Here is a 110330-nt window from a genome sequence, read left to right as displayed (position 1 = left end):
GCGCCACCAGCATCGGCATCGGCGCGTCCGAGGCGGATCGTCTCGGCCTGGATTACAAGTCCGGCCAGCCGGTGCGCCTGGGAACGGCCAACGGCGTCACCATGGGCTGGCGCGTCATGCTGGGCACGGTGCGGATCCGTGACGTGGAAGTGCGCAACGTGGAAGCGGTGGTGAGCCAGCAGCCGATGCCGTACATCCTGCTGGGCAACAGCTTCCTGAACCGGTTCCAGATGCGGCGCGAGAACGACCAGATGGTGCTCGAGCGCCGCTACTGATGTCCGACCCCGAGCGCGCCACCCTCGAGCCGCCGCCGGTTTCCCCGCCCGTCACCGCGTTCGGGCCGCTCGGCAATCCGGTCTTCCGGATGCTGTGGTTCACCTGGTTCGCGGCCAACACCACGATGTGGATGAACGACGTGGCTGCCGCCTGGCTGATGACGTCGATCGCGCCCACGCCGCTGTGGGTCGCCCTGGTGCAGTCGGCCTCCACGCTGCCCGTCTTCTTCCTCGGCCTGCCCAGCGGCGCGCTGGCCGACATCCTGGACCGCAAGCGCTACTTCATGGCCACGCAGTTCTGGGTGGCCGGCGTCGCCACGCTGCTGTGCGGCGTGATCGTGATGGGCTGGATGAGTCCGGGCCTGCTGCTGGCGCTCACGTTCGCCAACGGGATCGGACTCGCGATGCGATGGCCGGTGTTCGCGGCCATCATCCCGGAGGTGATCTCGCGGCCGATGCTGCCGCAGGCGCTGGCCCTGAACGGGGTGGCCATGAACGGCTCGCGCATCATCGGGCCCCTGGTCGCCGGCGCCATCATCGCCGCCGCGGGCAGCGCCTGGGTGTTCGTGCTGAACGCGGTGCTGTCGATCGTGGCCGGCTTCGTCATCATGCGCTGGCGCCGCGAGCACAAGGAGAGCCCGCTCGGCCGCGAGCGGCTGTCCAGCGCGATGCGGGTCGGCGTTCAGTTCGTGCGCCAGTCCAGCCGGATGCGCGGGATCCTGCTGCGCATCTCGGTCTTCTTCCTGCACTCGACGGCGCAGCTGGCGATGCTGCCGCTGGTCGCGCGCGGCCTGCCGGGCGGCTCGGCCGGCACGTTCACGCTGCTGCTGGCGTCCATGGGCGCGGGCGCCATCGTCGCGGCACTGCAGATGCCGCGCATCCGCGCCTGGCTGCCGCTGCAGCGGCTGGTCTTCACCGGCACCGTGCTGCAGGCGATCGGCACGCTGGCGGTGGCCTACGCGCCGAACGTCGCGGTGGCGGTGCCCGCGATGGTCGTCTCCGGCATGGCCTGGATCACGGTGGCCAATTCGCTGACGGTGGCCGCGCAGATGGCCCTGCCCGACTGGGTGCGCGCCCGCGGCATGTCGATCTACCAGATGTGCCTGATGGGCTCCACCGCGGCGGGCGCGGCCTTCTGGGGCCAGGTCGCCACCTGGAGCAGCCTGCGCGACAGCCTCACCATCGCGGCCTTCACCGGCGTGATGCTGATGTTCACGGTGCAGAAGCTGATGAGCGACCGCGGCACCGAGGAGGACCTGACGCCTTCGCACGTGCTCAAGGTGCCGGAGATCCCGGTGCCGCCGAGCTCCGGGCGAATCCAGCTGTCGATCGAATACATGATCGACCCGGCGCGCGAGAGGGAATTCCTGGCCGTGATGGAGGAGAGCCGCCGCAGCCGGCTGGCGCAGGGGGCGCTCGCTTGGCAATTGCTGCACGACCTTTCGGAGCCGGGGCGGTATGTCGAGCAGATCACAGACGAGTCCTGGGTCGAGCACCTGCGGCGGTTCGATCGGATCACGGCCGCTGATACGCAGCTGCGGGATCGCCGGCTGGGATTCCACCTCGGGGAGGAGCCGCCGAAGGTGACGCGGTTCGTGGTGGAGCGGGAGTAGACGCTTGGTCTGCTCCCTCTCGCTCTGGGAGAGGGCTGGGGTGAGGGCACGCGCGGTGCTTTGTCGAGCACCGCGCCTTCGCGGGAACGACGGGTCTTCAAGCCCTCTTCTTCGCCCCCAACCGAGACTCCGTGCCCGCCAGCAGCCTCTTGATGTTCTCCCGGTGCCGCCACCCCAGCAGCGCGGCCATCGCGACCAGCGCCATCACCACCGGCGCCTCCGCGTACCACGCGACCCGATCACCGAGCAGGAAATACACCGGCGCGAACACCGCCGACACCAGCGAGGCCAGCGAGGAATACCGGAAGAAGAACGCGATGATCAGCCACGTGAGCCCGGTCGCGATGCCCAGCAGCCAGTGGATGCCGAACACCGCGCCGATGAAGGTGGCCACGCCCTTGCCGCCCTTGAAGCGGAAGAAGACCGGATAGAGGTGCCCGAGGAAGGCGCCGACCGCGACCATCGCCACCGTGCCGTCTTCCAGCCCCCAGCGCTTGCCGTAGATGCGCACCAGCAGCACCGGCACGAGACCCTTGAACGCGTCCAGCAGCAGCGTGACGATGGCGGCCGCCTTGCTGCCCGAACGCAGCACGTTGGTCGCGCCCGGGTTCCTGCTGCCGAAGGTGCGCGGATCCGACAGGCCCATGGCGCGGCTGACGATGACGGCGAAGGCGAGCGAGCCGACCAGGTAGGCGGCGATCGCGGCGAGGGCGGGATACAAGGTGTTCATCGACCGCCGATTCTGCCTCTTCCGTTCACTCCTCCAGCGCGCAGCGCACCGGCTTGGCCTCCAGCAGCCGCACGCAGGCCTGCGGGTCGATGCCGACCAGGTAGCCGCGGCGGCCGCCGTTGATGGCGATGCGCGGCAGGGCGAGGATGGTCTCCTCGATGTAGACCGGCATCTGCCGCCGAGTGCCGAAAGGCGAGGTGCCGCCCACCAGGTAGCCGCTGTGGCGGTTGGCCACTTCGGGCTTGCACGGCTCGACCGACTTGGCGCCGATCTGGCGTGCCAGGTTCTTGGTGGAGACCTTGCGGTTGCCGTGCATCAGCACGATGAGGGGGCGCGCCTTCTCGTCTTCCATCACCAGCGTCTTCACCACCGTGAACGGATCGAACCCGAGCACCTCCGCGCTGTGCGTTGCGCCGCCGTGTCCGACGTACTCGTACGGATGTTCGGTGAACGGCACGCCATGCGCCTTGAGCATGGCCGTCGCCGGCGTTTCGCTGACGTGCTCCTTGCGCGCCATGGCGTGGTCAGACGGCCGGGTCCCGCAACTCCCAGCGGATGCGGTCGCATTCCGCGAGCAGTTCGGCGGGAAGCGTCGTGCCCCACGCATCCAGGTTCTCGTCGAGCTGGGCAAGGGACGTGACGCCGATGATCGTGCTGGCCACTTGCCACTTCGTGTAGCAGAAGGCCAGGGCCATGCGGGTGGGCGTGAGGCCGTGCTGGCGGGCGAGCGCGTTGTAGCGACGGGCGCCGGCCAGTGCCTCGGGCCGGCCCCACCGCCTCTGCCGCACTTCGTCGAACTTCTTCAGGCGGGCCTCGGCGGGCACCTGCTCGCCCGTGAGGCCACCCTGGTCGTACTTGCCGGTGAGCAGGCCCATGGCGAGGGGTGAGTACGCCAGCAGCGATACGCGCAGCCGGTGCATCGTTTCATCCAGTCCGTTCTCGACGCCGCGGTTGAGCAGGCAGTACGCGTTCTGCACCGTCGCGATTCGCGCAAGCCCATGCTGCTCGGCAAGACGCACGAACTCGTGGACGCCGTAGGGCGTCTCGTTCGACAGCCCGATGTGGCGCACCTTGCCCTGCCGCACCAGGCCGTCGAGCGCCTGCAGCTGTTCGAGGATCGGCGTCTTCGATCGTTCGGTGGACGGGTCGTAGTACATCGCTCCGAAGGCGGGCACGCTGCGCTCGGGCCAGTGGATCTGGTAGAGGTCGATCACGTCGGTCTGCAGCCGCCGCAGCGACCCCTCGCAGGAGGCCACGATGTCGGCGCCGGTCATGCCCAGGCCCTCGCGTACCCAGGGCATGCCGCGCGACGGCCCCGCGACCTTGGTCGCGATGACCACCTTCCCGCGCACCGAAGGGTTCTTGCGCAGCCACCGGCCGATGAGCGCCTCCGTACCGCCGTAGGTTTCCTTGCGCGTCGGGAAGGAATACATCTCCGCGGTGTCGATGAAGTTGACCCCGCGTTCCACCGCGCGATCGAGGATGGCGTGCGCATCCGCTTCGGCGACCTGCTCGCCGAATGTCATCGTGCCGAGGCAGACGGGTGTGACGCGAAGGTCGCTCGCGCCGAGCGCAACGAGGTTCATGGATGACATGGAACAGGCATCGGGGCGGACAGCCCCCGCAGAAGGGAGCTGCGCAGAATAAACCAACTCCCCTTGTCCGCCGCCGCGACCGCACGCCATGCCCGAAGGCCCTTCGCTCGTCATCCTGCGCGACAAGGCGCAGGTCTTCGAAGGGCGGCGCATCCTGCGGGTGGAAGGCAACACGCGCATCGAGGTCGATCGCCTGCGCGGCCGCGTCGTGCAGGCGGTGCGCACCTGGGGCAAGCACTTCCTGCTGGAGACCGCCACCGTCTCGCTCCGGATCCACCTGCTGATGTTCGGCAGCTGGTGCATCGACGAGCGCAAGCCCGACAAGCCGCTGCGCATCGGCCTGGGCTTCGCCGGCGGGCGCGAGCTCAACTTCTACAGCTGCGCGGCGCGGCTGGTCGAAGAGCCGCTGGACCTGCTGTACGACTGGTCCGCCGACGTGATGTCGGACCAGTGGGACCCGAAGCTCGCGCGCAAGCGGCTGATCGCGCACCCCGACACGCTGGCCTGCGATGCGCTGCTGGATCAGTCTATCTTTTCGGGCGTCGGCAACATCATCAAGAACGAGGTGCTGTTCCGCATCCGCGTGCACCCGCTCTCGCGCGTCGGCGCGCTGCCGCCTGCGCAGCTGCGCGCGCTGGTGAAAGAGGCGCGGCAGTACAGCTTCGATTTCCTGGAGTGGAAGAAAGCGTACGTGCTGCGCAAGCACTGGCTGGCGCACACCAAGCGCACCTGCCCGCGCTGCGACATCCCCTTCCACAAGGGGCATCTCGGCCTGACGCAGCGGCGCAGCTTCTGGTGCGATGGGTGCCAGGTGCGATATGAGTAGCGGGGCGAACAGCCGTACGCAGAGAACGCGGAAAGAGCGCAGAAAGCGCAGAAGAATTCATCGATCGATTTCCGCGCTTTCTGCGCCATCTGCGTACGGCTGTTCTGGTGTCTACGCGCTGCGCGCTTTTTCTTCTTCCCGCAGCCGCAGCACGCGGCGCTGCACCTTGCCCGTGGTGGTCATCGGCAGGGCCTCGATGAACTCGATCTCTTTCGGGTACTCGTACGGCGCAAGCTTGCCCTTCACGTGCTGCTGCAGTTCGGCCACGAGCGCGTCGCCACCGTTGTGGCCGGGCGCGAGCACGACGTAGGCCTTGACCAGCGCGCCGCGCTCCGGGTCGGGCTTGGGCACGACGGCGGCGTTCGCCACCGCCGGATGCTTGACCAGGCAGTTCTCGATCTCGCTGGGCCCGATGCGGTAGCCGGCCGCCTTGAACACGTCGTCGGCGCGGCCCTGGTACCAGAGGTAGCCGTCCTCGTCCCGCGTCGCCAGGTCGCCGGTCCGGCACCAGTCGCCCGTGTACTTGCGCCGCGTGGCGCCGTCGTTGCGCCAGTAGCCGAGGAAGAAGATCGGGTCCGGGGCCCCGTTCACGTCGTAGCGGTTCACTGCGACGTCGCCGGGCACACCGGGCGGGCATTCCTTGCCGTCGTCGTCGATCACCGCGACGCGGTGGCCGGGATAGGGCCGGCCCATGCTGCCGGCTCGCGCGGGCCAGCCCACGCCGCCGTCCGTGCGGCCATTCATGCTGCAGTTGCCGACGACGTAGTTGATCTCGGTCTGGCCGAACATCTCGTTGACCACCACGCCGAGCTGGTCGCGGCAGTAGGCGAACACCGCGTCACCCACCGCTTCGCCGGCGCTCATGATGGCTTGCAGCTTCAGGCGGTACTGGCGGGCGGGTTCGGGGAAGGCCTTCATCATGGCCTTGAGCGCGGTCGGGAAGAGGAAGCTGTGCGTGACGCCGTGCTCCTGCATCAGCGCGAAGGCGACTTCGGGATTGAAGCGGCCGTTGTAGGCGACGATGGGGCGGCCGAAGTAGAGAGATGGCAGTAATGCATCCATCAGGCCTCCGGTCCAGGCCCAATCGGCGGGCGACCAGAAGACGGCATTGGATTCGCTCCCGGGCTGAGGGCTGAACCCGAACCAGTTCTGGCTGCACACGAACCCCGGCAGGTTTCCGATCAGTGCCCGGTGCGGGATCAACGCCCCCTTCGGCGGCCCGGTCGTGCCGCTGGTGTAGATCAGCACCGCGCCTTCGTCCGCCTTGGTCTTGACGGCGGTGAAGCGAGGCGCCTGCTTGGCCAGCTCCACGCCCCAGTCCAGGTCGGCCTGCAGCGCCGCGGCGCCGACGCCGACGACAGTGCGCAATCCGGCGCAGTTGCGGCGCACCGCGAGCAGGTTGGCGATCGAGCTCTCGTCGCACAGGGCGACCACGGCTTCGCTGTCCTGCAGGCGGTATTCGAGCGCTTCGGGGCCGAACAGCATCGACAGCGGCATCGCCACCGCGCCAATCTGGAAGATGGCGATGTAGGCGATCGCGGTTTCGAACCGCTGCGGCATCACGAGCGCGACACGGTCGCCGCGCTTCACGCCGAGCGACGCCAGCACGTTGCTCAGGCGGTCGGCCTGGGCCTGCAGCGCGGCGAAGGTGAGCTGGCCCGCCTCGCGCCCCACTCCGTGCGCGCGGATCGCGACGCGCGTCGCGCCGTCCGGCGCCTGCGCCCAGCGCGTGCAGCACGCCTGCGCGATGTTGAAGCGCTCCGGCACCGCCCAGCGGAACTCGCCGTGCATCCGCGCCCAGTGGTCCGCCGCTCGCGGCGCGTTGTCCCCCTTGTCCCTGCCTTGACTGACGGGCATCGGCCTGCCTCCTATGATTCGGCGCAATGTACCAACCCCGCAGAACGTCGCGCAGCGAGTTTGTCCCGATCCGCCAGCTGCGCTACCACGTGCGCATCTGGGGCGAGCCGGCTGCGGACAAGGCGCCGCTCGTGATGGTCCACGGCTGGATGGACGTCGCCGCTTCCTGGCAGTTCGTGGTCGATGCGTTCTCGCGCGACCACTACGTCATCGCGCCGGACTGGCGCGGCTATGGCCTCACGCAATCGCCCGGCGCGGACAACTACTGGTTCCCCGACTACCTGGCGGACCTCGACTTCCTGCTCGACCACTATGCCGGCGACCGACCCGTCGATCTGGTGGGCCACAGCATGGGCGGCAATGTCGCGATGCTCTACACCGGCGCGCGCCCGCAGCGAATCCGCCGCCTCGTGAACCTGGAAGGCTTCGGCATGCCGGCCACGCGGCCGTCGCAGGCGCCCGGCCGCTATGCGCGGTGGATGGACGAACTCAAGGCGTTCCACCGGGGCGAGATGGATCTGAAGTCGTACGACACGGTGGACGGCGTGGCGCGGCGCCTGATGAAGACCAACCGCCGGCTGTCGCAGGACAAGGCGGACTGGCTGGCGCGCCACTGGGCGCAACAGGACGACGACGGCCGCTGGCGCATCCTGGGCGATGCCGCCCACAAGATCACCAACGCCCAGCTGTTCCGGGTGGACGAGGTGCTGGAGTTGTACGGGCGCATCACCAGCCCGGTGCTGTCGGTCGAAGCGAGCGACGACAGCCTCGGCCAGTGGTGGCAGGGCAAGTTCACGCTGGCCGAGTTCCATGAACGGCTCAAGGCCGTGCCACAGCTGAGGCAGGCCCGCGTCGACGACGCCGGGCACATGCTTCACCACGACCAGCCTCAGCAGCTGGCGGCTCTGATCGAAGAGTTCATCGGCAGCTGAACCGCTGCCCCGCCACGGCTCTCAACGGCAGAGCTTGCCCTAGCACGCAAGCTGATGCGTGTCTGCCTCAGCGAGTGCAAAAAATCCACATTTGTAGGACTTGTCCGTCGGACACCGGACTCAGCTTGCCGTAGGAGGTCTCCTACTCATAGACTGTCGCCAAAGTTGAGGTGACTCGGATGAGCAGGAAGTTCTGGTCGCTGTGTCTCGCAGCGATTCTCTCGCCCTGTACTGCGCTCGCCACGGATGAGACGGAGCAGGGACTCGCCACACTCTGGGAAGTGCTGTGGCACCAAAGCGGCACGCCCACCCGCATCGTGAGGTGGGAAAACGACATTCGCATGCGCATGACGGGTGTCGAACTGCCGCGCCATCGTGACTACGTGTTGAAGGCCCTTCGGGACGTGACGGCCGAGACAGGCGTGCGCCTGATCGACGTCACGGATCAGCCGGGCGAATTCGCCAACCTCACCGTCGAGATCACGCCCGACACCGCGCTGGAGGACAACCAGCCCTGCGTGACCTACCTGGACTTCCGCAGCGAAGCCAAGGTCGACACCGCTACCATCCAGATGCGCAGCAAGGACGCCTGGCGCTGTGCCTACCACGAGGCCATGCACCTGATGGGCGTGCGCGGCCACCCCGCAGGCAAGACGGTGCTGAGCTACTTCCCCTGGAAGGTCGACAGCCTGATGCCGCTGGACCGCGTCATGCTGCGCGCCTGGTATTCGCCGCGGATGAAGGGCGGCATGACGCCTTTCGAGGCGCTGCCCATCCTGGCGGACGAACTGATCGCCACCGCGCCCGACAAGGCCGCCGCCTCGCAGATGCGCGATCGCTTCTTCGCGACCACCGTCGAACAGATGCAGGCCTATGCCGCCGGCCGCGGCGACATCCCGGCCATCGTCAAGCGTTCGGGCAAGGCCACCGAAGAAGGCATCCGCCACGGCCGCTCGGAAATGAGCTACTTCCTGGGCGTCGCGTTCTTCGAAGGCGCCACGGTCAGGCCGGACCAGAAGCAGGCCCTGACCTGGTTCGAGCGCGCCGCCAGCGCGGGCAACCGCCGCGCGCAGTCCTACCTGGCCGGCCCGGGGCGCTGATCCACACGCCGGCCCGGCCGGCGCGCGGCTCCTCGAGCAGGGTCGCGTGCCAAAATCCATGGTTTTGGAAGCACACGAGAACCATGGACGCAGAACGCATCAACCTCATCGGCACGACCCTCTCGGACCTGCAGGGCAGGACGGCCGATCTCCGGAGGTATCTTTGACTTCGATGCCAAGTCCGAGCGCCTGAGGACCGTCAACGCCGCGCTGGAAGATCCCGCGGTCTGGAACGATCCGAAGAAGGCCCAGGAGCTGGGCAAGGAAAAGAAGCAGCTGGACGGCATCGTGCTCGTGCTGCACGACCTCGACCGCGAGCTGTCCGACAACCTCGAGCTCTATGAAATGAGCAAGGAGGAAGGCGACCAGGCGGGCCTGGCCCACATCGAGGCCGAGACGGCGAAGCTCACGAAGATCGTCGAGGACCTGGAGTTCCGGCGCATGTTCGACAAGCCGGCCGACCCGATGAACGCCTTCCTGGACATCCAGGCCGGCGCCGGCGGCACCGAGGCGTGCGACTGGGCCGGCATGCTGCTGCGCCAGTACCTCAAGTACGCCGAGCGCAAGGGCTTCAAGGCCAACGTCGAGGACGAGACGGCCGGCGACGTGGCAGGCATCAAGAGCGCCACGATCAAGGTCGAAGGCGATTACGCCTACGGCCTGTTGCGCACCGAGACCGGTGTGCACCGCTTGGTGCGCAAGTCGCCCTTCGACTCCGCGGGCGGGCGCCACACCAGCTTCGCCAGCGTGTTCGTCTACCCCGAGATCGACGACTCGGTGGAGATCAACATCAACCCGGCCGACGTGCGCGTGGACACCTTCCGGGCCTCGGGCGCCGGCGGACAGCACATCAACAAGACCGATTCGGCGGTACGCCTGACGCACGTGCCCACCGGCATCGTGGTCCAGTGCCAGGACAGCCGAAGCCAGCACAGCAACCGCGACGTGGCCTGGCAGCGGCTGCGCTCGCGCCTGTACGACCACGAGATGCGCAAGCGGATGGAAGAGCAGCAGAAGCTCGAGGACACCAAGACCGACGTGGGCTGGGGACACCAGATCCGCAGCTACGTGCTGGACCAGAGCCGCATCAAGGACCTGCGCACCAACGTCGAAATCTCCAACACCCAGAAAGTCCTGGACGGCGACCTCGATCCGTTCATCGAAGCCTCGCTCAAGCAGGGCGTCTAAGGAAAGAACATGATGCGCGAAGGACAGAGCGCGGTGATCTACCGCGCCGACTACCAGCCCCCGCCCTTCTGGATCGACACCGTCGAACTGTGCTTCGACCTCGACCCGGCCAAGACCCGCGTGCTCAATCGCATGAAGCTGCGGCGCAATCCCGACGTGCCGCAGCAGCCGCTCAAGCTCGATGGCGACGAGCTGAACCTGGCGCGCGTGATGGTCAACGGCCAGGGCACCTCGTTCCGCATGGAAGGCTCGCGCCTCGTGCTGGAGAACCTGCCCGAGGGTTACGAGCCCTTCGAGCTGGAGATCTTCACCACCTGCTCGCCGGCCAAGAACACCAAGCTCATGGGCCTGTACGTGAGCAACGACTCGTTCTTCACGCAGTGCGAGGCCGAGGGCTTCCGGCGCATCACCTACTTCCTGGACCGGCCCGACGTGATGGCCAGCTACACGGTGACGCTGCGCGCGGACAAGCAGAAGTACCCCGTGCTGCTGTCCAACGGCAACCTGGTGGACCACGGCGACCTGGACGAAGGCCGCCACTATGCGCGCTGGGTCGACCCGTTCCGCAAGCCCTGCTACCTGTTCGCGCTGGTGGCCGGCCAGCTGGTCGCGCGCGAGCAGAAGATCGCCACGCGCAACGGCAAGGAACACCTGCTGCAGGTGTACGTGCGCCCCGGTGACCTGGACAAGACCGAACACGCGATGAACTCGCTGATGGCGTCGGTGGCCTGGGACGAGGCGCGCTTCGGCCTGGCGCTGGACCTGGAGCGCTTCATGATCGTCGCGACCAGCGACTTCAACATGGGCGCGATGGAGAACAAGGGCCTGAACATCTTCAACACGAAGTACGTTCTGGCCAACCAGGCCACGGCCACGGACACGGACTTCTCCAACATCGAATCGGTGGTCGGCCACGAGTACTTCCACAACTGGACCGGCAACCGCATCACCTGCCGCGACTGGTTCCAGCTGTCGCTCAAGGAAGGCCTGACGGTCTTCCGCGACCAGGAATTCAGCCAGGACCTGGCGGGCGAAGCCTCGGCCCGCGCGGTCAAGCGCATCGAGGACGTGCGCGTGCTGCGCACCGCGCAGTTCCCGGAGGACGCCGGCCCGATGGCGCACCCGGTGCGCCCCGACCAGTACCTCGAGATCAACAACTTCTACACGGTCACGATCTACGAGAAGGGCGCCGAGGTCGTGCGCATGATGCAGACGCTGGTGGGCCGCGAAGGCTTCGCGCGCGGCATGACGCTGTACTTCCAGCGCCACGACGGCCAGGCGGTCACGTGCGAGGACTTCGCGCAGGCGATCGCGGACGCCAATCCGCAGTCGCGGCTGCATGAACTGCTGCCGCAGTTCAAGCGCTGGTACAGCCAGGCCGGCACGCCGCGCGTGAAGGCCGGCGCCCACTGGGACGCGGTCACGGGCCAGTACGAACTTTCGCTGTCGCAAAGCTGCCCGCCCTCCCCCGGGCAGCCGGCCAAGGAACCATTCGTGATCCCGATCGCGTGGGGCCTGATCGGGCCCGACGGGCGCGAGGTCGCCAGCGGCATGCACGTGCTCACGCAGGCCAGCGAAACGCTCACGATCCCGGGCGCGCCGGCGGGCGCCGTGCCCTCGCTGCTGCGCGGCTTCTCCGCGCCGGTGATCCTGGACTTCGACTACACCGACGAGCAGCTGCTCGCCTTGCTGGAGCACGACACCGACCCGTTCAACCGCTGGGAGGCCGGGCAACGGCTCGCCGTCAACCGGGCGCTCGCCGCGATCCATGGCAGCGGCGAGATCGTCCTGGACAACGCCTTCATCGGCGCGATGCGCAGCATCCTGCGCCATCGCACGCTGGATGCCGCCTTCAAGGAACTGGTGCTCACGCTGCCCGCGGAGACCTACATCGCCGAACAGCTCGACGTCGTGGACCCGCAGCGTGTGCATGCCGTGCGCGAATCGATGCGCGAGCAGATGGCCACCGCGCTGCAGGACGACTGGGCCTGGGCCTATGAGCATCACAAGGACAACGGCGCGTACCGGCCCGATCCCGTGTCGTCCGGCCGCCGCGCGCTGGCCGGACTGGCCCTCACGCACCTGTGCATCGCCGCGCGCTCGTCGGGCGACGGGGTGTGGCCCGGCAAGGCCTACCAGCGTTTCAAGGACGCTTCGAACATGACCGACCGCTTCAATGCGCTGTCGGCGCTGGTGGTCAGCGGCCAGGACCTGGCCCGGTCCGCGCTGGACAAGTTCCACTGCATGTTCAAGGACGAGCCGCTGGTGCTGGACAAGTGGTTCTCGCTGCAGGCCGGCGCGCCCGACCGCGGCGGCAACATCCTGCCGGCGGTGCGCCAGCTGATGCAGCACCCGGACTTCAACATCCGCAACCCGAACCGCGCGCGCAGCCTGATCTTCAGCTATTGCAGCGCGAACCCGGGCGCCTTCCACCGCGCGGATGCCGCGGGCTACGTGTTCTGGAGCGACCGCGTCATGGAACTGGATGCGATCAATCCGCAGGTGGCGTCGCGCCTCGCGCGCGCGCTGGACCGCTGGCGCAAGCTGGCCGAGCCGATGCGCGGCGCCGCCCGCGAAGCCATCGCCCGCGTGGCCGGCAAGCCGGATCTGTCCAATGACGTGCGCGAGGTCGTCACCCGCGCGCTCGCCGACTGAGGAAAAAAGCGAATGAGCAACATCTCACTGACCCGCTACCTCGTCGAACAGCAACGCACGCACGGGCACATCCCGGGGCAGCTGCGCCTGCTGATCGAAGTGGTGGCGCGCGCCTGCAAGCGCATCAGCCATGCCGTGAACAAGGGCGCCCTCGGCGACGTGCTCGGCTCGGCCGGGACGGGCAACGTGCAGGGCGAGGTGCAGAAGAAGCTGGACATCATCGCCAACGAGGTGCTGATCGAGGCCAACGAATGGGGCGGTCATCTCGCCGGCATGGCCAGCGAGGAAATGGAAGGCATCTACGTCGTGCCCAACCGTTTCCCCAAGGGCGAGTACCTGCTGCTGTTCGATCCGCTGGACGGCTCGTCCAACATCGACGTCAACGTCAGCATCGGCACCATCTTCAGCGTGCTGAAGATGCCCGAGGACGACCGCGGCGTCGACGAAGCCGATTTCCTGCAGTGCGGCCACCACCAGGTGGCGGCCGGCTACTGCGTCTACGGGCCGCAGACGACCCTGGTGCTCACCGTCGGCGACGGCGTGGCGATGTTCACGCTGGACCGCGAGCAGGGCTCGTTCTTCCTGACGCAGGAGGACCTCCGCATTCCCGAGGACACGAAGGAATTCGCGATCAACATGAGCAACATGCGCCACTGGGACGCCCCGGTGAAGCGCTACATCGACGAATGCCTGGCCGGCAAGGAAGGCCCGCGCGGGAAGGACTTCAACATGCGGTGGGTGGCTTCCATGGTCGCCGACGTGCACCGCATCCTCACGCGCGGCGGGATCTTCATGTACCCGTGGGACAAGCGGGAGCCTGAGAAGCCCGGCAAGCTGCGGCTGATGTACGAGGCCAATCCGATGGGCTGGCTCGTCGAGCAGGCCGGGGGCGCCGCGACGAACGGGCGCCAGCGCATCCTGGACATCCAGCCCAAGAAGCTGCACGAGCGGGTGAGCGTCATCCTGGGGTCGAAGAACGAGGTGGAGCGAGTCACGAAGTACCACGCCGAGGCGTCGAAGTAACCGATGCCGGTGCACTCCCAGGGCGCTGCGGACCGGGACGCGTCGCGTTGAACCCGGACGCCGCACAACTGTGGCGCGCGCCGCGCTGGGCGCTGGCCGTGCTGCTGGCGCTGCTGGGCATGCTCGGCCCGTTCTCGATCGACACCTACATCCCGGCGTTCTCCGGCATTGCGCAGGCCATCGGCGCCACGCCGGTGCAGATGCAGCAGACGCTGTCGGCCTACCTGTTCGGGTTCGCCTTCATGAACCTGTTCCATGGCGCGCTGGCCGACAGCTTCGGCCGCCGGCCGGTCGTGCTGTGGGGCATCGCGGTGTTCACCGTCGCGTCCGCGGGTTGCGCGCTGTCGCAGACCATCGGGCAGCTGGTGTTCTTCCGCGGATTGCAGGGCCTGTCCACGGGCGCGGGCATCGTGGTCTCTCGCGCGGTGATCCGCGACATGTTCCCGCCCGCTCAGGCGCAGAAGGTGATGAGCCAGGTCACCATCTACTTCGGCGTCGCGCCCGCGGTGGCGCCGATCATCGGCGGTTGGCTGTTCGTGCACGCCGACTGGCACTCGATCTTCTGGTTCCTGACGGCGGTGGGCGCCGCGCTGTGGCTGGCCAACTTCCGCCTGCTGCCCGAGACGCTGCACCAGACGCACCGGCAGCCGTTCAACGTGCGCAACCTGCTGCAGGGCTACTGGCAGATGGCGTCGAGCGCGCGCTTCCTGCTGCTGGCACTGGCCAGCGGCGTGCCGTTCAACGGCATGTTCCTGTACGTGCTGGCGGCGCCGGAGTTCCTCGGCACGCACCTGAAGCTGGCGCCCACCGAGTTCTTCTGGTTCTTCGTGCTCACCATCGCCGGGATCATGGGCGGCGCCTGGACCAGCGGAAGGCTGGCCGGCCGAATCGCGCCGAAGAACCAGATCAAGTACGGGTTCGTCGTGATGCTGGCGGTGTCGCTGGCCAACGTGGCCGCGAACCTGCTGTTCACGGCGCAGACGTGGTGGGCGCTGCTGCCGATCGCGGTGTTCGGTTTCGGCTGGTCGCTCATGGTGCCGGTGGTCACGCTGCTGGTGCTTGACATCAACCCGGACCGGCGCGGCCTGGCCTCGTCGCTCCAGGCGGTGATCGGCTCCACCGCGAACGGCATCGTGGCGGGCGTCATCGCGCCGCTGGTGATGCACTCGACGCAAGCACTGGCGGTCGCGTCGCTGCTGATGATGTGCGTGGGCCTGTTCGCGTGGCTGTTCGTGCACAGCCGCTGGCCGGAAATCGGCCGGCACGTCGTGCATCACGCCTGACGAAAAAAAAAGCGGCCTTGCGGCCGCTTTTCAGGTCCCCGCGCCAACACGGGGACGAAGGGTGAAGGCGGATCAGTTCGCCGGCTTGTACGCCCGCTTCTTGGCGTCGCGCGCCACGAACACCTTGCCGCCGTTGCCGGGCCGGGCCGGCTTGGCGAAGCCCTGCGCCGGCTTCTCCCAGGGCGATGCCTCGCGGCGGCGATCGCCGCCCCCGAAGTCGCCGAAACCGGGCTTGCGGCCGTACTCGCCGCCACCGTTGCTGCGGCCCTGAGCCGGCCGTCCGCCGCGCGGACCGGGACCGCCGCGACCCTTGCCGCCGAAGCCCGGCTGCGGTGCGCGCGGCGCACGCTGCTGCGGCTCCAGGCCCGGCACCACCTCGGCCGTGAACGGCTGCTTGGTGAACGCCTCGATGTCGAAGATGCGGAAGCGGTCGCGGTACTCCGCGAACGTCACCGCCAGGCCGTCGCGACCCGCGCGGCCGGTGCGGCCGATGCGGTGCGTGTAGTCCTCGCTCTTCATCGGCAGGCCGTAGTTGAAGACGTGCGTGATGGTCGGGACATCGATGCCGCGAGCCGCAACGTCCGTGGCCACCAGGATCTGCACCTGGCCGTTGCGCAGCGCGCCGAGGCGGCGGTTGCGCAGGCCCTGGCTGAGCGCACCGTGCAGCGCCACGGCAGCGAAGCCGGATTGCTGCAGGTCGGCCGCCAGGCCGTCGCACTCGATCTGCGTCGAGGCGAACACGATGGCCTGGTCGATCGAGCTGTCACGCAGCCAGTGGTCCAGCAGCGCGCGCTTGTGCTGCGGGTGGTCGGCCCAGAACAACACCTGCTTGATATTGGCGTGGCGCTCCTGCGGCGAGTCGATCTGGATCTTCTGCGGCTGGCGCATCACGCGCGCGGCCAGCTGCTGGATGCGCGGCGCGAGCGTGGCGCTGAACATCATGGTCTGGTGGCGCTGCGCCGTCTGCTGGTGGATCTCCGCCAGGTCGTCGGCGAAGCCCAGGTCCAGCATCCGGTCGGCCTCGTCCACGACGAGGAAGCGCACCTGGTCCAGCTTGATCTGGTGCGAGCGCTGCAGGTCCAGCAGCCGGCCGGGCGTGGCCACCACCAGGTTGGCGTTCTGCAGCCGCGCGATCTGCATCTGGTACGGCATGCCGCCCACCACATTGGCGATGCGCAGGCCCTTGCAGTGCTTGACCAGGTCGATGGCGTCATGCGCCACCTGCTGGGCCAGCTCCCGCGTGGGGCACAGGATCAGCGCGCCGGGCGCGGCGGCCTTGAAGTGGCGCGGATCCGTCGGATTGCGGCGCTTGCGCTTCGGCGGCGCCTCGCCGCGGGCAGCGGCCTCGTCGGCCAGCCGCTGGTGCTCGGCGCGCTCCTGCTCGTCGGCCTGGCGCTGCAGGTCGAGAAGCGTATGCAGCACGGGCAGCAGGAAGGCCGCGGTCTTGCCGCTGCCGGTCTGGCTGGACACCATCAGGTCGATGAAGGCGGCATCGCCCTCGTCGCCCGAAGGCAGCGCGCGCGGGATCGCCTCTTCCTGCACAGCGGTGGGCTGGGAGAAGCCGAGGTCCTCGATGGCCTGGATCAGCTCGGGCGCGAGGCCCAGGCGGGCGAACCCGTTCGGCGGCGCCGCCACGGTGATGGAGTCGTCGGAAGAGGTTTGCGCAGGCGCGAAGTCGCCCTGCACGTCGAACGTGTCGGTCATGAAGCTTTCATGCGGCGAGGCCTGTGCGGCCCAGCCGTCGTCAATGGTCAAAGGGACATGCAACCATCAACGACGTCCCGCGGCTTTGCGCGGGTGGCCCTGTCGGCGGGCCTGTGCATGAAGGTCGGATGCGGGGATTGCGGCACGAACTGCGCCGCGAGAACCGCAATTGTCCCACAGTCGGGATTTGCGGGTTGGGTGCGCGCCTCTATTCCCCCATGCGGAGGAAGTGCTCGCGGTAGTGGGCGAGTTCCTCGATGGATTCGTTCACGTCGGCGAGCGCGGTGTGCGCCTGCTGCTTCTTGAAGCTGTTGTACACCTCGGGGCGCCACCGGCGGGCCAGTTCCTTGAGCGTGCTCACGTCGAGGTTGCGGTAGTGGAAGAAGGCTTCCAGCCGCGGCATGTATTTCACCAGGAAGCGCCGGTCCTGCCCGATGGTGTTGCCGCACATCGGCGAGGAGCCCTTGGGCACGTAGCGGGCCAGGAATTCGAGCAGCGCGTCCTCGGCCTGGCCTTCGGTGACCGTGGAGGCCTTCACGCGCTCGATCAGCCCGCTGCGGCCGTGCGTGCCCTTGTTCCAGGCGTCCATCCTGTCCAGCTGCTCGTCGGTCTGGTGGATCGCGAACACCGGGCCTTCGATCCGCGGCTCCAGGCCCGGTCCGGTGACCACGACGGCGATCTCGATGATGCGGTCGACTTCAGGATCCAGGCCCGTCATTTCACAGTCGAGCCACACCAGGTTCTGGTCGTTCTTCTCGAGGCTCGCGGTGCCTGCGCCGGGGGTCGATTCAGCCATCGCGGCATTGTCGCCGAAGGCCCCTGCCGCACCGGGAGGGCTAAACTCGTCGGCATGAGTGCTTCGTACCTGTGGACATTGGTGTTTGCCGCAGCCCTGCTGGCCGGACTGGGAGTGAAGTTCTGGCTGTCCTCCCGCCAGATCCGCCATGTGGCGCGGCATCGCGATGAAGTTCCGGCCGATTTCGTGGGCACGGTGCCCCTGGCGGCGCACCAGAAGGCGGCCGACTACACGGTCACGAAGTCGCGCCTCGGGCTGCTCGAGACGGCCTTCGGCGCGGCCGTGCTGCTGGGCTGGACGCTGCTCGGCGGGCTCGATGCGCTCAACCAGGCTCTGCTGGAGGCGCTCGGCCCCGGCATGACGCAGCAGCTGGCGCTGCTGGCCTCGTTCGCCGTCATCGGCGGGCTGCTTGACCTGCCCTTCACGCTCTACAACACCTTCGTGGTCGAGGAGCGCTTCGGCTTCAACAAGACGACGTGGCGCCTCTGGCTCACCGACGCGATGAAAGGTCTGCTGCTCGGCGCCCTGATCGGCCTGCCGATCGCCTGGTTCATCCTGTGGCTGATGGGTGCAGCGGGCTCGCTGTGGTGGCTCTACGGCTGGGCCGCGTGGATGGCCTTCAACCTGCTCCTGCTGGTGCTCTACCCCACCGTCATCGCGCCGTTGTTCAACAAGTTCAAGCCGCTGGAAGACGAGACGCTGAAGGCCCGCGTCACCGCGCTCATGCAACGCTGCGGCTTCGCGGCCAAGGGCCTGTTCGTGATGGACGGCAGCCGCCGCAGCGCGCATGCCAACGCCTATTTCACCGGGTTCGGCGCCGCAAAGCGCGTGGTGTTCTTTGACACCCTGCTGGCCCGCCTGTCGCCGGGCGAGGTCGACGCGGTGCTGGCGCACGAACTCGGCCACTTCCGCCACAAGCACATCATCAAGCGCATCGTGGGCCTCTTCGCGTTCAGCCTCGCGGGGTTCGCGCTGCTGGGCTACCTGTCCCGCCAGCCGTGGTTCTTCACGGGGCTGGGCGTGACGCCCAACATGATGGGCCCGAACGATGCGCTGGCGCTCCTGCTGTTCATGCTGGCGGCGCCGCTGTTCTCGTTCTTTGTCTCGCCGCTGATGGCGCAGCTGTCGCGCCGCCACGAGTTCCAGGCCGACGCGTTCGCGGTCGCGCAGACCGGCCGGGACGACCTTCGCAGCGCGCTGTTGAAGCTGTACGAGGACAACGCCTCGACGCTCACGCCGGATCCGCTGTTCGTCAAGTTCTACTACTCGCATCCGCCCGCGTCGGAGCGCCTGGCGAGGATGGCTGCCATCGGAGGTGCATGATGGGATCGATGCTCAAGGTCAGGGACTGGTCGGGGCAGGCGCGCCGCGCGCTGTCGCCCACCGAGGTGGTCACGCGGCTCGGCGCACTGGCCGATTGGAAGCTGACGGGCGATGGCGCCGACGTGGCGATCGAGCGCACCTACACCTTCGCCAACTACCACGAGACGATCGCCTTCGTGAACGCGGTGGCCTTCATCGCCCACACGCAGGACCACCATCCCGACCTGTCGGTGCACTACAACCGCTGCGTGGTGCGCTTCTCCACGCACGACGTGCAGGGGCTGTCGGACACGGACTTCGATTGCGCCACCCGGGTGGATGCGCTGCTGGCCTGACGATGGACGCGCGCCTTGGCTGATCGCGAGGGGCTCTCGCCGGGGCTGGTGGTGGCGAGCTTCGGCCGCCACGTGCTGGTCGAATCCCCCGGCGGCGCCCGCCGCATCTGCCATCCGCGTGGCAAGAAGGCCCGTGCCGTGGTCGGCGACCGCGTGCAGTGGCAGCAGACGCACGACGAAGGCACGATCGAGAAAGTGGAGCCGCGCCGCAACCTGTTCTACCGGCAGGACGAGATCCGGATCAAGTCGTTCGCGGCCAACCTGGACCAGGTGCTGGTGCTGATCGCGGCCGAGCCCGAATTCTCCGAGCACCAGCTCGCCCGCGCGCTGATCGCCGCCGAGGCCGAGCGCATCACGCCGTTGATCGCGTTGAACAAGAGCGACCTCGTCGAGCCATTCGAGCGCGCCTGGGAACGGCTGCTGCCTTACCAGCAGATGGGCTATGGCGTGCTGCCCTTGTCGCTGCGGCTGTCAGGCGACGTCGACCGCGAGCACCTGATGGTGCACCTGAAGGGGAAGACGACGCTGGTGCTCGGTCCCTCCGGCGCGGGCAAGAGCACGCTGATCAACCTGCTGGTGCCCGGCGCCGCGGCGCAGACGGGGGAGATCTCGCGCGCGCTCAGCTCGGGCAAGCACACGACGACGAGCACGACCTGGTACTGGGTGGACGAAGCGCGCACCACGGCGCTGATCGACTCGCCGGGATTCCAGGAATTCGGGCTCTATCACCTGGAGCCCGCGCACCTGGCCGGCCTGATGCGGGACCTGAAGCCGCACCTGGGCCAGTGCCGCTTCTACAACTGCACGCACCGGCACGAGCCGGGCTGCGCGGTGATCTCCGCCGCGGCGCACGCGCAATGCGAGCATCCGGTCACGGCCAACCGCTACCGGATCTATTGCGACCTGTTCGAGGAATTGAGCCAGCCGCCCCGCTATTGAGGGCGAGCGCTTCAGCCGATCAGGTTGGCCAGCGTCAGCAGCGCCAGCAGCACCATGTAAAGCACCACCGAACGCCAGACCAGGCCGACGATGCTGCGAAGGTGAGCCGGTTCGGCCTCGCGGCCGGGCGTGCTTTCGCTGCCCGGCTCCTCCATGGCGACGGAAGCGGCGCTGAACGACTGGCTGCTGTTCGGAACGAATGCACGCAGGGCTTCGCCGCCCAGGCGCACGTTCACCGCTCCGGAAGTCGCGGCCAGCACGACGCCGTCGTTGTCGTTGGGGAAGCGCTGGGCGTGGTGCCGCCAGCAGTCGATCGCTTCCTCGAAGCTGCCGACGACTGCGAATGCCAGCGCGGTGATGCGCGCGGGCAGCCAGTCGATCACGGCCCAGGCCCGGGCCGACGCCGATTGCAGCGCCTCGCTCACGGACTGCGGCTGAAGGCGGCTGCGGTGCCGCCAGTAGCGCGTGACGAATTCGGCCATCCGGTACAGCACGGCACCGGCCGGGCCGAAGCCGAAAGCGGCGAGCACCGCGAACCAGGTGAGCACGCCGAACACGTGGCGGTGCGCGGCCAGCACCGAATACTCGATGACGTGGCGCACGATCTCGCGCCGGGGCAGTTCGGCGGCATCGACCTGCTGCCACTGAGCGAGCAGCTCGCGCGCACGGTCCTCGTCGCCGGCATCGAGCGCATCGCGGATCGCGGTGAAGTGGTGGCTGAACTGCCGGAAGCCCAGCGTGACATACAGGACCGCGATGCTCCACGCGACGGCCGCCGGCCAGCCCACCCCGAGCAACAGCGCCCAGTGGATCGCCAGCGCCGCGATCGCGGGCCCCACGGTCGCAACGGCCCATGCGATCCAGCCGTGGTGCGGCTTGCCGGCGTCGAAATTGCGGCTGGCCCAACGCGCCCAGCTTCGCAGGGCGCCGTGGATCGGGTTGTGGCGCGCCAGCGGCCGCACCTGCTCGAGGAGCAGGGCGAACAGGATGGCGAAAAAAGACATGCGGCGATGATACGGGCGCACCCGGCGCCGGCGCTTACGCCGAGAGGAACCGGTAGAAATTGCGCAACATCGCGGCCGTCGCACCCCAGATGAAGCGCTCCGTGGCGCCGTCCATGTAGGGCATCGACAACCATTCGCGCCGGTTGCCCATCACGTCGAAGACATGGCGGCGGTGGTGGGCGGGGTTCATGAGGAACTTGAGGGGCACCTCGAAGGCGTCCGCGACCTCGTGCGCATTGAGTTCCAGCCTGGCGTCCGGCTGCACCAGCGCGACGACCGGCGTGACGATGAAGAGGGTGCCCGTCGTGTAGGTGGGCATTTCGCCCAGCACCTCCACGTGCCGTTCGTGCAGGCCGATCTCCTCCTGCGCCTCGCGCAGCGCGGTGTGCGCGGCGTCGCGGTCCGTCTCGTCGCGCTTGCCGCCGGGAAAGGCCACCTGCCCCGAATGGGTGGACAGGTGCGTGGTGCGCTCGGTGAGCAGCACCGTCGGCTCCCTGCGCAGCACGATCGGCACCAGCACCGAAGCCTGCGCGGGCTGGCGGTCGGTGAAGCGCTTCTCGGCCCAGATCTCCGGCGCCCAGGCCGGCGGGGCGCGGAATTTCTCGCGGATCGAGTCGGGCGACATCGCCTCCGGCCGCACCGGCGGCAGGTGCGAGTCGATGCCGATCACGGGCACGGCGCGCGGGTCGAAGTGGGGCAGCTTCGACAGCGGCACGAACTCGGGCGGCAGCGGCGGGACGGGATCGATGGGCATGGAGGAATGAAAAACCGCCGCGACCCTGGGCGGGCGGCGGCGGCTCGTCGCGGGCGGGAGGGGTTTACTCGGCGGCCGCGCGGGTGCCGTGGGCCAGCTTTTCCTTGATGCGGGCCGACTTGCCGCTGCGCTCGCGCAGGTAGTACAGCTTGGCGCGGCGCACGTCGCCGCGCCGCTTGACCTCGATGCCGGCGATCAGCGGGCTGTAGGTCTGGAAGGTCCGCTCGACGCCTTCTCCGCTGGAGATCTTGCGCACGGTGAAGCCGCTGTTCAGGCCCCGGTTGCGCTTGGCGATGACGACGCCCTCGTAGGCCTGCACGCGCTTGCGGTTGCCTTCGACGACGCTGACGCTCACGATCACCGTGTCGCCGGGGGCGAACTCGGGGATCTTCTTGCCCAGGCGGGCGATTTCCTCTTGCTCGAGGGTCTGGATCAGGTTCATGGTGGTTCCACTCGATCATGCCCGCGCTACGCAAATGGCCCCGTTCCTGGAGGGCTGGAGCATCCAGCCGGGGGCGGCCGGGCAGAGGATCGGAAAGCCGAAGATTATAGCCCGGCGGCGTCCGGCCGCGCCAGCGAAGCCAGGAAGGCCTCGTCTGCGGGCGTCAGGCGCCCGGCAGCGCGAGCGGCGGAAAGCAGGTCCGGCCGCAGGCGGGCGGTGGCCTCCAGGCGGCGTTCGCGACGCCAGCGCTCGATCTGGACGTGGTGGCCGGACAGCAGCTCGGGCGGCACGCGGCGGCCCTGCCAGTCGTCCGGGCGGGTGTAGTGCGGACAGTCCAGCAGGCCGTCGATCCCGGGGTTGAAGCTGTCGGCTTCGTGGCTGCCGGCTTCGTTCAGCACTCCGGGCTGCAGGCGGGCGACCGCGTCCAGCAGCGCCATCGCCGCGACCTCGCCGCCCGAGAGCACGAAATCGCCGAGGCTCAGCTGCACGTTCACGTGGCTGTCGATGAAACGCTGGTCGACGCCTTCGTATCGTCCGCACAGCAGGATCGCGCCTTCGCTGGCGGACCACTGCTCCACTGCCGCATGGTCCAGCCTGGCGCCAGTCGGCGAGAACAGCACCACGGGCGCGGCGTCGTTCCGGTCCGCCTTCGCCGCCGCCACGCAGCGCGCCAGCGGCTCCGCGAGCATCACCATGCCCGGGCCGCCGCCGAACGGGCGATCGTCGACCCGGCGGTAATTGCCTTCGGCGTGGTCGCGCGGGTTCCACAGGCGCACGTCGACCTGCTTCGATTCGTAGGCGCGGCGCGTGACGCCGCTCTCGAGGAAGGGGCCGAACAGCTCGGGGAACAGGGTGAGGACGTCGAAGCGCATGGCGATCCGTGGCACGTCAGTAGTCGGGCTGCCAGTCCACCGTGATGCGCCGGCCCGGCAAATCGACTGCGTCCACGTACGCGGAGACGAAGGGGATCATGCGCTCGGCGGGCTTGCCGCCTTCCTCGTAAGCCACGACCAGCACCGTCTGCGGCCCGGTCGCCATGAGGTCTCGCACTTCGCCGAGCACGACACCTTCCCGGTTGACCACCTGCAGGCCGAGCAGGTCGACCCAGTAGTACTCGTCTTCGGCAGCGGTGGGGAAGCTCGATCGCGGGATGAAGACCCGCGCGCCTTTAAGCGACTCGGCCGCGCTGCGGTCGTCGACCTCCTGCGCGGTGGCGACGATGCTGTCGGCGTGCTCCTTCGCCTCGCGGATGCGCAGCAAGACCGTGCCCGAGAACGCCGGCTTGGCAGCCTTCTCGGGCGGTTGCAGGAACCAGCGCTTGGAAGAAAAAAGCGCTTCCGGGGAAGCGCTGTGGGGCAGGACCTTGAACCAGCCCTTGATCCCCCAAGCATCGTGGATGCGCCCGACTTCGACAGCGTCAGCCGGCAGTTCTGCCTGTTCCAGGGCCCCCACGCTTGTCACTTCGTGTACTGCGCTGCCCCCCGAGGGGGCCGCAGCCGCCTAGGGGCGGCCCGTCGGCGGCTGAGCCCGGGCAGCATCACGACGAGAGGCTTACGCCGCGGCGGCGGGCGCCTTGGCGGCGGCCTGCTGGAGCAGGCGCTCGACCGTCGGGGAAGCCTGGGCGCCGACGCCGCGCCAGTAGGTCAGGCGGTCCTGCGCGATGCGGATGCTCTCCTCGTTGTCCTTGGCGATCGGGTTGTAGAAGCCCAGGCGCTCGATGAAGCGGCCGTCGCGGCGCACGCGCTTGTCGGCGACGACGATGTTGAAGAACGGACGGCTCTTGGCACCGCCGCGCGAGAGTCGGATCACGACCATGATTTATCCTTCGGGTGGAGAGCCGGCGCTTCGCGCGACGGGCTCCGAGATCCTCCAGCGTCGAGACACGCGCATCGGCCACCCGGCCGGCGACACGCTGGAAAGCCCGCGATTATAGCCCGCCCCTCCCGATGAGCCTCATCCGCCCCAGCACGGAAGCCGACCTGCCCGCCATCACCGCCATCTACGGCCACCACGTGATGCATGGCACCGGCACCTTCGAAACCACGCCACCCACCGAGCACGAGATGGCCGGCCGCCGGGCCGACGTGCTCGGCAAGGGCCTGCCCTTCCTCGTGGCTGAGCAGGACGGCCGGGTGCTGGGCTACGCCTACTGCCAGTGGTTCAAGCCGCGGCCGGCGTACCGGTTTTCGGCGGAGGACTCGATCTACCTGCACCGCGACGCCTGCGGCAAAGGCGTCGGCAAGCAGCTGTTGGCGGAACTGGTGGCCCAGGCCGAGTCCGTGGGCGTTCGCAAGCTGATCGCCGTGATCGGCGACTCGGCCAACGCCGGTTCGATCGGCGTGCATCGCTCGCTCGGCTTCGCGTCCGTCGGCACGATCACCAACTGCGGCTGGAAATTCAACCGCTGGCTGGACACGGTGCTGATGGACAAGGTCCTGGGCGAAGGCAGCAGCACGCCGCCCGAATCGCCGTGACGAAAAGCAAGACGGTGGCGGCGTGGCTCGCCTTCCTCGGCGGGCCGTTCGGGCTGCATCGCTTCTACCTGCACGGTGCGGGCGATTGGCTGGGATGGCTGCTGCCTGTGCCCACGCTGGTCGGTGCATACGGTGTGCTGCGCATGTGGTCGCTGGGGCAGAACGATCCGCTCAGCTGGGTGCTCACGCCGGTGCTGGGGTTCACGTTCGCGGGGTGCTGCCTCACCGCGATCGTCTATGGGCTGAAGAAGCCGGAGGATTGGAACGGCCGCTTCAATCCGGGGCAGTCACCGGATGCGAAACCGGGTCGGACGAACTGGGGAACGGTCTGGGCGATCGTGCTGGCGCTGATGATCGGGGCTGGGGTGCTGATGGCGAGCATCGCCATCAGCTTTCAGGGGTACTTCAACCAGCAGGTGGAAGAAGGGCGACGCATCTCGCAGTAGTGCACGTCCTGCAGCGTCGCCGGCAAAGATCGGTCAGTACGCACCTACGCCGGGTCCAGGCGGGATGAGTGGCTCGGTTGGCGGCAGCGAGGGAGCCGGGTGCACCGAAGGAGGAGTCACCACAGGCGGCGCCGTGCCCCTCCAGACCATCACGCGGTTGTTCCCGGTGTCGACGACGACCAGGTCTCGCCCGTGGAACCGCGCGCCCTCGGGCTCCGAGAGTGTGCTGGCGCTCGGCGCGCTCGATTCACCGTCAGTGAACCCCGCCTTGCCGAGCACCTGGTCGGCCGGCTGGCCGTGCGTCGCGGGGATGCGGTTCCACACCAGCACCCGGTTGTTCTGCTCGTCCGCCACGGCCAGCTGGCCGGCGTCGTTCACGTCGACCGAGACGGGGGTCGCCAGGCTCATGGAGGACGGGGTCGGATCGCCGGCGTGGGGCCGCCCCTCGCTGAGACTCCTCTGGCCGATGACGGTCGTGGCCGGCTGGTAATGGCCGGCCGGCAGGTTGTCCCAGACGAGGACGCGGTTGTTCCCCGTGTCGGCCACCACCAGGCGGGTGCCGTCGGACCACACGGACCGGGGGCCGGACAGCGTACTGGCGGTCGGAGCGGGGTCGGGATCCGTGTCTCCGTTGTCGTTGTTGGCCACGCAACTGGTCATCGTGCGCTGGCCAACCACGACATGGGCTTCACCCAGCGCTCCCGAACCCACCGTGTTCCAGATCAGGACGCGGTGATTGGAGCTGTCGGCCACCACGAGGCGGCCGTTCGGCGTGAGGAAGGCGGAAGTCGGATTGTTCAAGCCGGAAGTGCTGCACCCGGTGGCCCCGCCGGCGAACGCGATCTGTGGGGCACCCGGTGCCGCGCTCTCGAAGATCCTGACCGTGTCCCCGTCGACCACGACCAGCCTTCCCGACTGCATGGAAACGCTGCGGGCCCGCGTCACGCCCGGGTAGTCCGTGAAGGAGCCCGGCTGGTCGTGGCGGCTGAACACCTTCAGTGTCCCGGTCCCGGAGTCCGCGACGAACAGCCCGCCGCCGGCGGTCACGGCAGGTTCACCGCGGCGAATGCTCAGTGTGCCGGGCGTGCCGTCGGGCGCGACCTGGTCGAAGCCCTCCTGGCCGATCACGGCCACGGCCGAGGGGAAGGCACCGAATGCCACTGGTGCAGGGGCAGGTGCGGGCGCCGCCGCGGGCGGCAGGCCGCCACCATCGCCGCAGCCGGCGGCCACGGTGCTGAAGACCAGCGCGATTGCGGCGAGCCGCCGGGTCGCAGTTTCATGAACTTTCATGTTTCTCCTGTGAGAATGGAAGCTGAAGAGCCGGCGCATGCTCCGGCTGAAGTCAGGTCTTCCCAAGGAGTGAAGTCACGGCTGCGCTGTAACGTGGCTGACTGCCACGGAGATTTCGGAACGCGGGGACGAATGCAACAGCGGCCGGGGATGCCGGCCGCTGTGGGGTTAGGGAGCGCGCCTCAAGAATGAGGCGTAGGCGCTATCTCAGTCCGATTCGCGCCAGACCAGCACGCGATTGTTGGCAGTGTCGTTCACGATCAGGTTGCGGCCGTGGAATCGAACTCCCTCGGGCGCGCTGAGTGATTTCGCACTCAGCGGTAGTGCTTCCGCGTGCGTGAAATCCGGTCTACCGACCACGAACTTGGCAGGCTGGCCATTACCGTTCGGAATCGCGGGCCAGATCAGGACCCGGCCGTTGCCAGTGTCCGCCACGGCCAGTTCGCCGGCAGCGCTCACGTCGACGGCCATCGGGTAGGACAGCGCCATGTCGGTCGGCGGAACCTCCGCGCGACTCACGAAATCTTGCTGGCCGATGACATGGTTTGCGCCCTGAGAGCTCACCACCTGCACAATGTCGTTCCAGATCAGTACCCGGTTGTTGCCGGCGTCAGCGACAACCAGTCGCTCACCGTCCGACCACACGGAAGTCGGTTGGAACAACGTTTTCTCACTCGGATTGTCATCGCTGGTCCTGTCGCCGTTCGCATCATTGGCGACGCAGAGGTCCATGCCTTGCTGTCCCAGTACGACGTCTGCCGCGCCCAGCGATCCGGTTGCTTGATCGACACCGTTCCAGATAAGAACGCGGTTGTTGAACGTATCAGCCACGATCAAGCGGCGCCCATCCGGTGTCAAGTGGGCGGAGGTCCGTCCCTCCAGCCGCGAAGGCGTGCAGCCAGTGAATCCGTCGCCTGCGAAAGAATTCGCATCCACGCTGCCGCTAGGCACCGCGTTGTAAATCAGAACGTTGGCGTCCGCAGCCGCGACCAACTTCGACCCGTGGGCGGTGAAGTCCCACAAGGTCCGAGCCCGCCCCGCATGGGGTAACGAGAACTCCGCGTCCGCAGCGGGTCCGTTCATCGCTTCATAGTTGTCGAAAATGAGTAGCGAGTTGCCACCGTGCGAGACCAGGAGCTTGCCGTCCGACGTCACGGCGGATCTGCCGGGCGGATTGAAAACCGGCGTGGCCGGGCCGCCACGGGGGTCCTCTTCGTCAAAGCTTGATTGCCCGATCACCACCGATGCCGACCCAAACGGCTTCGACCACCCTCGCACCTCCGTGGGCGGCGGCGCGGGGGCAGGCCCGGGCGGCACAGGAGCCGGGGTCCCGCCGCCCCCGCCTCCCCCACACCCCGCCACCACCGCCATCAACACCGCGACCCCGCAAAGCCGCGCCCGCACGCTCGATTGAACCTTCATGAATGCTCCTGTTGGGAAATGCGACCGGAACGGCCAGCGAGCGGCATGCTCCGGCCTGGAGTCACATCTCCCAAAGGAACCTAGTCATGTGATCGCGACGCGAGTCGCGATGGGTGCGCAGGAATGCGCGGACGCCGTGCGAACGACCGGCGCTTAGAAGATCTGCAGGCTGACCCAGTACCCGATCGCCGCCATGAACGCACTAGCGGGAATCGTGAAGATCCACGCCCACACGATGTTCCCGGCAACCCCCCACCGCACCGCGCTGGCCCGCTGAGTCGAACCCACCCCCACGATCGCCCCCGTGATCGTGTGCGTCGTCGACACCGGAATCCCCAGCCCCGTCGCCAGGAACAGCGTCAGCGCGCCTCCTGTCTCCGCGCAGAAGCCGCCGACGGGCTTGAGCTTGGTGATCTTCTGCCCCATCGTCTTCACGATGCGCCAGCCGCCGAACATGGTGCCCAGGCCGATGGCGACGTAACAGGACACGATCACCCACCCCGGCGGCGAGTCGGCGCCCTTGGCGATGTACCCCGTGGAGATCAGCAGCATCCAGATGATGCCGATGGTCTTCTGCGCGTCGTTGCCGCCGTGCCCAAGGCTGTAGGCGCCGGCCGAGACCAGCTGCAGGCGGCGGAACCAGCTGTCGACGCGCGACGGCGTGGCGCGGCGGAACACGTTCGAGACCAGCACCATCATCAGCGAGCCGAGCAGGAATCCCAGCGTCGGCGAAACGAAGATGAAGAGAACGGTCTTGAGGATGCCCGGCGCGATCAGCGAGCCCGCGCCCGCCTTGGCGATCACCGCACCGACGATGCCGCCGATCAGCGCATGCGAGCTGCTGCTGGGGATGCCGTAGTACCAGGTGATCACGTTCCAGGTGATCGCGCCGAGCAAGGCGCCGAACACCACGTGCGTGTCCACCACCCCCGGCTCCACGATGCCCTTGCCCACCGTGGCGGCCACGCTCAGCTGGAAGATGAAGATCGCGACGAAGTTGAAGAACGCCGCGAACAGCACGGCCTGGGTGGGCCGCAGCACGCCGGTGGACACGACGGTGGCGATAGAGTTCGCCGCATCGTGGAAGCCGTTCATGAAGTCGAACGCCAGGGCAAGCGCCACCAGCATGATCACCACCCAGAGGGCGGCCTGCACCGGTTCCATCAGCCGCGCCCCTTCAAGAGTGCTCGAGCACGATGCCTTCGATGACGTTCGCGACGTCCTCGCACTTGTCGGTGATGGTCTCCAGCAGCTCGTAGATCGCCTTGAGCTTGAGCACCTCGCGCACGTCCGGCTCCTCGCGGAACAGCTTGCTCATCGCCGCGCGCATCACCCGGTCGGAGTCGGACTCCAGCCGGTCGATCTCCTCGCAGGTCTTGAGCGCCGCTTCCGCCGTGGCCGCGTCGCCCAGGCTTCCGATCAACGCGACGGCTTCGCGCACACGCTCGACGCATTTGACCGCCAGGTCAGTCAGGCGCGTGATCTCCTCATTGACGCGCCGCAGGTCGTACAGCGCCATGGTCTCGGCCGAGTCCTGCAGCAGGTCGGCCACGTCGTCCATGGTGTTGATCAGCTTGTGGATCTGGTCCCGGTCGATCGGCGTGATGAAGGTCTTGTGGATCAGCCGGTTGACCTCATGCGTCACCCGGTCGGCCGCGCGTTCGGCGTGGTCGACTTCGCGGTTGTACTTCTCGCGAAGTTCGGCGTCGTCGTAGTTCTTCACCAGCAGCGCGAAGGCATGGGCGGCCTCGACGACGCGGCCCGCGTGCTGGTTGAACATCTCGTAGAAATTGCCTTCGCGGGGGAGGAGCTTGCCGAACAGCATCTTGGCGGGCCTTCGGGGGTGATTCTTGTGAGCTGGCGAGTGTAACGCCCGGTCCCTGCGCGGCCGGGGCGCCGCTCAGGCGCTGCGGAAGATGAAGTAGACCGCGCCCACCATGCACAGGGCGGCCCACAGGTAATCGAGCTTGAACGGCTCTCGCAGGTAGAAGATCGCAAACGGCACGAACACCGACAGCGTGATCACCTCCTGCAGGATCTTGAGCTGCCCGACGGAGAAGCCGGCCCGCTGGAAGCCGATGCGGTTGGCGGGCACCTGCAGCAGGTATTCGGCCAGCGCGATGCCCCAGCTGATGACCGCGGCGATGTACCAGGGGCTGGCCGCCAGGTTCTTCAGGTGGCCGTACCACGCCACCGTCATGAAAACGTTCGACGCGGCGAGCAGCACAATCGTCTGCAGCGAAAAGGGCATGGAAGCAAGCGCGGTCATGGACGGATTATCGATGCGCACGGATGGGCTGGCTGCGCGCATCGTGCATGCCGATGCTCATTGCATCGTGGCCGACAAACCCGCAGGCCTGCTGTGCGTCCCGGGCCGGGGCGACGACAAGCAGGACTGCCTGTCGGCGCGTGTGCAGGCGCTTCATCCCGACGCGCTCATCGTGCATCGCCTCGACATGGCGACCTCGGGCCTGTGCGTGTTCGCGCGCGGGCTCGAGATGCAGCGCCGATTGAGCGAAGCCTTCGCGCGCCGCGAGGTGCGGAAGGTGTACGAAGCCATCGTGTGCGGCGATCCCGGCCGTGACGAAGGCGAGATCGACCTGCCCCTCGCCGCCGACTGGCCAAACCGCCCCAAGCAGAGGGTCGATGCGCAGCAGGGCAAGCCCAGCCTCACGCGCTGGTGGCGCGAAGGCGCGGGGCCGCTGCCCGGCAGCACGCGGCTGCGGCTCGAGCCCGTCACCGGCCGCTCGCACCAGCTGCGGGTGCACCTGCTGGCGGTCGGTCATCCCATCCTGGGCGACACGCTTTATGCGCCGCAACCCGGGGTCTCCGCAGCGCCGCGGCTGCTGCTGCACGCCCGCCGGCTCGAACTCATGCATCCCGCGTCAGGCGAGGCGGTGGCGTGGCACAGCCCCGCGCCCTTCTGAGCCACGCCACGCCAAGGCGCGGAACCTCCGTCCGCCGCGGGCGTCCGACTCACGAAGGAGCCGCGATGACCCATTCCCCCACCCGCCGCGCAACGGCCGCCGCCCTCGTGTTCGCGCCGGCCCTGCTGCTGGGCGCGCGAGCCCAGGCCGCGCGCCGGCCGACGCCGTCCCAAACCGAAGGCCCGTTCTATCCGGTGAAGCTGCCGGCCGATAGCGACAACGACCTGCTGCGAAACGGCAGCCGCCAGTACGCCAAGGGCCTGCCCGCCTGGGTCGACGGAACAGTCGTCGACGTTCAGGGCCGGCCCGTCTCCGGCGCCACGGTCGAGATATGGCAGTGCGACGAGGCCGGCCACTACCACCACCCGGGCGACGGTGGGCGCGCAGACCCCGACTTCCAGGGCTTCGGTCGCGTCACCGTGGGGGCGGACGGCCGCTATCGGTTCCGCACGATCAAGCCGGTGCCGTACACCGGGCGCACGCCGCACATCCATCTCAAGGTGCGCATGGGCCAGCGCGAACTGCTGACGACCCAGCTCTACGTGGAGGGCGAACCGAACAACCAGCGCGATGGGCTGTGGCGCAGGATGGGCGAGGAGGACCGGCGCGCGGTGACGGTGCCCTTCCGGCCCGCGGGCGACGGCCTGCTGCAGGCGAGTTTCCCGATCGTGCTCGCCGCCTGAGGGCGAGGCGGCCCGCTTAGCATGCGGGCATGAACACCTCCGCCCACCTCACCATCCTCACCGGCGCCTCGCGCGGCATGGGCTTGGCGCTTGCCGAGCAGCTGATCGACGCCGGCCACGACCTGCTGTGCATCTCGCGCAAGACCAACGATGCGCTGCAGCAGCGCGCCGAGCGCGCCGGCCGCAAGCTCGAGCAGTGGCCGCAGGACCTGGCCCGGCCCGAGACCGCCGCCGCGAAGCTGGAGACTTGGCTCACGGCACACGGGTCGAAGGGTTTGTCGAGCGTCACGCTGATCAACAACGCCGGCACCATCCCGCAGATCGCGCCGCTGGCCGAAATCCCCATGGCCGACCTGGCACAGGCGCTGCGCGTGGATCTGGAAGCGCCGATGGTGCTGACCGGCGCGTTCCTGCGCGCGACCGCGGTGTGGCCGTGCGCGCGCAAGGTGCTGAACATCTCTTCGGGCCTGGGTCGCCGCGCGATGGCGTCGCAGGCGGCGTACTGCGCGGCCAAGGCCGGCATGGACCATTTCACGCGCTGCCTCGCGCTGGAGGAGGCGCAGAAGTCGAACGGCGCGAAGGTCTGCTCGCTCGCGCCGGGCGTGATCGATACCGAGATGCAGGTGCAGCTTCGCACCGCCGACGCGAGCCGTTTCCCCGACATCGGCAACTTCCAGGCGATGAAGGACAAGGGGATGCTCAGCTCGCCGGACGAAGCGGCGTCGCGGATCCTGAAGTTCCTCGGGCGGCCCGGCTTCGGCGAGAACCCGGTGGCTGACGTGCGCGACTGATCGGCCGGGGGCTCAGTCGCCCTGGAACCCGCCCGCGCGATACGTCAGCACCAGCGTGTCCCGGTGGCCGCCGGGCCCCGTGGGCTGGATCGGCGTGGTTTCGTGCACCACGCGCTCGTCGTCCAGCAGCAGCACGCTCCAGGGCTCGGACAGCGTGAAGCGCTGGCCCGCCGGACCGTCGGCTTCGAACACGCGCGTCTCGCCGCCCTTGATGCCTTCGCGTGCCAGCAGGAACACGGCCACGAGATCCACGCCGTCGCGGTGAGCGCCCTCCGGCGTGGGCCGGCCGATGCCGTCGGTGGTGTCGATGCGGAACTGGTGCGCCTCGACGTACCAGCGCTGCCCGCCCTTGACCGCCGTCGCGAGGCGCCCGAGCGCGAGCAGCAGCCGCGACCACGCCGGCGCGGCGACCACTTCCGCGCGCATCGGCTCGAACCAGCGCTGCATGCCGCCGTGCAGCGCGTTGTATTCCACGGGCTGCCAGTGGGCGCGGTGCGCGGCTTGCACCAGTTCACCGCTCTCGCCCACGAAGCACGAATGGCGGCGGCGCCGGTAACGGCCGCCGTCCTTCAGGTAGGCGTCCGGCGGCAGGTCGTCCCACGAAGCGTTCAGCGCCACCAGCTCTGAAAGTTCGCAGCCGGCCAACTCGCACACGCCCTGCGCATCGAGCACGGCATAGCCGCGCGAGCGCAGCAGCAGCGCGGCATCGGAAACGGTGGAATAGGCGGGGGACAGCACGATGCGGCAAGCTTAACAAGCGCGCCGCATCCCTCCCGGGATCAGGGCTCGACCTTCACGCCCTTCCAGAACGCCACCCGCCCGCGAACCATCTCGGCCTCGGGCTTCGGCTCGGGGTAGTACCAGACCGCATCGATGTTCATCTCCCCGTTGACCAGCAGCGAGTAGTAGCTGGCCTGCCCCTTCCATGCGCAGGTGGTCTTGTGATTGGAGAAGCTCACGTACTCGCGTTTGAGCGAGCTCTCCGGGAAATAGTGGTTGCCTTCGACGACCACGGTGTCGTCGCTTTGCGCGATCACCGCTCCGTTCCAGGTGGCCTTCATCCGCACGCTCCTTTGGTTTCTCTGACTCACTCGCGCTCAGGCGCCCGCAGCCAGTGCACGCTGAACAGCCGGTCCGGGTCGGTCCAAACGGCCTGCGGCCGGAAGCCGGCCTGCACGGCCAGCCGCCGCAGCCCGTCGAGCGTGAACTTGTACGAATTCTCGGTGTGCAGCGCCAGGCCTTCGTCGAGTTCGTAGCACTCGCCTCCCAACGCTACCCGCTGGTGCCTGCGGCTGACCAGGTGCATCTCGATGCGCCCGGCCGCCGCGTTGTAGAACGCGCTGTGCCAGAACGCGTCGACGTCGAAGTCGGCGCCCAGCTCCCGGTTGGCGCGCGCGAGCAGGTTGAGATTGAACGCGGCGGTGACGCCCTGCGCGTCGTTGTAGGCCGCGTGCAGCACGGCCGGATCCTTCACCAGATCGGCGCCGAACAGCAGGCCGCCGCCGCTCAGCATGCGAGCCGCGCCACGCAGGAACTGCAGCGCCTCCGCGGGCGTGAAGTTGCCGATTGTCGAGCCCGGAAAGAAGCCCACCCGCGGCGCACCGGCGAGCGCCGGCGGCAGGTGGAAGGTCGACGTGTAGTCGCCCGCGACCGGCAGCACCAGCAGCCCGGGATGTTCGCGCTCCAGCTCGGCCGCGCTCACTTCGAGATGCTCGGAGGAGATGTCGATCGGCAGGTAGCGCCGCGGCCGCAGGTCGCCCAGCAACAGCCGCACCTTGCTGCAGGACCCGGCGCCGAACTCCACCAGATCGCAGCCGGTGCCGATCTCGCGTGCGATGTCGGCGGCGTTCTCCGACAGGATCGCGCGCTCGGTTCGGGTCGGGTAGTACTCGGGCAGCTCGCAGATGCGATCGAACAGGCGCGAGCCCTCGGCGTCGTAGAAGTACTTGGGCGAGATCGAATGCGGCGGCGCGGCCAGCGCGCGCTGCAGGTCCTGCAGGAAGCCAGCCTCGTCAGCGGTCTCGACGTCGACGGCCGTGCGCAGCGGGGCGGGCGCCAGCAGTGCGGGGATCATGCGGCGTCCTTCGCCAGCCGCAGGCCGGAGAACTGCCAGCGCGCGGCCGGCGGGAAGAAATTGCGGTAGGTCCTGCGCGCATGGCCGGGCGGCGTGAAGGCGCTGCCGCCGCGCAGCACCAGCTGCCCGACCATGAACTTGCCGTTGTATTCGCTCACGGCGCCCGGCAGCGGCCGGAAACCGGGGTACGGGTCGTAGGAAGAGCGCGTCCATTGCCAGACATGGCCGCTCATCTGCGAGATGCCCGGCGCGTCCCACATCGCCTCCCATTCGAATTCGGTCGGCAGCCGCGCGCCGGCCCAGTCGGCATAGGCGGCGGCCTCGTAGAAACTGAGCTGCGACACGGGCGTAGCGGGGTCGAGCGGCTGCACGCCGGCCGGGCCGAACACCTGCCAGTGATCGGCGGGTGCCCGCGGGTCGCCCGGCGCGAGCCAGTACGCGGGCGCGGACCAGCCTTGCATCTGCACCGCAGCCCAGCCGTCCGAGAGCCAGTGCAGCGGCTTGGCGTAGCCGCCGTCCTCGATGAAATCCAGGTACTCGCCGCAGGTGACCGGGCGATCGGCCAGCCGGAACGGCCGCAGCAGCACCTCGTGTCGTGGCGTCTCGTTGTCGAAGGCGAAGCCCTCGCCCGGGTGGCCGATCTCGAAGGCGCCTCCCGGATGTTCCAGCCACCGCAACGCAGGCGTCTTCCCCGCAAGCCGCAACGGCGGCTGCTCCTGCGGCCTCCAGGCGGGCAGCAGCGGGTTGCACGAGAACGCATGCAGGATGTCGGTGGCGATGAGCTCCTGGTGCTGCTGCTCGTGCTGCAGGCCCAGCTCGACCAGCGGTGCGGCAGCGCTCCAGGCCGCGTCACCGGCCTCGCGCGCGAAGGCTTGCATGGCCGCGTCGACGTGCGCGCGATAGGCGTGCACCTGCGCGAGCGAAGGACGCGTCAGCAACCCGCGCTGCGGCCGGGGATGGCGCGGGCCGAGCGACTCGTAGTACGAGTTGAAGAGCCGGGCGAAAGCCGGATCGAAGACCTCGTAGGCCGCGGCGTGCGGGCCGAGCACGACCACTTCGAAGAACCAGCTCGTGTGCGCCAGGTGCCACTTGGTCGGGCTGGCGTCCGGCATCGATTGCACGCACTGGTCTTCGGGCGACAGGGTGGCGGCGAGTTCGAGGCTCGCCGCGCGCACTTGCGCATAGCGGGCCGCGATGGCGTCGCGGCCGCCCGGCACGGAGCGCGGCGCGGTGGACAGGCTGGGCATGGGAGTTCTCCTTGCGTTCTTGTCGCGCGGCCTTCGCGGATTACGGCCGGGCGGAATTCTTGGTGGCGCGGGCCGCGGCCGGGCTGTCACATGCGCTACCGTCCGTGGCGTGCGCCGCCATCAGGATGCGCCTTGTCCACAGGAGCCCGCCATGACCGACCTCAGCCAGCTCAGCAACCAGCAGATCCGCCTGGCGCGCCGCCCCGTGGGCACGCCCACCGGGGACGACTGGCAGCAGACCACCGAGCCGGTGCAGGCGCCGCCTGCGGGCGGCCTCGTGGTCAAGACGCTCGCGCTGTCGCTCGACCCGGCGATGCGCGGCTGGATGAACGAGGGCAAGAGCTACATCGCCCCGGTGGGCATCGGCGAGGTGATGCGCGCAGGCGGCATCGGCCGCGTGCTCGCGTCGTCGCATCCGAAGTTCGCGGTGGGCGACCTGGTCTCGGGGATGCTGGGAGTGCAGGCCTACGCCGGCCTCACGGCGGAGCAGGCGGGGCGCGCCGGGCTGGAGAAGATCGACACCCGGATGGGCAGCGTCACCCAGTGGCTGAACGTGCTGGGCATGCCCGGCATGACGGCGTACTTCGGCCTGCTGGACGTGGGCCAGCCGCGTCCCGGCGACACGGTGGTGGTCTCGGGCGCGGCCGGCGCGGTGGGCCAGACCGTCGGCCAGCTTGCGCGCATCAAGGGCTGCCGCGTGGTGGGCATCGCCGGCGGCCGCGCCAAGTGCGACTGGGTGGTGGGCGAGCTGGGCTTCGACGCCTGCATCGACTACAAGGCCGGCAACGTGCGCGCCGGCCTGAAGGAACACTGCCCCAAGGGCGTGGACATCTATTTCGACAACGTCGGCGGCGACATCCTCGACGAGGTGCTGGCCCGCCTGGCGATGCACGCGCGCATCGTCATCTGCGGCGCGATCAGCCAGTACAACAACACGGCGCCGGTGCAGGGGCCGCGCAACTACCTGTCGCTGCTGGTGCACCGGGCGCGCATGCAGGGCATGGTGGTGTTCGACTACGCCGAGCGTTTCCCGCAGGCCGTGGCCGAACTTGCGGGCTACCTGAAGGACGGACGCATGAAGAGCCGCGAAGACGTCGTGCGCGGGCTCGAGAATTTCCCCGAAGCGCTCAACCGCCTTTTCACCGGCGAGAACTTCGGCAAGCTGGTGCTGCAGGTCGCCGATGAGGTCACCGGCTCGCGATGAGGTCGAGCGCATCCCGCACCAACGAGGCTTGCGGCTGCGGCCGCTGCGTCTTCTTCCACTCGCCCAGGCGGCTGGGGCTGCCGTCCATCCGAACGAAGTAGACGGGCCGCTCGCAGGCCTGCCACTTGGCGCAGTGATCCGCCCAGCGCCGCAGCTGGCCGGGCGGGACATACAGGTAGACCGGATCCTGGGCCGCGGGCTGCTCCGCCCGCTTCGCCACGACGGGCTTGGCGTGCACCAGCGGCGGGGCCTCGCCGCGCACCTCGATGCGTCCGTAGATCCCGGGCTTGAGCGGCGCGCCGGTGGTGGCGTTGCGCCAGGAAGCGTTCCGCTGCGGTTCCGCGGCCGCATTGGCGACCGCCAGCAGCGCCGCGCAGGCGCCGACGACGCCGGCTTTCAAGCGGCGCCTCCGGCCGCCACCAGCGCGGTCGTCACCGTCACCAGCGCGACCACGCCCACCAACAGGGCCTGGAACGGGCCGGGCGCGGGGGACTTGGAGGATGAGGGCTTTGAGGTCTTCATGGCAGAGGCTTCCTCGGCGGACCCTTGTTGTAGCCATGACCTACGGCTGAGCGTGTAGGCGCGCAGGAAGCGGAAACGGCGATTTCTCCCGCATGGAAGTAGGACTGGGCCGACATGCCGCTTGTCGTGGCGCCACCGAGCTCAGCCGCAAGCGCCCGCGCTCGGGTCTGTCGACCTGCTATGGGCGACCGGAGGTCGGCTATACGGTCGCGGCACGCCGTTTGCCGTCACCGTGCATGGAGCACGACTCGCTCTTGCAAGCCATCCAGCAGCAGGCACGCCCGCTGCGGTCGGCCGCGCCCGCCCCGCTGCTGGAGGCGCTCGCCCGGCGGCGGATCGCGCTCCTGGGCGAGGCCAGCCACGGCACGCAGGAGTTCTACTCGCTGCGCGCGCAGATCACGCAGGCGTTAATCGCCGACCACGGCTGCCGCGCCGTGGTGATCGAGGGCGACTGGCCCGACGCCTGGCGGGTGAACCGCTGGGTACGCGGCCTGGAGGACGGCAGCGCCGACGACGCGCTGTCCGGATTCGAGCGCTTCCCTACCTGGATGTGGCGCAACACCGTCGTGCGCGACTTCATCACCTGGCTGCGCGATTTCAACGGCAGGCTGCCGCCGTGGCAGCAGTGCGGCTTCTACGGCATGGACCTGTACAGCCTGTTCGGCTCGGTCCGTGAGGTGCTGGCCTACCTCGACCGCGCCGACCCGGAGGCCGCGCAGCGCGCCCGGCGCCGTTATGGCTGCTTCGATCACTTCCAGCAGAACCTGCAGGCCTATGGCTACGCCGCGGGCTTCGGCACCGGCTTCAGCTGCGAGGAAGCGGTGGTGGCGCAGCTCACCGAGCTGCTGCGCAACTTCCCGCCCGCCGACGACGGCGACCCCGATGCGCTCTTCCACGCGCAGCAGAACGCACGCCTGGTGCGAAACGCCGAGCAGTACTACCGCAGCATGTTCCGCGGGCGCGCGTCGTCCTGGAACCTGCGCGACCTGCACATGACGGACACGCTGTCCGCGCTCTCGGCCCACCTGCAGGAGCGCAGCGGCCAGCCGCCGCGCATGGCGGTGTGGGCGCACAACTCGCACCTGGGCGACGCCAGCGCGACCGCCATGGACGAACAAGGCGAATGGAACGTCGGCGAGCTGATGCGCCAGCGCCTGCCCGACGACGTGTTCCTGCTCGGCTTCACCACCTACGAAGGCACGGTGCGCGCCGCCTCCGAATGGGAAGAGCCGGCGCAGGTCAAGCGCGTGAGGCCCGGCCTGCCGGGGAGCTGGGAAGCGCTGTTCCACGACGTCGGCCACGACAGCTTCCTGCTGATGCCCGACGACGCGTTGCGAACGAAGATGGACGAGCCCTTGCTGGAGCGCGCGATCGGGGTGATCTACCTGCCGGAGACCGAGCGCCGCAGCCACTACTTCAGCGCCCGCATCGGCGCGCAGTTCGATGCGGTGATCCACATCGACAGCACGCAGGCGCTGGAGTCGCTGCCGGAGCACGCGCCGGAAACGCAGGAAGTCGAGGTGCCGGAGACGTATCCGGCCGGCGTCTGACTACACGCCGCCGCGAGGGTGCGTGGGATCCACCCACAGCACCTGCTCGGGCTTTTCCACCGGCTCGATGTCCAGGTTGATCGCCACCGCCTCGCCATCACTGCGGCACAGCACGCACTCCAACTGCTCCGTGGGGCTGGCGTTGATCTCCTGGTGCGGCACATACGGCGGCACGTAGATGAAGTCGCCCGGCCCGGCCTCGGCCGTGAACTCCAGCTTCTCGCCCCAGCGCATGCGCGCTCGGCCCCGGACCACGTAGATCACGCTTTCCAGGTGGCCGTGGTGGTGCGCGCCCGTCTTGGCGTTCGCGTGGATCGTCACGGTGCCGGCCCACAGCTTCTGTGCACCGACGCGGGCGAAGTTGATCGCCGCCTTGCGGTCCATGCCGGGCGTCTGCGCGGTGTTCGGGTCCAGCTGGTTGCCGGGAATCACGCGCACGCCGTCGTGCTTCCAGCGCGGCGCGTGGTCGTGGTCGTGGTCGTCGTGGGTGTGGTCGTGCGCCATGGGCGTCTCCTCAGCCGTATCGGCGCCGCGCGAGCTCCGCGCCGCGCGCCAGCGCCTGCAGTTTCTTCAAGGCGACCTCGCGGTCCATCGGCGCCAACCCGCAATTCGTGCAGGGGATGAGCCGCTCGCGCGCGACGAACTGCAGCGCCCGCCCGATCGTGTCGGCCACCTGCTCGGGCGTCTCTACCTCGTCGCTGGCCACGTCGATCACGCCGACCATCACGTCCTTACCCTGCAGCAGCTTCATCAGCTCCGGCGGCACGTGCGAGTGGTAGCACTCCAGGCTCACCTGGTCGATGCTGCTGCGCGCGAGCGCCGGGAAGACCTGCTCGTACTGGCGCCACTCCTCGCCCAGCGTCTTCTTCCAGTCCACGTTGGCCTGGATGCCATAGCCATAGCAGATGTGCACGGCGGTCGTGCACGACAGCCCGCGCGCCGCGCGCTCCAGCGCCTGCACGCCCCACTCGGCGGCTTCCTTCATGTACACGTTGAAGGCCGGCTCGTCGAACTGGATCACGTCCACGCCGTCGGCCTGCAGCGCCAGCGCTTCCTGGTTCAACAGTTCGGCGAACGCCATCGCCATCTTCACCTTGTCGCCGTAGAAGCGGTCGGCGACCGTGTCGACGATGGTCATCGGGCCGGGCAGCGTGAACTTCAGCTTGCGCCTGGTGTGCGCGCGGGCCAGCTGCGCCTCGAAGGCATGCACACGGCCTTTCAGCCGCAGCGGCGCGACCACCTGCGGCACCATCGCGTCGTAGCGGTTGTTGCGGATCCCCATCTTCACCTTGTGCTCGAAGTCGATGCCTTCGATGCGCTCGAGGAAGCCGTGCACGAAGTGCTGCCGCGCCTGCTCGCCGTCGCCCACGATGTCCAGGCCCGCGTCCTCCTGCGCCTTCAGCCACATCATCGTGGCATCGGCCTTGGCTTCGAGCAGCGCATCGCCCGTCGCTTTCCATTCGGGCCAGAGCTTGTGCGTCTCGGCCAGCCACGAGGGCTTGGGGAGGCTGCCGGCGATGGCGGTGGGGAACAGCATGCGGGTCTCCTCGGGGTGTGGGCGCAGATCATCGCTCCGCGATGGCTCGGCGGCATTCGGTGAAACGCGCAGGGGCGGGGGACGGGGCGCCGCGCGGCAAGCACACCGCCAGCCGCGAAGGCGCAAGCCTCAAGCACCCTCCAAGGCGAACGCCTCCGCCAGCAACTCATAAGACCTTCGCTGCGCCACCGGATCCCAAGCCCAGGTGACGATGGCGATCTCATCCAACTTGAGTTCGTCCGCCAGCGCCAGCAACTGATCCCGCACCCTCGCGACACTCCCCACGATCGCGCGCCGCCGCAGCTGCTCTGCCTCGGCCCGCTCCATCGCCGTGTATTCGCGCACCGCCTGCTCCGGCGGCAGCAGCGGCCCGAAACGGCCGGTGCGGCGATCGACGCGCGCCCGCTCGCGGCTCTTGAACAGATGCCAGGCCTCCTCGTCCGTCTCGGCGGCCAGCGCGGCGAGGCAGACGGTCGCCATCGGCCGCTCGATCACGCCGGGCCGGAACGCGGAGCGGTACAGGGCCAGCGCCGCATCGCAGCCCTCGCCGTCGGTGATGAAGTGCGCGAACGCATACGGCAGGCCCAGATGCGCGGCGAGCTGCGCGCCGTAGCCGGAGCTGCCCAGCATCCACAGCTGCGGCGCCGTGGCATGCACCGGCAGTGCTCGGATACCGTGGCCCGGATGGCCGGGGGGCATGTCCTCGCCGGTGACCCAGGCCTGGAGTTCCATCACCTGCTGGGGGAAGTCGTTGGCCGATTGCAGGTCGGGGTTGAGCAGCGCCGCGGTGCGCTGATCGCTGCCCGGCGCGCGGCCCACGCCCAGGTCGATCCGACCGGGCGCGAGCGCATCCAGCACGCGGAACTGCTCGGCCACCTTGAAGGGCGAGTAGTGCGGCAGCATCACGCCCGCGCTGCCGATGCGGATGCGCGAAGTGCGCGCGGCCACCGCCGCCATCAGCACTTCCGGCGCCGTGCCCACCAGCGTCGGCAGCGCGTGGTGCTCGCTCAGCCAGAAGCGGTGGTAGCCGAGCGCCTCGCAGCGTTCGGCCAGCGCCACGGTCTGGCGGATGGACTCGTCCTGCGGGCGGCCCGCGCGGGCCACCGACTGGTCGAGCACGGAAAGGCGCAACTTCGAAGTCATGCGCCAAAGCTTCGCACAGCGCCTGCGGATGTGCAGCCCGGCCGGGATAATTCCCCGATGCCCTCTCCCACCGCCACCAACCCCGCCCGCCCCCGCGTCGTCGTCATCGGCTGCGGCTTCGGCGGCCTGGAGGCGACCAAGGCGCTGTGCAACGCGCCGGTGGACATCACCCTGGTGGATCGCACCAACCACCACCTGTTCCAGCCGCTGCTGTACCAGGTGGCCACCGCGGGCCTCGCGGCGCCCGCCATCGCCGCGCCGGTGCGGCACCTGTTCCGCAAGCAGCCGAACGTGACGACGTTGCTGGGCGAGGCGAACCGCATCGACGCGGCCGCGCGGATCGTGCACCTCACGGACGGCACCGCCCTGCCCTACGACCACCTGATCGTCGCGGCCGGCGCGACGCACAGCTATTTCGGCCGCGACGAGTGGGCCCGGTTCGCGCCCGGCCTCAAGACGCTGGACGACGCGTTCGAGATCCGCCGCAAGGTGCTGCTCGCCTTCGAGACGGCGGAGAAGGAACTCGACCCGGCGCGCCGCGCGGGCTGGATGAACTTCGTCGTGATCGGCGGCGGCCCCACCGGCGTGGAGATGGCCGGCACGATGGCCGAGATCGCGCGGCAGACGCTGCCCGGCGAGTTCCGCCGCATCGATCCGGCCAGCGCCAAGGTGCTGCTGGTCGAGGGCAGCCCGCGCGTGCTGCAGGCGATGCCCGAGGACCTGAGCCGCCGCGCCACCGAGCAGCTCCTCAAACTGGGCGTCGAGGTGCGAACCGCCTCGCGTGTCACCGCCATCGATGCGCGCGGGCTGGAAGTGCGGCCCGCCGAGGGCGAGCCTTACCGCATCGAGAGCCGCTGCATCATCTGGGCGGCCGGCGTGGCCGCTTCACCGCTCGGACGAGAGATCGCCGCCGCTACCGGCGCGACGCTGGACCGCGCGGGCCGCGTCGTGGTGGAGCCCGACCTGAGCCTGCCCGGCCATCCGGAGATCAGCGTCGTCGGCGACCTGGCCGCTGCGATGAGCCATCTGGCGGGCCACGAGCCGCGGCCCGTGCCCGGCGTCTCGCCCGCGGCCAAGCAGATGGGCCGCACCGCCGCCGGCAACCTGCTCGCGCGGCTGGAAGGCCGGCCCACCAAACCGTTCCGCTACCGCGATTACGGAAGCCTCGCCACCATCGGCCGCAACGCCGGCGTGGTGGACCTCACCACGCCGTTCGGCCGCGTCAAGTTCAGCGGCTACCCCGCCTGGTTGTTCTGGCTGTTCGCCCACGTCTATTTTTTGATCGGCTTTCGCAACCGCATGGTGGTGCTGTTCGACTGGGCGTCGGCCTACTGGAGCCGGCAGCGGTACGCGCGGGTCGTCACGGACATCGAGCCCGCGCCGGTGGACGGTTGAGAGGACACCTGGCGCTCGCGCGCGAGCGCCAGGGCGGCACCTCAGGGCTCGCGATAACTGCGCACCGACAGCTCCAGCGCGAACCGGCGCGGGTCGGAGCGGAAGAACAGGCCGGCCTCGCCGCTGGAACGCGCGGGCACGTAGTCGAGTTCGACTTCAGCTTCTTCGACGACCTGCGCACCCTGCCGCAGCCGCCCCTGCACTCGAAGCGCCGCGGCAGGCGCCGCGCCCGCGTTCTCCACGCGCAGCCTCACGTGGTGCTGCTCGCCCTGGCGCTCGATCGAGACGATCTGCACCGCCGGCTCCACGCGCCCGTCGCGCCCGCTGATGGCGAGCCAGGCGAGGCAGGCGAGCGTGGCCAGCACGACGACGAGGCCGATGGCCGCGGCCACCCATTCGGACAGCGGCGTGGCGGACTCGCCTTCGCGCGGCCTGTCCTGGGCTCGGGGCTTGCTGGTGGCCGACGTGCCCATCTGCGCCCTCACAGGATCAGGCGCGCGGCCGCGGCGCCGATGGCGGCCGGGAAAGCGAGCACCACGACGGTGGAGAGCGCCACCGGCAGCGCCAGGCCGTCGAGCCGGCCGAACGTCCAGAGCAGGAAGGCCGACAGCAGCAGGGCGAGCGCGTAGCCCACGACCGTGAAGCGCGCGAACACGCTCCACCAGGGCGCCTGCTGGTGGTCCGGCGGCTGCCCGCGGAATTCCGCTCCATAGACGAAGGCGTGCGTGGCCGCCAGCGTCACGAGCGCGAGCAGCAGCGCCTGCGCACCGCCCAGGCGCAGCGCGATCATCAGGATCTCCTCGGTCGGCGCCACGTTGAAGGCGAGGAACAGCCCGCCGACGGCCATGATGAACAGCTCGCTGAAGTAGGAGTCCTCGCGCCCGCCGCGCATCTGCTGGCCGGCCTCGGCGTGGCCCAGCTGGCTTTGCGACAGCAGCGCGCCGATGCTGGCCGGCACCGCCTGCAGCGACACCTTGCCGACGACTTCCCTCAGGCCTTCGCCGGGCCGGAGCGCACCGAGCAGCCAGAGCACCAGCAGCGAAGCCACGAAGCCGACCAGGTAGGCGACCAGCGCATCGAGGACGTCGTCCTTGAGGCTGAACGTGGGCTCGAAGCCCACGTGCCAGGACAGCGCCACGAGGAAGGGGAAGAACAGCGCGATGAGGAGCGCCAGCCGCACGGGGCTCATGTGGAAGCCCAGCCACCACATTTCCATCGTCATCAGCAGCGGGATGCCGAAGATGACGGCCCCGGCAAAGGCGCGCGTCAGCCCGTGCGCGAAGTGCAGGTTCGCGCGGCGGTCGACGGCGGCGAGGCGGGGGTGCACGGTCGAGCCATGATGCGCTGCGGGCTGGCTCAGCTTGGGAGGAAAACTCCTCGAGTTGGTGTCGGAGGGGAGCCAGCCGCGTGGCTTGATCGGCAGCGTGCGTGCCCCCACCCCAGCCCTCTCCCAGAGGGAGAGGGAGCAAGGCGGAGGTCAGGCGATAGGTTTGCTGAAGCGCTGAAGCGCCTCGCCGGTGGGCGTGGTGCCGGCGCCGGGTTCCTGCGGCAGGCGGAAGAAACCGTCGGCCACTTCGGCGGGGTCGGAGAAGCAGTCCTTGATCCAGGGGATGTACTCGAGCACGCCGACCGCCGGATGCGCGTAGCTCAGGTGCACGTGGACCTGGCTCATGTCGCCCGCATGCGGCGCAACCGGCAGCCGGTGCGAATGCGCCGTCTCGCACACGCGCAGCACTTCGGTGAGTCCGCCCATGCGCGTCACGTCGGGCTGCACCCAGTGGATCGCGCCCTGGTGGAAGAACTCGCCGAAGGCATCCTGCGTGTAGAGCTGCTCGCCCAGGGCCACGGGGATGCGCGTGGCGCGCGCCAGCTGCGCGTGCGATCGCACGTCGTCGTACCAGAGCGGCTCCTCGAACCAGTAGACGTCGAAAGGCTCGGCCCCGCGGCAGAAACGCAGGCAGGTGGCCAGGTCCCACTTGCCGTTGCCGTCGAGGGCCAGCGTCACGTCGGGGCCGATCGCCTTGCGCACCGCTTCCAGGCGGCGCAGGTCGCGCTCCACGGTGGAGCCCACCTTGATCTTGATGCCGGTAAAGCCTTCCTGCACCGCGCGCCGGGCGCCTTCCACCAGCTTGTCGTCCGCGATGCTCAACCAGCCGATGTCCGTGTTGTACGCGCGGACCTTCTCGCGCACCTGGCCGCCCAGCAGCTTCCACAGCGGCACCTTCGCCGCCTTGGCCTTCAGGTCCCAGAGCGCGACGTCGATGGCGGCCTGCGCCAGCGTCGTGATGCCCGCGCGCCCGATCCACTGCAGCGCGGGATTGCGCGCGAGCTTGAGCCACAGGCGCTGCACGTCGTTCGCATCCTCGCCCTGCAGCAGCGGCGCGTGGCAGGTGGCGATGCAGCGCGTGATCAGCTGGTCGCCGGGCAGGTGCGCATGGGTGCCGGTGAAGCCGAAGCCGGAGAGGCCGTCCTCGGTGTCGATCCGGGCGCCCACCACGCCCCAGTGCGTGATGGTGTGCGTGCTGTCGGCGATCTGCGATCCGGTGACGGGGACGTGGAGGATGAAGGGCTCGACGGACTTGATCTTCATGGGCGCTCCTGGGGCGAGCGCCATCCTAGCCCGTCGCTGCCGGGGCGTTCAGAGGCAGTTGTGGATCGCCGTCGACGCGATCGCCGCATGCCCGTACGCGACGCTGATCTGGTTCAGCCCGGCGGCCACGTCGCCGGCCGCATAGAGGCCCGGCACCGTGGTCTGCAGGTGATCGTCGACCACGAGCTGTCCATCCTCCTCGGCCTTCGCGCCCATCGAGATCGCCAGCTCCGACGCGTGCGTCAGCCCCAGTGCCGGATACAGCACGTCGAACGTCAGCTTGCGGCCGTCGACCATCTCGACCTCGACCCCGTGCCCCGGCTCGCAGCGGATGTGCAGCGGCATCTGGTCGGCGATCAGCACGCCGCAGTCGCGCAGGCGGGTGAGCTGCTCGGGCTGCACGTCCTGCTGCGAGCCCATGGACAGCCAGGTCACCTGGTTGTCGAAGCCCGCGACGAAGAGCGATTCGCGCAGGCCGTGGACCTCCTTGCCCAGCACCGCCACGCGCTTGCGCTGCGTCTCGAAGCCGTCGCACACCGGGCAGTAGCGCACGTTGCCGGCGGCCAGACCGGGCTCCAGCCCCGGCAGTTCGGGCGTGACGTCCCTGGCGCCCGTGGCCAGCAGCAGCTTGCGCGCGCGCAGCACGCGGCCTTCGAGGCGCGCTTCGAACCCGCCGTCGCGCCCTGCGAGCGATTGCACGCAAGCTTGCACCACCGGGACGTCGTAGCGCGCGGCGTGTTCACGCATGCGCTCGAGCAGCTCGCGGCCCTCGATGCCGTCCGGAAAACCCGGCACGTTGCGCGATCGCGGAATCCAGTGGAGCCGGCTCGCGCCCGCATCCACCACCAGGACGCGGCGCTTGAACCGCGCCAGGTAGATCGAAGCGGTGAGGCCCGCCGGGCCGCCGCCGATGACCAGGCAGTCGAGCAGCTCCTCCTTCATCGCGTCAGCCCGCCCACGGCACCCGCTTGGCCACCATCAGCCAGAAGATCGCGAGGAAGGCGAAGAAGGCGACGAATCCCAGCACCACCCAGGCAGTGAACATCCGCCAGTACGTCCGCGAAAGCGAGTCGCCCGAACCCGCGCACAGGCGCGCCTCGTCGCGCAGGCGGTACTGGATCCGCACCACCGGCAGCCAGCAGGCGACGGCCAGCACGTACAGGCCGATGGACCAGGAAAGCCAGGGCTGGTCCCAGGGCATGCCCGCGCTGCGCACCATCAGCCAGCCGGTCAGCGGTTGCAGGACGACGGTCGTGGCCGTGAAGAGCCAGTCGGCCACCACGACGAATCCGCTGATCGCGGCGACCGTGCGGGCGTCGCGGCCGAGGGTCGCCACCAGCAGGTAGAAGGCCGAGCCGATGCCCGTGCCGAACAGCACGGTCGAGGTCAGGATGTGCAGCCATTTGAGCGTGAGGTAGTCCATCGCGTCAGCGGCGCCGCGGCTCCAGGGCCCACAGCAGCGCGATGACAGCCATGATGGGCAGGTTCTTGCTGATCGGCCCGTAGGGATGCAGCCAGTATCCGGGCAGGAAAAGCGTGATCAACAGCGTGTAGCCGGCGATCAGGGCCAGCTGCGCGGGCCACACCCACCATCGCCAGCGCGCCGGCGCCCACAAGGTGAAGACACCCAGCGCGAGGTCCAGGGCCGCGGCGCCATACAGGGCGAGCGTGGCCCAGCCGCCGCGCAGGCCCACCTGCGCGAGCAGCTCGCGGCTGTCCTCCACCGGGTAGAGCCCGAACGAGACGAGCGCAGTCCACAGCCACAGGAACGCCAGCGCCAGTCGCAGCAGGGGCAGCGTCCACCCCAGGGCCGCCCGGGCGCGCAGCGCCGGCGCGAGCGCGGGTGGCACGAACGCCGAAGGGTCGCGCGGACGCCGCGCCAGCAGCCGTGCGAAGTCCTCCGCCGGGGCCACGTTGCCGGCCAACAGCATCGCCGCCGTGTCGGTGTCGAGCGGGCTGCCCGGCACGCGGCCCGCGATCCTGGCGCCCGCGCGGAACAGCGCCTCCGGCATGGGCAGCACCCACTGCTCGCGACCCAGCCCCAGCTGGCTGCGCAGGCCCGCGAGGTAGACCCGCAACGGGATCGGCTGCGGGCCGACGAACGCCAGCGTGGTCATGGTCGGCGGCGGGTCCTCCACCAGCGCGACCACGCCGTCGACCACGTCGTCCAGGTGCACCGGCTGCACCTGCATCGCGCCGCCGGCCGGAAGCATGAGCAGGGGCGCTGTCGCAAGGCCAAGGAACAGCGCGCTGCTGGCGCCTTCGGGCGAGAACACCAGCGAGGGCTGGACCACCGCGCCGCGCAACGGCAGTCCGCGCAGCACGTCGTCCGCCGCGCGCTTGCTCAGGTGGTAGCCCGTCTGCGCCCGCGCGTCGGCGCCGAGCGCCGAGATCTGCACCACGCAGCGAACGGTCGAGTTGGCGCAGGCCAGGAACAGCTCGGCCGGCGCGCGGTGGTGCAGCGCGTCGAACGACTGGCCTGCCGTCTCGCGCAGGATGCCGACCGCATTGACCACGGCCTCGACGCCGTCGAGCTGCGGGTACCACCAGTCCGCATCCGGCGCCGCGGACAGGTCGACCTGCAGTGCACGAGCGCGCGGGCCGAGCTGCAGCCGGGACGGGTCGCGCACCGCGCAGACCACCTCGTGGCCTCGCTGGATCAGGGTGCGCGCGATGGCGCCGCCGATCAGGCCGGTGGCGCCGGTGAGCAGGACTCGCATGGCGCCCGATGATGGGGCAACGGGTCTCGCGCAGGGGCCGCGCCGTTGCAAGTTGCAATGCCGGGCCGCGCCGTCGGCCCGGCGCACCTAGACTGCAACGCATGAGTCGTTGGTCGAACACCTTGAACGAGGCCGCCGTCGGCGGCGCACTGGCGAGCATCCTGTCGGCCGCGGTGCTCGCGTGGGCCGGGCGCCGCGAGACGCCGAGCGCCGCCGCACCCATCAACGCGCCGAGCCAATGGATCTGGGGCACGGGTGAGGCGCTCGACGCCGATGGGCCGGACGGCCGGCACACGCTCACCGGCTACCTGGTCCACCATTGCGCGGCCACGTTCTGGGCCGCGCTCCATGCCGCGGTGCTCAGCCGCACCCGCTTGCCGGCCCGGCCGCTGCCGGGCCTCGCGGCGGCCGGCGTGACCGGTGCCGTGGCGGCGCTGGTCGACCTGAAGCTGACGCCCGAGCGCCTGACGCCGGGGTTCCAGCACCGGTTATCGCGCGGCGCGATCACGACGACTTACGGCGCGTTCGCCCTGGGCCTGGCGCTCGGCTGCCTGGCCGTGCGGCGGGCTCAGGGCCGCTGAAGCCAGACCTCACCGGCCGCGGAATCCGGGGCGGAAGCGGCCTCGCGCTTCTCGGCGTGACCGGCGCTGCTGTCGACGGACACCGGGTCGCTGGCCGGAAACGTGTACTCGACGCCGACGTCGAGCACGTCGTCGTAGCTGGGCTCGGGGCCGAGCGGCGCCTGCTCGTTGCGCTCTCGCGTGCAGTTCTGGACGAACTTCTCGTGGGCCGGTGTGGGAGTGCTCATGCCCAGCGGCGGCAAGCCGCATGCCCGGCAGTCCGCTTGCGCTCAGCCCCCGCTGCGCGCCTCCGCCTCCTGCAAGGTGCGCCACATCACCTTGCCGCTGCCGCTGCGCGGCAGCGCGTCGGCGAACTGCACGATGCGGGGCACCTTGTAGACGGCCATGTTGGCGCGGCACCAGTCGATGATGTCCTGCTCGCTCACCTGACCCTTGTGCGAGGCGCGAAGCACGACCACCGCCTTCACCGTCTCGCCGCGGTACTCGTCCCGTGCCGAGATCACGCAGGCTTCCTGGATGGCCGGGTGGCGGAACATCAGCGCCTCGACCTCGGCGGGCCAGACCTTGAAGCCGCTGGCGTTGATCATCCGCTTCAGCCGGTCGGTGAGGAAGAAGTAGCCCTGCTCGTCCATGCGGCCGAGGTCGCCGGTGCGGAAGAAGCGCTTGCCGTCCAGCTCGATGAAGGCCGCGGCCGTGGCGTCGGGGCGCTTCCAGTAGCCGTTGAACACCATCGGGCCGTGCACGATGATCTCGCCCTGCTCGCCGGGCGCCAGTTCGCGCAGCGTCTCGGGGTCGACCACGCGCGCATCGCAGCTGAGGAAGGGCACGCCCAGGCACTGCTGCTTGGGCGCATCGGGCGGGTTGGTGTGCGAGGGCGCGGCGGTCTCGGTCAGGCCGTAGCCCTCGACGTAGCGCAGGCCGAACTGCTCCAGCAGCCGCTGCGCCACCGCCTGCGGCATGGCGGCGCCGCCGCCGCCGATGTGGACCAGGCTGGACAGGTCGTAGTGGTCGAAGTTCGGGCTGCCCAGCAGGTCGATGACCATCGTTGGGATGTTGGTCCAGGTGGTCACCTTCCAGCGCGAGATGAGGCGGCCGGCCAGTTCCCGGTCCCAGCGCGGCATCAACACGATCGTCGCGCCGACGTAGACCGACGAATGCATCACGCTCACCATGCCCGTGATGTGGAACATGGGCACGACCAGCAGCGTGACGTTCTCGGCGGTGGCATTGCCCCAGGCCGCGCTGGCCGCCGCGTTGTGCATCAGGCTGCGGTGCGGATGCATGCAGCCCTTGGGCAGGCCGGTGGTGCCGCTGGTGTAGGGCAGGACGGCCAGGTCTTCGGGGCCGACCGCGGGCACGGGCAGGGGCAGGTCGTTGGCCAGCGCATCGTTCCAGTCCATCACGCTGCCGCCGGCGAGCTGCGGCAGCGGATGTCGCGCAAGCAGCCAGTCGTTCCAGGCGGCGGGCGGCACGTTGGCACTGTCGGTCGCATCGAACGCGTCGGTGTAGCGGGTGACGATCAGGTGCTCGAGGCGCTGCCGCGGTTCGAGCTGCGCGTCGGCCTTCGCGATCTCGCCCGCCACGTCCGCGGTGGCGATGGCGACCTTCGCATCGGGATCGAGGATGTAGTGCTTCAGCTCCTCGGCGCGGTTCATCGGGTTCACGGGAACGACGACGGCATTCGCGCGCAGGATGGCGAAGTGCGCCACGATCAGCTGCGGGCAGTTCTGCATGTCCAGCACCACCCGGTCGCCCTTGCGCACGCCCATCGCATGCAGGCGCGCGGCCAGGCGCTCGGCCATGCCCACCAGCTCGGGATAGGTGTAGGTGCGGCCGAAGAACACGACGCCGGGCTTGTTGGGGTACCGGCGGGCGCTGATGGCCAGGTTCTCCCACAGCGAGGTCTGGGGCGGGGTGAGGGAATGCGGCAGGCGCTTGGGCCAGACGGCGTGGTGCGGGCGCTGGGGGCCGGCTGTGGCGGGAACGGACATGCGGCACAGCCTACCTTTGGCCGGGGTCCGCGGCATCGGGGAAGCCCCGGTAGCAGGTGTCGCGCACTGGTCACGACCGCATGAGTCGCGCGCAGCGCCGCATGAGTCGCGCGCCCCAGGCCGGCGGCCCGGGTGTCCGTTCTCCGGTCCACCTCGCGATGAAGAAGCTGTTGGCAATCCTCGCGCCTCGGCTTGGAACACCGCCATGCGTGACTGCGGCTCCGCGCGACCGCGAATGGTCCCTGCGCCCGGACACCCGAACCACCGGCCTCATCAGGTTGGGCGCTGGTTTTCCGCAGGGCTGATCAAGCGCAGTGCCCACTCGGGGCGCAATGACTCGCTGGGACGGTGGTCTGGGTACCCGGGCGCAGGGACCATTCGCGGTCGCGCGGGGTTTCAGGATCGTGAGGCCGCGTTCCAAGCCAAGGCGCGTAGATCGCGATGGCATCTTCATCGCGAGGTGGGCCGGAGAACGAGTACCCGGACCGCCGGCCCAGGACCCGGACGCTCCGGGCCTCAACCTGACACGCAACAGACCCACAATCCCCCGCCATGACCACCCTGCGTCGCCTGCTCGCCTTCTCGCTCGCCGCCCTCGCCTTCTCCGCGAACGCCTTCGACCTGCAAGGCCACCGCGGCGCGCGCGGGCTGCTGCCGGAGAACACGCTGCCGGCGTTCGAGCGCGCACTGCGCATCGGCGTGACGACACTGGAGATGGACGTCGGCATCACGGCCGACGGCGTGGTGGTGGTGTCGCACGACCCGGTGCTCAATCCCGATCTCGTGCGCGGACCCGACGGCCAGTGGATCACCACGCCGCTGGCGATCCGCGAACTCACGCATGCGCAGCTGCAGGCCTACGACGTCGGCCGGCTGCGGCCCGGCAGCGCGTACGCGAACACCTTCTCGCGGCAGCAGCCGGTCGATGGAACGCGCATGCCGACACTGGCCTCGGTGTTCGAGCTGGTGAAGAAGCTCGGCGCCGGCCATGTGCGGTTCGACATCGAGACCAAGATGGACCTGCGCAACCCGGCCAACACGCCGGAGCCGCAGCCTTTCGTGGAGGCGCTATTGAAGGTGGTGCGCGCCGCCGGCATGGAGGAGCGCGTGATGGTCCAGAGCTTCGACTGGCGCACGCTGCAGGCCGTGCAGAAAGCAGCCCCGCGCATCCCCACCGTCTATCTCACCACGCAGTCCGAGCGCGGCAGCAACCTGGATTCGCCGGTCGCGACGGCGGGCTTCACGCTCGCGGAGCACAGAACCATTCCGGCGATGGTGAAGGCGGCAGGCGGCCACGTGTGGTCGCCCAACTTCCAGGCGCTCACGGCCGTTGAGCTCAAGCAGGCCCATTCGCTGGGCCTGAAGGTGATCCCCTGGACGGTGAATGACCCCGCCGACATCGAGCGCTTGATCGCGCTGGGCGTGGACGGGATCATCTCCGACTACCCGGACCGCGTGCGCACCGTGATGCAGCGGCGCGGCATGCCGCTGCCGCCGGCGATCAAGTGAGGTGCTTGCGGAACCAGTCGGGGATGGGCACCGACTTCTGCGCCGGGAAGTCCACCCACACGGTGGTGGCGCCGCCGGAGGCGTAGACGATGCCGGGGTCGTCGGTGCGGCCGATGGTGGCCCAGGTCTCGAACGAGCTGCGGCCCGGATCGCTGGCGTACATCGTCAGGTGCATCTCGCCCGGGAACTCCAGCTGCTTGTGGAAGTTGCAGAAGGCGTTGACGACCAGCGGGCCGGTGCCGCGCGGGTCGGGCACGCAATCGAGCGAGCGGAACCAGTCGATGCGCAGCGTCTCCAGGTAGCGGAAGTACAGCGTGTTGTTGACGTGTCCCATCGCGTCCATGTCGCCCCAGCGGATCGGCATGGTCATCTCGTACACCAGCTTCTTGTCCTTGGGCAGTTCCAGTTTCATCGGTGCGCCTTGATCGAGGCCAGGATGCCCAGCGTGAAGAGCACGCAGGCGGCAAGCTGGGCGGGGCTCGGCCACTGCCCGTCCCAGGCGAAAGAATAGAGCAGCGCGAACAGGGTCTCGCTCACGATCAGCTGCCCGCACAGGCTGGCCGAGAGGCGGCGGCTCGCGATGTTCCACAGGATCGTGGCCAGCCATGCGGAACCGAAGCCGGTGGCCAGCGCGAGCGCGAGGAAGAGGCCACGGTCCGGCTGGGAGACGAGGTGCTGCGTGGATGAACCGGCCGCCGCCCACAACAGCAGCGCGCCCAGGCCGGTGGCCACGCCCAGCCAGTTGGCCCATTCGGTGGCCTGCACCTGCGGATGCTTCTTCAGCCACGCCGAGTTGAGCAGCGCGAAGGCGGTCCAGCAGGCCAGCGATGCGAGGGCGAAAGCGATGCCGCGCCAGAAGTGCCCACCGGTAGCAGCCGTCCTATGCGGCGCGCCCATCATCAGCGCGAGCCCCGCCGCGGTGAGCGCTAGGCCGGGCAGCAGCGCGGCCCAGCGCAGGTGGCCGGGCTTGCCCAGCAGCATCACCCAGATCGGGATGGTGCCGATCACGAGCGTCGGCACTTCCGTGCCGGCGTCGCGCACGGCCAGCACCAGCAGCAGGTAGTAGCCGGTGAAGCCGAGCAGGCTCATGCCGAGCGCGGCCAGCGCTTGCGAAGGCGTGGGCAGCGGCCGCGTTCGAAGCGCCAGCAGCATCAGCACGGCGGCCACTGCGCCGTAGGCGAGGAAGCGGCCGGCCGTGAGGTCGACCGCGGAGTAGCCGCCCACCATGCGCGGCGAGACGAACACCAGGCCCCACAGCGCGCCGGCACCCAGGCCGGCGGCGACGCCGGCCAGCATGCGCGGGGCGGTCAAATGCCGAAGCCGTCGTCGGCGGCGATCACCGCGCCGTTCATGAAGTGGCTCTGGCTGCTGGCCAGCAGCACGATGAGCGCGTCCAGGTCCTCGGGGCTGCCCAGGCGCTTGCGCGGCAGCATGTTGATCAGCTTTTGCCCCTGCTCGGTGGACCAGTGGTGCCGGTTGATCTCGGTGTCGATGTAGCCGGGGCAGATGGCATTGACGTTGATCTCGAAGCGGCCCCACTCCAGCGCGAGCGCCTTGGTCATCTGCACCACCGCCGCCTTGCTCATCGCGTACACGCCGATCTGCGGCAGCACCCTCAGGCCCGCCATCGAGGCGATGTTGATGATGCGCCCGCCGGTGAAGGTGCCCGGCGCGGCGCCCCGGGCGCGCGCCAGCATGCGCTTGCCGACTTCCTGCGCTACGAAGAAGGCGCCCTTGACGTTGGTGTCGAAGATGAAGTCGTACTCCTCCTCGCCCACGTCCTGGATGCGCTGCGTCGTGCTCACGCCCGAGTTGTTGACCAGGATGTCGATGGAGCCCACCTCGGTTTCGGCGTGCGCGACGGCGGCCTTGATGCTGCCCAGGTCGGTCACGTCCAGCGGCACCACGTGGGCGTCGCCGCCCTCGCCTTCGATCTGCGCGCGCAGGTCCTTGAGCTTCTCGACCCGCCGCGACGCCAGCACCACGGCGGCGCCGGCCCGCGCCAGCGTGCGCGCGAACTGGGCGCCCAGCCCGCTGGAGGCGCCCGTCACGAAGGCGACGCGGCCGGAAAGGTCGATGCTGTAGCTCACGAGGATCTCCTGCAGGGAACGAGGGGCCGGGCGCTGCGGCTCTGCTGCCGCAGAGGCGCGCAATAGAATCGATGTCCCGCCGAACGCCGGCCCCCAGGCCGCGCGAATGCCGAAGATTATCCGAGCACCGCCCATGACACGAGAAGAAATCCTGGCCCAGCACGGGCCGCGCGAAGCGATGGAATACGACGTGGTGATCGTGGGCGCCGGCCCCGCGGGCCTGTCCACGGCCATCCGCCTGAAGCAACTGGCGGCCGAATACGGCCGCGAGGTCTCCGTCGTCGTGCTCGAGAAGGGCTCCGAGCCCGGCGCGCACATCCTGTCGGGCGCCATCATGGACCCGCGCGCGCTCAACGAGCTGATCCCCGACTGGAAGGACAAGGGCGCGCCGCTGAACGTGCCCGTCACGGAGGACATCTTCCTGTTCCTCTCCGAGCGGGGCGCGACGCGCACGCCCGGCTTCCTGCTGCCGAAGAACTTCGAGAACCACGGCAACTACATCGTCAGCCTCGCCAACTTCACGCGCTGGCTCGCGCAGCAGGCGGAAGGCCTGGGCGTGGAGATCTTCCCGGGCTTTCCCGCGGCGGAGGTGCTCTACAACCAGGACGGCTCGGTGAAGGGCGTCGCCACCGCCGACATGGGCATCGGCAAGGACGGGCAGCCGACCGAGAACTTCCAGCTCGGCATGGAGCTGCATGCGAAGTACACGGTGTTCGCCGAGGGCTCGCGCGGCCACCTGGGCCGCGAGCTGATCAGCCGGTTCCAGCTCGACCAGGGTCGCGATCCCCAGAGCTACAGCATCGGCATCAAGGAAGTGTGGGAGATCGACCCCGCGCGCCACAAGCCGGGCCTTGCGCTGCACAGCGCGGGCTGGCCGCTGGACGAAACGACGTACGGCGGCTCGTTCCTGTACCACATGGAAAACAACCAGATCGCGATCGGCTTCGTGGTCGGTCTGGACTACACCAACCCCTACCTCTCGCCGTACGAGGAGTTCCAGCGCTTCAAGACGCATCCCAACATCCGCTGGTACTTCGAGGGCGCCAAGGGCGCGAAGCGGCTGGCCTATGGCGCACGCGCGCTCACCGTGGGCGGACTGCTGTCGCTTCCCAAGACCGTTTTCCCTGGCGGCGCGCTGGTCGGCTGCGACGCGGGCTACCTCAATGCCTCGCGCATCAAGGGCAGCCACGCCGCGATCAAGACCGGCATGCTGGCCGCCGAAGCGGCGTTCGCCGCGCTCGGCGAAGGGCGGCAGCATGACGAGCTCACGGCCTATCCGAAGGCCTTCGAGGCTTCGTGGCTGCACCGCGAGCTGAACAAGGCCCGCAACTTCAAGCAGTGGTTCAAGATGGGCCGCACGGTGGCCACGGTGATGACCGGCGTCGAGCAGTTCGTGCTGGGCGGGCGCATTCCCTGGACGATCCACCGCAAGAAGCCCGACCACGTGTCGCTGCGGCCGGCATCCGAATGCACGCCGATCGCGTATCCCAGGCCGGACGGCAAGCTCACCTTCGACCGCCTCTCCTCGGTGTTCATCTCCAACACCAACCACGAGGAGAACCAGCCGCCGCACCTGACGCTGAAGGACCCGCAGATCCCGATCAGCGTCAACCTGCACGACTACGCGGGCCCCGAACAGCGCTACTGCCCCGCGGGCGTGTACGAGTTCGTGGAGGACGAGGCCGGCGGCGGCGCGCGCCTGCAGATCAACGCGCAGAACTGCGTGCACTGCAAGACCTGCGACATCAAGGACCCGACGCAGAACATCGTGTGGGTCGTGCCCGAAGGCGGCGGCGGGCCGAACTACACCAACATGTGAACGCTTGAGGGGTACGTAGAACTCCCGTGGCGAAGGCGGCTGCCGATGGGCATCCTCTCGGGTTTCGTGTGCATTGCCGAAGGAGTGAGAGCGTGAAACTAAGCAGATTGTTTGCAGCCCTGGCCGCCGGGCTGGTGATGGGCGGCGCCGCGCTGGCGCAGACGACGATGCGCATCAGCATCTCGGTCGCCCAGAACTCGCACCAGGGCGTGGCGATCGACACCTTTGCGCGGGAGGTGGAAAAGCGCACCAACGGCCGCTACAAGGTCCAGCCCTTCTACTCCGGCTCCCTCGGCGGCGAGCGTGAGTCGATCGAAGCGGTGCAGCTCGGCACGCAGGAGCTGACGTTCACCTCCACCGGCCCGGTCCCCAACTTCGTGCCGGAAACGAAGATCCTGGACATCCCCTTCCTGTTCCGCGACAAGGCGCACGCGCGCGCCGTGCTCGACGGCCCCATCGGCCAGGAGATGCTCACCAAGTTCGACGGCAAGGGCATGAAGGCCCTCGCCTGGGGCGAGAACGGCGTGCGGCACATGACGAACAGCAGGCGAGCCGTCAACGCGCCCGAGGACCTCAAGGGCCTGAAACTGCGCACCATGGAGAACCCGGTGCACGTGCAGGCCTACAAGGGCCTGGGCATCGTCACCACGCCGATGGCCTTCCCCGAGGTGTTCACCGCCCTGCAGCAGGGCACGGTGGACGGCCAGGAGAACCCGCTGTCGGTGATCATGGCCGCCAAGTTCGACCAGGTGCAGAAGCACCTGTCGCTCACCGGCCATGTCTACTCGCCGTGCGTCCTGCTGATGAACAAGGCCAGCTTCGACAAGCTGTCGGCAGCCGACAAGCAGGCCTTCGCCGACGCCGCCAAGGAAGCGGTCAAGGCCAACCGCGCCCGCGTGGACGAGGACGACGCCAAGGGCGTCGCCGAGCTGCGCAACAAGGGCATGCAGGTCGTGGAGAACGTGGACAAGGCCAAGTTCGTCCAGGTGCTCGCACCGGTGAACGCCGACTTCGAGAAGCAGTTCGGCAAGGCCAACATCGATCGCATCCGCAACTACAAATAAGCCGCGACGGCTTCGACCGAAAGGCCCACCGAGGTGGGCCTTCTTTTTGCCCGCACATGAAAGCAACCTTCCTGCGCATCGAAAGCTGGATCACCGGCGCGTCCATGGCCGCGGCGTGCGCCATGCTGGCGCTGGCCTCCAGCCTCGGCCTGTTCCAGATCTTCACCCGCTTCGTGCTGGAACAGCCGGCCGAATGGACCGAGGTTCTGATCCGCTTCTCGCTGATCTGGATGGTGTTCCTGGGCATCCCGATGGCCTTCCGGCAGGGCGCGATGGTCAGCGTGGACGTCCTGTACCGCTGGAGCGGCCGGCGCATGCAGCGCTTCCTCGACTGGGTGGTGGCGCTCGCCGCGATCGCGCTGATCGGGGTGATCCTCTGGTGGGGCTGGGACTATGCCAACCGCGGCAAGGTGCAGACGATGATCGGCCTGGAGGACGTGTCGATGTTCTGGGCCTACCTGGCCATGCCCGTGGGCGCGGTGTTTTCGGTCATCGGCATCGTGGGCAACCTGCTCGATCCGCAGCGCCTGGAACTGGAGACGGCGCAATGAGCGCCGCCGGACCGCTCCAAGGCGCGAAGGCCCCCTCGGGGGGCAGCGCAGTACACGAAGTGACAAGCGTGGGGGCTCAATGACATCCGTGATGGTCGGCACCATGGTGCTGTGCTTCGCGCTCACCATTTCGGTGGCGGTCTCCATCGGCCTGGCCGCCGTGCTCGGCATGCAGGCGGCCAACGCGCCGATGCTCATTTCCGTCAAGGAGATGTTCAACTCGATCAACAAGTTTCCTCTGGCCGCCATCCCGTTCTTCATCCTGGCGGGCAACCTGATGGAGACGGGCGGCATCTCGCGCCGCCTCGTGGAATTCGCCAAGAGCATCGTCGGCGGCGTGCAGGGCGGCCTGCCGATGACCTGCGTGCTGACCTGCATGATCTTCGCGGCGGTGTCCGGCTCCTCGGTGGCCACCACCTTCGCGATCGGCGCCATCCTGATCCCGGCGCTGATCAAGCACGGCTATCCCACGAGCTGGGCCGCGGCCTTGCAGGCCACCAGCGCCGAGCTGGGCGTGATCATCCCGCCGTCGATCCCGATGATCCTGTACGGCGTCAGCGCCGAGGTTTCCATCGGCGAGCTGTTCATCGCCGGCTTCGGCCCCGGGCTGCTGATCGGCGGGGCACTGATGCTGTTCGTCTGGGCATATTGCAAGTGGCGCGGCTGGGGCAAGGACGACGGCGAAGGGCGCCTGTCCTTCGGCCGCGCGTTCTGGCAGGCCGGCTGGGCCCTGCTGATGCCGGTGATCATCCTGGGCGGCATCTATGGCGGCGTCTTCACACCCACGGAAGCGTCGGCCGTCGCGGTGTTCTATGCGCTCGTTGTGGGCATGCTGATCTACCGCGAGATCGGCGTGCGCGACCTGTACGCGATTCTGCGCAAGTCGGTGATCTCGTCGGCGGTGATCATGTTCATCATCGCCAATGCGGGCCTCTTCGCCTTCCTGATCACGCGCGCCGGCGTGCCGGACGCGATCGGACTGTGGCTCAAGGAAGTGCTGCAGACGCCCGCGCTCTTCCTGCTGGGCGTCAACGCCGCGCTGTTCGTGATCGGCATGTTCATCGAGACCAGCGCGGCCATCATCGTGCTGGCGCCGATCCTCGCGCCCGTGGCGCAGCACTTCGGCGTCGACCCGGTGCACTTCGGGCTGGTCATGGTGGTCAACCTCGCCCTGGGCATGATCACCCCCCCGTTCGGCGTGAACCTGTTCGCCGCCTGCACGGTGGCGCGCATCTCGCTGGACCGCATCGTCACGCAGCTGATTCCCTTCGTTCTGGTCGTGCTGGCCTGCCTGATGGTGATCACCTACGTGCCGGCCCTGTCGCTCTCACTGCGCGACCTGGCCTACGCGCGCTGAAGCTCCGCCGCTCCGATCCACTTACAATCCGCCCGTCGTCAGGAGAGCGCTCCCGCGCGGAGCCGCCGAAGGCGCAGGCGAACAGCCGAACGCTCAGGCACCCAGGACTGATGGCCGCCCCGGCAACGGGGCGTTGCCTTGCTGGAGAGAGGCGGCGGCCCCCACGGGCCGGCGTCCACCGAAGGAGCAAACCCCGTGTAAGGGGTGAATCTCTCAGGTAAAGCGGACAGCAGGGGCGACCATGGTTTCCGTACCATGGATTTCGAATGCCCCTGTTCGCATCGGAGCCCCGCTTGTCCACCGCCACGCCCGTCCTTCGCACCACGCCGCTGAACGCCCTGCACCTGGAGCTCGGCGCGCGCATGGTGCCCTTCGCCGGCTACTCGATGCCCGTGCAGTACACGGCGGGCCTGATGGCCGAACACCACCACACCCGCCAGGCCGCCGGCCTGTTCGACGTGTCGCACATGGGCCAGCTGCGGCTGGAAGGTGCCGACGCCGCCGCGGCGTTCGAGACGCTGATGCCGGTGGACGTGATCGGCCTGGCGCCCGGCAAGCAGCGCTACGGCCTGCTGCTCACCGACGAGGGCACGATCATCGACGACCTGATGTTCGTCAATCGCGGCGACAACCTTTTCGTGATCGTCAACGGCGCGTGCAAGGAAGGCGACATCGCGCACATCACCCAGCGCATCGGTTCGCGCTGCAACGTCATCCCCATGCCCGAGCGCGCCCTGCTCGCCCTGCAGGGGCCCAAGGCGGTCGATGCGCTCAAGCGCCTGGTGCCCGGCGTGGAGAAGCTGGTGTTCATGACCGGCGGCGCGTTCGACTGGCAAGGCGCCGACCTGTTCATCACGCGCAGCGGCTACACCGGCGAGGACGGCTTCGAGATCTCGATCGATGGCGAGCGGGCCGAAGCCTTCGCGCGGGCGCTGCTCGACCAGCCCGAGGTCAAGCCGATCGGCCTGGGCGCGCGCAACTCGCTGCGGCTCGAAGCGGGACTGTGCCTGTACGGCAACGACATCGACACCACGACCACGCCGGTCGAGGCGGGACTGAATTGGGCGATGCAGAAGGTGCGACGCACCGGTGGCGCCCGCGCAGGCGGTTTCCCCGGTGCGGACAAGGTGCTGGGCCAGCTGGACGGCACGGTGCCCGTCGCGCGCAAGCGTGTGGGCCTCATCGCGCTGGAGCGCGTGCCGGTGCGCGAGCACACCGGGCTGCAGGATGCTTCGGGACGCCAGGTCGGCGAGGTCACGAGCGGCCTGCTCGGCCCCACGATCGACAAGCCCGTCGCCATGGCCTACGTCGCGGCCGACCAGGCCGCGGCCGGCACCCGGCTGAATGCCATCGTGCGGGGCAAGCCCGTGGCGATGGAAGTCAGCCCCATGCCTTTCGTTCCGCAGCGGTACCACCGCGGCTGAACGGCCCACAGATTCAACCAACAAGGAGAGAAGCGCATGACCGTGAAGTACACGCAGGAGCATGAATGGATCCGCCTCGAAGGCGGCGACGCCGTCGTGGGCATCACGGTGCACGCGCAGGACGCGCTGGGCGACGTGGTGTTCGTCGACCTGCCCGAAGTCGGGCGCCGCTACGGCAAGGGCGAGGTGGCCGGCGTCGTCGAGTCGGTCAAGGCCGCCGCCGACGTCTTCATGCCCGTGACCGGCGAAGTGCTCGAGGTGAACGAGTCCCTGCGCGCCGATCCCTCCCTGGCCAACAGCGACCCGCTGGGCCAGGGGTGGTTCTTCAAGGTCAAGCTGGCCGACGTGTCGGAGACGAACGGCCTGATGGACGAGACGGCCTACAACGAGTTTTCGAAGAACGCCTGAAGAGAAACAAGATGCTGATGCAATCCGCCCGCCCGCTCGGCGAGCTCGAGAACCCCGCTGAATTCATCCCGCGCCACATCGGCATCGACGAGCAGGACGAGAAGCACATGCTGTCGGTCATCGGCGAGGCCTCGCGCCGCTCGCTGATCGAAAGCATCGTGCCGCGTTCCATCGCCCGCGCCACGGAGATGAAGCTGCCGGCGCCGCTCACCGAGGCGCAGGCGCTGCTGGAGCTGCGCGGCATCGCCAACCGCAACAAGGTGCTCAAGAGCTTCATCGGCCAGGGCTACTACGGCACGCTGACGCCGCCGGTGATCCTGCGCAACGTCCTGGAGAACCCCGCCTGGTACACCGCGTACACGCCCTACCAGGCCGAGATCTCGCAGGGCCGCATGGAAGCACTGGTGAACTTCCAGACGATGGTGTGCGACCTCACGGCCATGCCGATTGCCAATGCGTCGATGCTGGACGAAGCGACGTCGGCGGCCGAGGCGATGACGCTGGCGAAACGAAGCGTCAAGAGCAAGTCGAATGTTTTCATCGTCGCGGGCGACTGCCATCCGCAGACCATTGAGGTGGTGCAGACGCGCGCGAAGCCGCTGGGCATCGAAGTGAAGCTGGCCAACTCCGCGCAGGAGTGGGACGAGCTGCTCGCGGGCGACTACTTCGCCGTGCTGGAGCAATACCCCTCGACCAGCGGCCGCATCGGCGACCTGAAGGCCGACGCGGAGCGTGTCCATTCCAGACAGGCGGCATTCATCGTCGCCGCCGACCTGCTGGCGCTTGCGCTCCTGGTGCCGCCGGGAGAGTTCGGCGCAGACATCGTCGTCGGCACGACGCAGCGCTTCGGCATGCCGATGGGCGCCGGCGGCCCGCACGCCGCCTACCTGGCCTGCCGCGACGAGTACAAGCGTTCGATGCCCGGCCGCCTGGTGGGCGTGAGCGTCGACAGCCACGGCAACCCCGCCTACCGCCTCGCGCTGCAGACGCGCGAGCAGCACATCCGGCGCGAGAAGGCCACCTCGAACATCTGCACGGCGCAGGTGCTGCCGGCGGTGGTCGCCAGCATGTACGCCGTCTACCACGGGCCGCAGGGCTTGCGGCGCATCGCGCAGCGCGTGGCGGCCTACACCGCCATCCTGGCGCGCGGCATGGAGCAGATCGGGTTCGCGCCGCGCAACGCGGACCGCGCGTTCGACACGCTGTCGTTCCATGCCAAGGACAAGCACCACGCCCGCGCGATCGCCGCCCGCGCCGTGGCGCTGGGCGCGAACGTGCGCGTGGCCTGGGACGAGTACATCTGCATCTCGCTGGACGAGACCACCACCCGCGCCGAGATCGAGCTGCTCTGGAAGATCTTCGCGGGCGACGACCTGCGCAAGCTGCCGTCGGTGTCCGACTTCGAGAAGGGCGTCGAGCCGCTGATCCCCACGGGCCTGCGCCGCACCAGCGAGTTCCTTGCGCACCCGGTGTTCAACACGCACCACAGCGAGACCGGCATGCTGCGCTACATCCGCAGCCTGTCCGACAAGGACCTGGCGCTGGACCGCACCATGATCCCGCTGGGCAGCTGCACCATGAAGCTGAACGCGACCAGCGAGATGATCCCCGTCACCTGGCCGGAGTTCGCGCACATCCATCCATTCGCGCCGCGCGAGCAGCTCCAGGGCTACGCCGAACTGGACCGCGAACTGCGCGAGTGGCTGTGCCAGGCCACCGGCTACGCGGGCATCAGCCTGCAGCCCAATGCGGGGTCGCAAGGCGAGTACGCGGGCCTGCTGGCGATCAAGGCCTGGCACGAGAGCCGCGGCCAGGGCCACCGCAACGTGTGCCTGATCCCCTCTTCCGCGCACGGCACCAATCCGGCCAGCGCGCAGATGGTCGGCATGCAGGTGGTGGTGACCGCCTGCGACGTCAACGGCAACGTGGACATGGCCGACCTCAAGGCCAAGTGCGAGCAGCACAGCAAGGAGCTGGCCTGCATCATGATCACTTACCCGAGCACGCACGGCGTGTTCGAGATGCAGGTCAAGGAGCTGTGCGAGATGGTCCATGCGCACGGCGGCCGCGTCTACGTGGACGGCGCCAACATGAACGCGCTGGTGGGCGTGGCGGCGCCGGGCGAGTTCGGCGGCGACGTGAGCCACCTGAACCTGCACAAGACCTTCTGCATCCCGCACGGCGGCGGCGGGCCGGGCGTCGGGCCGGTGTGCGTGGTGGAGGACCTCGTCCCCTTCCTTCCCGGCCATGAGGCGGGCGGACTCGAGGGGCGGCCGGTCGGCGCCGTCTCGGCCGCGCCGCTGGGCAACGCGGCCGTGCTGCCGATCAGCTGGATGTACTGCCGGATGATGGGCGCCGAGGGACTGCGACAGGCCACCGAGGTCGCCATCCTCTCGGCCAACTACATCAGCGTGCGGCTCAAGGACCACTACCCCACGCTGTACGCCAGCGCCAACGGCCATGTGGCGCACGAGTGCATCCTGGACCTGCGCCCGCTCAAGGACAGCAGCGGTGTCACGGCCGAGGACGTGGCCAAGCGCCTGATCGACTACGGCTTCCACGCGCCCACGCTGAGCTTTCCGGTCGCCGGCACGCTCATGGTCGAGCCGACGGAGAGCGAGACGCTGGATGAGCTCGACCGTTTCATCGGCGCCATGGTCGCCATCCGCGAGGAGATCCGCCGCATCGAGCGCGGCGAGTGGCCGCAGGACGACAACCCGCTGAAGAACGCCCCGCACACGGCCGCATCGCTGCTGAAGGGCGAGTGGACCCACGCCTACCCCCGCGAGGCCGGTGCGGCGGTGCTGGACGAGCGGCGGCACGCCAAGTACTGGCCGCCGGTCGGGCGGGTGGACAACGTGTACGGGGACAGGAACCTGTTCTGCGCCTGCGTGCCGATGTCGGCGTACGAGTAAGCCTGTCTTGCTCCCTCCCCCTCCGGGGGAGGGCTGGGGTGGGGGCACGCACGGCGCTCAAGCGGGCGCCGTGCTTTTTTGAGCCCCCCGCGTCCCCCCCCCCCCCCCCCCCCCCCCCCCCCCCCGCCCCGCCCCCCCCCCCCCGCGGGGGGGGGGGGGGGGGGGGGGCACGCACGGCGCTCAAGCGGGCGCCGTGCTTTTTTGAGCCCCCCGCGTGCCCCCACCCTGCCCTCCCCCGGAGGGGGAGGGAAAAGACATCCCTCTTGAAATCCCCGCTCCCCGCTCCTAATTCGGGTACGCGCGGCCCCGCAGCCGCGCGGTCACCTGACGAGACACCAAGGAGAGCAGCGATGTTGCACCCAGCATTCCGACCTGCCACGGACGTCTTCGGGGAGCTCAACCGGTTGCAGAGCGTCCTCGATCAGGTCTTCCGTCCGTTCGAGCGGTCCAGCATCCGGGCGCTGGCCGGTTCGGCGTTCCCGGTCATCAATGTCGGCGCCACGGCCGAAGCGGTGGAGATCATGGCCCTCGCCCCGGGCCTCGATCCCAGCTCGCTGCAGGTCACGGCCGACCGCGGCCTGCTGATCGTCGCGGGCGAGCGCAAGAGCGAACTGCCCGAGGGCCGTGAGGGCGTCAGCGTCTACGCGCAGGAGCGCTTCACCGGCAGCTTCCGCCGCGTGGTCAGCCTGCCCGAGGACGCCGACCCGGCGCGCATCGAGGCGAAGTACCGCGACGGCATCCTGCGCATCACCGTGGCCAAGCGCGAGTCGTCCCGGCCGCGCCGCATCGACGTGCAGTGAACGACAAGGAGAGCGTCATGAGCAACCAGGTTCAGACCACCGGCAACCGCACTCCCGCCAACCAGTCCGCCGCGCCGGCGCCCCACGTCGTGCCGCCGGTGGACGTGTTCGAGGACGAATCCGGCATCACCGTGCTGGCCGACCTGCCCGGCGTCAGCCGGGATCGCCTCGGCGTGCGCGTGGACGGCGACAGCCTGCTGATCGAGGGCACGGCCGAAGTGGCGGGCCCGAAGGACATGGACATGGTCTACGGCGAGGCCCAGGTGCCCGCGTACCGGCGCGAGTTCACCCTGAGCCGCGAGCTGGACGCCTCGCGCATCGAGGCCCAGCTCAAGGACGGGGTGCTGCGCCTGACCATTCCCAAGGCCGAAGAGGCCAAGCCGCGCCGCATCGAAGTACGCGTCGGCTGACACGCGGCTCCGGGTGAAGCCGGATGGCGAGCCCTGTCCGGGCCTGCCATCATGCCCGGCAAGCGCGCACCGGCGGCGCGCCAGGAGCCCGCGGCTTGCCCCTGAACGCCTTCATCGTCGAAGACAACCCGGCCATCCGCCGCAGCCTGGACGAGGCGCTGGCGGAGCTGGCCGGCATCCGCAGCCTGGGACACGCCGGCCGGGTGGCCGACGCCATCGCCTGGCTCACCGACCCGGCCAATGAGTGGGACCTGGCCATCGTCGACCTGCTGCTGGAGGAAGGCGGCAGCGGCCTGGAAGTGCTGCGGGCCATGAGCGGGCGCGACCCGGCGCGCAAGGTGCTGGTGCTCACCGCCACGGCCAACCAGCACGTGCGGGAGCAGTGCCTGGCCCTGGGCAGCGATGGCGTTTTCGACAAGTCCATGCAGACCGAGGCGCTGCTGGAGTGGTGCATCGCGCTCGCGGGCGACAGGAGCCCGCGGTGAAGGGGCCCGCCGTGCTGGTGGTCGACGACAACCCGGACCACCTCGAACTCACCGTCATGGCGCTGGCCGAGTGCTGCCACCAGGAGCAGATCGCCACGGCCGCCGACGGCCTGGAAGCGTTGGATTTCCTCTTCGCGCGCGGGCGCCACGCGGGCCGCGACACCGCGCACCAGCCGCGCATGGTGGTGCTGGACATGAAGCTGGTGCGCATGCACGGCCTGGAGGTGCTGCGCGCCATCCGCGCCGACGCGCGCACCGCGGCGCTGCCGGTGCTGATGCACTCGTCCTCCACCGAGAAGGGCGACATCGCCGCCTGCTACGCCGCCGGCGCCAACGGCTACGTCGGCAAGGCCACCGACTACGACGAATTGCGCCGCCGCATGCGCAAGGCGTACGACTTCTGGGTGACGGTCAACGAACGCGCCGAGCCGCCGGCGTGAACGGCTTCAGGTCGCGCCCACGCTGCCCGTGACCGGCAGCACGATCCCGGTGATGTAGCTCGCGCAGGCGGGCGAGGCCAGGAACACGTAGGCAGGCGACAGCTCCTCGGGCTGGGCGGGCCGCTTCATGTCGCTGGACTTGCCGAACTGCGCCACCTTCTCGGCCGTCTGGTCGGCCGGGTTCAGCGGCGTCCACACCGGCCCCGGCGCCACGCAGTTCACGCGGATGCCCTTCTCGAGCACGCTGGAGGCCAGCGACATGGTGAAGGCATGGATCGCGCCCTTGGTGGCCGAGTAATCGAGCAACTGCCCGCTGCCGCGCAGGCCCACCACCGAGCCGCTGTTGATGATCGACGAGCCCGGTTTCAGGTGCGGCAGCGCCGCGCGCGCCATGTAGAAGTAGCCGAAGATGTTGGTCTTCATCGTTTCTTCGAGGCGCTCGTCGGTGATGTCCTCCAGCGAGTCCGCATGCTCCTGGAAGGCGGCGTTGTTGACCAGGATGTCAAGCCGCTTGAACTCCGCCACCGTCTTCTCCACCGCCTGCTTGCAGAACGCCGAGTCCTTCACGTCGCCGGGGATCAGCAGGCAGCGGCGCCCTTCCTTCTCGACCCAGCGCCTGGTCTCCTCGGCGTCCTCGTGCGAACTGAGGTACACGATCGCGACGTCGGCTCCTTCGCGCGCGTACAGCACCGCGACAGCGCGGCCGATGCCCGAATCGCCGCCGGTGACCAGTGCGGCCATGCCCTCGAGCTTGCCGCTGCCCTTGTAATCGGGCGCCTCGAAGCGGGGCTTGAGCTTCATCTCGGCTTCCAGCCCCGGCTTTTCCATGTGCTGGGCCGGCAATTCCTCCGGCTGCGGTCGGCCGGTCTGGGGCGACTTGGGCTGCTGTTCCTGCTTGCCCTGCCCGCCTTCCTTCGCCTTGGCCTTGGCTTCGTCCTTGCGATCCTGTTCGCGCTGGATCTCGCGCTGCTTCTCGGCGGCGGCTTCGTTCGCGCCGCGGGCGGCGTCCTTCGCGCCGGGTTTTTCGTCCATGGAGGAGCCTCCTGTGCAAACCGCCACTATGGCCAGCGCAACGGCATGGCCTCTGTAGAAGTTCGCGGTCCGCCCGCGTGGGAGCAGGCCTACAAACCGGCGGCCTGCTTGGCCCGCAGCTTGGCCGCGATGTACTCGCCGTGCGTCACGTGCAGCAGCCCGGCGATGCGAGAGATCACGTGGTTCTCGTGCGCGTCGATCGCGCCGTCGGCATAGGCCACCTGCCACATGGTCTCGACCACCGCCGCCTTGGCGGGCTGGTCCAGCTCCGCGTTCAGCTGCGAGGTGAACTGGTGGAAATCGGACGCGCTGCGCGAGGCCTGGTCGGCCAGGGCGACCAGCTCGTGCAGTTCCTCCTCGCCGAGCGGGAAGCGCCTGCGCAGCGCGTCCAGCACCACCTGGCGCTCGGCCGCGGTGATCTCCGGGTCAGCCCGCATGACCTCGACGAGCAGCACGGCGCAGGCGAGGCGCAGGGCCGCGGGGCTGGCCGACGCGTCAACCGCGGCCGGATCACCCCGCAGGGCGGCGAAGACATCACGCAAGGACTGGAACATGCCCTGGCCGACCGCCTCAGCGCGTGGAAAGTTCCTGCAGGCGCGCCGGATCGACGGGCTTGGTCCAGTGGTGGTCGAAGCCGGCGGTGCGCGCCGCCTCCTTGTCCTGCTGCTGGCCCCAGCCGGTGAGCGCGATCAGGATCGGCTGGCGCACTCCCTCGAGCTTGCGGATGCGGCGCGCCACCTCGTAGCCGCTGATGTCCGGCAGGCCGATGTCCAGCAGCACCACGTCCGGCCGGAACTCGGCGGCCTGCGCCACGGCCGAGCGGCCATCGTGGACCACCACGACTTCGTTGCCGGACATCCGCAGCAGCTCGGCGACCGTGGAGGCGGCGTCCTCGTTGTCGTCCACCACCAGCAGCCGGCGGGTGTGCGGCGCGGGCGTGGCGGCTTCCGTCGCGGCGCGCGGCGGGCCGTTGCCGGCCGCGAGCGCCTCGCGCCGTTGCCGCGGCAGCCGCACCACGAACTCGCTGCCCTGGTCCAGGCCCGCGCTGTGCGCCTCCACGCTGCCGCCATGCAGCCGCACCAGGCCTTCCACCAGCGACAGGCCGATGCCCAGCCCGCCCTGCCGGCCCTCGCCGGGATGCGGCACCTGGGTGAACAGGCCGAACACCTTGCCCAGCATCTCGGGCGCGATGCCGGTGCCGTTGTCCCGCACGCGCACCACCAGCTCGGATTCCAGCGTCTCCACCAGCACGTCGATGCGGCCGCCCCGGCGCGTGTACTTGGCCGCGTTGTTCAGCAGGTTGGAGAAGACCTGCGCCAGCCGCGCCGCGTCGGCGACCAGGTCGGTCGATTCGTCGGGGAAGGCGATCGAGAGCTTGTGGTGCGCCGCCTCGATGTGCGGCCGGCTGATCTCCACCGCCGACCCGATCACGTGGACCAGGTTGGTCGGCTCCTTCTTCAGCTCGATCTTGCCGGTGCTGATGCGCGAGACGTCCAGCAGGTCGTCGACGAGACGCGAGAGCTGGCCCACCTGGCGCTCGATGATGCCGCCCACCTGCTCGATGCGCTGCGGGTCGCCCGCGGCCATCTTGATGATCGAGAGGCCGTTCCAGATCGGCGCCAGCGGGTTGCGCAGTTCGTGCGCCAGCGTGGCGAGGAAGACGTCCTTGGCCTTGTCGGACTCGCGCAGCGCCTCCAGCAGCTGTGCGTGGTCGATCGCCACGGCCGCGCGCCGGGCCAGGTCCTCGGCCAGCGCCAGGTCCTCCGGGCCGTAGCGGCGCCGCGATTCCGTGGTGATGAAGGTGATCACGCCCATGGTGCGGCCGCGCGCGTTGAGCGGCGCCCCGATGTACGAGTACAGGCCCAAGGTGCGCAGGATGGCGAGCAGCTCCGGATCCTTCACGCCGTCCTGAAGCACCTCCTCGGTGATCTCCGGCACCAGCACGCCCTGGCCGCTGCGCGCCACCGCCCACGTGCCCTGCGGGCTGTCCGGCTCCGGCGGGTAGCGGTGGTGCAGCTCGTGCAGGAGCTTCACCTTCTCGGAATCGACGTGCGCGCCGGCGACGCGCTGCAGGTTGCCGTCCTGCAGCAGGTCGATCGCGCACCAGTCGGCGAAACGCGGCACGGCCAGCTGGGCGATGCGGTCCAGCGTGCTCTGGGAGTCGTTGACGCCGGCCAGCTCCGCGCTGGCTTCGGCCAGGAACTTCAGGTCCTGCTCGGTGTGCTTGCGGCGGGTGACGTCAAGCGAGACGCCCGCGATCGACGTGGCCTGGCCGGAGGCGTCGCGGCGCACGCGCCCGCGCGACTCGAGCCAGCGGATGCTTCCGTCGGGCCGCACGACGCGGTACTCCACGCGGTGCCAGCCGGTGCGCTCCACCGCTTCGCGGAAGGTTTCGCTGAAGCGCTCGCGGTCGCGCGGGTCGATCAGCTCCAGGTACGCGGTGCCGTGCGGCGGCTCCGAACCTTCGGGCATGCCGTGCAGCCGGTCCATGCCGGGCCACCAGGTGGCGTGGCCGGTGGGCAGGTCGATCTGCCAGACGCCCATGCCGCCCGCGTCGAGTGCGAGCTGCAGCCGCTCCTCGCTTTGACGCAGCGTCTCCGCCAGGCGCGCCAGGTCGCCTTCAGCACCGGCGCTCGCCTCATCCCCGCCGGCGCGCGGCGCGGGGTGGGTCGGCGTGGATCGGGCGGACATGGCGGCAGCAAGGGTCTTGAAAGGGTAACGGGAATTGCTCGGCCGTGGGGTCCGATGCAACCCGGGACCCTTGGAAGCCGATGCCAATCCCGCGCACATCGTCGCAGACGCGCCGTCGCATGCGGATGAGCCGCTCTTGCGCGCTCAGCCGTGCTGGCCGGCGGTGCCGAGCGTGTCGGCCTGGCGAGCGTCGGCCCTGGCCAGCCGGTCGGTGCGCAACGCGCACAGCGTGCCGGCCAGGGCAAGGGCGGTGGCGGCGCCGTACATCGCCTCGAATCCGAACCGGGAAGCGAGCGCGCCGCCGGCCACGACGCCGGTGACGCCGCCCAGGCCATAGCCGATGACGGTGAACAGCGCCTGCCCGCGTCCGCGCAGCCGGCCGGGGAAATGCTCCGTGACCAGCGCGATGCAGGCCGTGTGGTGGGTGGCGAAGGTGAGCGCATGCAGGACCTGCGCGATGAAGAGCGCCAGCAGCCAGTCGGCGGCGGCGCCGGTCAGCGCCATGCGCACCACCGCGGCCGCGCCGCAGACCCACAGCCAGCGCGTCATCGGCAGTCCCCGAAGCAGCCGGCCCTGGGAGAAGAACCAGAGGATCTCCACCAGCACGGAAACCGCCCACAGCGCGCCGATCATCCCCTTGCCGTAGCCGCGCGCGTCGAGGTAGAGCGACAGGAAGCCGTAGATGGCGAAATGCGCCATCACGTGGAACAGCAGCGAGGCGAAGAACCAGCGCACGACCGGCTTGCGCAGCACCGGCGCGACCGGTTCGCCGCGCGGATGCGCATGCACCGACTTCTCGCGCACGTCGGGCAGCCACAGGGTGCAGGCCAGCACGCCCGCCAGGGTGACGGCGGCCCAGCCCGGGAAATGGCCCATGCCGAAGCGCTCGAACCACGCGCCGGCCGAGAACACCGTGACCATGAAGCCGACCGAACCCCACAGCCGCACGCGGCCGTAGCGCCCCCAGTCACCGGCGACCAGGTGGGCCATCGCCGCTTCGGTGAGCGACATCATGGAGCTGGTGTGCGTGAACAGCACCAGCAGCACCAGGCCGATCCACCACGCGCCACCGTCGACCCACAGGCCGGCCGACGAAGCAAGTGCCACCGCCGCGGAAAAGCGCAGCAGCCGCACGCGCTCGCCGGTGTGGTCCGACAGCGCGCCCCACGCATACGGCGCGAACACGCGCGTGAACGACTGCACCGACGTCAGCAGGCTGATCACCACGAGCGGCAGCCCGAGTTCCTTGAGCCAGAGCGGCAGGTAGGGATTGAAGAAGCCGATGTGGGCGAAATAGGTCGCCGACAGCGCCGCGAACGGCACCAGCTGGCGCCGGCCCGGCGCCTCGTGTGAAGCCGCGGCGCTCAGAGGAATGAAGCCGCGATGGCCGGCAGCGGCGATTGCACTTCGGCGTTCTGCGCGCGGTGGCGCAGGACGTGGTCCATGACCACCAGCGCGAGCATGGCCTCGGCGATCGGCGTCGCGCGGATCCCCACGCAGGGATCGTGGCGGCCCTTGGTGATCACCTGGGTCGGCTGGCCGTTCACGTCGATGGTTTCGCGCGGGCTGATGATGGAACTGGTGGGCTTGACCGCGATGAACACTTCCAGGTCCTGGCCGGTGCTGATGCCGCCCAGCACGCCGCCCGCGTTGTTGGTGGCGAAGCCCTGCGGCGTGAGTGAGTCGCCGTGGGTGGTGCCGCGCTGGGTGACGCTGGCGAAGCCGGCGCCGATCTCCACGCCCTTGACCGCGTTGATGCCCATCATCGCCCAGGCGATGTCGGCGTCGAGCTTGTCGAACAGCGGCTCGCCCAGGCCGGTGGGCATGTTGGAGGCGGTGACGCGGATGCGCGCGCCGCAGGAGTCGCCCGACTTGCGCAGGGCGTCCATGTAGTCCTCCAGGCGCGACACGTCGGCGATCGGCGCGAAGAACGGGTTGCGGGGCACGTGGTCCCAGGACTCGAAGCCGATCTCGATCTCGCCGAGCTGCTGCATGCAGCCGCGGAACACGATGCCGTGCTGGCGCCCCAGCCATTTCCTGGCGACGGCCCCGGCCGCGACCATGGGCGCCGTCAGTCGCGCGGATGAGCGTCCGCCGCCGCGCGGATCGCGCAGGCCGTACTTCTGCAGGTAGGTGTAGTCGGCGTGGCCCGGCCGGAAGGTTGCGGCGATGTCGCCGTAGTCCTTGCTGCGCTGGTCGGTGTTGCGGATGAGCAGGCAGATCGGCGTCCCGGTGGTCTTGCCCTCGTAGACGCCGGAGAGGATCTCGACCTTGTCCTCTTCCTTGCGCTGGGTGACGTGGCGGCTGGTGCCGGGCCGGCGGCGGTCCAGGTCGGGCTGGATATCCGTCTCCGACAGTTCCATCCCCGGCGGGCAGCCGTCGATCACGCAGCCGATCGCGGGCCCGTGCGATTCACCGAAATTGGTGACCGCGAAGAGGCTGCCGAAGGTGTTGCCGCTCATGGGCGGGGATTATCACCGCCTGCGCGTGCGCGCTGAGCCCTGTCGAAGGGCCGGGCGCTGAACTACAGCTGCGCCGTGGGCTGGCTGTCTTCGCTGCTCGGCCAGTCCCGGATGTAGGCCTTGAGCATGCGGTTCTCGAAATTCTGGCTGTCCACCACGGCCTTGGCGACGTCGTAGAGGCTGATGACGCCCATCAGCATGCGCTTGTCCATCACCGGCATGTAGCGCGCGTGCCGGTCCAGCATCATGCGGCGCACTTCGTCCAGCTCGGTCTCGGAGGTGCAGGTGAGCGGGTGGTCGTCCATCGCCGTGCGCACGGCGCTGCTGCCCACGGCGCCGCCGTTCGCGACGATGCACTGGATCATTTCGCGGAAGGTGAGCATGCCCACCAGCTCGCCATGGTCCATCACGACCAGCGAACCGATGTCCTTCTCGGCCATCACCTCGATCGCCTTGGACAACGGCTCGTCCGGGGAGACGGTGTAGAGCGTGTTGCCCTTGACGCGCAGGATGTCGCTGACTTTCATATGGCTGTCTCCTCTGCCCCGTCTCCGGGTGGTAGGTCCGGATGAATATAGCCCACAATCCCGGGCAACGGACAACGAGACAAGGGACGCGAGGAGACCCCATGCCCGGCTATTCCGACCCCGGCTTCGACACGCTGGCGCTGCATGCCGGCGCAGCGCCCGACCCCGCGACCGGCGCCCGCGCCGTGCCCATCCACCTGACCACCTCGTTCGTCTTCGAATCCAGCGACCACGCGGCGGCCCTGTTCAACCTCGAGCGCTCCGGCCACGTCTACTCCCGGATCAGCAACCCGACCAATGCGGTGCTGGAACAGCGCATCTCGGCCCTCGAAGGCGGCATCGGGGCGATCGCCACCGCCAGCGGCCAGGCGGCCCTGCACCTGTGCATCGCCACACTGATGGGCTCGGGCTCGCACATCGTCGCCAGCACGGCGCTGTACGGCGGGTCGCAGAACCTGCTGCATTACACGCTGCGCCGCTTCGGCATCGAGACCACCTTCGTGCGGCCGGGCGACATCGACGGCTGGCGCGCGGCGATCCGGCCCAACACCCGGATGCTCTTCGGTGAGACGGTCGGCAACCCCGGTCTCGACGTGCTGGATATCCCGACGGTAGCCGCGATCGCGCACGACGCCGGCGTGCCGCTGCTGGTCGACTCCACCTTCACGACGCCCTGGCTCATGCAGCCGTTCACGCTCGGCGCCGACCTGATCTACCACTCCGCTACCAAGTTCCTCTCGGGCCACGGCACCGTGATCGGCGGCCTCGTGGTCGACGGCGGCAGCTTCGACTGGGAGCGCTCGGGCAAGTTCGCCGAGCTGACCGCGCCGTACGAGGGCTTCCATGGCATGGTGTTCAGCGAGGAATCCACCGTCGGGGCCTTCCTGCTGCGCGCGCGCCGGGAAGGGCTGCGCGATTTCGGCGCCAGCATGAGCCCGCACACGGCGTGGCTGATCCTGCAGGGCATCGAGACGCTGCCGCTGCGCATGGAGCGCCACATGCGCAACACGGAGAAAGTGGTGGAGTTCCTCGCGGCGCACCCTTTCGTCGAGCGCGTGGGCCATCCGCTGCTGGAGACGCATCCCAGCCATGCGCTGGCGAAGAAGCTGCTGCCGCGCGGCGCAGGGGCTGTCTTCAGCTTCGACATGCGCGGCAACCGCGCGCAGGGCCGCAAGTTCATCGAGACGCTGAAGGTGTTCAGCCACCTGGCCAACGTCGGCGATTGCCGCTCGCTGGTGATCCATCCGGCCAGCACGACGCACTTCCGCATGACGGACGAAGCGCTGACCGGTGCGGGCATTACGCAGGGCACGATCCGTCTGTCGATCGGGCTGGAAGACCCCGCCGACCTGATCGACGACCTCAAGCGCGCGCTGAAGGCAGCGGAAAAGGCCGCCTGATGGAACTCACCGTCCGAGGCCACTCCACCTACTGCTACACCGGCGGCAAGCCGTTCGATCCCTCCCGGCCGACCGTGGTCTTCCTGCACGGCGTGCTCAACGACCACAGCGTCTGGGGGCTGCAGACCCGCTACTTCGCGCACCACGGCTGGAACGTGCTCGCGCCGGACCTGCCGGGGCACTGCAGGAGCGGCGGGGAGCCGCCGGCGTCGGTCGAGGACGCCGCGCAGTTCACGATCGAACTGCTGGACGCCGCCAAGGTGGAACGGGCGGCGCTCGTGGGCCACAGCTTCGGCTCGCTGATCGCGCTGGAAGCGGCGGCGCGCGCACCCGGACGTGTCAGCCACCTCGCGCTGTGCGGAACGGCAGCACCGATGAAGGTGTCGCCCGCCCTGCTGGAGAACTCGCTGAACGCGCCGATGAAGGCCATCGACATGGTCAACGTGTTCTCGCACTCCATGCTGGCGCCGCCGCCCTCGACGCTCGGGCCGGGCACCTGGCTGTATGGCGGCTCGCGCGCGCTGATGAGGCGGGTGCTGGCCGGCAATCCTCGCGTGAACGTGTTCCACCGCGGTTTCGTGGCCTGCGACAGCTACGGCGGCGGCGAAGCGGCGATGGAGAAGGTGCGTTGCCCGGTGCTCTTCGTGCTGGGCCGCGACGATGCGATGACGCCGCCACGGGCGGCGCAGTCGCTGCAGGCCAAGGCGACCGCCGGCCGCACGGTGATCGTCGGCGCCGGTCACCAGATGATGTCCGAGGCGCCCGACGCGGTGCTCGCCGCCCTGATGGAGTTCCTCCAGACATGAACACGCGCCTCGCGCTGTACGAACTTGCGCGCCGTCACGGCGTGCCACGGGAAGGTGTTGCGGTGCTGGTGCGGGAAGCGGGGCTCGAGCAGCCGCCGGCCAGTTTGCAGCGCGGCCTGTGGCGCGGCATCGCAGTGCTCGCCGCCGCGCTGGTCGGCTTGGGCCTGATCCTGTGGCTGGCCGCCAACTGGGACACGCTGGGCCGCATGGGGCGGTTCGCCCTGCTGCAGTCGGTGGTGCTGGTGGCCTGCCTCGCCGCGGCGCTGCAGCCCGCCGTGCGTGCGCCCGCCGCGCTGGCCGCCCTGCTCGGCATCGGTGGCCTGTTCGCCTACTTCGGCCAGACCTACCAGACGGGTGCCGATGCGTGGCAGCTGTTCGCGCTCTGGGCCGTCCTCTCGCTGCCGCTCTGTTTCGCGGTGCGCAGCGACGTGCTCTGGGCGCCGTGGGCGCTGGTAGCCATGACGGCGATCGCGCTGTGGACCTTTGCGCACACCGGCCATCGCTGGCGCGTGACACCGCAGGACGTGGGCACGTTCGGCATCGCGTGGATCGCAGCCGGACTGCTCGCGGCGGCCTTGTGCGCGCCGGCCTCTCGATGGACGGGCGCCGGTCCCTGGGCCTTTCGCACCGCCGTGACGCTGGCGGTGGTCGCCGTCGGCGCAGGCGCGCTCGCCGCCTTGTTCCGCTCACCGATCGCGGCGCACTTCTGGCTGGGCCTTGGCTTGCTCGCGGCCGCCGGCGTCGTGCTGGCGCAGCGCAGGATGTTCGACGTGTTCGCGCTGAGCGCCGTCGCGCTGGCGCTGGACACCTTGCTGGTGGCCGGGCTGTCGCGGCTGCTGTTCGAGGGCGCCGGCTCCGATCCGTTCGGCCGGATGCTGCTGGTGGGCCTGGTGGCCGCCGGCGTGCTCGCGGTGTCGGTGCAGTTCATCCTGCGGCTGGCTCGCTCACATGGTCCGGCGACGCTCGCGGAGGACGCGCCATGAACGAGGCACTGGTGCGTGCGCTGCGCGCGGGCGTGGATCGGGGGCTGTTGCCGCGCGAAGCGGCGGTGGCGCCGATCGAGAGCCGGCCCTGGCCCGTGGTGCTGCTGACCGCGTTGGGCGCCTGGCTCGCGGCGATTCCGCTGCTGGGGTTCTTCGCCGCGCTGCTCGGGTCGCTGATGACGAAGGGCCCCGGCGCCTATGTCGTGGGCATCGGCAGCCTCGCGGCCGCCGTCGCGATGCTCCGCTCGGAGCGGCTGCCGATCTTCATCGAGCAGCTGGCGTTTCCGGTGCTGCTGGTGGGCGGTGGCTCGCTCGCGATGGGACTCTATCGCGACCTGCCGGACACGGCGGCTTCGCTCGTGCTGATGGGCGTTTGCCTCGCGCTGGCCCGCGGCCTGCCCAAGGCCTGGTTGCGCCTGCTGCTCGGTGCGCTCGCGGCGGGATTGTTCGTTGCGCTGCTGCAAGACAAACAACTCTGGCGCGCCGGCCCGCCCATGCTGCCGATCGGGCTGGGCCTGATGGCCGCCCTGCTCGCCTGGGCCGCGGCTTTGATGTGGCAGCGCTCGGGGCGAGCGGATGCGGACGTCGCGGCGCTGGTGGAGACCACCGGCGCGGGCTGGCTGCTCGCGGTGCTGGCCGGGCTGGCCGCATGGTCGGGCATGACGTTCCTGGTCGGTGGCAGCCTGGGGTTCTGGGGCGAACTGGCGAGTGAAGTGGCTCCGGGCCGCCGGGGCGGTGCGGGCTGGCCGGTCTTGCGGGCCGCGTCGGTCGTGCTCGCAGCGGCCGGCGCTTTGTGGGCCGCGCGACGCTGGCCGGAGTTGCGTACGGTGCGCCTGGCGGGGGTCGCGCTGGTGCTGGTCGCTCTCAGCGCGTTCCTGCCCGCGCTGGGCGGCGTGCTGCTCGCGCTGTCGCTCACTGCGACGACCGGTCGACTTCGACTGGCGGCCGCTGCGGGCCTCGCGGCCGCATGGATCGTCGGAAGCTTCTACTACCAGCTCCAGTGGCCGCTTGCGCACAAGGCAGTCGTGCTCGCCGCCGCCGGGGCGCTGCTGGCGGCGCTGGGATGGCGCGCATCCAGCCCCCGGACGAAGACGAGCGGCGCCGCAGGAGCGCCGTCGCGCACATCCGCCGTGCTCGCGATCACCGCAGCCGCCGCCACGCTGGCCCTGGCCAACTTTTCGATCTGGCAGAAGGAAGACCTGATCGCCCACGGCCGAAAGGTCTACGTGCAGCTTGCGCCGGTCGACCCGCGATCGCTGATGCAGGGCGACTTCATGCGGCTGAACTGGGCGCTGCCCGGCGCCGGACGCGAGCAGGAGTCGCCTGTCACGCTGCAACGGCCGCACGTGATCGCGAAGCTGGATGCGCGCGGCGTGGCGCAGCTGCTTCGGGTCGTGACCGACGACGCGCCGCTCGCCCCCGGCGAGTTCCGCATCGAGCTCACGCCCAAGGGCGGCCGCTGGATGATCGTGACCGATGCCTGGTTCTTCCGCGAGGGCGATGCGCAGCGCTGGCAGAGCGCGCGCTTCGGCGAATTCCGCGTGATGCCCGACGGCCGCGCCCTGCTTGTCGGCCTGGCCGACGAGCGGCTGCAAGCCATTTCCGATCGATGACACCGCTCGACATCACGCCGCCGATGAGCCCCGAGCGCGCGCGGGAGATCGCCGGATCGTTCGACCTTCGTGCGCTGCCCGCGGACTTCTACGCCAATCCGTTCCCGGTCTACTCCGCCCTGCGCGAACACGAACCAGTGCGGCGCATGCCCGACGGCTCGTGGTTCATCACCCGCTACGCCGACCTGGTGGCGGTGTACCGGGACGCGCACGCCTTCAGCTCGGACAAGAAGGTGGAGTTCACGCCCAAGTACGGCGCGGGCTCGCCGCTGCTCGCGCACCACACGACCAGCCTGGTGTTCAACGACCCGCCGCTGCACACCCGCGTTCGCAAGCTGATCATGGGCGCCCTCACCCGGCGCGCCATCGCGGAGATGGAGCCGGGGCTGGTGAAGCTGGTGGATGGGTTGCTCGACGGCATCGAGGCGAAACAGGGCGGTGACCTCATCGAGGACTTCGCCGCGGCGATCCCGGTGGAGATCATCGGCAATCTCTTGGGCGTGCCACACGAGGATCGGGGGCCGCTGCGGGGCTGGTCGCTCACCATCCTCGGCGCTCTGGAACCGAAGCTCACGCCCGAGCAGGAGGCCTTGGGCAATCGCAGCGTGAGCGAGTTCCTGGAGTACCTGCGCGTGCTGGTGGCCGACCGCCGCAAGCATCCCGGCGACCCGGAGCACGACGTGCTCACGCGGCTGATCCAGGGCGAGCAAGGCGGCGAGCAGCTAAGCGAGCATGAGCTGCTGCAGAACTGCATCTTCATCCTGAACGCGGGGCACGAGACCACCACCAACCTGATCGGCAACGCGCTCGTCGCGCTGCAGGAGTGGCCCGCACAGAAGGAACAACTGCTGCGCGCGATCGGCGGGAGCCCCGACTGGGATGCGCTGGAACCGGTCATGACGGCGGCCGTGGACGAGTTCCTCCGCTTCGAATCGTCCAACCAGCTCGGCAACCGGCGTGCGCTGAAGACGGTCGAGGTCGGCGGCGTGCGGCTGGAGGAAGGCGCGCTGGTGACGCTGTGCATCGGCGCGGCCAACCGCGACCCGGCGCAGTTCGAGCGGCCCGACGAGCTTCAGCTCTCCCGCGCGAACAACCGGCACCTGGCCTTCGGCTTCGGCATCCACCAGTGCGCGGGCCTGAGCCTCGCGCGCCTGGAAGGCCGCGTGGCGATCGGTCGGTTCCTCGCGCGCTTCCCCGGCTACCGGCTCACCGCGCCGCCGGTGCGCGGCGGGCGCGCGCGGTTCCGCGGGTTCCTGCACGCGCCATTCGCGGTCGCCTAAACTGCCCGCCACAGCAGACAGGAGACAAGCCATGGGAACGACCACGACCACCGGAAGCGCCGTCGACCCGCGCGCACTGAACTCGTTCGCCGAGTTCTATCCGTTCTACCTGAGCGAGCACGCCAACCGCACCTGCCGACGGCTGCACTTCGTCGGATCGACCCTGGCGCTGTTGTGCCTGGCGATGCTGTTGGCCACCGGCAACTGGCTGTGGCTGCTGGCGGGGCTCGTGGCCGGCTACGGTTTCGCGTGGATCGGGCACTTCGGCTTCGAGAAGAACAAGCCGGCCAGCTTCAAGCGCCCGCTCTACAGCTTCATGGGCGACTGGGTGATGTACAAGGACATCTGGACCGGGAAGATCCCGTTCTAGGCAGCGCCCGCTCGTTCATTTCAGCGCCGGGGCGTTGCCCCACAACCCGTCGGCCTTGAAGTTGGCGCGCGCGCCGTCCTGGGTGCCGAGCACTTTCGCGCGCACGACGGTGTAGCCGTGGTGCAGGTTGGCCGCGATGTTCAGGGACCGGTCGATCCTGCCGTCAGGCGTGATGGTGAACATCGCTTCGCGCGCAAGCTCCCCGTTGCGCAGGATCTTGATCGTGTACTCGCCGGGGTTCTCGCTGACGACGAAGAAGCCCGCGTCCTTCTGCGCACGCCGGTCGTAGGCCACCACGTTCGGCAATGCGAATGCCGCTTCCACGACCCCGTAACCTTGCCTCGTCTTCGGGGAACGGGCGCTCGTGCGAAACGCGTGCCCCCAACGCGAGGTGGAGGCGATCTCCTTGCCCGCGTGGAACAGGTGCAGCGACATCTGCTCCTCGCGCTCCACCGGCTGCAGGAAAACCGCATGGAGGGTGACGCCGGGGTAGTCCAGGCTGGGATTGCCGTTGCCCATGAAGTCGACGGTCATCACCTCCGTCGCCCAGTCGTAATTCACGAAGTAGTCGACGTCGCTGCCGCCGGTGGGCGCGGTCCCCACGTTGAAGTGCCCCGCGGCCAGCTTGCGGGTCGACCCGGCAAGTGGATCCCGGATGGTGACCTCGAATTCGATGCGGCCGGTATGCCGGGCCAGGTGTTCCTGGTTGCGGCCGGACCGCAATCGATACAGCAGCCATGCGGTGGAGCGATTCCTGAGCAGCGCGGTGGCGTCGGTGTTGCGGAAGCGCTCGACGAACCAGGGTTTTCCGCCGGCCTTGTAGGAGACGTGGATCTCCTGGCCGTCCGGGAAACGGCCGGACACCGGAAGCTGGGCGATCGGCACCCAGCAGCGTCCCTTGCCGTCGGGACACGGGTTCGAGAAGGCTTCGAAGCGCATGCCGGCCAGCACGGCATACGGCGACTGCGCGCTCGTGGGCGGCAGCTGCGTCGACCACTGCTCGATGTCGGGCGCGGCGGCCGCAGCGGCGGCGGCCTGCTGGCTCGTGGGAGGCGTGGCTTCCAGCACGGGCGCCGTGGTCTGCCCATGCTGCGGAGGTGCGGTTGTCTGCCCCGAGGGCAGCTGCTTCCTGATCGCATCTTTCAATTTGTCGGCTCCGAATCTTTCGATCTGGGGATGGGCGGATGGCCCGGCGAGTGCCAGCATCAGTGCGGCAACGGTTCGCAAAAACACTCTTGGTTCTCCTCGATGTCCGGCGCGGCTGGATCGCCACGCCGGTTGCGAGGTTGCGAAGATCGAGGGCAGGCAGCCAGCCGGAAGGTCATCTTCCGGGGCCGAGGGCGCGAGGGGACGCGGGTCTTCTAGACCACGTCCTTGAGATAGAGGCGCGACCAGCCGCCCTTGTCCCACAGGCCCGCGGTGGCCTCGGTGCGGGGCAGCAGCAGGTGCCGCAGAAGGGGCTCGAGGGCCGTCGACTGCTCGTCGGCGAGCAGCACGTAGCGCGTGGCCACGTCGTCGTCCACTTCGTTCAGGCGACCGACCCAGTCCAGCTGCACCAGCGTCTCGAGCACGGGCTCGAGTTGCAGGGCGTTGACGTCGGTCGCGGCGACGAGTTCGTCGACGCTCATGCCCCGCCGCGCGGAGGCCCGCGCGCCGTGAAGGTGTTGCAGGACCTCCAGCGCGAGCTGCAACTGCCAGCCCTGCCCCGAGGGCGTGCGCCGGCCGGCGCCGAGCAGGCCCGGCAGGTAGGCCGCAACCACCGCGCCCATCAGCACCACCAGCCAGGCCAGGTAGATCCACACCAGCAGGATCGGCACGGTGGCGAACGCGCCATAGACGACGGAATAGGTGGGCACCAGCTTCAGGTACGAGGCGAGCAGGCTCTTGGCGATCTCGATGGCCAGCGCCGCGAAGATCCCGCCGGCCGCCGCGTGCTCCAGCCGCACGGGCGTATTCGGCACGAAGCGGTACAGGCAGGTCAGCGCCGAAGCGGCCAGCGCGAACTCGAGCAGGTCGAGTACGACCTGCAGCGTGCCCGGCATGCCTCGCACGAGGCCACGCGAGGCATACAGCGCGTACGACGTGAAACTCAGGCTGGCGCCGAGCACCAGAGGACCGAGCGTGAGCACGGCCCAGTAGATCAGCACCCGCTGCGGCAGGGGGCGCGGCCGCTTCACTCGCCAGATGTTGTTCAGGGTGCGGTCGATCGTGAGCACCAGCGCCAAGGCGGAAGCGAGCAGCACTGCCAGGCTCAAGGCGCCTAGGCGGCTCGCCTTCCCGGCGAACTGCGTGACGTAGCCGAGCACTTGCCGCGCGATGGCATCGGGCACGAGGCTTTGCACCAGCCACTGCTGCACCGCGCCCTGGACCTTGCCGAACATCGGGAAGGCGGTGAACAGCGCCAGCGCGACCGTCACGAGCGGCACGAGGGCGATGGTGGTGGTGAAGGTGAGGCTGCTGGCGGTCAGCCCGAGGCGGTCCTCGCGGATCCGTTCGCCCACCGTTCGCGCCGAGGAAAGCCAGGGGAAGCGCGTGAGTTCTTCGAACAGCTGAGCCAACTTCATCGGTCGCTATGATGCCACCGGCTATGGATTCCGCGACCCCCACCGCGCAAGCGGCTTCTTCCGAACTGCGCCGGATCCGCGCCTTGGCGGTCGGCAGCCTGTCCGGCCTGATCGTCGTGGGCCTGGCCTGGGAGCTGTGGCTGGCGCCGCTGCCGACCCGCCTCTGGGCGGTCAAAGTCCTGCCGCTCTTCATCCCGCTCGCAGGCTTGCTGCGTTACCGCATGTATACCTACCGATGGGTGAGTCTGCTCGTGTGGCTGTACTTCACCGAAGGGCTTGTGCGCGGTTTGAACGATTTGCCGCCGGCACGCTGGCTCGCATTTCTACAGGTTTTGTTTTCCCTGGCTTTGTTCGCCGCCTGCGCGCTGCACGTGCGCACGCGGCTCGGCGCGCGGAGTGCGAGATGAAAGCGGCCTTGATCGAGCAGCTGCGATCCATCGTCGGCGCCGCACAGGTCCTCACCGACGGCGACCTCACGGCCTGGGAGCAGGACTGGCGCAAGCGCGTGCGCGGCAAGGCACTGGCGGTGGTGCGGCCCGGCAGCACGGCCGAGGTCGCGGCGGTCGTGCGGGCCTGCGCTGGCGCAGGTGTGTCCATCGTGCCGCAGGGCGGCAACACCGGTTTGGTCTGCGGGGGCACGCCGGACGAAAGCGGCACGCAGGTCGTGCTGAGCCTGCAGCGGATGACGGCCGTGCGCTCCATCGACCGCGAGAACCTCACCATGACGGTCGAAGCGGGTTGCATCCTGCAATCGGTGCAGGAGGCCGCGCAGGGGGCCGGCCTGCTCTTTCCGCTCAGCCTCGCGGCCGAGGGCAGTTGCACCATCGGCGGCAATCTCGCCACCAACGCCGGCGGCACGCAGGTCCTGCGCTACGGCAACGCGCGCGAGTTGTGCCTGGGGCTCGAGGTGGTCAACGCCCAGGGCGAGATCTGGGACGGCCTGGCCGGCCTGCGCAAGGACAACACCGGCTACGACCTGCGCCAGCTGTTCATCGGCAGCGAAGGCACGCTGGGCGTCATCACCGCCGCCACTCTCAAGCTGTACCCCCAGCCCGCGGCGGCCCTCACCGCGTGGGCCGCGGTCCCTTCGATGGCCTTGGCGGTGCAGTTGCTCGAGCTTGCGAACGAGCGCCTCGCAGCCGGCCTGACGGGGTTCGAGGTGATGGGCCAGTTCGCGCTGTCGCTCGTGGCCAAACACCATCCGCAGCTGCGCGTGCCCTTTGTTGAGGACAGCCCCTGGGGCGTGCTGCTGGAGAACTCCGACCACGAGTCGGAGGCGCATGCCCGCGCCCAGTTCGAAGGCTTATTGGAAGCGGCGATGGAAGCCGGCGTGGTGACCGATGCGGTCGTCGCGGAGAACCTGGCGCAGGCGCACCAGCTCTGGCACGTGCGGGAAAGCATCCCGCTCGCGCAAGCCGAGGAAGGCCTGAACATCAAGCACGACATTTCGGTGCCGATCTCGCGCATCCCCGCCTTCTGCGAGGAAACCGATGCCCTGCTCACCGCTGCGATCCCCGGAGTGCGGCTGGTGAACTTCGGGCACCTGGGCGACGGCAACCTGCACTACAACGTGCAGGCGCCCGAGCACGGCGACGCCGCTGCCTTCCTGCGCGGCGAGGAAGCGCGGGTGAACGCCATCGTGCACGACCAGGTCCACAAGTTCGGGGGCTCGATCTCCGCCGAACACGGCGTCGGCTCGCTCAAGGCCGACAAGCTGCCGAAGTACAAGTCGCCGGTCGCGCTTTCGATGATGCGGGCGATCAAGCAGGCGCTGGATCCTCGCGGCACGATGAACCCGGGCCGCGTCCTGCTGGGATAATCCGCGGCATGACGCGCCCCGCCCGCTCCCAATACGAAGACTTCATGCGCCATGTGTACACGCATGGCACGCCCAAGACCGACCGAACGGGGACCGGTACCCGCAGCGTGTTCGGCTACCAGATGCGGTTCGACCTGAACGAGGGCTTTCCGCTGGTGACGACCAAGAAGGTCCACCTGAAATCGATCATTCACGAGCTGCTGTGGTTCCTGCAGGGCTCCAGCGACAACAACTGGCTGCGCGAGCGCGGCGTCACCATCTGGGACGAGTGGGCGCGCGAGGACGGCGACCTCGGGCCGGTATACGGCGTCCAGTGGCGCAGCTGGCCCACGCCGGACGGCGGGCACGTCGACCAGATCGCGGAAGCCATCAAGACGATCAGGACGAATCCTGATTCGCGGCGGATCATCGTCAGCGCCTGGAACGTGGCCGACATCCCGAAGATGGCGCTGGCGCCGTGCCACGCCTTCTTCCAGTTCTACGTCGCCGACGGCAAGCTGTCGTGCCAGCTGTACCAGCGCAGCGCCGACATCTTCCTGGGCGTGCCGTTCAACATCGCCAGCTACGCGCTGCTCACGCACATGATGGCGCAGCAGTGCGACCTGGGCGTGGGCGACTTCGTGTGGACCGGCGGCGACTGCCACATCTACAGCAACCACCACGAGCAGGTGGAGCTGCAGCTCTCGCGCCAGCCCCATCCCTATCCCGTGCTGAACATCAAGCGCCGGCCGCCTTCGATCTTCGACTACGAGTACGAGGACTTCGAGGTGCTGGACTACCAGTGCCACGGGCCGATCAAGGCGCCGGTCGCGGTCTGATGGAACTGGGCCTGATCTACGCCCGTTCACGCAACGGCGTGATCGGCAAGGACAACCAGCTGCCCTGGCGGCTGCCCGAGGACATGGCGCACTTCAAGGCAGTGACGATGGGCTGCCCGGTCCTCATGGGCCGCAAGACCTGGGATTCGCTGCCGCCCAGGTTCCGGCCCCTGCCGGGGCGCCGCAACATCGTGATCACGCGCCAGCCGCGATGGAGCGCGCCGGGTGCCGAGCGGGCCGAGTCGCTGGAGCAGGCGATCGCACTCTGCGCGAATGAGGCGCAGGTGTGGGTCACGGGCGGCGCCGAGATCTACCGGCTGGCGCTGCCGATAGCGCAGCGGGTCGAGGTCACGCTGGTGGACGGCGACTTCGAAGGCGACGCCTACGCGCCCGAGCTCGGACGGGACTGGGCCGAAGCCACGCGGCAAGACCACGTCTCGGCCGCGGGGCAGCGCTACAGCTTCATCACCTACCTTCGCCGGCGCGCATGAAGATCACCACCTGGAACATCAACTCGCTCGCGGCGCGGCTGCAGCACATGCTGGATTGGGTGGCCGCGAACCCGGTCGACGTGCTGTGCCTGCAGGAACTGAAGCTCACGGAAGACAAGTTTCCGCTCCTCGAGCTGCATGCCGCGGGCTACACGCACTGCGCCGTGTTCGGGCAGAAGACGTACAACGGCGTCGCCATCCTCAGCCGCACGCCGGTGCGTGACGTCGCGAAGAACATCGCCGGCTTCGCCGACGAACATTCGCGCGTGATCGCCGCGACGATCGATGGGCCGCAGGGCGAGCTGCGTGTCGTCAACGGCTACTTCGTCAACGGGCAGGCGCCCGGCACGGAGAAGTTCGCCTACAAGATGAACTGGCTGGGCGGGCTCAACGCCTACCTGTGCGACGAGCTGCGGCGGCATGAGCGGCTGGTGCTGCTGGGCGATTTCAACATCGCGCCGGAGGACCGGGACTCGTACGACCCGGACGGCCTGCGCGACACGATCCATCACACGAAGGAAGAGCGCGAGCATTTCCGCAAGCTGCTGGAGCTGGGGCTGTGCGACGGCTTTCGTCTCTTCGAGCAGCCGGAGAAGAGCTTCAGCTGGTGGGACTACCGGATGCTGGGCTACCAGAAGAACCGTGGGCTGAGGATCGATCACATCCTGGTCAGCGAGGCGCTGCGCGCGCACGTGAAGTCATGCGCCATCGATCGCGCGCCGCGCAAGTGGAAGCAGCCGAGCGATCACGCGCCGGTGACGATCGAGTTCTAGGTTCGTCATCCCCGCGAACGCGAGGATCCAGATTGCGCGCGCGACGCGCTGAAGGCGGAAGCCCTGGATTCCCGCCTCCGCGGGAATGACGCGCGCCTACTCGAGCCCGAGCTCCTGGATCTTCCGCGTGATGGTGTTGCGCCCGATCCCCAGCTTCTGAGCCGCCTCGATGCGGCGGCCGCGGGTGTTGGCGAGCGCGGTGAGGATCAGCCGCGACTCGAAGCGCTTGTTCAGCGTGTCCCACACGTCATGACGGCCGGCGGCCAGGAGTGCCATCGCCTCGGCCTCCAGCCCCGCTTCCCAATTGCCCGCACCGGCCTCGGTCGCGGAAGGCGCCGCGGGCATCGCGACAAATGGCTCCTCCGGCCGCGCGGCTTGTTCCGGCACGGTGCGCGCAGCCAGCGATTCCCCCGCGACCGGCACCACTTCGGGCGGCAGGTCCTTGGGTTCGATCAGCTGGGCCGGCGCCATCACCGTCAGCCAGTGGCAGATGTTCTCCAGCTGCCGCACGTTGCCAGGGAAGGCGAATGTCGTCAGGCGCGCCAGCGCCGCATCGGAGATGCGCTTCGGCTCCACCCCGAGCTGCCGCGCCGACTGCTGCAGGAAATGGCGCGCGAGCATCGGGATGTCCTCGCGGCGTTCGCGCAGCGCGGGCAGGCGCAGGCGGATCACGTTCAGGCGGTGGAACAGGTCCTCGCGGAACGCGCCTTCCTTGACGCGCTGCTCCAGGTCCTGGTGCGTCGCCGCGATGACGCGGACGTTCGCCTTCACCGCGTTGTGGCCGCCCACGCGGTAGAAGTGGCCGTCGGACAGCACGCGCAGCAGGCGCGTCTGCAGATCGAACGGCATGTCGCCGATCTCGTCGAGGAACAGCGTGCCGCCGTCGGCCTGCTCGAAGCGGCCGCGGCGCATGGTCTGCGCGCCGGTGAAGGCCCCGCGCTCGTGGCCGAACAGCTCGGACTCCAGCAGGTCCTTCGGGATGGCGGCGGTGTTGATCGCGACGAACGGGCCGTTGGCGCGCGGCGAGTGCTTGTGCAGCGCGCGCGCGACCAGCTCCTTGCCGCTCCCGGACTCACCCGTGATCATCACCGTCACGTTGCTTTGCGACAGGCGGCCGATGGCGCGGAACACGTCCTGCATGGCGGGCGCCTGGCCGAGCATCTCGGGTGCACCGTTCATCCGCTCTTCGGCCACTTCCTCGCGCTGGCTCTCTTCCACCGCGCGCCGGATCAACTCGATGGCCTTGGGCAGGTCGAAGGGCTTGGGCAGGTATTCGAACGCGCCGCCCTGGAAGGCCGACACCGCGCTGTCCAGGTCGGAGAACGCCGTCATGATGATGACGGGCAGGCCCGGATGCTTCTCCTTGACCTTGTTCAGCAGGTCCAGGCCGCTGCCCCCGGGCATGCGGATGTCGCTGACCAGGATCTGCGGCCCCTGGTCGTCGTTGGCGCTTTCGAGCGCGGCGAGGACCTCGCGGGCGTTGGTGAAGCTGCGGGTCGGGAGTTCCTCCCGCATGAGGGCCTTCTCCAGCACGAAGCGGATGGATTGGTCATCGTCAACGATCCAGATCGGCTTCATGTCGTGGTGGTCACCCAGGTTCATCGCAATCAATTCATGGCAGCGGGATCAGGATCTTGAAATCCGTCCTCCCCGGGACGCTGTCGCATTCGATCAGCCCATGGTGCTGCTGAACGAAGGTCTGCGCCAGCGTCAGCCCCAGTCCGGACCCGCCTTCCCTGCCCGACACGAGCGGATAGAAGATGCGGTCCTTGATGGACGGGGGCACTCCCGGCCCGTTGTCGATGACATGCAATTCCAGTGCCAGTCGGTAGCGCTGCTTGCCGAACGTGACCTGGCGGGCGACGCGGGTGCGGAACACGAGCTGCGCATCGCCGGCCGCGATGCGCTCGGACAGCGCCTGGCAGGCGTTGTGGGCGATGTTCAGCACCGCCTGGATCAGCTGTTCGCGGTCGGCGCGGAATTCCGGCAGCGAGGTGTCGTACTCGCGCACGACCTTCAGGCCCTTGGGGAATTCGGCCAGGATCAGCGAGCGCACGCGCTCGCACACTTCGTGGATGTTGACGTCGCCCACCACGTGCGGGCGGCGGTGCGGCGCGAGCAGCCGGTCCACGAGGGTCTGCAGGCGATCGGCCTCGTGGATGATGACGCGCGTGTATTCCTTGAGGTCGCGGCCCTCGATCTCCATCTCGAGCAGCTGCGCGGCGCCGCGGATGCCGCCCAGCGGGTTCTTGATCTCGTGGGCCAGGTTGCGGATCAACTCCTTGTTGGCCTGCGCCTGGTCGAGCAGCCGCTCCTCGCGCTCCTGCCGCGCCTGCTGCTCCAGCGGGAGCAGTTCGACCACGATCTCGCCGGGACGCTCGGTCTGGGCCACGACCACGTGCACCTGCAGCGCCTCGGCTCCGTGCCGGTTCAGCCAGGCGTCGTAGCGCAGGGCCGCGAATTCGTTGCTGCCCGCGCCTTCCAGCGCCGTGCGCAACAGCCGCGGTTCGGTGAAGCAGTTGGGAAAGCTCGAGCCTTCGATCGTGCGGCGCGAGCTGCCGAGGGCGTCTTCGAGCGCCGCGTTGGCGAACAGCACGCGGCCGTCGGTGGAGACCACCGCCACGAGCGTAGCGAGCAGGTCGAAGGCCTGGTACCGGCCTTGTGCCGGCGACATGGGAGCCTGCCGAAAACCGTCCGTCAAGCCGTCACTTGGCCGCGGTCGCGGCGGCGGCCGCGCCGGGCAGGCGCCCGAGCTCGCGCCGGATGCCGGCGATGTCAGTCTCGTTGCGCGCGATGGCCGCCTTCAGCTCGGCGACCCGGTCGAGGTACTTCTGGTGGTTGCGGTGCTCGGGGCCGAGCTTCTCGGGTTCGCCGTTGTTCCACTCCTTCTGCAGCTCGGCCTGGCGCGCCTCGGCCTTCTTCAGCTCGGCCTCGAGGATCAGGCGGGCGTCGGCATCACGGGCCTTCTGTTCGCCGGAATCGACCCTGGAGCCGGGCTGCCCGGAGGCGCCGGGCGTCGTCACCGCCGCCACCTTGATGGCCGCGCCGCCGTTGACCTTGGTGCCTTCCACGACCGTGACGTTGCCGCCCTCGACGAGCTTGCAGCCCTGCGTCTGGGCCTGCTGGGCGTCGTTGGTGTAGGTGTTGCCGCACCGGAAGATGCGGGTGCCCTGGGCATGCGCCTGGGCAGCCGACAACAGCAGGACGAGCGAGAGGGAAACGGCGGTTTTCATTGGAAAGCTCCTTGCACAAGAGTGCTCAGGACGGCCTACCAGTATCGCGTAACTGATCAGGAATGCAAGGCAAACCCATGATTTGAAAAGGAAAAAGCAAAAAAGCACCGCCGGGGCGGTGCTTTTGCGGAACAGGCTGTCTGGAAATACAGCCTGCCGGTCACGCCTTAGAGGCTGTAGTACATGTCGAACTCGATCGGGTGCGTCGTCATGCGGAAACGCTGCACTTCCGCCATCTTCAGCTCGATATAGGCGTCGATCATGGTGTCCGTGAACACGCCGCCCTTGGTCAGGAACGCGCGGTCGTTGTCCAGGTATTCCAGCGCCTGGTCCAGGCTGTGGCACACGGTCGGGATCTTCGCGTCCTCTTCCGGCGGCAGGTGGTACAGGTCCTTGGTGGCGGCCTCGCCCGGATGGATCTTGTTCTCCACGCCGTCCAGGCCGGCCATCAGCATGGCGCCGAAGGCGAGGTACGGGTTGCAGGTGGGATCCGGGAAGCGCACCTCGATGCGGCGGCCCTTCGGGTTGGCCACGTACGGGATGCGGATCGACGCGGAACGGTTGCGGGCCGAATAGGCCAGCTTGACGGGCGCTTCGAAGCCGGGCACCAGGCGCTTGTAGCTGTTGGTGCCGGGGTTGGTGATGGCGTTGAGCGCGCGAGCGTGCTTGATGATGCCGCCGATGTAGTACAGCGCGAAGTCCGACAGGCCCGCGTAGCCGTCGCCGGCGAACAGGTTCTTGCCGTCCTTCCACACGGACTGGTGCACGTGCATGCCGGAGCCGTTGTCGCCGACGATGGGCTTGGGCATGAAGGTGGCGGTCTTGCCGTAGGCGTTGGCCACGTTGTGGACCACGTACTTCAGCAGGATCGTCCAGTCGGCGCGCTGCACGAGCGTGCTGAACCTGGTGCCGATCTCGTTCTGGCCGGCGCCGGCCACCTCATGGTGGAACACCTCGACCGGGATGCCCAGCGATTCGAGGATGAGGGACATCTCGGCGCGCATGTCCTGCGTGCTGTCGACCGGCGGCACGGGGAAGTAGCCGCCCTTGGTGGTGGGACGGTGGCCCTTGTTGCCGCCTTCGATCTTCTTGCCGGTGTTCCAGGGCGCCTCGTATTCGTCGATCTCCACGAAGGAGCCGCTGGCGTCCGCGCCCCAGCGCACGTCGTCGAAGATGAAGAACTCGGGCTCGGGGCCGAAGAAGGCGGTGTCGCCCAGGCCGCTGGCCTTGAGGTAGGCCTCGGCGCGCTTGGCGATGGAACGCGGGTCCCGGTCGTAGGCCTTGCCGTCACCCGGCTCCAGCACGTCGCAGGTGAGGATCAGCGTCGTCTCTTCGAAGAACGGGTCGACGTTGGCCGTGTTCGGGTCCGGCATCAGCAGCATGTCGGAGGCTTCGATGCCTTTCCAGCCCGCGATGGACGAGCCGTCGAAAGCATGGCCGGAGCTGAACTTGTCTTCGTCGAAATGGGAGACGGGCACGGTCACGTGCTGCTCCTTGCCGCGGGTGTCGGTGAAGCGGAAGTCGACGAACTTGACTTCGTTCTCCTTCACCATCTTCATGACGTCTGCGACGGTCTTGGCTGCCATCAGGTTTTCTCCGGTTGGATGGTTGTTGGGAAAAGGACGGGGCTCGGGAATGCAGGTTCTGTGCCAAAGCTGGTGCATGGCCCCAGCCCCGGAGCCGGGCGATTGTCGAGGAGACGGGGGCCAGTTTCCCTACGGAAGGCTGGCGGCGGCGGATGAGTTTTGCACTACAAAGGTGCAGATCCCGGGACGCCCGCGATTGGTGCGCGGATGTTATCGCACCAATTCAGGGCCCAGCTTGGCGCGCAGCGCGTGCAGCCCGGCCAGCAACTGCGCGTAGGCGGGCTCCACCGCGGCCGGCCCGCCCTTGACGCCGAGGTCGATGTGGCGGCCGTACTGGGGGTGGTCGACGCTCGGGAGGCTGAACACCTTGATCGCGGGGTGGTCGCGCTCGACCTCCTCCATCAGCGGGGTGAGCGTCGCCTCCATCGCGCCGAACACGATCACCGACTTCTCGACCCAGGCGCCGCGCTGGAACAGGTGGGTGTAGTGCCGGTCCAGCACCCATTCCATCATCGGCCAGGCCATCACCGGGAATCCGGGCACGAAGTGCACGTCGCCGACGCTGAATCCGGGGATCTTGTTGTAGGGATTGGGGATGATGCGCGCGCCCTTGGGGAACACGCCCATGTTCAGGCGGTGCACGTTGTCGGCCCGATCGGGTTCGTAGGGGACGCCCTGCTCGCGGGCGACGTCCTGCATGCGCTCTCGGATCAGGACTTCGGCCTCGGGGTGCAACTGGAGTTCGACACCGAGCGCGCGCGCGGCGCATTGGCGCGTGTGGTCGTCCGGCGTCGCGCCGATGCCTCCGCAGGAGAACACCACGTCGCCGGAAGCGAAGGCGCGCTGCAAGGTGGCCGTGATCCGCCCGGGCGAATCACCGACGTAATCGGCCCAGGCCAGCTGCAGGCCGCGCTCGGCGAGCAGCTCGATCAGCTTGGGCATGTGCTTGTCGGCGCGCTTGCCGGAGAGGATCTCGTCGCCGACGATGACGAGGCCGAAGTTCGGGCTTGAAGACATCCCTCGATGCTAGCGGGCTCGCGTCAGCCCTTCCCCGCCAGCCGCTTGAGGCCGAGCCACTGCTGCGACCAGAAGCCGCGGCCGTAATCGCGGCCCTGCTCCACCTGGTCGCGGATGCCCGTCGGGTCGAAACGGTGTTCGAAGTTCGCCGTGCGCAGCAGCATGTCCCACCAGGGCAGCAGCACGCCGAAGTTGTGGCCGCCCAGCGTGCCGCGCCCGCGCGCCTCGTGCCCGAGGCCGATGCTGTGGTGCAGCCGGTGGAACCGCGGGCTCACCCAGAGGCGCTCGCCGAAACGCCCGAACGACAGGCGCAGATTGGCGTGCTGCAGGCTCTCGGAGAGCTGCGTGACCGCCACGAGGGCAACGAACTGGCCGGGCGCGACGCCGATCGCCTGCGCCACCAGCACCAGCACGCTGTCCCTCAGCAGGTCGTCGAGCAGGTGGTTCCGGTTGTCGCTCCACATCGTCATCTGCCGCTGCGAGTGGTGCAGCGCGTGCAGGCTCCACCACCAGCGCAGGCCGTGCTGCCCGCGGTGGATCCAGTAGTCGACGAAGTCGAAGACCACCAGGTAGACCAGGAACGCGACCCACGGGATGTCGGTGACGCCGGGCCAGACGTGGTCGAGGTGGAAAGCGCCCACGCCGGATGCGCGCAGGCGGCCGAACAGCTCGTCGAAGAGCGGCTCGACCGTGAAGAACAGCGCGAGGCGGAACAGGCCCAGCCGGTGCACGAGCGTGTAGACGATATCCGTGCGGATCGCGGTGTGGTCCGTCACCGCCTCGACGGGCCGCCAGCGTTGCAGCGGAGCGATGACCGCGAGCATGACCGCGATCTGCAGGAGGCCCACCAGCAGCCAGCCCGTGGCGGCATAGCCGTCCTCCAGCAGGTGGCCCAGGCCGATCGCGAACATCAGCGGCTCCGCCGCCTTCTCGAACAGCCACTGCTGCGCCAGGTCGAAGATTTCTTGCAGTGCGTTCATTTCTTCGCCTCGCGCTCGGCAATCCAGGCCGTGTAGCGCGGATGCTCCCGCAGCGTGCGAAAGCAGAAGCCGCGCTGCTTCAGGCCCGCCACCAGCGGCCCCAGGACGGCGGGCGCCCACGGATCCTTGCGCGACCAGATGCCCAGGTGGGCCATCAGGATGTCGCCGCTGCGCACGTCTCGCAGGGCCCGGTCCAGCAACTCGCGGTTGGAGACCGATTCGCTCGAAAGCTCGTCACCCAGGAAGCCGGCGGGCGACCAGCCCACGTGCTCCCATCCGCAGGCGCGTGTGGCGGCCAGGAACTTCGGCGAGGTCTTGCCGCCGGGCGCGCGGAACAACGGCAGCGGCGGTTTGCCCGTCACCTGCTGCAGGCGCCGTGCGGCGCGCGCGATTTCGTCGCAGTACTGCGCGGCCGTCCACGTCCTGTCGCGCCCTGCTTCCTCGCCGGCAGACGCCCGCACCTTGAAGCGCGCCGGCTCGCCCGGCAGGTCGGCGCGCCAGTAGACGTGGTCCCAGGTGTGCGATGCGAACTCGTGGCCTTCGGCGGCGCGCGCCTTCCACCACGCCGACCAGTGCTCGCCCAGGCTGCCGTCGCCCGACCTGGTCGGTTCGTGGGCGGCGAAGAAGGTGGCCTTCACGCCATGCTGCCGAAGCACGTCGGCCACCAGCGGCGCCACTTCCATGTGGCCCGTGTCGAACGTGAGGTACAGAGGCTTGTCGCAAGACTGCGCTTGCACCGGCGCCGCGCCGGCGAGGAGCGCGAATGCCAGCAGGCCCGAAGCCCAGCGGAACCTAGCGCCGCGCGTGATCGAGCGTCCAGACGCCATGGGGAGATTTGCCGACTGCCACGGTGCGGACCACCTTGCCCGCTTCGGTGTCGATCACGGTGAGCTTGCGCGCCCAGCGCGACGTCACCATCAGCAGCCTGCCGCCCGCGAGGACCTCGATGCAGTCGGGACCGCCGGGCGCCTTCAGGCTGCCGACCACCTGCATGGACTGCAGGTCGATCCTGCTGATGGTGTTGGCCACGCGGTTGCTGACGTACACATGGCGCCCGTCGCCGGCGGAGCGGAACGCGTGTGCGCCCTCGCCGGTGCGGATGCGCCGCACGGCTCGCGGCTGCGGGCCGCTGACGTCGATCACTTCCACGCTGTCGCCGCCGGTCAGGCCCACCAGCAGGATGCGGTCGTCGGGCGTGCCGAACACGTCGGCCGGCATCGGGCCGGTCTTGATGCGCCACTTCAACGCCTGCGTGGCGAGGTCCACGGCCACCAGCTCGTCGCTGTCCTGCATGGTGACGTAGGCGACCGTGCTGCGGCTGTCGATCCAGATGTGGCTGGGCGTCTTGCCGGTCGAGACGCGGCCGGCCAGCTGCAGTTCCTTGCCGTCCCAGCGGTAGACGTCGACGTGGTTCAGGCGGTTGCCGGCCGTGACCATCCACTTCATGTCGGGCGAGAAGCGAAGGTGGTACGGGTCGAGCACGCCGCGCACCGTGCGCTGGATTTCCGCCGTGCGCGGATCGATGAAGGTGAGCGAGTCGGCCAGGGCGTTGGCGACGATGACCGACTTCTCGTCGGGCGTCATGTAGAGGTGGTGCGGCTCCTTGCCCGTCGGCAGGCGCCGCACCTCGGTCCAGCTGGACGGGTCGACGACGCTGACGGTGGCGTCGAGCGAATTGAGCACGAAGATCGGAGCGGTCTGGGCCGCTGCCGCGCCCGAAAGGAGCGGCAGCCACACGGCCGCGGCGAGGGCGAGGGAACGCAAGTGCGGGATCAAGGGACTTCCTGGGGAGCGCGACAGTGTAGACGGCAGAACTGGCCGCTCTCCGTAACATCCAAGCGATGCAACGGGTCATGGTCAATGGTGTCGGGCTGGAAGTTCAACGCATCACGCCCGCCGGCGGCGGACAAGCTGCGCCGCTGGTCTTCCTGCACGAGGGATTGGGTTCGGTGGCGATGTGGCGGGAGTGGCCCGCCCGGCTGTGCGAAGCCACCGGGCGCGAGGGGATCGTCTATTCCCGGCGCGGCTACGGCGCTTCGGAACCGGTACCGGACGTGCGTAATGCGGGGCGCCTGAAGCCCGATTACATGCACGGCGAGGCTTACGAGGTGTTGCCCGCCCTGTTGGCGGCCATGGGAATTCGGACGGCTCCCGTGCTGGTGGGCCATTCGGACGGCGGCAGCATCGCGCTGCTGTACGCGAGCCGGCACCCGCTCTCCGCCTGCGTCGTGATGGCGCCGCACGTGATGGTGGAGGACATCTCGATCCATTCGATCGAGCTGGCGCGCGATGCGTACCTGGAAGGCGGCCTGCGCGAGCGGCTGGGGCGGTTCCATGAGGACGTGGACGTCGCGTTCTGGCAGTGGAACGACGCCTGGCTGGATCCGGCGTTCCGCGCGTTCGACATCCGCACCGAATGCCGGAGCATCACCGCGCCCGTGCTGGCGATCCAGGGCGCGGACGACGCTTACGGCACGCTGCGGCAGATCGAGGAGATCGCGCCGACTTCGGGGCCCTTCGAGATGCAGGTGCTGCCCCAGTGCGGCCACTCGCCCCACCGCGACCAGCCCGACAGCGTGACGGAGCGCATCGCCGCGTTTCTGGCCGGCAAGCCCTGATCAGGGCGACAGGAGCGCCAGCTCAGCCGGCTCCAGCCAGCGCCACTCGCCCGGCCGCAGCTCGGGCGGCAGCTCCAGCCCGCCGATGCGCGAGCGGTGCAGCTGGTCGACGCGATTGCCGGCGGCGGCCACCATGCGCTTGACCTGGTGGTACTTGCCCTCCGTGAGCGTCAGCCGCAGACCGCGCTCGTTCGTCTGCTCGCAAGCAGCAGCACGCACGGGCCGCGGATCGTCCTCGAGCACGACGCCCTCGAGCAGGCGGACCAGCATCGCGGCATCCACTGGATGGCGGGTCGTGACCTCGTACACCTTGGGAACGTGCCGCTTGGGGGAGGCCATGCGGTGGATGAACGCGCCGTCGTCGCTCAACAGCAGCAGCCCGGTGGTGTCCTGGTCGAGACGCCCGATGGCCTGCACGCCCGGCTGTCCCTGGCGCTGCGGACGCTGGCGTATTGGGGCGGGCAGCAGCGTGTAAATGCTGGGCCACGCGCCGGGCTTCTGCGAGCACTCGTAGCCCGCCGGCTTGTGCAAGACCACGTAGGCTTTCTCGTGGTAACTCCATGCTCGGCCCTGCACGGTGAACTGCAAGCCATGCGGCTCGAATTCGGTGAACGGATCGATGCACGGACTGCCGTTCACGGCCACGAGGCCCTGCTCCACCAAGCCGATGCAGACGCGGCGAGTGCCGAAGCCTTGGCTGAAGAGGATCTGCTGCAGTTGCATCGGGCGCGCAGTATGCGGCAAGCCGCCGCGCGCCCCGGGCCCTCAGCCGCGCGGACTCTGGCGGCTGCGCTCCTCGCGCGAAGCCTCGCCGCGCAGCGGGAACTTGCGGGCCTTGGGCTGGCTGCCACGGTAAACGCGGCGCTCGATCTCCTCGTCCGCGGCGACCTCCAGGGCAGCGTACTTCTCGCGGCGCGGGCCGCCGAGCTGTTTCCGGGGGGATGAATGCATTGGCTCGTCCTTGACGTGCGGGTGGCTCGTGCAGCGACGCTCGAGCGCTGCGAGCGGGAATCTAGGAGGCCACCGTGTTGTCGCGTGTAGGACGTGAACGCATGCATGTAGGACAGCGGCCATGCATGTGCAGTTGTGTCGACACGCTTGCCGGTAGCGCGCGCGGCGTGATGCACTGGGCGATGCATCGAAAAAGGCTGCTCGGTCTCGCGACCGGGCAGCCTTCAGGAAGATGGTGGAGCTGGCGGGAATTGAACCCGCGTCCGCAAGCCTTCTCCGAGCAGTTCTACATGTTTAGCGCTCTGATTTGGTTCTCGCCGCCGGCATCGCGCAGACGCACGCTATGCCAGCCGCCAGTGCCCTATTTTCTCGTTCCCGCCCAAGGCACCCGGGTGGAAACCAGCCCATGTGGATTCCCTCACAACCGGGACCTTGCGACCCCGGCCCAGCCCATGGACCAGCTGTTGTGAGGCTCACCGGTGTTTAAGCGGCGAGTGCGTAACGTTCGTCGTTCGCAGTTAGTTTGTTTCAGCGGATTAACGAGGTGACTGAACCTCGACATGCCCTGCTGCGTGTCCGAACCCACGTCGAAACCGGTGCAGCCCCAGGAGCTCGTATTTTAGGCCGGGCTGGGATTCTTCAAGAGCGAAAGGAGATCCAGCGGCGAAGAAATCCGCGCGTCCGGGTTCCAGCGGTCCACGTCGGGCGTACCGCCGAGATAGCCGTAGGTGGCCGCGACCGTCGGCATGCCGGCCGCGCGGCCCGCGATGACGTCCCGCTCGTCGTCGCCGACGTAGAGGCACTCGCCGGGCGGCAAGCCGAGCCGCCGGGCCGCCTCGAACAGCGGCTCGGGGTGAGGCTTGGAGTGCGGAGTGCTGTCGCCGCCCACGATGGCGCCGGCGGTGGCGAAGAGCGGCATCGCCTGCGTCAGCGGACCGGTGAAGCGCATCGACTTGTTCGTGACCACGCCCCAGGCGAAGCCGCGCGCACGCAGCTGCTCCAGCAGTTGCGGCACGCCGTCGAACGCGAAGGTGTGCAGCGTCATCCGCTGCTCGTAGTTGCGGAAGAACTCCTCGCGCAGGGCGGGGAACTCCTCGTGGTCGGGCGTGATCCCGAACGCGACGCCCAGCATGCCGCGCGCGCCCGCGCCCGCCATGGGCCGATAGCGATCGAGCGGCAGCGAAGGCAGGTTGCGCGCAACCCGCATCTGGTCGGCCGCGGCCCCCAGGTCCGGTGCACTGTCGATCAGCGTGCCGTCCAGGTCGAACAGCACGGCGCGGATGCCATGAAACATCTCAGCGTCTCCGCGTCGCGACGAGATAGTTGACTGAGGCGTCCCGGCTGAGCCTGTAGCGGCGCAGCAGCGGGTTGTACTCCAGCCCCTTCGTCTCGACCCAGTCCAGCCCCGCCGAGCGGCAGAAACCGGCCAGCTCGCTCGGGCGGATGAACTTCAGGTACTCGTGCGTGCCGCGCGGCAGCAGATTGAGCACGTACTCGGCGCCCACGATGGCGTACAGGAAAGCCTTCGCGTTGCGATTGAGGGTGGAGAAGAACACCCACCCGCCCGGCTTCACCAGCTCGGCGCACGAACGCACCACCGATCCGGGATCCGGCACGTGCTCCAGCATCTCCATGCAGGTCACCACGTCGAAGGCGCCTGCCTGCTCCATCGCGAGGCCTTCGACACTGACCTCGCGGTACTCGACGTTCGGCGTGCCGGCTTCCAGCGCATGCAGCTGGGCCACGCGCAGCGCCTTGGTGGACAGATCGATGCCCAGGACCTTCGCGCCCTGCCGCGCCATGGAGTCCGCCAGGATGCCGCCGCCGCAGCCCACGTCCAGCGCACGCTTTCCCGCGAGCGGCACCTGCGACTCGATCCACCCGAGGCGCAATGGATTGATCCGGTGAAGCGGAGCGAACTCACTCTCGGTGTCCCACCAGCGGTGGGCCAGCTCGGAGAACTTCGCCAGCTCGGCGGGGTCGGCGTTGACGCTGCTGCTTGCGGTCATGCTGCATTCTTGCCGCGATCGCGGCCATCAAAGGAAAAGGCCCGGCGAACCGGGCCTTTGTCTTTCGCTATCGCGAATTGCTTCAGCGGTTGGCGCGCGTGCCGACCACTTCGATTTCCACGCGGCGGTTCTTCGCGCGGCCTTCGCCGGTCTTGTTGTCGGCAACCGGCTGCTTCTCGCCCTTGCCTTCGGTGTACACGCGGTTCTTCTCGATGCCCTTGGACACGAGGTAGGACTTGACGGCCTCGGCGCGGCGCACGGACAGGCGCTGGTTGTAGTTGTCGGCGCCCACCGAGTCGGTGTGGCCGACGGCGATCACGACTTCCAGGTTGATGTCCTTGACCTTGCTCACCAGGTCGTCCAGCTTCGCACGGCCTTCCGGCTTGAGGTTGGCGCGGTCGAAGTCGAAGAAGGCGTCGGCGGCGTACGTCACCTTCGTCGCGGCGGGCGGCTGCGGAGCGGCGGCGGGCGGCGGGGGAGCAGGCGTCGGGGCCGGAGCAGGCGCCGGGGCCGGGGTGGGCGCAGGAGCAGGCGGAGGCGGCGGGGGCGGCGGAACCAGCGCGCCATCGCAACCACGAGCGGCGGTGGCGGGCGTCCAGTTGGCGTCGCGCCAGCACAGTTCGTTGGTGCCGTTTCTCCACACCAACTCGCCGGTGCCGTTCTGCCAGTTGTCCAACTGAGTGCCACCGCCGGCCGCGGCGGGCCGTGCGGGGGCGCCGGCGGTCTGCGCCAGCGCCGGGACAGAAATAGCGGCAGCGGCGAACAGCAACGCCACGTGGTTCAGTTTCTTCATGGTTCTCCTCTTAAGGGGAAAAGGCCGCAGCCCCGCTGCGAGAAAACTACGATTCAGGTGACCATTCACCGAAAACGTCCCATCGATTGTGCCACACGTCCTTACACAATCAACGGAGGCCCCGGATGCCGGGCGTAGGACAAAACCGGAATCCCGGCCTTGTGTTGCAGGTCCGCGACAGGGTCTTGCGAACGGTAAAATCGCCTGTTTCACCCCTCCGCCGGCCCCTCCCGCATGACCCAATTCGCGAAAGAAACCCTGCCCGTCAGCCTCGAGGAGGAGATGCGGCGGAGCTACCTCGACTACGCCATGAGCGTGATCGTGGGTCGTGCGCTGCCGGACGCCCGTGACGGACTGAAACCCGTGCATCGGCGTGTGCTCTACGCGATGCACGAGCTGAACAACGACTGGAACCGCCCGTACAAGAAGTCGGCGCGCATCGTCGGCGACGTGATCGGTAAGTACCACCCGCACGGCGACCAGTCGGTCTACGACACCATCGTCCGCTTGGCACAGGACTTCTCGATGCGCCACATGCTCGTGGACGGCCAGGGCAACTTCGGCTCGGTCGACGGCGACAACGCGGCGGCCATGCGCTACACCGAGATCCGCCTGGCCAAGATCGCGCACGAGATGCTGGCCGACATCGACAAGGAAACCGTCGATTTCGGGCCCAACTACGACGGCAGCGAGAAGGAACCGCTGGTCCTGCCCAGCAAGCTGCCCAACCTGCTGGTCAACGGCTCCGGCGGCATCGCGGTGGGCATGGCCACCAACATCCCGCCGCACAACCTCAACGAGGTGGTCGACGCCTGCCTGCACCTGCTGAAGAACCCCGACGCCTCGATCGACGAGCTGATGGAGATCGTCCCGGCGCCCGACTTCCCCACCGCCGGGATCATCTACGGCATCACCGGCGTGAAGGAGGGCTACCGCACCGGCCGAGGCAAGGTGGTGATGCGCGCCAAGTGCCACTTCGAGGATATCGATCGCGGCCAGCGGCAGGCGATCATCGTCGACGAGCTCCCCTACCAGGTCAACAAGAAGACGCTCCAGGAGCGGATGGCCGAGCTGGTGAACGAGAAGAAGATCGAAGGCATCAGCCACATCCAGGACGAGAGCGACAAGTCCGGCATGAGGCTGGTCATCGAGCTCAAGCGCGGCGAGGTGCCCGAGGTCGTCCTGAACAACCTCTACAAGCAGACCCAGCTGCAGGACACCTTCGGCATCAACATGGTGGCGCTGATCGACGGTCAGCCCAAGCTGTGCAACCTGAAGGACCTGGTCAGCATCTTCCTGCAGCACCGCCGTGAGGTGGTCACGCGCAGGACGGTATTCAACCTGCGCAAGGCGCGCGACCGCGGGCACGTGCTGGAAGGGCTGGCCGTCGCGCTGGCCAACATCGACGAGTTCATCCGCATCATCCGCGAGTCGCCCACCCCGCCGGTGGCCAAGGCCGAGCTGATGACGCGCAGCTGGGACAGCCAGCTGGTGCGCGAGATGCTCACACGCGCCAAGGCCGACGGCGGCACGGTGAACGCCGACGACTATCGCCCCGACGGCCTGGACCGCGAATACGGCATGCAGGGCGACGGCCTCTATCGCCTGTCGGACACGCAGGCCCAGGAAATCCTGCAGATGCGCCTGCAGCGCCTGACCGGTCTCGAGCAAGACAAGATCGTCGCCGAGTACAAGGAAGTCATGGCCGAGATCGACGACCTGCTCGACATCCTGGCCCGGCCCGCGCGCGTCTCCACGATCATCAGCGAGGAACTCACCGCTCTGAAGCAGGAGTTCGGCCAGACCAAGGTCGGCGCGCGCCGCAGCGTGGTCGAGCACAACGCGCAGGACCTCGCCACCGAGGACCTGATCACGCCCACCGACATGGTGGTGACGCTCTCGCACTCGGGCTACATCAAGAGCCAGCCGCTGTCGGAGTACCGCGCGCAGAAGCGCGGCGGGCGCGGCAAGCAGGCCACTCAGACCAAGGAAGACGACTGGATCGACCAGCTCTTCATCGCCAACACGCACGACTACCTGCTGGCGTTCTCCAACCGCGGCCGCCTGTACTGGCTCAAGGTCTGGGAAGTGCCCGCGGGTTCGCGCGGGTCGCGCGGCCGGCCCATCGTCAACATGTTCCCGCTTGCGGAGGGCGAGAAGATCAACGTGGTGCTGCCGCTCACCGGCGAGTTCCGCAGCTTCCCGGCCGACCACTACGTGTTCATGGCGACGTCCATGGGCACCGTGAAGAAGACGGCCCTCGACGAATTCAGCAACCCGCGCAAGGCCGGCATCATCGCGGTCGACCTGGATGAAGGCGACTACCTGGTGGGCGCGGCGCTCACCGACGGCAAGCACGACGTGATGCTGTTCTCCGACGGCGGCAAGGCCGTGCGCTTCGACGAGAACGACGTGCGTCCCATGGGCCGCAACGCGCGCGGCGTGCGCGGCATGATGCTCGAGGAAGGCCAGAGCGTGATCGCCATGCTGGTCGCCGAAGATGAACTGCAGAGCGTGCTGACCGCCACCGAGAACGGCTACGGAAAGCGCACGCCGATCACCGAGTACACGCGCCACGGCCGCGGCACGAAGGGCATGATCGCCATCCAGCAGAGCGAGCGAAACGGCAAGGTCGTGGCCGCCACGCTGGTCCACGCCGACGACGAGATCATGCTGATCACCGACCGTGGCGTGCTGGTGCGCACCCGCGTCAGCGAGATCCGGGAACTCGGCCGCGCCACGCAGGGCGTCACCCTGATCGGACTGGACGAAGGCTCCAAGCTCAGCGGCCTGCAGCGCATCGTGGAGAACGACGCCCAGGCCGCCGAAGGCGACCCGGTGGACGCGGCGCCCGGCGGCAGCGAAGGCTGACCGCCATGCCCAAGGACCTGGCGCAGCTTCGCGGCGAAATCGATGCGGTCGACCGCGAGCTGCTGGGGCTGCTCAATCGCCGCGCGGCGCTGGCCAACGAAGTCGGCGACCTGAAACGGGCCGAGGGCTCCCCGGTCTTCCGCCCCGAGCGCGAAGCGGAAGTGATCAACGGTCTGCAGGCGCTCAACCCCGGCCCGCTGAAGCAGGAGAACGTCGCCACCATCTGGCGCGAGATCATGTCGGCCTGCCGAGCGCTCGAAGCGCCGCAGCGCGTCGCTTACCTGGGCCCCACGGGCACCTTCAGCGAGCAGGCGGCCGTGCAGTTCTTCGGCTCGAGCATCGAGCACGTGCCCTGCGTCAGCTTCGACGAGGTGTTCCAGGCCGCCGCGGCGGGCACCGCCCAGTACGGCGTGGTGCCGGTGGAGAACAGCACCGAAGGCGTGGTCACCCGCTCGCTGGACCTGCTGCTCACGTCGCCGCTGCACATCGTGGGCGAGATCAGTCTGCTGGTGCGCCATCACCTCCTGCGCAAGCACGCCTCGCTGGACGGCATCGAGGCCGTCCTCGCCCATCCCCAGGCCCTGGCGCAGTGCCAGGGCTGGCTGGGCAAGCACCTGCCGAACGCCGAACGCCGCGCCGTCGCCAGCAACGCCGAGGGCGCCCGGCTGGCGGCCACCAACCCCGCGTGGGCGGGCATCGCCAGCGAACGCGCGGGCAGCGAATTCGGCCTGCACATCGCGGCGCACGCGATCCAGGACGACGCCTTCAACCGCACCCGCTTCGCCGTCGTCTGCCTGCCGCAGACGCTGGCCGCGCCGCAGGCCTCCGGGAAGGACTGCGTGAGCCTCGTGGTGTCGGTTCCCAATCGCCCGGGCGCGGTGCACGACATCCTGGTCCCGCTCAAGCAGCACGGCGTGTCCATGACCCGCTTCGAATCCCGCCCGGCCAGGTCCGGCCAGTGGGAGTACTTCTTCTTCATCGACGTGGAAGGCCATCCATCCCAGCCCCACGTCGCCGCTGCGCTGGCCGACCTGCGCAAGCTGTGCGCGTTCTACAAGGTGCTCGGCACCTATCCCGTCGGCGACTGAGGCCAGGAGCACCCACGGAATGTTCGAACAACTGGGACTGATCGGCTGCGGCCTCATGGGCGGGTCCTTCGCCCTCGCCCTCAAGCGGGCCGGCCTGGTCAAGCGCGTGGTGGGCTACAGCAAGTCGCCCTCCACCACCGAGCGCGCGCGTCAGCTCGGCGTGATCGATGTCGAGGCGCCCTCGGCCCTGCTGGCGGTCTCCGGCGCCGACATCGTGCTGCTGGCCGTGCCGGTCGCCGCCACCGAGGCCACGCTCAAGGCCATCCGCCACCTGGTGAACCGCGACATGCTGATCATGGACGTGGGGTCCACGAAGCGCGACGTCATCGACGCTGCCCGTCGCGTGCTGCGCGAGAACGTCGGCTCTTTCGTGCCCTGCCACCCCATCGCCGGCAAGGAAGCCTCGGGCGTCGAACATGCCGACGCCGACCTGTACGCCAACCGCCAGGTGATCATCACGCCCATCGAGCGCACCCAGGTCGCGCAGCTGAACCGGGCGCGCGAAGTCTGGGAGGCGCTGGGCTGCCAGGTGCAGCAGATGTCGCCCGAAGCGCACGATTCCGCGTTCGCGGCGGTGAGCCACCTGCCGCACCTGATCGCCTTCGCGCTGGTGAACGGCATCTCGGCCCAGCCGCAGGGGCAGGATTTCCTGGCCCTCGCCGGCCCGGGCTTTCGCGACTTCACCCGCATCGCGGCCAGCGAGCCCAAGATGTGGCGCGACATCCTGATGGCCAACAAGCAGGAGCTGCTCGAGCAGTCCCAGCTGTTCCAGCAGACGCTGCAGGCCATGCAGGCGCTGATCGAGGCGGGCAACGGCGAAGCGCTCGAGGAGCTGATCGCCCAGGCCAGCCAGCTGCGCTCGGACTGGCGCATGGGCGCGCGCAAGGCCTGAGAAAGGCCGGCGATGTTCGCCACCGAATTCCTCGACATCCCCGCGTTCGACACGGCCGGCGGCCAGGTGCGGCTGCCGGGCTCCAAGAGCATCTCCAACCGCGTGCTGCTGCTGGCGGCGCTGAGCGAAGGCACGACGGTCGTCCACGACCTGCTCGATTCGGACGACACGCGCGTGATGCTCGATGCGCTCCGCGCGCTCGGATGCGCCGTTGCCGCGCAGGGCACGTCGGTGCAGGTCACGGGCTTCGGCACGCGTGGTCCCGCGCCGCAGGCCCGCTTGTTCCTGGGCAACGCGGGCACCGCCATGCGACCGCTCACGGCCGCGCTCGCGGTGCTCGGCGGCGATTACGAACTCAGCGGCGTGCCACGCATGCACGATCGCCCCATCGGCGACCTGGTCGATGCGCTGCGGCAACTCGGCTGTTCGATCGACTACGCCGGCCAGGAGGGCTACCCGCCCCTTCGCATCGGCCGCCCCGCCGCACTGCGGCTGGATGCGCCGATCCAGGTACGTGGTGACGTTTCCAGCCAGTTCCTCACCGCGCTCCTGATGGCGCTGCCGCTGGTGGCGCGGCAGGACGTCGTGGTCGAGGTGGTGGGCGAACTGATCTCGAAGCCCTATGTCGAGATCACGCTCAACCTGCTCGCGCGCTTCGGCGTGCACGTGCGGCGGGATGGCTGGCAGCGATTCACCATCCCTGCCGGCAGCCGCTACACGACACCGGGCGAAGTTCACGTCGAAGCCGACGCCTCCTCGGCCAGCTACTTCGCCGCGCTGGGCGCCATCGCGTCGGAGCAAGGCGTGCGAATCCTCGGCGTCGGCCGCGATTCGATCCAGGGCGACATCCGCTTCCTCGATGCGGCCCAGACGATGGGCGCCAGCGTCGCCAGCGGCCCCAACTGGGTGCAGGTCTCGCGCGGCGCCTGGCCGCTGAAGCGGCTGGACCTGGACTGCAACCACATCCCCGACGCCGCGATGACGCTGGCGGTGATGGCGCTTTACGCGGACGGCCCGAGCACGCTGCGCAACATCGCCAGCTGGCGCGTGAAGGAGACGGACCGGCTGGCCGCGATGGCCGCCGAGCTGCGCAAGCTCGGCGCTGCGGTCGAGGAAGGTCCGGACTACCTGTGCGTCACGCCGCCCGCGCAGTGGAAAGCCGCGCGCATCCGCACCTACGACGACCACCGTGTCGCCATGTGCTTCTCGCTCGCGGCCTTCAATCCGCAGGGGCTGCCGGTGCGGATCGACGACCCGAAGTGCGTCGCCAAGACGTTCCCGGATTATTTCGAGGCCCTGTTCAGCGTCGTGCAGCTGCCCGCGCCGCGCGTGCCGGTGGTCTGCATCGACGGTCCCACGGCGTCGGGCAAGGGCACGCTGGCTTCGCAGACGGCGCAGCGGCTGGGCTACCTCTACCTGGATTCCGGCGCGCTCTATCGCATCACGGCCCTGGCCGCCATCCGCGCCGGGCTGGCCCTGGATCAAGCCCACGAGCACTCCATCGCGTCGATGGCCGAGCGCCTGCCGGTCGCCTTCGAGCAGGGCCGGGTGCTGCTGGGCGGCGACGACGTGACGGATGCGATCCGCACCGAGGAAGCGGGCATGAACGCGTCCAGGGTGTCGGCCTTGCCGGCGGTACGCACCGCCCTCGTGGCGCTGCAGCAGTCGTTCCGCCGCCTGCCCGGCCTTGTCGCCGACGGGCGCGACATGGGCACCGTCATCTTTCCCGACGCGCAGCTCAAGGTGTTCCTCACCGCGAGCGCCGCGCGCAGGGCCGAGCGCAGGCATAAGCAATTGATTTCAAAGGGCTTTGCCCCTACAATAGACACCCTTCGCGCCGATCTGGAAGCGCGTGACGCGCGCGATTCGCAACGCGCCGTCGCGCCCCTCAAGCCGGCGCAGGATGCCCTCCTGCTGGACAACTCGGAGCAATCGGTCGAAGACTCGGTGGCCCAGGTGCTGGCCTGGTGGGAAGCCAGGCAGCCGTTCGCGGCCACCTGACAAAGCAGTAAACCGCGGCCGGCGACGGCTGCGAGCGGCCCGCAACGCCCCCTCCGCGCAGCAGCGCACTGGCGGTGCGGTTCACCAACCAACCCGCGGCCCAAGCCGCACAAAACCGCCGTCGCAACTATTCGCAATCGGCTGACGCCGACTCGAAACGCCTCGCAATGGTGCCTGGCGGAACCCTGCGACGTGCAAGGAACCTGAATGTCTGAATCCTTCGCCGCCCTCTTCGAGGAATCGCTCCAGCGCGCCGAGATGCGCCAGGGCGAGGTCATCACCGCCGAAGTCGTGCGCATCGAGCACAACTTCGTCGTGGTCAACGCGGGCCTCAAGTCCGAGGCCTATGTGCCGATCGACGAATTCAAGAACGACAAGGGCGAGATCGAGGTGCAGGTGGGCGACTTCGTGTCCGTCGCCATCGACGCCATCGAGAACGGCTACGGCGACACCATCCTGTCGCGCGACAAGGCCAAGCGCCTGGCTTCCTGGATGGCCCTCGAGAAGGCCCTGGAATCCGGCGAGTTCGTCACCGGCACCACGACCGGCAAGGTCAAGGGCGGCCTGACGGTGCTGGTCAACGGCATCCGCGCCTTCCTGCCCGGATCGCTGATCGACACCCGCCCGATCAAGGACCTGACCCCGTTCGAGAACAAGACGCTCGAATTCAAGGTCATCAAGCTGGACCGCAAGCGCAACAACGTCGTGCTGTCGCGCCGCGCCGTGGTCGAAGCGTCGATGGGCGAAGAGCGCGCCAAGCTGATGGAAACCCTCAAGGAAGGCTCCATCGTCCGCGGCGTCGTCAAGAACATCACCGAGTACGGCGCGTTCGTCGACCTCGGCGGCATCGACGGCCTGCTGCACATCACCGACATGGCCTGGCGCCGCGTGCGCCACCCGTCCGAGGTGGTCCAGGCCGGCCAGGAGATCACGGCCAAGATCCTCAAGTTCGACACCGAGAAGAACCGCGTCTCGCTGGGCCTCAAGCAGATGGGCGACGACCCCTGGATGGGCGTTTCCCGCCGCTACCCGCAGGGCACGCGCATGTTCGGCAAGATCACGAACATCGCCGACTACGGCGCGTTCGTCGAGCTGGAGCCGGGCATCGAGGGCCTGGTGCACGTGTCCGAGATGGACTGGACCAACAAGAACGTGGCCCCGTCCAAGATCGTGTCGCTGGGCGACGAGGTCGAGGTCATGGTGCTGGAGATCGACGAGGACAAGCGCCGCATCTCCCTGGGCATGAAGCAGTGCAAGGCCAACCCCTGGCAGGAGTTCGCGCAGAACACCAAGCGCGGCGACCGCGTCAAGGGTCCGATCAAGTCGATCACCGACTTCGGCGTGTTCGTCGGCCTCGCCGCGGGCATCGACGGCCTGGTGCACCTGTCCGACCTGTCCTGGAACGAGCCGGGCGAGCAGGCGGTACGCAACTACAAGAAGGGCCAGGAAGTCGAGGCCATCGTGCTGGCCGTCGACGTCGACCGCGAGCGCATCAGCCTGGGCATCAAGCAGCTGGACGCCGACCCCTTCACCACCTTCGTGTCGGTGCACGACAAGGGCTCCGTGGTCAGCGGCAAGGTCAAGACCGTCGACCCGAAGGGCGCCGAGATCGACCTGGGCAACGAGATCTTCGGCTACCTGCGCGCCTCCGAGATCAGCCGTGACCGCGTGGAAGACGCGCGCAACGTGCTCAAGGAAGGCGACGAGGTCAGCGCCGTGGTGGTCAACATCGACCGCAAGACGCGCAACATCCAGCTGTCGGTCAAGGCCAAGGACATGGCCGACGAGCAGGGTGCGATGGCCAGCCTCAACCAGCAGTCGTCGCGCGAGACCGCGGGCACGACCAACCTGGGCGCGCTGCTCAAGGCCAAGCTGGAGCGATAAGCCGAAGGACAAGGCGCAGGCGCAGCCTTCGCCTTGTCTTCGCCTGTTATGACACGTTCAGACCTCGTCGAAGAACTGGCCTCCCGCTTCAGCCAGCTGACGCACCGCGACGCCGAGTACGCCGTCAAGGCGATCCTCGACGCCATGGGCGAAGCGCTGGTGCGCGGGCACCGCATCGAGATCCGCGGCTTCGGCAGCTTCTCGATCAACCGGCGCCCGCCGCGCCTGGGGCGCAACCCGCGCTCCGGCGAAAGCGTCCAGATCCCGGAAAAGCGCGTGCCCCACTTCAAGCCGGGCAAGGCCCTGCGCGAGGCGGTGGACAAGCGCACCGAGGAGATGCAGGGCTGAGCGCGGGCCTCGCGCCCGTGCCCGACCGTAGAATCCCCCACCACCGGGGAGCGCAATGAAATACCTCATGTGGCTGCTCAAGGCAGCCATTTTTTTTACCCTCTTCGCCTTCGCGCTGAACAACCAGCACGCCGCCACGGTCCACTTCTTCTTCGGCCAGTCCTGGAACGGGCCGCTGGTGCTGGTGGTGCTGGCCGCGTTCGCGCTCGGCCTGGTGATCGGCGCGGCCGGCATGGTGCCGCGCTGGTGGCGCCACCGCCGCCGCTCGCGAGACGCCAACGGCGACAGCGTCCTGACCACCCAGATGCCGCCCACGCATGGACTTTGACGTCAGCTGGCTCCTGTGGGGCCTGCCCATCGCGTTCGTGCTGGGCTGGGTCGCCTCGCGGCTGGACCTGCGCCAGCTGCGCATCGAGAACCGGCAGGCGCCGAAGGCCTACTTCCGCGGGCTGAACTTCCTGCTCAACGAGCAGCAGGACCAGGCGATCGACGCGTTCATCGAGGCGGTCCGCAACGACCCCGACACCTCCGAGCTGCACTTCGCGCTGGGCAACCTGTTCCGCCGCCGCGGCGAATACGAGCGTGCGGTGCGCGTGCACGAGCACCTGCTCTCGCGAGGCGACCTCAGCCGGGCCGAGCGGCACCGTGCCCAGCACGCGCTGGCGCTGGACTTCCTCAAGGCCGGCCTGCTCGACCGGGCCGAGGAAGCGCTGCGAAAGCTCGAAGGCAGCGCCTACGAAGGCCAGGCGCTGCTGGCGCTGCTGTCGATCTACGAGCGCTCGCGCGACTGGCCCCAGGCCGCCGAAATCGCACGCCGCTTGGAGGAATCGGGCCAGGGCAGCTTCGCCGCCCGCCGCGCGCACTACCTGTGCGAGCAGGCCTCGATCTCCGACGATGGCGCCGCGCAGAAGCTGCTGCGCGAGGCGACGGAGATCGCTCCCTCGGCGGCGCGGCCGGTGATGGAACTCGCGGCGCTGCGGCGCAAGTCGGGGGACGCCGCGGGGGCCTTCACCATGCTCGCGGACCTGGCGCAGGCCGCGCCCGCATCCACTCCCCTGCTGGCCCGGCCGCTGGCGCAATACGCCTCGGCCTGCGGCATGGAAGCCCGGGCGCTCACGCTGCTCAAGCACAGCTACGAGCAGATGCCCTCGCTCGACGTGCTGGAAGCCATCGTCGCGCTCGAGCCCGAGAGCAGCTCGCGCGACTGGTATGCGCGCCACCTCGAGCGAGAGCCTTCGCTGGTCGCCGCCTCCAAGTGGCTCGCGGGCGAGAAGCTGGAAAACGAGCAGTACCATCCCCGTGTGCAGCGCGCGCTGGACCACGCCGTGAAGCCGCTCGTGCGCTACCGCTGCGCCGCCTGCGGCTTCGAGGCCAAGCAGCATTTCTGGCAGTGCCCCGGCTGCCACACCTGGGACAGCTACCCGGCCAGACGGGTCGAAGAACTCTGAAGATGAACCCAACCAAGCAACAGCTCGCGAATGCCCGCGTGCTCGTGGTCGGCGACGCGATGCTCGACCGCTACTGGCACGGCGCCGTCGAGCGCATTTCGCCCGAAGCGCCGGTGCCAGTGGTCAAGGTCTCGCGCGAGGAAGAGCGCATCGGCGCCGCCGCCAACGTCGCCTACAACGTGGCGACGCTCGGCGCGCAGGCCAGCTTCCTGGGCGTGGTGGGCGACGACGAACCGGGGCACCGCCTCGAGTCGCTGCTGCGCGAAACCGGCATCGCCGCGCACCTCAAGCGCGACCCCGGCCTGAAGACCACCGTCAAGCTGCGCGTGATCGGCCGCCAGCAGCAGCTGCTGCGCATGGACTTCGAGAACGAACCGGACCACGAGGTGCTGGCCCTGCAGAGCAGCAGCTTCGGCGAGCTGCTGCCGCGGCAGGACGCGATCCTGTTCTCCGACTACGGCAAGGGCGGCCTCGCCCACATCCCCGCCATGATCGCGGCCGCCGCCTCCGCGAAGAAGCCGGTGCTGATCGACCCCAAGGGCGACGACTACGGCCGCTACCGCGGCGCCACCGTGATCACGCCCAACCGCGCCGAACTGCAGGATGTGGTGGGCCGCTGGACGTCCGAGGACGACCTGCGCAAGCGGGCGCACAACCTGCGCGAGTCGCTCGAACTGCAGGCACTGCTGGTCACGCGCAGCGAAGAAGGCATGACGCTGTTCGACGCGCAGGGCGAACTGCACGTCAAG

Annotated in this window: 112 protein-coding genes, 1 other RNA gene and 2 riboswitches (2 of these 115 running past the window's edge); of the genes, 54 read left to right on the top strand and 59 right to left on the bottom strand. The window is 68.9% G+C overall.

Going from position 1 to position 110330, the window contains the following annotated elements:
- Both EZ313_RS04410 and EZ313_RS04405 read left to right on the top strand, forming a co-directional pair.
- Positions 1-275, top strand: partial view of a retropepsin-like aspartic protease family protein gene (locus EZ313_RS04410; RefSeq protein WP_135261988.1) — the final stretch only. Its footprint begins 364 nt before the window's first position; only the last 275 of its 639 coding nucleotides appear in the window; the start codon falls outside the window, past its left edge; it ends in the stop codon at positions 273-275.
- Positions 275-1888, top strand: coding sequence for an MFS transporter (locus tag EZ313_RS04405; protein ID WP_135261987.1), 1614 nt, complete (start codon positions 275-277; stop codon positions 1886-1888). The genes EZ313_RS04410 and EZ313_RS04405 overlap by 1 nt, the downstream gene beginning before the upstream one ends.
- Before the next feature lie 97 nt (positions 1889-1985).
- On the opposite strand, the gene plsY is transcribed toward EZ313_RS04405, so the two are convergent.
- Genes plsY through EZ313_RS04390 form a run of 3 tightly spaced genes read right to left on the bottom strand, consistent with a single transcriptional unit; the run spans position 1986 to position 4204 of the window.
- Positions 1986-2618, bottom strand: a complete 633-nt coding sequence (gene plsY, locus EZ313_RS04400) for a glycerol-3-phosphate 1-O-acyltransferase PlsY (RefSeq protein WP_135261986.1) — start codon at positions 2616-2618, stop codon at positions 1986-1988.
- Positions 2619-2643: 25 nt separating this feature from the next.
- Positions 2644-3135 (bottom strand): Cys-tRNA(Pro) deacylase, encoded by a 492-nt coding sequence (ybaK, locus tag EZ313_RS04395; RefSeq protein ID WP_135261985.1) that lies wholly within the window; start codon positions 3133-3135, stop codon positions 2644-2646.
- 7 nt (positions 3136-3142) lie between these two features.
- Positions 3143-4204, bottom strand: a complete 1062-nt coding sequence (locus EZ313_RS04390) for an aldo/keto reductase (RefSeq protein ID WP_135261984.1) — start codon at positions 4202-4204, stop codon at positions 3143-3145.
- 97 nt (positions 4205-4301) lie between these two features.
- Here EZ313_RS04390 and EZ313_RS04385 point away from each other — a divergent pair, with 97 nt between their 5' ends.
- The gene (locus tag EZ313_RS04385; protein WP_135261983.1) at positions 4302-5039 is read left to right on the top strand and encodes a DNA-formamidopyrimidine glycosylase family protein; all 738 of its coding nucleotides are present in this window, start codon (positions 4302-4304) and stop codon (positions 5037-5039) included.
- Positions 5040-5150: 111 nt separating this feature from the next.
- On the opposite strand, the gene EZ313_RS04380 is transcribed toward EZ313_RS04385, so the two are convergent.
- The gene (locus tag EZ313_RS04380) at positions 5151-6896 is read right to left on the bottom strand and encodes an acetate--CoA ligase (RefSeq protein WP_135261982.1); all 1746 of its coding nucleotides are present in this window, start codon (positions 6894-6896) and stop codon (positions 5151-5153) included.
- 26 nt (positions 6897-6922) lie between these two features.
- Here EZ313_RS04380 and EZ313_RS04375 point away from each other — a divergent pair, with 26 nt between their 5' ends.
- The 6 genes from EZ313_RS04375 to EZ313_RS04350 all read left to right on the top strand — a co-directional run bounded on the left by EZ313_RS04375 (position 6923) and on the right by EZ313_RS04350 (position 15077).
- Positions 6923-7828 (top strand): alpha/beta fold hydrolase, encoded by a 906-nt coding sequence (locus tag EZ313_RS04375; RefSeq protein WP_135261981.1) that lies wholly within the window; start codon positions 6923-6925, stop codon positions 7826-7828.
- A gap of 179 nt (positions 7829-8007) precedes the next feature.
- Entirely contained in the window at positions 8008-8928 is a 921-nt protein-coding gene (locus EZ313_RS04370; RefSeq protein ID WP_135261980.1) for an SEL1-like repeat protein, read from the top strand.
- A gap of 83 nt (positions 8929-9011) precedes the next feature.
- Positions 9012-10116, top strand: a protein-coding gene (gene prfB / locus EZ313_RS04365; protein ID WP_135261979.1) for a peptide chain release factor 2 whose coding sequence is annotated in 2 segments (ribosomal slippage) — positions 9012-9092 and positions 9094-10116 — 1104 coding nt in all. Because the reading frame shifts where the segments join, the coding sequence is not laid out codon by codon here.
- A 12-nt stretch (positions 10117-10128) separates the two neighbouring features.
- A complete protein-coding gene (gene pepN, locus EZ313_RS04360; protein ID WP_135263566.1) occupies positions 10129-12771 on the top strand; it encodes an aminopeptidase N in 2643 nt (880 codons plus the stop codon).
- A 12-nt stretch (positions 12772-12783) separates the two neighbouring features.
- A complete protein-coding gene (locus EZ313_RS04355; RefSeq protein ID WP_135261978.1) occupies positions 12784-13794 on the top strand; it encodes a class 1 fructose-bisphosphatase in 1011 nt (336 codons plus the stop codon).
- A gap of 47 nt (positions 13795-13841) precedes the next feature.
- Positions 13842-15077 (top strand): multidrug effflux MFS transporter, encoded by a 1236-nt coding sequence (locus EZ313_RS04350; RefSeq protein ID WP_135261977.1) that lies wholly within the window; start codon positions 13842-13844, stop codon positions 15075-15077.
- Positions 15078-15149: 72 nt separating this feature from the next.
- Here EZ313_RS04350 and EZ313_RS04345 read toward each other — a convergent pair whose 3' ends face one another.
- Positions 15150-16781 carry a DEAD/DEAH box helicase gene (locus tag EZ313_RS04345; protein ID WP_135261976.1) on the bottom strand — a complete coding sequence of 544 codons (1632 nt, stop codon included), beginning with the start codon at positions 16779-16781 and terminating at the stop codon, positions 15150-15152.
- Between the two features lie 208 nt (positions 16782-16989).
- Positions 16990-17577: an oligoribonuclease gene (gene orn / locus EZ313_RS04340; protein WP_135261975.1), complete on the bottom strand. Its 588-nt coding sequence runs from the start codon at positions 17575-17577 to the stop codon at positions 16990-16992.
- A 54-nt stretch (positions 17578-17631) separates the two neighbouring features.
- On the opposite strand from orn, the gene EZ313_RS04335 reads away from it, so the two are divergent.
- The 3 genes from EZ313_RS04335 to rsgA are packed head-to-tail and all read left to right on the top strand — an operon-like array spanning position 17632 to position 20174.
- Positions 17632-18900: a M48 family metallopeptidase gene (locus tag EZ313_RS04335; protein ID WP_135261974.1), complete on the top strand. Its 1269-nt coding sequence runs from the start codon at positions 17632-17634 to the stop codon at positions 18898-18900.
- The gene (locus EZ313_RS04330) at positions 18900-19235 is read left to right on the top strand and encodes a 4a-hydroxytetrahydrobiopterin dehydratase (RefSeq protein ID WP_135261973.1); all 336 of its coding nucleotides are present in this window, start codon (positions 18900-18902) and stop codon (positions 19233-19235) included. The genes EZ313_RS04335 and EZ313_RS04330 overlap by 1 nt, the downstream gene beginning before the upstream one ends.
- Before the next feature lie 15 nt (positions 19236-19250).
- Positions 19251-20174: a ribosome small subunit-dependent GTPase A gene (rsgA, locus tag EZ313_RS04325; protein WP_135261972.1), complete on the top strand. Its 924-nt coding sequence runs from the start codon at positions 19251-19253 to the stop codon at positions 20172-20174.
- An 11-nt stretch (positions 20175-20185) separates the two neighbouring features.
- On the opposite strand, the gene EZ313_RS04320 is transcribed toward rsgA, so the two are convergent.
- From EZ313_RS04320 to rpsP, 6 genes are all read right to left on the bottom strand, one after another.
- Positions 20186-21178: a CobD/CbiB family protein gene (locus tag EZ313_RS04320; RefSeq protein ID WP_135261971.1), complete on the bottom strand. Its 993-nt coding sequence runs from the start codon at positions 21176-21178 to the stop codon at positions 20186-20188.
- 34 nt (positions 21179-21212) lie between these two features.
- Positions 21213-21932, bottom strand: a complete 720-nt coding sequence (locus EZ313_RS04315) for a CoA pyrophosphatase (protein WP_135261970.1) — start codon at positions 21930-21932, stop codon at positions 21213-21215.
- Between the two features lie 64 nt (positions 21933-21996).
- Positions 21997-22374, bottom strand: coding sequence for a 50S ribosomal protein L19 (gene rplS / locus EZ313_RS04310; RefSeq protein WP_135261969.1), 378 nt, complete (start codon positions 22372-22374; stop codon positions 21997-21999).
- A 104-nt stretch (positions 22375-22478) separates the two neighbouring features.
- Positions 22479-23246: a tRNA (guanosine(37)-N1)-methyltransferase TrmD gene (gene trmD, locus EZ313_RS04305; RefSeq protein ID WP_135261968.1), complete on the bottom strand. Its 768-nt coding sequence runs from the start codon at positions 23244-23246 to the stop codon at positions 22479-22481.
- A 16-nt stretch (positions 23247-23262) separates the two neighbouring features.
- Positions 23263-23835 (bottom strand): ribosome maturation factor RimM, encoded by a 573-nt coding sequence (gene rimM / locus EZ313_RS04300; RefSeq protein ID WP_135261967.1) that lies wholly within the window; start codon positions 23833-23835, stop codon positions 23263-23265.
- 90 nt (positions 23836-23925) lie between these two features.
- Positions 23926-24189 (bottom strand): 30S ribosomal protein S16, encoded by a 264-nt coding sequence (gene rpsP / locus EZ313_RS04295; protein WP_135261966.1) that lies wholly within the window; start codon positions 24187-24189, stop codon positions 23926-23928.
- Positions 24190-24320: 131 nt separating this feature from the next.
- On the opposite strand from rpsP, the gene EZ313_RS04290 reads away from it, so the two are divergent.
- A complete protein-coding gene (locus EZ313_RS04290) occupies positions 24321-24848 on the top strand; it encodes a GNAT family N-acetyltransferase (RefSeq protein WP_135261965.1) in 528 nt (175 codons plus the stop codon).
- A complete protein-coding gene (locus EZ313_RS04285) occupies positions 24845-25294 on the top strand; it encodes an NINE protein (RefSeq protein WP_135261964.1) in 450 nt (149 codons plus the stop codon). The genes EZ313_RS04290 and EZ313_RS04285 overlap by 4 nt, the downstream gene beginning before the upstream one ends.
- A 33-nt stretch (positions 25295-25327) precedes the next feature.
- On the opposite strand, the gene EZ313_RS04280 is transcribed toward EZ313_RS04285, so the two are convergent.
- The 5 genes from EZ313_RS04280 to EZ313_RS04260 form a co-directional block, all read right to left on the bottom strand.
- Positions 25328-26584 carry an NHL repeat-containing protein gene (locus EZ313_RS04280; RefSeq protein WP_167772495.1) on the bottom strand — a complete coding sequence of 419 codons (1257 nt, stop codon included), beginning with the start codon at positions 26582-26584 and terminating at the stop codon, positions 25328-25330.
- A 207-nt stretch (positions 26585-26791) separates the two neighbouring features.
- A complete protein-coding gene (locus EZ313_RS04275; protein WP_135261962.1) occupies positions 26792-28006 on the bottom strand; it encodes an NHL repeat-containing protein in 1215 nt (404 codons plus the stop codon).
- 153 nt (positions 28007-28159) lie between these two features.
- Complete coding sequence (locus EZ313_RS04270) at positions 28160-29170, bottom strand: inorganic phosphate transporter (protein WP_135261961.1); 1011 nt, start codon at positions 29168-29170, stop codon at positions 28160-28162.
- A gap of 13 nt (positions 29171-29183) precedes the next feature.
- Complete coding sequence (locus EZ313_RS04265; RefSeq protein WP_135261960.1) at positions 29184-29831, bottom strand: DUF47 domain-containing protein; 648 nt, start codon at positions 29829-29831, stop codon at positions 29184-29186.
- 75 nt (positions 29832-29906) lie between these two features.
- Complete coding sequence (locus tag EZ313_RS04260) at positions 29907-30275, bottom strand: DMT family protein (RefSeq protein ID WP_135261959.1); 369 nt, start codon at positions 30273-30275, stop codon at positions 29907-29909.
- Here EZ313_RS04260 and EZ313_RS04255 point away from each other — a divergent pair.
- The 3 genes from EZ313_RS04255 to EZ313_RS04245 all read left to right on the top strand — a co-directional run bounded on the left by EZ313_RS04255 (position 30274) and on the right by EZ313_RS04245 (position 32407).
- Positions 30274-30933: an RluA family pseudouridine synthase gene (locus EZ313_RS04255; RefSeq protein ID WP_240788527.1), complete on the top strand. Its 660-nt coding sequence runs from the start codon at positions 30274-30276 to the stop codon at positions 30931-30933. The genes EZ313_RS04260 and EZ313_RS04255 overlap by 2 nt on opposite strands.
- 65 nt (positions 30934-30998) lie before the next feature.
- Positions 30999-31616, top strand: coding sequence for a dioxygenase family protein (locus tag EZ313_RS04250; RefSeq protein WP_135261958.1), 618 nt, complete (start codon positions 30999-31001; stop codon positions 31614-31616).
- 29 nt (positions 31617-31645) lie between these two features.
- The gene (locus EZ313_RS04245; protein ID WP_135261957.1) at positions 31646-32407 is read left to right on the top strand and encodes an SDR family NAD(P)-dependent oxidoreductase; all 762 of its coding nucleotides are present in this window, start codon (positions 31646-31648) and stop codon (positions 32405-32407) included.
- 12 nt (positions 32408-32419) lie between these two features.
- Here the strand turns inward: EZ313_RS04245 and EZ313_RS04240 are convergent, their stop codons facing one another.
- From EZ313_RS04240 to egtB, 4 genes are read right to left on the bottom strand one after another with little or no spacing between them, the layout of a single operon-like run.
- Entirely contained in the window at positions 32420-33148 is a 729-nt protein-coding gene (locus tag EZ313_RS04240) for a 2OG-Fe dioxygenase family protein (RefSeq protein ID WP_135261956.1), read from the bottom strand.
- A 38-nt stretch (positions 33149-33186) separates the two neighbouring features.
- Positions 33187-33468: a DUF427 domain-containing protein gene (locus tag EZ313_RS04235; protein WP_135261955.1), complete on the bottom strand. Its 282-nt coding sequence runs from the start codon at positions 33466-33468 to the stop codon at positions 33187-33189.
- Positions 33469-33494: 26 nt separating this feature from the next.
- Positions 33495-34481 (bottom strand): L-histidine N(alpha)-methyltransferase, encoded by a 987-nt coding sequence (egtD, locus tag EZ313_RS04230; protein WP_135261954.1) that lies wholly within the window; start codon positions 34479-34481, stop codon positions 33495-33497.
- Positions 34478-35728: an ergothioneine biosynthesis protein EgtB gene (gene egtB / locus EZ313_RS04225; protein ID WP_135261953.1), complete on the bottom strand. Its 1251-nt coding sequence runs from the start codon at positions 35726-35728 to the stop codon at positions 34478-34480. The genes egtD and egtB overlap by 4 nt, the downstream gene beginning before the upstream one ends.
- A gap of 151 nt (positions 35729-35879) precedes the next feature.
- On the opposite strand from egtB, the gene EZ313_RS04220 reads away from it, so the two are divergent.
- Positions 35880-36932, top strand: coding sequence for an NADP-dependent oxidoreductase (locus tag EZ313_RS04220; protein WP_135261952.1), 1053 nt, complete (start codon positions 35880-35882; stop codon positions 36930-36932).
- On the opposite strand, the gene EZ313_RS04215 is transcribed toward EZ313_RS04220, so the two are convergent.
- Both EZ313_RS04215 and EZ313_RS23690 read right to left on the bottom strand, forming a co-directional pair.
- On the bottom strand, positions 36916-37332 hold the full coding sequence (locus tag EZ313_RS04215) for a hypothetical protein (protein WP_135261951.1): 417 nt from the start codon (positions 37330-37332) through the stop codon (positions 36916-36918). The genes EZ313_RS04220 and EZ313_RS04215 overlap by 17 nt on opposite strands.
- Positions 37329-37454 (bottom strand): hypothetical protein, encoded by a 126-nt coding sequence (locus EZ313_RS23690; protein ID WP_276606941.1) that lies wholly within the window; start codon positions 37452-37454, stop codon positions 37329-37331. The genes EZ313_RS04215 and EZ313_RS23690 overlap by 4 nt, the downstream gene beginning before the upstream one ends.
- A 254-nt stretch (positions 37455-37708) precedes the next feature.
- Between EZ313_RS23690 and EZ313_RS04210 the strand changes: the two genes are divergently transcribed.
- Positions 37709-39004 (top strand): erythromycin esterase family protein, encoded by a 1296-nt coding sequence (locus EZ313_RS04210; protein ID WP_240788526.1) that lies wholly within the window; start codon positions 37709-37711, stop codon positions 39002-39004.
- On the opposite strand, the gene EZ313_RS04205 is transcribed toward EZ313_RS04210, so the two are convergent.
- From EZ313_RS04205 to EZ313_RS04195, 3 genes are all read right to left on the bottom strand, one after another.
- Entirely contained in the window at positions 39005-39508 is a 504-nt protein-coding gene (locus tag EZ313_RS04205; RefSeq protein ID WP_135261949.1) for a cupin domain-containing protein, read from the bottom strand.
- 10 nt (positions 39509-39518) lie between these two features.
- Positions 39519-40538, bottom strand: coding sequence for a methionine synthase (locus tag EZ313_RS04200; protein ID WP_135263564.1), 1020 nt, complete (start codon positions 40536-40538; stop codon positions 39519-39521).
- Positions 40539-40670: 132 nt separating this feature from the next.
- Positions 40671-41684 carry an LLM class flavin-dependent oxidoreductase gene (locus tag EZ313_RS04195; RefSeq protein WP_240788525.1) on the bottom strand — a complete coding sequence of 338 codons (1014 nt, stop codon included), beginning with the start codon at positions 41682-41684 and terminating at the stop codon, positions 40671-40673.
- Between the two features lie 57 nt (positions 41685-41741).
- Between EZ313_RS04195 and EZ313_RS04190 the strand changes: the two genes are divergently transcribed.
- The gene (locus EZ313_RS04190; protein WP_135261948.1) at positions 41742-43079 is read left to right on the top strand and encodes an NAD(P)/FAD-dependent oxidoreductase; all 1338 of its coding nucleotides are present in this window, start codon (positions 41742-41744) and stop codon (positions 43077-43079) included.
- Positions 43080-43120: 41 nt separating this feature from the next.
- Here the strand turns inward: EZ313_RS04190 and EZ313_RS04185 are convergent, their stop codons facing one another.
- The 6 genes from EZ313_RS04185 to EZ313_RS04160 all read right to left on the bottom strand — a co-directional run bounded on the left by EZ313_RS04185 (position 43121) and on the right by EZ313_RS04160 (position 48389).
- The gene (locus tag EZ313_RS04185) at positions 43121-43564 is read right to left on the bottom strand and encodes a hypothetical protein (RefSeq protein ID WP_205960329.1); all 444 of its coding nucleotides are present in this window, start codon (positions 43562-43564) and stop codon (positions 43121-43123) included.
- Positions 43561-44406 (bottom strand): TIGR02587 family membrane protein, encoded by an 846-nt coding sequence (locus EZ313_RS04180; RefSeq protein ID WP_135261946.1) that lies wholly within the window; start codon positions 44404-44406, stop codon positions 43561-43563. Before EZ313_RS04180 ends, EZ313_RS04185 begins: the two co-directional genes overlap by 4 nt.
- 150 nt (positions 44407-44556) lie before the next feature.
- Entirely contained in the window at positions 44557-45669 is a 1113-nt protein-coding gene (locus tag EZ313_RS04175) for a mandelate racemase/muconate lactonizing enzyme family protein (RefSeq protein WP_135261945.1), read from the bottom strand.
- 48 nt (positions 45670-45717) lie between these two features.
- Positions 45718-46611, bottom strand: coding sequence for an NAD(P)/FAD-dependent oxidoreductase (locus EZ313_RS04170; RefSeq protein WP_135261944.1), 894 nt, complete (start codon positions 46609-46611; stop codon positions 45718-45720).
- 4 nt (positions 46612-46615) lie between these two features.
- The gene (locus tag EZ313_RS04165; RefSeq protein ID WP_135261943.1) at positions 46616-47092 is read right to left on the bottom strand and encodes a DUF2269 family protein; all 477 of its coding nucleotides are present in this window, start codon (positions 47090-47092) and stop codon (positions 46616-46618) included.
- A 4-nt stretch (positions 47093-47096) separates the two neighbouring features.
- Positions 47097-48389 (bottom strand): SDR family oxidoreductase, encoded by a 1293-nt coding sequence (locus EZ313_RS04160; RefSeq protein ID WP_135261942.1) that lies wholly within the window; start codon positions 48387-48389, stop codon positions 47097-47099.
- A 101-nt stretch (positions 48390-48490) separates the two neighbouring features.
- On the opposite strand from EZ313_RS04160, the gene EZ313_RS04155 reads away from it, so the two are divergent.
- Positions 48491-48970, top strand: coding sequence for a hypothetical protein (locus EZ313_RS04155; protein ID WP_135261941.1), 480 nt, complete (start codon positions 48491-48493; stop codon positions 48968-48970).
- Here EZ313_RS04155 and EZ313_RS04150 read toward each other — a convergent pair.
- On the bottom strand, positions 48958-49197 hold the full coding sequence (locus EZ313_RS04150) for a hypothetical protein (RefSeq protein ID WP_135261940.1): 240 nt from the start codon (positions 49195-49197) through the stop codon (positions 48958-48960). The genes EZ313_RS04155 and EZ313_RS04150 overlap by 13 nt on opposite strands.
- Before the next feature lie 42 nt (positions 49198-49239).
- Positions 49240-50961: a long-chain fatty acid--CoA ligase gene (locus EZ313_RS04145; protein WP_135261939.1), complete on the bottom strand. Its 1722-nt coding sequence runs from the start codon at positions 50959-50961 to the stop codon at positions 49240-49242.
- A gap of 552 nt (positions 50962-51513) precedes the next feature.
- Here EZ313_RS04145 and EZ313_RS04140 point away from each other — a divergent pair.
- A complete protein-coding gene (locus EZ313_RS04140; RefSeq protein WP_135261938.1) occupies positions 51514-52470 on the top strand; it encodes a glycerophosphodiester phosphodiesterase in 957 nt (318 codons plus the stop codon).
- On the opposite strand, the gene EZ313_RS04135 is transcribed toward EZ313_RS04140, so the two are convergent.
- Genes EZ313_RS04135 through EZ313_RS04125 form a run of 3 tightly spaced genes read right to left on the bottom strand, consistent with a single transcriptional unit; the run spans position 52463 to position 54560 of the window.
- Positions 52463-52882, bottom strand: coding sequence for an acyl-CoA thioesterase (locus tag EZ313_RS04135; protein WP_135261937.1), 420 nt, complete (start codon positions 52880-52882; stop codon positions 52463-52465). The genes EZ313_RS04140 and EZ313_RS04135 overlap by 8 nt on opposite strands.
- The gene (locus EZ313_RS04130; RefSeq protein WP_135261936.1) at positions 52879-53766 is read right to left on the bottom strand and encodes a DMT family transporter; all 888 of its coding nucleotides are present in this window, start codon (positions 53764-53766) and stop codon (positions 52879-52881) included. The genes EZ313_RS04135 and EZ313_RS04130 overlap by 4 nt, the downstream gene beginning before the upstream one ends.
- 11 nt (positions 53767-53777) lie before the next feature.
- Positions 53778-54560 (bottom strand): SDR family oxidoreductase, encoded by a 783-nt coding sequence (locus EZ313_RS04125; RefSeq protein WP_135261935.1) that lies wholly within the window; start codon positions 54558-54560, stop codon positions 53778-53780.
- Positions 54561-54693: 133 nt separating this feature from the next.
- On the opposite strand from EZ313_RS04125, the gene EZ313_RS04120 reads away from it, so the two are divergent.
- From EZ313_RS04120 to EZ313_RS04070, 11 genes are all read left to right on the top strand, one after another.
- On the top strand, positions 54694-56379 hold the full coding sequence (locus EZ313_RS04120) for an electron transfer flavoprotein-ubiquinone oxidoreductase (RefSeq protein WP_135261934.1): 1686 nt from the start codon (positions 54694-54696) through the stop codon (positions 56377-56379).
- Positions 56380-56516: 137 nt separating this feature from the next.
- Entirely contained in the window at positions 56517-57443 is a 927-nt protein-coding gene (locus EZ313_RS04115; RefSeq protein ID WP_420849297.1) for a TRAP transporter substrate-binding protein, read from the top strand.
- 56 nt (positions 57444-57499) lie between these two features.
- The gene (locus tag EZ313_RS04110) at positions 57500-57994 is read left to right on the top strand and encodes a TRAP transporter small permease (RefSeq protein WP_135261932.1); all 495 of its coding nucleotides are present in this window, start codon (positions 57500-57502) and stop codon (positions 57992-57994) included.
- A gap of 79 nt (positions 57995-58073) precedes the next feature.
- The gene (locus EZ313_RS04105) at positions 58074-59351 is read left to right on the top strand and encodes a TRAP transporter large permease (RefSeq protein WP_135261931.1); all 1278 of its coding nucleotides are present in this window, start codon (positions 58074-58076) and stop codon (positions 59349-59351) included.
- Between the two features lie 29 nt (positions 59352-59380).
- A riboswitch (glycine riboswitch) is annotated at positions 59381-59467 on the top strand.
- A gap of 15 nt (positions 59468-59482) precedes the next feature.
- A riboswitch (glycine riboswitch) is annotated at positions 59483-59591 on the top strand.
- A 26-nt stretch (positions 59592-59617) separates the two neighbouring features.
- Complete coding sequence (gene gcvT, locus EZ313_RS04100; RefSeq protein ID WP_205960328.1) at positions 59618-60775, top strand: glycine cleavage system aminomethyltransferase GcvT; 1158 nt, start codon at positions 59618-59620, stop codon at positions 60773-60775.
- Positions 60776-60811: 36 nt separating this feature from the next.
- Positions 60812-61183, top strand: coding sequence for a glycine cleavage system protein GcvH (gene gcvH / locus EZ313_RS04095; protein ID WP_135261929.1), 372 nt, complete (start codon positions 60812-60814; stop codon positions 61181-61183).
- 11 nt (positions 61184-61194) lie between these two features.
- Entirely contained in the window at positions 61195-64098 is a 2904-nt protein-coding gene (gene gcvP, locus EZ313_RS04090; RefSeq protein WP_135261928.1) for an aminomethyl-transferring glycine dehydrogenase, read from the top strand.
- A 350-nt stretch (positions 64099-64448) separates the two neighbouring features.
- Positions 64449-64898 (top strand): Hsp20/alpha crystallin family protein, encoded by a 450-nt coding sequence (locus tag EZ313_RS04085; protein ID WP_135261927.1) that lies wholly within the window; start codon positions 64449-64451, stop codon positions 64896-64898.
- A 17-nt stretch (positions 64899-64915) separates the two neighbouring features.
- Positions 64916-65308, top strand: a complete 393-nt coding sequence (locus tag EZ313_RS04080; RefSeq protein ID WP_135261926.1) for an Hsp20/alpha crystallin family protein — start codon at positions 64916-64918, stop codon at positions 65306-65308.
- Positions 65309-65403: 95 nt separating this feature from the next.
- On the top strand, positions 65404-65793 hold the full coding sequence (locus EZ313_RS04075; protein ID WP_135261925.1) for a response regulator: 390 nt from the start codon (positions 65404-65406) through the stop codon (positions 65791-65793).
- The gene (locus EZ313_RS04070) at positions 65790-66233 is read left to right on the top strand and encodes a response regulator (RefSeq protein WP_135261924.1); all 444 of its coding nucleotides are present in this window, start codon (positions 65790-65792) and stop codon (positions 66231-66233) included. The genes EZ313_RS04075 and EZ313_RS04070 overlap by 4 nt, the downstream gene beginning before the upstream one ends.
- A 6-nt stretch (positions 66234-66239) precedes the next feature.
- On the opposite strand, the gene EZ313_RS04065 is transcribed toward EZ313_RS04070, so the two are convergent.
- The 6 genes from EZ313_RS04065 to EZ313_RS04040 all read right to left on the bottom strand — a co-directional run bounded on the left by EZ313_RS04065 (position 66240) and on the right by EZ313_RS04040 (position 72945).
- A complete protein-coding gene (locus tag EZ313_RS04065; RefSeq protein ID WP_135261923.1) occupies positions 66240-67265 on the bottom strand; it encodes an SDR family oxidoreductase in 1026 nt (341 codons plus the stop codon).
- A gap of 89 nt (positions 67266-67354) precedes the next feature.
- On the bottom strand, positions 67355-67819 hold the full coding sequence (locus EZ313_RS04060; protein ID WP_135261922.1) for a tellurite resistance TerB family protein: 465 nt from the start codon (positions 67817-67819) through the stop codon (positions 67355-67357).
- 16 nt (positions 67820-67835) lie between these two features.
- Positions 67836-69956: a hybrid sensor histidine kinase/response regulator gene (locus tag EZ313_RS04055; RefSeq protein ID WP_167772494.1), complete on the bottom strand. Its 2121-nt coding sequence runs from the start codon at positions 69954-69956 to the stop codon at positions 67836-67838.
- A 144-nt stretch (positions 69957-70100) separates the two neighbouring features.
- On the bottom strand, positions 70101-71279 hold the full coding sequence (locus EZ313_RS04050) for an MFS transporter (protein WP_420849278.1): 1179 nt from the start codon (positions 71277-71279) through the stop codon (positions 70101-70103).
- 41 nt (positions 71280-71320) lie between these two features.
- Complete coding sequence (aroC, locus tag EZ313_RS04045) at positions 71321-72418, bottom strand: chorismate synthase (protein WP_135261920.1); 1098 nt, start codon at positions 72416-72418, stop codon at positions 71321-71323.
- 62 nt (positions 72419-72480) lie between these two features.
- Positions 72481-72945, bottom strand: a complete 465-nt coding sequence (locus tag EZ313_RS04040) for a CBS domain-containing protein (protein ID WP_135261919.1) — start codon at positions 72943-72945, stop codon at positions 72481-72483.
- A gap of 101 nt (positions 72946-73046) precedes the next feature.
- Here EZ313_RS04040 and EZ313_RS04035 point away from each other — a divergent pair, with 101 nt between their 5' ends.
- From EZ313_RS04035 to EZ313_RS04010, 6 genes are read left to right on the top strand one after another with little or no spacing between them, the layout of a single operon-like run.
- Positions 73047-74345 carry an O-acetylhomoserine aminocarboxypropyltransferase gene (locus EZ313_RS04035; RefSeq protein WP_135261918.1) on the top strand — a complete coding sequence of 433 codons (1299 nt, stop codon included), beginning with the start codon at positions 73047-73049 and terminating at the stop codon, positions 74343-74345.
- Positions 74345-75151, top strand: a complete 807-nt coding sequence (locus EZ313_RS04030; RefSeq protein WP_135261917.1) for an alpha/beta fold hydrolase — start codon at positions 74345-74347, stop codon at positions 75149-75151. The genes EZ313_RS04035 and EZ313_RS04030 overlap by 1 nt, the downstream gene beginning before the upstream one ends.
- Complete coding sequence (locus tag EZ313_RS04025) at positions 75148-76134, top strand: DUF2157 domain-containing protein (RefSeq protein WP_135261916.1); 987 nt, start codon at positions 75148-75150, stop codon at positions 76132-76134. Before EZ313_RS04030 ends, EZ313_RS04025 begins: the two co-directional genes overlap by 4 nt.
- Positions 76131-77747 (top strand): GDYXXLXY domain-containing protein, encoded by a 1617-nt coding sequence (locus EZ313_RS04020; RefSeq protein WP_135261915.1) that lies wholly within the window; start codon positions 76131-76133, stop codon positions 77745-77747. The genes EZ313_RS04025 and EZ313_RS04020 overlap by 4 nt, the downstream gene beginning before the upstream one ends.
- On the top strand, positions 77744-79027 hold the full coding sequence (locus EZ313_RS04015) for a cytochrome P450 (protein WP_240788524.1): 1284 nt from the start codon (positions 77744-77746) through the stop codon (positions 79025-79027). Before EZ313_RS04020 ends, EZ313_RS04015 begins: the two co-directional genes overlap by 4 nt.
- Before the next feature lie 31 nt (positions 79028-79058).
- Positions 79059-79397 carry an Mpo1-like protein gene (locus EZ313_RS04010; RefSeq protein WP_135261914.1) on the top strand — a complete coding sequence of 113 codons (339 nt, stop codon included), beginning with the start codon at positions 79059-79061 and terminating at the stop codon, positions 79395-79397.
- 15 nt (positions 79398-79412) lie between these two features.
- Here the strand turns inward: EZ313_RS04010 and EZ313_RS04005 are convergent, their stop codons facing one another.
- Both EZ313_RS04005 and EZ313_RS04000 read right to left on the bottom strand, forming a co-directional pair.
- Positions 79413-80543, bottom strand: a complete 1131-nt coding sequence (locus EZ313_RS04005) for a hypothetical protein (RefSeq protein WP_135261913.1) — start codon at positions 80541-80543, stop codon at positions 79413-79415.
- 215 nt (positions 80544-80758) lie between these two features.
- Positions 80759-81961, bottom strand: coding sequence for a YihY family inner membrane protein (locus tag EZ313_RS04000; RefSeq protein ID WP_135261912.1), 1203 nt, complete (start codon positions 81959-81961; stop codon positions 80759-80761).
- A gap of 23 nt (positions 81962-81984) precedes the next feature.
- On the opposite strand from EZ313_RS04000, the gene EZ313_RS03995 reads away from it, so the two are divergent.
- Genes EZ313_RS03995 through xth form a run of 5 tightly spaced genes read left to right on the top strand, consistent with a single transcriptional unit; the run spans position 81985 to position 85862 of the window.
- On the top strand, positions 81985-82368 hold the full coding sequence (locus tag EZ313_RS03995; RefSeq protein ID WP_240788523.1) for a DUF2069 domain-containing protein: 384 nt from the start codon (positions 81985-81987) through the stop codon (positions 82366-82368).
- Positions 82365-83780 carry an FAD-binding oxidoreductase gene (locus tag EZ313_RS03990; protein WP_135261910.1) on the top strand — a complete coding sequence of 472 codons (1416 nt, stop codon included), beginning with the start codon at positions 82365-82367 and terminating at the stop codon, positions 83778-83780. Before EZ313_RS03995 ends, EZ313_RS03990 begins: the two co-directional genes overlap by 4 nt.
- 8 nt (positions 83781-83788) lie before the next feature.
- Entirely contained in the window at positions 83789-84598 is an 810-nt protein-coding gene (locus EZ313_RS03985) for a thymidylate synthase (protein ID WP_135261909.1), read from the top strand.
- On the top strand, positions 84598-85089 hold the full coding sequence (locus EZ313_RS03980; RefSeq protein ID WP_135261908.1) for a dihydrofolate reductase: 492 nt from the start codon (positions 84598-84600) through the stop codon (positions 85087-85089). The genes EZ313_RS03985 and EZ313_RS03980 overlap by 1 nt, the downstream gene beginning before the upstream one ends.
- Positions 85086-85862, top strand: coding sequence for an exodeoxyribonuclease III (gene xth / locus EZ313_RS03975; RefSeq protein ID WP_135261907.1), 777 nt, complete (start codon positions 85086-85088; stop codon positions 85860-85862). The genes EZ313_RS03980 and xth overlap by 4 nt, the downstream gene beginning before the upstream one ends.
- A gap of 96 nt (positions 85863-85958) precedes the next feature.
- Here xth and ntrC read toward each other — a convergent pair whose 3' ends face one another.
- The 8 genes from ntrC to EZ313_RS03935 all read right to left on the bottom strand — a co-directional run bounded on the left by ntrC (position 85959) and on the right by EZ313_RS03935 (position 94454).
- A complete protein-coding gene (gene ntrC, locus EZ313_RS03970; protein ID WP_135263560.1) occupies positions 85959-87440 on the bottom strand; it encodes a nitrogen regulation protein NR(I) in 1482 nt (493 codons plus the stop codon).
- Positions 87441-87474: 34 nt separating this feature from the next.
- Positions 87475-88536 carry a nitrogen regulation protein NR(II) gene (glnL, locus tag EZ313_RS03965; protein WP_135261906.1) on the bottom strand — a complete coding sequence of 354 codons (1062 nt, stop codon included), beginning with the start codon at positions 88534-88536 and terminating at the stop codon, positions 87475-87477.
- 31 nt (positions 88537-88567) lie between these two features.
- On the bottom strand, positions 88568-89095 hold the full coding sequence (locus tag EZ313_RS03960; RefSeq protein ID WP_135261905.1) for a hypothetical protein: 528 nt from the start codon (positions 89093-89095) through the stop codon (positions 88568-88570).
- A 167-nt stretch (positions 89096-89262) separates the two neighbouring features.
- Positions 89263-90681 carry a type I glutamate--ammonia ligase gene (gene glnA, locus EZ313_RS03955; protein WP_135261904.1) on the bottom strand — a complete coding sequence of 473 codons (1419 nt, stop codon included), beginning with the start codon at positions 90679-90681 and terminating at the stop codon, positions 89263-89265.
- A 210-nt stretch (positions 90682-90891) separates the two neighbouring features.
- Positions 90892-91698: a competence/damage-inducible protein A gene (locus EZ313_RS03950; protein WP_135261903.1), complete on the bottom strand. Its 807-nt coding sequence runs from the start codon at positions 91696-91698 to the stop codon at positions 90892-90894.
- A 23-nt stretch (positions 91699-91721) separates the two neighbouring features.
- Positions 91722-92678 carry a sterol desaturase family protein gene (locus EZ313_RS03945; RefSeq protein WP_135261902.1) on the bottom strand — a complete coding sequence of 319 codons (957 nt, stop codon included), beginning with the start codon at positions 92676-92678 and terminating at the stop codon, positions 91722-91724.
- A complete protein-coding gene (locus EZ313_RS03940) occupies positions 92675-93505 on the bottom strand; it encodes a polysaccharide deacetylase family protein (protein ID WP_135261901.1) in 831 nt (276 codons plus the stop codon). Before EZ313_RS03940 ends, EZ313_RS03945 begins: the two co-directional genes overlap by 4 nt.
- On the bottom strand, positions 93471-94454 hold the full coding sequence (locus EZ313_RS03935; RefSeq protein ID WP_167772493.1) for a YVTN family beta-propeller repeat protein: 984 nt from the start codon (positions 94452-94454) through the stop codon (positions 93471-93473). Before EZ313_RS03935 ends, EZ313_RS03940 begins: the two co-directional genes overlap by 35 nt.
- 65 nt (positions 94455-94519) lie before the next feature.
- Between EZ313_RS03935 and EZ313_RS03930 the strand changes: the two genes are divergently transcribed.
- Positions 94520-95296, top strand: a complete 777-nt coding sequence (locus EZ313_RS03930) for an alpha/beta fold hydrolase (protein WP_135261899.1) — start codon at positions 94520-94522, stop codon at positions 95294-95296.
- Here EZ313_RS03930 and EZ313_RS03925 read toward each other — a convergent pair whose 3' ends face one another.
- From EZ313_RS03925 to ompA, 6 genes are all read right to left on the bottom strand, one after another.
- Positions 95297-96019, bottom strand: coding sequence for a pseudouridine synthase (locus EZ313_RS03925; protein WP_135261898.1), 723 nt, complete (start codon positions 96017-96019; stop codon positions 95297-95299).
- 42 nt (positions 96020-96061) lie between these two features.
- Positions 96062-96247: a hypothetical protein gene (locus EZ313_RS03920; RefSeq protein ID WP_135261897.1), complete on the bottom strand. Its 186-nt coding sequence runs from the start codon at positions 96245-96247 to the stop codon at positions 96062-96064.
- A gap of 233 nt (positions 96248-96480) precedes the next feature.
- Positions 96481-96853: a transfer-messenger RNA gene (gene ssrA / locus EZ313_RS03915) on the bottom strand.
- 13 nt (positions 96854-96866) lie between these two features.
- Positions 96867-97541, bottom strand: a complete 675-nt coding sequence (gph, locus tag EZ313_RS03910) for a phosphoglycolate phosphatase (RefSeq protein ID WP_135261896.1) — start codon at positions 97539-97541, stop codon at positions 96867-96869.
- Between the two features lies 1 nt (position 97542).
- A complete protein-coding gene (ubiG, locus tag EZ313_RS03905) occupies positions 97543-98256 on the bottom strand; it encodes a bifunctional 2-polyprenyl-6-hydroxyphenol methylase/3-demethylubiquinol 3-O-methyltransferase UbiG (RefSeq protein WP_135261895.1) in 714 nt (237 codons plus the stop codon).
- An 82-nt stretch (positions 98257-98338) separates the two neighbouring features.
- On the bottom strand, positions 98339-99049 hold the full coding sequence (gene ompA / locus EZ313_RS03900) for an outer membrane protein OmpA (RefSeq protein ID WP_135261894.1): 711 nt from the start codon (positions 99047-99049) through the stop codon (positions 98339-98341).
- 234 nt (positions 99050-99283) lie between these two features.
- Between ompA and gyrA the strand changes: the two genes are divergently transcribed.
- From gyrA to rfaE1, 9 genes are all read left to right on the top strand, one after another.
- The gene (gene gyrA, locus EZ313_RS03895; protein ID WP_135261893.1) at positions 99284-101920 is read left to right on the top strand and encodes a DNA gyrase subunit A; all 2637 of its coding nucleotides are present in this window, start codon (positions 99284-99286) and stop codon (positions 101918-101920) included.
- A gap of 5 nt (positions 101921-101925) precedes the next feature.
- Positions 101926-103008, top strand: coding sequence for a prephenate dehydratase (pheA, locus tag EZ313_RS03890; RefSeq protein WP_135261892.1), 1083 nt, complete (start codon positions 101926-101928; stop codon positions 103006-103008).
- Positions 103009-103027: 19 nt separating this feature from the next.
- A complete protein-coding gene (locus EZ313_RS03885) occupies positions 103028-103900 on the top strand; it encodes a prephenate dehydrogenase (protein WP_135261891.1) in 873 nt (290 codons plus the stop codon).
- Positions 103901-103912: 12 nt separating this feature from the next.
- Entirely contained in the window at positions 103913-105901 is a 1989-nt protein-coding gene (locus EZ313_RS03880) for a bifunctional 3-phosphoshikimate 1-carboxyvinyltransferase/cytidylate kinase (RefSeq protein ID WP_135261890.1), read from the top strand.
- A 207-nt stretch (positions 105902-106108) separates the two neighbouring features.
- A complete protein-coding gene (gene rpsA, locus EZ313_RS03875; protein WP_135261889.1) occupies positions 106109-107785 on the top strand; it encodes a 30S ribosomal protein S1 in 1677 nt (558 codons plus the stop codon).
- 48 nt (positions 107786-107833) lie between these two features.
- Entirely contained in the window at positions 107834-108133 is a 300-nt protein-coding gene (locus EZ313_RS03870; protein ID WP_135261888.1) for an integration host factor subunit beta, read from the top strand.
- 55 nt (positions 108134-108188) lie between these two features.
- Positions 108189-108461: a LapA family protein gene (locus EZ313_RS03865; RefSeq protein ID WP_135261887.1), complete on the top strand. Its 273-nt coding sequence runs from the start codon at positions 108189-108191 to the stop codon at positions 108459-108461.
- The gene (gene lapB / locus EZ313_RS03860) at positions 108451-109581 is read left to right on the top strand and encodes a lipopolysaccharide assembly protein LapB (protein ID WP_135261886.1); all 1131 of its coding nucleotides are present in this window, start codon (positions 108451-108453) and stop codon (positions 109579-109581) included. The genes EZ313_RS03865 and lapB overlap by 11 nt, the downstream gene beginning before the upstream one ends.
- A gap of 2 nt (positions 109582-109583) precedes the next feature.
- Positions 109584-110330 carry the 5' portion of a D-glycero-beta-D-manno-heptose-7-phosphate kinase gene (rfaE1, locus tag EZ313_RS03855; protein WP_135261885.1) on the top strand. Its footprint extends 183 nt past the window's final position, so 747 of the gene's 930 nt are visible here — the first part of the coding sequence; the start codon lies at positions 109584-109586; the stop codon falls past the right edge of the window.

This window comes from Ramlibacter henchirensis (assembly GCF_004682015.1).
Lineage (GTDB): Bacteria > Pseudomonadota > Gammaproteobacteria > Burkholderiales > Burkholderiaceae_C > Ramlibacter > Ramlibacter henchirensis.
This window is presented reverse-complemented; position numbering and strand designations above follow the sequence as displayed.

What these genes read in the sequence shown, in the direction of transcription:
- EZ313_RS04405 (WP_135261987.1), top strand. Translation starts at nt 275, where the DNA reads ATGTCCGACCCCGAGCGCGCCACCCTCGAGCCGCCGCCGGTTTCCCCG.
- plsY (WP_135261986.1), bottom strand. Translation starts at nt 2,618, where the DNA reads ATGAACACCTTGTATCCCGCCCTCGCCGCGATCGCCGCCTACCTGGTC.
- ybaK (WP_135261985.1), bottom strand. Translation starts at nt 3,135, where the DNA reads ATGGCGCGCAAGGAGCACGTCAGCGAAACGCCGGCGACGGCCATGCTC.
- EZ313_RS04390 (WP_135261984.1), bottom strand. Translation starts at nt 4,204, where the DNA reads ATGAACCTCGTTGCGCTCGGCGCGAGCGACCTTCGCGTCACACCCGTC.
- EZ313_RS04385 (WP_135261983.1), top strand. Translation starts at nt 4,302, where the DNA reads ATGCCCGAAGGCCCTTCGCTCGTCATCCTGCGCGACAAGGCGCAGGTC.
- EZ313_RS04380 (WP_135261982.1), bottom strand. Translation starts at nt 6,896, where the DNA reads ATGCCCGTCAGTCAAGGCAGGGACAAGGGGGACAACGCGCCGCGAGCG.
- EZ313_RS04375 (WP_135261981.1), top strand. Translation starts at nt 6,923, where the DNA reads ATGTACCAACCCCGCAGAACGTCGCGCAGCGAGTTTGTCCCGATCCGC.
- EZ313_RS04370 (WP_135261980.1), top strand. Translation starts at nt 8,008, where the DNA reads ATGAGCAGGAAGTTCTGGTCGCTGTGTCTCGCAGCGATTCTCTCGCCC.
- pepN (WP_135263566.1), top strand. Translation starts at nt 10,129, where the DNA reads ATGCGCGAAGGACAGAGCGCGGTGATCTACCGCGCCGACTACCAGCCC.
- EZ313_RS04355 (WP_135261978.1), top strand. Translation starts at nt 12,784, where the DNA reads ATGAGCAACATCTCACTGACCCGCTACCTCGTCGAACAGCAACGCACG.
- EZ313_RS04345 (WP_135261976.1), bottom strand. Translation starts at nt 16,781, where the DNA reads ATGACCGACACGTTCGACGTGCAGGGCGACTTCGCGCCTGCGCAAACC.
- orn (WP_135261975.1), bottom strand. Translation starts at nt 17,577, where the DNA reads ATGGCTGAATCGACCCCCGGCGCAGGCACCGCGAGCCTCGAGAAGAAC.
- EZ313_RS04335 (WP_135261974.1), top strand. Translation starts at nt 17,632, where the DNA reads ATGAGTGCTTCGTACCTGTGGACATTGGTGTTTGCCGCAGCCCTGCTG.
- EZ313_RS04330 (WP_135261973.1), top strand. Translation starts at nt 18,900, where the DNA reads ATGGGATCGATGCTCAAGGTCAGGGACTGGTCGGGGCAGGCGCGCCGC.
- EZ313_RS04320 (WP_135261971.1), bottom strand. Translation starts at nt 21,178, where the DNA reads ATGTCTTTTTTCGCCATCCTGTTCGCCCTGCTCCTCGAGCAGGTGCGG.
- EZ313_RS04315 (WP_135261970.1), bottom strand. Translation starts at nt 21,932, where the DNA reads ATGCCCATCGATCCCGTCCCGCCGCTGCCGCCCGAGTTCGTGCCGCTG.
- rplS (WP_135261969.1), bottom strand. Translation starts at nt 22,374, where the DNA reads ATGAACCTGATCCAGACCCTCGAGCAAGAGGAAATCGCCCGCCTGGGC.
- trmD (WP_135261968.1), bottom strand. Translation starts at nt 23,246, where the DNA reads ATGCGCTTCGACGTCCTCACCCTGTTCCCCGAGCTGTTCGGCCCCTTC.
- rpsP (WP_135261966.1), bottom strand. Translation starts at nt 24,189, where the DNA reads ATGGTCGTGATCCGACTCTCGCGCGGCGGTGCCAAGAGCCGTCCGTTC.
- EZ313_RS04290 (WP_135261965.1), top strand. Translation starts at nt 24,321, where the DNA reads ATGAGCCTCATCCGCCCCAGCACGGAAGCCGACCTGCCCGCCATCACC.
- EZ313_RS04280 (WP_167772495.1), bottom strand. Translation starts at nt 26,584, where the DNA reads ATGAAAGTTCATGAAACTGCGACCCGGCGGCTCGCCGCAATCGCGCTG.
- EZ313_RS04275 (WP_135261962.1), bottom strand. Translation starts at nt 28,006, where the DNA reads ATGAAGGTTCAATCGAGCGTGCGGGCGCGGCTTTGCGGGGTCGCGGTG.
- EZ313_RS04270 (WP_135261961.1), bottom strand. Translation starts at nt 29,170, where the DNA reads ATGGAACCGGTGCAGGCCGCCCTCTGGGTGGTGATCATGCTGGTGGCG.
- EZ313_RS04265 (WP_135261960.1), bottom strand. Translation starts at nt 29,831, where the DNA reads ATGCTGTTCGGCAAGCTCCTCCCCCGCGAAGGCAATTTCTACGAGATG.
- EZ313_RS04255 (WP_240788527.1), top strand. Translation starts at nt 30,274, where the DNA reads ATGGACGGATTATCGATGCGCACGGATGGGCTGGCTGCGCGCATCGTG.
- EZ313_RS04260 (WP_135261959.1), bottom strand. Translation starts at nt 30,275, where the DNA reads ATGACCGCGCTTGCTTCCATGCCCTTTTCGCTGCAGACGATTGTGCTG.
- EZ313_RS04250 (WP_135261958.1), top strand. Translation starts at nt 30,999, where the DNA reads ATGACCCATTCCCCCACCCGCCGCGCAACGGCCGCCGCCCTCGTGTTC.
- EZ313_RS04245 (WP_135261957.1), top strand. Translation starts at nt 31,646, where the DNA reads ATGAACACCTCCGCCCACCTCACCATCCTCACCGGCGCCTCGCGCGGC.
- EZ313_RS04235 (WP_135261955.1), bottom strand. Translation starts at nt 33,468, where the DNA reads ATGAAGGCCACCTGGAACGGAGCGGTGATCGCGCAAAGCGACGACACC.
- egtD (WP_135261954.1), bottom strand. Translation starts at nt 34,481, where the DNA reads ATGATCCCCGCACTGCTGGCGCCCGCCCCGCTGCGCACGGCCGTCGAC.
- egtB (WP_135261953.1), bottom strand. Translation starts at nt 35,728, where the DNA reads ATGCCCAGCCTGTCCACCGCGCCGCGCTCCGTGCCGGGCGGCCGCGAC.
- EZ313_RS04220 (WP_135261952.1), top strand. Translation starts at nt 35,880, where the DNA reads ATGACCGACCTCAGCCAGCTCAGCAACCAGCAGATCCGCCTGGCGCGC.
- EZ313_RS23690 (WP_276606941.1), bottom strand. Translation starts at nt 37,454, where the DNA reads ATGAAGACCTCAAAGCCCTCATCCTCCAAGTCCCCCGCGCCCGGCCCG.
- EZ313_RS04205 (WP_135261949.1), bottom strand. Translation starts at nt 39,508, where the DNA reads ATGGCGCACGACCACACCCACGACGACCACGACCACGACCACGCGCCG.
- EZ313_RS04195 (WP_240788525.1), bottom strand. Translation starts at nt 41,684, where the DNA reads ATGACTTCGAAGTTGCGCCTTTCCGTGCTCGACCAGTCGGTGGCCCGC.
- EZ313_RS04190 (WP_135261948.1), top strand. Translation starts at nt 41,742, where the DNA reads ATGCCCTCTCCCACCGCCACCAACCCCGCCCGCCCCCGCGTCGTCGTC.
- EZ313_RS04175 (WP_135261945.1), bottom strand. Translation starts at nt 45,669, where the DNA reads ATGAAGATCAAGTCCGTCGAGCCCTTCATCCTCCACGTCCCCGTCACC.
- EZ313_RS04170 (WP_135261944.1), bottom strand. Translation starts at nt 46,611, where the DNA reads ATGAAGGAGGAGCTGCTCGACTGCCTGGTCATCGGCGGCGGCCCGGCG.
- EZ313_RS04165 (WP_135261943.1), bottom strand. Translation starts at nt 47,092, where the DNA reads ATGGACTACCTCACGCTCAAATGGCTGCACATCCTGACCTCGACCGTG.
- EZ313_RS04160 (WP_135261942.1), bottom strand. Translation starts at nt 48,389, where the DNA reads ATGCGAGTCCTGCTCACCGGCGCCACCGGCCTGATCGGCGGCGCCATC.
- EZ313_RS04155 (WP_135261941.1), top strand. Translation starts at nt 48,491, where the DNA reads ATGAGTCGTTGGTCGAACACCTTGAACGAGGCCGCCGTCGGCGGCGCA.
- EZ313_RS04150 (WP_135261940.1), bottom strand. Translation starts at nt 49,197, where the DNA reads ATGAGCACTCCCACACCGGCCCACGAGAAGTTCGTCCAGAACTGCACG.
- EZ313_RS04145 (WP_135261939.1), bottom strand. Translation starts at nt 50,961, where the DNA reads ATGTCCGTTCCCGCCACAGCCGGCCCCCAGCGCCCGCACCACGCCGTC.
- EZ313_RS04140 (WP_135261938.1), top strand. Translation starts at nt 51,514, where the DNA reads ATGACCACCCTGCGTCGCCTGCTCGCCTTCTCGCTCGCCGCCCTCGCC.
- EZ313_RS04135 (WP_135261937.1), bottom strand. Translation starts at nt 52,882, where the DNA reads ATGAAACTGGAACTGCCCAAGGACAAGAAGCTGGTGTACGAGATGACC.
- EZ313_RS04130 (WP_135261936.1), bottom strand. Translation starts at nt 53,766, where the DNA reads ATGCTGGCCGGCGTCGCCGCCGGCCTGGGTGCCGGCGCGCTGTGGGGC.
- EZ313_RS04120 (WP_135261934.1), top strand. Translation starts at nt 54,694, where the DNA reads ATGACACGAGAAGAAATCCTGGCCCAGCACGGGCCGCGCGAAGCGATG.
- EZ313_RS04115 (WP_420849297.1), top strand. Translation starts at nt 56,517, where the DNA reads ATGGGCGGCGCCGCGCTGGCGCAGACGACGATGCGCATCAGCATCTCG.
- EZ313_RS04110 (WP_135261932.1), top strand. Translation starts at nt 57,500, where the DNA reads ATGAAAGCAACCTTCCTGCGCATCGAAAGCTGGATCACCGGCGCGTCC.
- EZ313_RS04105 (WP_135261931.1), top strand. Translation starts at nt 58,074, where the DNA reads ATGACATCCGTGATGGTCGGCACCATGGTGCTGTGCTTCGCGCTCACC.
- gcvT (WP_205960328.1), top strand. Translation starts at nt 59,618, where the DNA reads ATGCCCCTGTTCGCATCGGAGCCCCGCTTGTCCACCGCCACGCCCGTC.
- gcvH (WP_135261929.1), top strand. Translation starts at nt 60,812, where the DNA reads ATGACCGTGAAGTACACGCAGGAGCATGAATGGATCCGCCTCGAAGGC.
- gcvP (WP_135261928.1), top strand. Translation starts at nt 61,195, where the DNA reads ATGCTGATGCAATCCGCCCGCCCGCTCGGCGAGCTCGAGAACCCCGCT.
- EZ313_RS04085 (WP_135261927.1), top strand. Translation starts at nt 64,449, where the DNA reads ATGTTGCACCCAGCATTCCGACCTGCCACGGACGTCTTCGGGGAGCTC.
- EZ313_RS04080 (WP_135261926.1), top strand. Translation starts at nt 64,916, where the DNA reads ATGAGCAACCAGGTTCAGACCACCGGCAACCGCACTCCCGCCAACCAG.
- EZ313_RS04065 (WP_135261923.1), bottom strand. Translation starts at nt 67,265, where the DNA reads ATGGACGAAAAACCCGGCGCGAAGGACGCCGCCCGCGGCGCGAACGAA.
- EZ313_RS04060 (WP_135261922.1), bottom strand. Translation starts at nt 67,819, where the DNA reads ATGTTCCAGTCCTTGCGTGATGTCTTCGCCGCCCTGCGGGGTGATCCG.
- EZ313_RS04055 (WP_167772494.1), bottom strand. Translation starts at nt 69,956, where the DNA reads ATGTCCGCCCGATCCACGCCGACCCACCCCGCGCCGCGCGCCGGCGGG.
- aroC (WP_135261920.1), bottom strand. Translation starts at nt 72,418, where the DNA reads ATGAGCGGCAACACCTTCGGCAGCCTCTTCGCGGTCACCAATTTCGGT.
- EZ313_RS04040 (WP_135261919.1), bottom strand. Translation starts at nt 72,945, where the DNA reads ATGAAAGTCAGCGACATCCTGCGCGTCAAGGGCAACACGCTCTACACC.
- EZ313_RS04035 (WP_135261918.1), top strand. Translation starts at nt 73,047, where the DNA reads ATGCCCGGCTATTCCGACCCCGGCTTCGACACGCTGGCGCTGCATGCC.
- EZ313_RS04030 (WP_135261917.1), top strand. Translation starts at nt 74,345, where the DNA reads ATGGAACTCACCGTCCGAGGCCACTCCACCTACTGCTACACCGGCGGC.
- EZ313_RS04025 (WP_135261916.1), top strand. Translation starts at nt 75,148, where the DNA reads ATGAACACGCGCCTCGCGCTGTACGAACTTGCGCGCCGTCACGGCGTG.
- EZ313_RS04020 (WP_135261915.1), top strand. Translation starts at nt 76,131, where the DNA reads ATGAACGAGGCACTGGTGCGTGCGCTGCGCGCGGGCGTGGATCGGGGG.
- EZ313_RS04015 (WP_240788524.1), top strand. Translation starts at nt 77,744, where the DNA reads ATGACACCGCTCGACATCACGCCGCCGATGAGCCCCGAGCGCGCGCGG.
- EZ313_RS04010 (WP_135261914.1), top strand. Translation starts at nt 79,059, where the DNA reads ATGGGAACGACCACGACCACCGGAAGCGCCGTCGACCCGCGCGCACTG.
- EZ313_RS04000 (WP_135261912.1), bottom strand. Translation starts at nt 81,961, where the DNA reads ATGAAGTTGGCTCAGCTGTTCGAAGAACTCACGCGCTTCCCCTGGCTT.
- EZ313_RS03995 (WP_240788523.1), top strand. Translation starts at nt 81,985, where the DNA reads ATGGATTCCGCGACCCCCACCGCGCAAGCGGCTTCTTCCGAACTGCGC.
- EZ313_RS03990 (WP_135261910.1), top strand. Translation starts at nt 82,365, where the DNA reads ATGAAAGCGGCCTTGATCGAGCAGCTGCGATCCATCGTCGGCGCCGCA.
- EZ313_RS03985 (WP_135261909.1), top strand. Translation starts at nt 83,789, where the DNA reads ATGACGCGCCCCGCCCGCTCCCAATACGAAGACTTCATGCGCCATGTG.
- EZ313_RS03980 (WP_135261908.1), top strand. Translation starts at nt 84,598, where the DNA reads ATGGAACTGGGCCTGATCTACGCCCGTTCACGCAACGGCGTGATCGGC.
- xth (WP_135261907.1), top strand. Translation starts at nt 85,086, where the DNA reads ATGAAGATCACCACCTGGAACATCAACTCGCTCGCGGCGCGGCTGCAG.
- ntrC (WP_135263560.1), bottom strand. Translation starts at nt 87,440, where the DNA reads ATGAAGCCGATCTGGATCGTTGACGATGACCAATCCATCCGCTTCGTG.
- glnL (WP_135261906.1), bottom strand. Translation starts at nt 88,536, where the DNA reads ATGTCGCCGGCACAAGGCCGGTACCAGGCCTTCGACCTGCTCGCTACG.
- EZ313_RS03960 (WP_135261905.1), bottom strand. Translation starts at nt 89,095, where the DNA reads ATGAAAACCGCCGTTTCCCTCTCGCTCGTCCTGCTGTTGTCGGCTGCC.
- glnA (WP_135261904.1), bottom strand. Translation starts at nt 90,681, where the DNA reads ATGGCAGCCAAGACCGTCGCAGACGTCATGAAGATGGTGAAGGAGAAC.
- EZ313_RS03950 (WP_135261903.1), bottom strand. Translation starts at nt 91,698, where the DNA reads ATGTCTTCAAGCCCGAACTTCGGCCTCGTCATCGTCGGCGACGAGATC.
- EZ313_RS03945 (WP_135261902.1), bottom strand. Translation starts at nt 92,678, where the DNA reads ATGAACGCACTGCAAGAAATCTTCGACCTGGCGCAGCAGTGGCTGTTC.
- EZ313_RS03940 (WP_135261901.1), bottom strand. Translation starts at nt 93,505, where the DNA reads ATGGCGTCTGGACGCTCGATCACGCGCGGCGCTAGGTTCCGCTGGGCT.
- EZ313_RS03930 (WP_135261899.1), top strand. Translation starts at nt 94,520, where the DNA reads ATGCAACGGGTCATGGTCAATGGTGTCGGGCTGGAAGTTCAACGCATC.
- EZ313_RS03925 (WP_135261898.1), bottom strand. Translation starts at nt 96,019, where the DNA reads ATGCAACTGCAGCAGATCCTCTTCAGCCAAGGCTTCGGCACTCGCCGC.
- EZ313_RS03920 (WP_135261897.1), bottom strand. Translation starts at nt 96,247, where the DNA reads ATGCATTCATCCCCCCGGAAACAGCTCGGCGGCCCGCGCCGCGAGAAG.
- gph (WP_135261896.1), bottom strand. Translation starts at nt 97,541, where the DNA reads ATGTTTCATGGCATCCGCGCCGTGCTGTTCGACCTGGACGGCACGCTG.
- ubiG (WP_135261895.1), bottom strand. Translation starts at nt 98,256, where the DNA reads ATGACCGCAAGCAGCAGCGTCAACGCCGACCCCGCCGAGCTGGCGAAG.
- ompA (WP_135261894.1), bottom strand. Translation starts at nt 99,049, where the DNA reads ATGAAGAAACTGAACCACGTGGCGTTGCTGTTCGCCGCTGCCGCTATT.
- gyrA (WP_135261893.1), top strand. Translation starts at nt 99,284, where the DNA reads ATGACCCAATTCGCGAAAGAAACCCTGCCCGTCAGCCTCGAGGAGGAG.
- pheA (WP_135261892.1), top strand. Translation starts at nt 101,926, where the DNA reads ATGCCCAAGGACCTGGCGCAGCTTCGCGGCGAAATCGATGCGGTCGAC.
- EZ313_RS03885 (WP_135261891.1), top strand. Translation starts at nt 103,028, where the DNA reads ATGTTCGAACAACTGGGACTGATCGGCTGCGGCCTCATGGGCGGGTCC.
- EZ313_RS03880 (WP_135261890.1), top strand. Translation starts at nt 103,913, where the DNA reads ATGTTCGCCACCGAATTCCTCGACATCCCCGCGTTCGACACGGCCGGC.
- rpsA (WP_135261889.1), top strand. Translation starts at nt 106,109, where the DNA reads ATGTCTGAATCCTTCGCCGCCCTCTTCGAGGAATCGCTCCAGCGCGCC.
- EZ313_RS03870 (WP_135261888.1), top strand. Translation starts at nt 107,834, where the DNA reads ATGACACGTTCAGACCTCGTCGAAGAACTGGCCTCCCGCTTCAGCCAG.
- EZ313_RS03865 (WP_135261887.1), top strand. Translation starts at nt 108,189, where the DNA reads ATGAAATACCTCATGTGGCTGCTCAAGGCAGCCATTTTTTTTACCCTC.
- lapB (WP_135261886.1), top strand. Translation starts at nt 108,451, where the DNA reads ATGGACTTTGACGTCAGCTGGCTCCTGTGGGGCCTGCCCATCGCGTTC.